82 protein-coding genes, 1 tRNA gene and 14 pseudogenes are annotated in these 115,343 nt (G+C 71.5%); 35 read left to right on the plus strand and 62 right to left on the minus strand.

Features of this window, described 5'->3' with window-relative positions:
- Positions 1-106: 106 nt before the first annotated feature.
- From tpiA to CCZ36_RS06460, 9 genes are all read right to left on the minus strand, one after another.
- Positions 107-883 carry a triose-phosphate isomerase gene (tpiA, locus tag CCZ36_RS06420; RefSeq protein ID WP_069743175.1) on the minus strand — a complete coding sequence of 259 codons (777 nt, stop codon included), beginning with the start codon at positions 881-883 and terminating at the stop codon, positions 107-109.
- A gap of 6 nt (positions 884-889) precedes the next feature.
- On the minus strand, positions 890-2,101 hold the full coding sequence (locus tag CCZ36_RS06425) for a phosphoglycerate kinase (protein ID WP_128817186.1): 1,212 nt from the start codon (positions 2,099-2,101) through the stop codon (positions 890-892).
- 327 nt (positions 2,102-2,428) lie between these two features.
- The gene (gene gap, locus CCZ36_RS06430) at positions 2,429-3,439 is read right to left on the minus strand and encodes a type I glyceraldehyde-3-phosphate dehydrogenase (protein WP_006123685.1); all 1,011 of its coding nucleotides are present in this window, start codon (positions 3,437-3,439) and stop codon (positions 2,429-2,431) included.
- A gap of 262 nt (positions 3,440-3,701) precedes the next feature.
- Entirely contained in the window at positions 3,702-4,691 is a 990-nt protein-coding gene (gene whiA / locus CCZ36_RS06435) for a DNA-binding protein WhiA (protein ID WP_006123686.1), read from the minus strand.
- Positions 4,682-5,716, minus strand: coding sequence for a gluconeogenesis factor YvcK family protein (locus CCZ36_RS06440; RefSeq protein WP_006123687.1), 1,035 nt, complete (start codon positions 5,714-5,716; stop codon positions 4,682-4,684). Before CCZ36_RS06440 ends, whiA begins: the two co-directional genes overlap by 10 nt.
- Positions 5,713-6,720, minus strand: coding sequence for an RNase adapter RapZ (gene rapZ, locus CCZ36_RS06445; RefSeq protein WP_176734629.1), 1,008 nt, complete (start codon positions 6,718-6,720; stop codon positions 5,713-5,715). The genes CCZ36_RS06440 and rapZ overlap by 4 nt, the downstream gene beginning before the upstream one ends.
- Positions 6,717-8,837 (minus strand): excinuclease ABC subunit UvrC, encoded by a 2,121-nt coding sequence (gene uvrC, locus CCZ36_RS06450; RefSeq protein ID WP_128817187.1) that lies wholly within the window; start codon positions 8,835-8,837, stop codon positions 6,717-6,719. Before uvrC ends, rapZ begins: the two co-directional genes overlap by 4 nt.
- Positions 8,838-8,967: 130 nt before the next feature.
- Entirely contained in the window at positions 8,968-9,936 is a 969-nt protein-coding gene (locus tag CCZ36_RS06455) for a hypothetical protein (protein WP_128817188.1), read from the minus strand.
- 4 nt (positions 9,937-9,940) lie between these two features.
- Complete coding sequence (locus CCZ36_RS06460) at positions 9,941-10,576, minus strand: papain-like cysteine protease family protein (protein ID WP_069740275.1); 636 nt, start codon at positions 10,574-10,576, stop codon at positions 9,941-9,943.
- A gap of 228 nt (positions 10,577-10,804) precedes the next feature.
- On the opposite strand from CCZ36_RS06460, the gene CCZ36_RS06465 reads away from it, so the two are divergent.
- On the plus strand, positions 10,805-11,737 hold the full coding sequence (locus CCZ36_RS06465; protein WP_128817189.1) for a hypothetical protein: 933 nt from the start codon (positions 10,805-10,807) through the stop codon (positions 11,735-11,737).
- Between the two features lie 21 nt (positions 11,738-11,758).
- Here the strand turns inward: CCZ36_RS06465 and CCZ36_RS06470 are convergent, their stop codons facing one another.
- Together CCZ36_RS06470 and uvrA are read right to left on the minus strand one after the other, a co-directional pair.
- Complete coding sequence (locus tag CCZ36_RS06470) at positions 11,759-12,187, minus strand: Rieske (2Fe-2S) protein (protein ID WP_069740260.1); 429 nt, start codon at positions 12,185-12,187, stop codon at positions 11,759-11,761.
- A gap of 277 nt (positions 12,188-12,464) precedes the next feature.
- Positions 12,465-15,512, minus strand: a complete 3,048-nt coding sequence (uvrA, locus tag CCZ36_RS06475; RefSeq protein WP_128817190.1) for an excinuclease ABC subunit UvrA — start codon at positions 15,510-15,512, stop codon at positions 12,465-12,467.
- Positions 15,513-15,687: 175 nt separating this feature from the next.
- Here uvrA and CCZ36_RS06480 point away from each other — a divergent pair, with 175 nt between their 5' ends.
- A complete protein-coding gene (locus tag CCZ36_RS06480; RefSeq protein WP_128817191.1) occupies positions 15,688-16,377 on the plus strand; it encodes a maleylpyruvate isomerase family mycothiol-dependent enzyme in 690 nt (229 codons plus the stop codon).
- Between the two features lie 10 nt (positions 16,378-16,387).
- Entirely contained in the window at positions 16,388-17,044 is a 657-nt protein-coding gene (locus tag CCZ36_RS06485; protein ID WP_069740263.1) for an MBL fold metallo-hydrolase, read from the plus strand.
- A gap of 132 nt (positions 17,045-17,176) precedes the next feature.
- On the opposite strand, the gene CCZ36_RS06490 is transcribed toward CCZ36_RS06485, so the two are convergent.
- The 5 genes and pseudogenes from CCZ36_RS06490 to CCZ36_RS06510 form a co-directional block, all read right to left on the minus strand.
- Positions 17,177-18,193, minus strand: coding sequence for a TerC family protein (locus CCZ36_RS06490; RefSeq protein ID WP_128817192.1), 1,017 nt, complete (start codon positions 18,191-18,193; stop codon positions 17,177-17,179).
- Between the two features lie 243 nt (positions 18,194-18,436).
- Positions 18,437-20,432 (minus strand): annotated as a pseudogene (locus CCZ36_RS06495) (TerD family protein).
- A gap of 182 nt (positions 20,433-20,614) precedes the next feature.
- On the minus strand, positions 20,615-21,193 hold the full coding sequence (locus tag CCZ36_RS06500) for a TerD family protein (protein ID WP_032761469.1): 579 nt from the start codon (positions 21,191-21,193) through the stop codon (positions 20,615-20,617).
- 214 nt (positions 21,194-21,407) lie between these two features.
- Entirely contained in the window at positions 21,408-23,537 is a 2,130-nt protein-coding gene (uvrB, locus tag CCZ36_RS06505; RefSeq protein ID WP_069740266.1) for an excinuclease ABC subunit UvrB, read from the minus strand.
- A 39-nt stretch (positions 23,538-23,576) separates the two neighbouring features.
- Positions 23,577-24,407 (minus strand): MHYT domain-containing protein, encoded by an 831-nt coding sequence (locus tag CCZ36_RS06510; RefSeq protein ID WP_069740267.1) that lies wholly within the window; start codon positions 24,405-24,407, stop codon positions 23,577-23,579.
- Between the two features lie 231 nt (positions 24,408-24,638).
- Between CCZ36_RS06510 and CCZ36_RS06515 the strand changes: the two genes are divergently transcribed.
- The 3 genes and pseudogenes from CCZ36_RS06515 (at position 24,639) to CCZ36_RS06525 (ending at position 27,729) form a co-directional block, all read left to right on the plus strand.
- The gene (locus tag CCZ36_RS06515) at positions 24,639-25,526 is read left to right on the plus strand and encodes a glycerophosphodiester phosphodiesterase family protein (RefSeq protein WP_128817193.1); all 888 of its coding nucleotides are present in this window, start codon (positions 24,639-24,641) and stop codon (positions 25,524-25,526) included.
- A 211-nt stretch (positions 25,527-25,737) separates the two neighbouring features.
- Positions 25,738-26,294 (plus strand): annotated as a pseudogene (locus CCZ36_RS06520) (methylated-DNA--[protein]-cysteine S-methyltransferase).
- Positions 26,295-26,517: 223 nt separating this feature from the next.
- A complete protein-coding gene (locus CCZ36_RS06525; protein ID WP_069740276.1) occupies positions 26,518-27,729 on the plus strand; it encodes an MFS transporter in 1,212 nt (403 codons plus the stop codon).
- 74 nt (positions 27,730-27,803) lie between these two features.
- Here the strand turns inward: CCZ36_RS06525 and CCZ36_RS06530 are convergent.
- A pseudogene (locus tag CCZ36_RS06530) lies at positions 27,804-27,953 on the minus strand (cupin domain-containing protein); the annotation flags it as partial.
- On the opposite strand from CCZ36_RS06530, the pseudogene CCZ36_RS06535 reads away from it, so the two are divergent.
- Positions 27,942-28,682: pseudogene (locus CCZ36_RS06535) on the plus strand (pseudouridine-5'-phosphate glycosidase); the annotation flags it as partial. The pseudogenes CCZ36_RS06530 and CCZ36_RS06535 overlap by 12 nt on opposite strands.
- Positions 28,683-28,705: 23 nt before the next feature.
- Positions 28,706-29,638, plus strand: coding sequence for a carbohydrate kinase family protein (locus tag CCZ36_RS06540; protein ID WP_128819407.1), 933 nt, complete (start codon positions 28,706-28,708; stop codon positions 29,636-29,638).
- Between the two features lie 51 nt (positions 29,639-29,689).
- On the opposite strand, the gene CCZ36_RS06545 is transcribed toward CCZ36_RS06540, so the two are convergent.
- Together CCZ36_RS06545 and CCZ36_RS06550 are read right to left on the minus strand one after the other, a co-directional pair.
- Positions 29,690-30,337 (minus strand): uridine kinase, encoded by a 648-nt coding sequence (locus CCZ36_RS06545; protein WP_069740272.1) that lies wholly within the window; start codon positions 30,335-30,337, stop codon positions 29,690-29,692.
- Between the two features lie 46 nt (positions 30,338-30,383).
- Positions 30,384-31,088, minus strand: coding sequence for a winged helix-turn-helix transcriptional regulator (locus tag CCZ36_RS06550; RefSeq protein ID WP_237302599.1), 705 nt, complete (start codon positions 31,086-31,088; stop codon positions 30,384-30,386).
- 85 nt (positions 31,089-31,173) lie between these two features.
- On the opposite strand from CCZ36_RS06550, the gene CCZ36_RS06555 reads away from it, so the two are divergent.
- Positions 31,174-32,385, plus strand: a complete 1,212-nt coding sequence (locus CCZ36_RS06555; protein ID WP_069740274.1) for a pyridoxal phosphate-dependent aminotransferase — start codon at positions 31,174-31,176, stop codon at positions 32,383-32,385.
- Positions 32,386-32,696: 311 nt separating this feature from the next.
- On the opposite strand, the pseudogene CCZ36_RS34720 reads toward CCZ36_RS06555, so the two are convergent.
- From CCZ36_RS34720 to CCZ36_RS06570, 4 genes and pseudogenes are all read right to left on the minus strand, one after another.
- Positions 32,697-32,782, minus strand: a pseudogene (locus tag CCZ36_RS34720).
- 34 nt (positions 32,783-32,816) lie between these two features.
- Positions 32,817-33,548, minus strand: coding sequence for a DUF7873 family protein (locus tag CCZ36_RS06560; protein WP_065480779.1), 732 nt, complete (start codon positions 33,546-33,548; stop codon positions 32,817-32,819).
- Between the two features lie 43 nt (positions 33,549-33,591).
- Complete coding sequence (locus CCZ36_RS06565) at positions 33,592-34,971, minus strand: SWIM zinc finger family protein (RefSeq protein ID WP_128817194.1); 1,380 nt, start codon at positions 34,969-34,971, stop codon at positions 33,592-33,594.
- Positions 34,968-37,652, minus strand: coding sequence for an SNF2-related protein (locus tag CCZ36_RS06570; protein ID WP_443069793.1), 2,685 nt, complete (start codon positions 37,650-37,652; stop codon positions 34,968-34,970). The genes CCZ36_RS06565 and CCZ36_RS06570 overlap by 4 nt, the downstream gene beginning before the upstream one ends.
- A gap of 702 nt (positions 37,653-38,354) precedes the next feature.
- On the opposite strand from CCZ36_RS06570, the gene CCZ36_RS06575 reads away from it, so the two are divergent.
- Positions 38,355-38,711 (plus strand): hypothetical protein, encoded by a 357-nt coding sequence (locus CCZ36_RS06575; RefSeq protein ID WP_069740318.1) that lies wholly within the window; start codon positions 38,355-38,357, stop codon positions 38,709-38,711.
- Positions 38,712-38,745: 34 nt separating this feature from the next.
- Here the strand turns inward: CCZ36_RS06575 and CCZ36_RS06580 are convergent, their stop codons facing one another.
- A complete protein-coding gene (locus CCZ36_RS06580) occupies positions 38,746-39,444 on the minus strand; it encodes a class I SAM-dependent methyltransferase (RefSeq protein WP_069740319.1) in 699 nt (232 codons plus the stop codon).
- Positions 39,445-39,522: 78 nt separating this feature from the next.
- Here CCZ36_RS06580 and CCZ36_RS06585 point away from each other — a divergent pair, with 78 nt between their 5' ends.
- Complete coding sequence (locus CCZ36_RS06585) at positions 39,523-39,876, plus strand: DUF6343 family protein (protein WP_079149760.1); 354 nt, start codon at positions 39,523-39,525, stop codon at positions 39,874-39,876.
- Between the two features lie 13 nt (positions 39,877-39,889).
- On the opposite strand, the gene CCZ36_RS06590 is transcribed toward CCZ36_RS06585, so the two are convergent.
- The 4 genes from CCZ36_RS06590 to CCZ36_RS06600 are packed head-to-tail and all read right to left on the minus strand — an operon-like array spanning position 39,890 to position 46,782.
- Complete coding sequence (locus tag CCZ36_RS06590) at positions 39,890-43,786, minus strand: WD40 repeat domain-containing protein (RefSeq protein ID WP_128817195.1); 3,897 nt, start codon at positions 43,784-43,786, stop codon at positions 39,890-39,892.
- The gene (locus CCZ36_RS36395; RefSeq protein ID WP_256095860.1) at positions 43,783-43,914 is read right to left on the minus strand and encodes a hypothetical protein; all 132 of its coding nucleotides are present in this window, start codon (positions 43,912-43,914) and stop codon (positions 43,783-43,785) included. The genes CCZ36_RS06590 and CCZ36_RS36395 overlap by 4 nt, the downstream gene beginning before the upstream one ends.
- A gap of 44 nt (positions 43,915-43,958) precedes the next feature.
- Positions 43,959-46,211 (minus strand): outer membrane protein assembly factor BamB family protein, encoded by a 2,253-nt coding sequence (locus CCZ36_RS06595; RefSeq protein WP_237302600.1) that lies wholly within the window; start codon positions 46,209-46,211, stop codon positions 43,959-43,961.
- A complete protein-coding gene (locus CCZ36_RS06600; RefSeq protein WP_128817196.1) occupies positions 46,186-46,782 on the minus strand; it encodes a toll/interleukin-1 receptor domain-containing protein in 597 nt (198 codons plus the stop codon). The genes CCZ36_RS06595 and CCZ36_RS06600 overlap by 26 nt, the downstream gene beginning before the upstream one ends.
- Positions 46,783-46,906: 124 nt before the next feature.
- Here CCZ36_RS06600 and CCZ36_RS06605 point away from each other — a divergent pair, with 124 nt between their 5' ends.
- Entirely contained in the window at positions 46,907-48,094 is a 1,188-nt protein-coding gene (locus CCZ36_RS06605; RefSeq protein ID WP_128817197.1) for a helix-turn-helix domain-containing protein, read from the plus strand.
- Between the two features lie 51 nt (positions 48,095-48,145).
- Here CCZ36_RS06605 and CCZ36_RS06610 read toward each other — a convergent pair whose 3' ends face one another.
- From CCZ36_RS06610 to CCZ36_RS06620, 3 genes are all read right to left on the minus strand, one after another.
- Positions 48,146-48,538, minus strand: coding sequence for a tetratricopeptide repeat protein (locus tag CCZ36_RS06610; RefSeq protein ID WP_069740324.1), 393 nt, complete (start codon positions 48,536-48,538; stop codon positions 48,146-48,148).
- Between the two features lie 118 nt (positions 48,539-48,656).
- Positions 48,657-49,259, minus strand: a complete 603-nt coding sequence (coaE, locus tag CCZ36_RS06615) for a dephospho-CoA kinase (protein WP_069740325.1) — start codon at positions 49,257-49,259, stop codon at positions 48,657-48,659.
- 31 nt (positions 49,260-49,290) lie between these two features.
- On the minus strand, positions 49,291-50,229 hold the full coding sequence (locus CCZ36_RS06620; protein WP_079134204.1) for a PAC2 family protein: 939 nt from the start codon (positions 50,227-50,229) through the stop codon (positions 49,291-49,293).
- Between the two features lie 276 nt (positions 50,230-50,505).
- Between CCZ36_RS06620 and CCZ36_RS06625 the strand changes: the two genes are divergently transcribed.
- Positions 50,506-51,462 carry a right-handed parallel beta-helix repeat-containing protein gene (locus CCZ36_RS06625; protein WP_128817198.1) on the plus strand — a complete coding sequence of 319 codons (957 nt, stop codon included), beginning with the start codon at positions 50,506-50,508 and terminating at the stop codon, positions 51,460-51,462.
- A gap of 106 nt (positions 51,463-51,568) precedes the next feature.
- On the opposite strand, the gene rpsA is transcribed toward CCZ36_RS06625, so the two are convergent.
- Positions 51,569-53,083, minus strand: a complete 1,515-nt coding sequence (rpsA, locus tag CCZ36_RS06630; RefSeq protein ID WP_006123726.1) for a 30S ribosomal protein S1 — start codon at positions 53,081-53,083, stop codon at positions 51,569-51,571.
- A gap of 412 nt (positions 53,084-53,495) precedes the next feature.
- On the opposite strand from rpsA, the gene CCZ36_RS06635 reads away from it, so the two are divergent.
- Together CCZ36_RS06635 and hrpB are read left to right on the plus strand one after the other, a co-directional pair.
- Complete coding sequence (locus tag CCZ36_RS06635) at positions 53,496-54,344, plus strand: class I SAM-dependent methyltransferase (RefSeq protein ID WP_069740327.1); 849 nt, start codon at positions 53,496-53,498, stop codon at positions 54,342-54,344.
- A gap of 38 nt (positions 54,345-54,382) precedes the next feature.
- Positions 54,383-56,939 (plus strand): annotated as a pseudogene (gene hrpB, locus CCZ36_RS06640) (ATP-dependent helicase HrpB).
- Here the strand turns inward: hrpB and CCZ36_RS06645 are convergent.
- Positions 56,926-57,564: a porin PorA family protein gene (locus tag CCZ36_RS06645; RefSeq protein ID WP_128817199.1), complete on the minus strand. Its 639-nt coding sequence runs from the start codon at positions 57,562-57,564 to the stop codon at positions 56,926-56,928. The pseudogene hrpB and the gene CCZ36_RS06645 sit on opposite strands and share 14 nt — an antisense overlap.
- A 213-nt stretch (positions 57,565-57,777) precedes the next feature.
- A complete protein-coding gene (locus CCZ36_RS06650) occupies positions 57,778-59,553 on the minus strand; it encodes a lytic transglycosylase domain-containing protein (RefSeq protein ID WP_128817200.1) in 1,776 nt (591 codons plus the stop codon).
- A gap of 199 nt (positions 59,554-59,752) precedes the next feature.
- Here CCZ36_RS06650 and CCZ36_RS06655 point away from each other — a divergent pair, with 199 nt between their 5' ends.
- Positions 59,753-60,622, plus strand: a complete 870-nt coding sequence (locus tag CCZ36_RS06655) for a DUF4184 family protein (RefSeq protein WP_128817201.1) — start codon at positions 59,753-59,755, stop codon at positions 60,620-60,622.
- A 61-nt stretch (positions 60,623-60,683) separates the two neighbouring features.
- Here the strand turns inward: CCZ36_RS06655 and polA are convergent, their stop codons facing one another.
- Positions 60,684-63,395 carry a DNA polymerase I gene (gene polA, locus CCZ36_RS06660; protein ID WP_069739752.1) on the minus strand — a complete coding sequence of 904 codons (2,712 nt, stop codon included), beginning with the start codon at positions 63,393-63,395 and terminating at the stop codon, positions 60,684-60,686.
- A 133-nt stretch (positions 63,396-63,528) separates the two neighbouring features.
- On the opposite strand from polA, the gene CCZ36_RS06665 reads away from it, so the two are divergent.
- Complete coding sequence (locus CCZ36_RS06665) at positions 63,529-65,817, plus strand: FdhF/YdeP family oxidoreductase (protein ID WP_128817202.1); 2,289 nt, start codon at positions 63,529-63,531, stop codon at positions 65,815-65,817.
- Positions 65,818-65,909: 92 nt separating this feature from the next.
- Positions 65,910-66,380, plus strand: coding sequence for a PaaI family thioesterase (locus CCZ36_RS06670; protein ID WP_069739753.1), 471 nt, complete (start codon positions 65,910-65,912; stop codon positions 66,378-66,380).
- Between the two features lie 69 nt (positions 66,381-66,449).
- Here CCZ36_RS06670 and CCZ36_RS06675 read toward each other — a convergent pair whose 3' ends face one another.
- The gene (locus tag CCZ36_RS06675; protein ID WP_069743300.1) at positions 66,450-66,644 is read right to left on the minus strand and encodes a hypothetical protein; all 195 of its coding nucleotides are present in this window, start codon (positions 66,642-66,644) and stop codon (positions 66,450-66,452) included.
- 254 nt (positions 66,645-66,898) lie between these two features.
- Between CCZ36_RS06675 and CCZ36_RS06680 the strand changes: the two genes are divergently transcribed.
- Complete coding sequence (locus CCZ36_RS06680; RefSeq protein ID WP_079134203.1) at positions 66,899-67,351, plus strand: S26 family signal peptidase; 453 nt, start codon at positions 66,899-66,901, stop codon at positions 67,349-67,351.
- A complete protein-coding gene (locus tag CCZ36_RS06685; protein ID WP_069739754.1) occupies positions 67,348-69,204 on the plus strand; it encodes an AfsR/SARP family transcriptional regulator in 1,857 nt (618 codons plus the stop codon). The genes CCZ36_RS06680 and CCZ36_RS06685 overlap by 4 nt, the downstream gene beginning before the upstream one ends.
- A 40-nt stretch (positions 69,205-69,244) precedes the next feature.
- Here the strand turns inward: CCZ36_RS06685 and CCZ36_RS06690 are convergent, their stop codons facing one another.
- The 4 genes from CCZ36_RS06690 to CCZ36_RS06705 all read right to left on the minus strand — a co-directional run bounded on the left by CCZ36_RS06690 (position 69,245) and on the right by CCZ36_RS06705 (position 72,529).
- Positions 69,245-71,173 carry an ABC transporter ATP-binding protein gene (locus CCZ36_RS06690; protein WP_237302601.1) on the minus strand — a complete coding sequence of 643 codons (1,929 nt, stop codon included), beginning with the start codon at positions 71,171-71,173 and terminating at the stop codon, positions 69,245-69,247.
- A 2-nt stretch (positions 71,174-71,175) separates the two neighbouring features.
- Complete coding sequence (locus tag CCZ36_RS06695; protein WP_128817203.1) at positions 71,176-71,679, minus strand: hypothetical protein; 504 nt, start codon at positions 71,677-71,679, stop codon at positions 71,176-71,178.
- A gap of 24 nt (positions 71,680-71,703) precedes the next feature.
- Positions 71,704-72,258 (minus strand): MauE/DoxX family redox-associated membrane protein, encoded by a 555-nt coding sequence (locus CCZ36_RS06700; RefSeq protein ID WP_079149715.1) that lies wholly within the window; start codon positions 72,256-72,258, stop codon positions 71,704-71,706.
- An 85-nt stretch (positions 72,259-72,343) separates the two neighbouring features.
- Positions 72,344-72,529 carry a hypothetical protein gene (locus CCZ36_RS06705; protein WP_206515712.1) on the minus strand — a complete coding sequence of 62 codons (186 nt, stop codon included), beginning with the start codon at positions 72,527-72,529 and terminating at the stop codon, positions 72,344-72,346.
- 745 nt (positions 72,530-73,274) lie between these two features.
- Between CCZ36_RS06705 and CCZ36_RS06710 the strand changes: the two genes are divergently transcribed.
- The 6 genes and pseudogenes from CCZ36_RS06710 (at position 73,275) to CCZ36_RS06735 (ending at position 80,233) form a co-directional block, all read left to right on the plus strand.
- Positions 73,275-74,510: a branched-chain amino acid ABC transporter substrate-binding protein gene (locus tag CCZ36_RS06710; RefSeq protein ID WP_069739758.1), complete on the plus strand. Its 1,236-nt coding sequence runs from the start codon at positions 73,275-73,277 to the stop codon at positions 74,508-74,510.
- Between the two features lie 101 nt (positions 74,511-74,611).
- Complete coding sequence (locus tag CCZ36_RS06715) at positions 74,612-75,544, plus strand: branched-chain amino acid ABC transporter permease (protein WP_069739759.1); 933 nt, start codon at positions 74,612-74,614, stop codon at positions 75,542-75,544.
- A gap of 5 nt (positions 75,545-75,549) precedes the next feature.
- Positions 75,550-77,328 carry a branched-chain amino acid ABC transporter permease gene (locus tag CCZ36_RS06720; protein ID WP_069739760.1) on the plus strand — a complete coding sequence of 593 codons (1,779 nt, stop codon included), beginning with the start codon at positions 75,550-75,552 and terminating at the stop codon, positions 77,326-77,328.
- 5 nt (positions 77,329-77,333) lie between these two features.
- Entirely contained in the window at positions 77,334-78,203 is an 870-nt protein-coding gene (locus CCZ36_RS06725; protein WP_069739781.1) for an ABC transporter ATP-binding protein, read from the plus strand.
- Complete coding sequence (locus CCZ36_RS06730) at positions 78,200-78,916, plus strand: ABC transporter ATP-binding protein (protein WP_069739761.1); 717 nt, start codon at positions 78,200-78,202, stop codon at positions 78,914-78,916. The genes CCZ36_RS06725 and CCZ36_RS06730 overlap by 4 nt, the downstream gene beginning before the upstream one ends.
- Positions 78,917-78,999: 83 nt before the next feature.
- Positions 79,000-80,233 (plus strand): annotated as a pseudogene (locus CCZ36_RS06735) (IS30 family transposase).
- 90 nt (positions 80,234-80,323) lie between these two features.
- Here the strand turns inward: CCZ36_RS06735 and CCZ36_RS06740 are convergent.
- Positions 80,324-80,980, minus strand: a complete 657-nt coding sequence (locus tag CCZ36_RS06740; RefSeq protein ID WP_030567928.1) for an ANTAR domain-containing response regulator — start codon at positions 80,978-80,980, stop codon at positions 80,324-80,326.
- A 96-nt stretch (positions 80,981-81,076) separates the two neighbouring features.
- On the opposite strand from CCZ36_RS06740, the gene CCZ36_RS06745 reads away from it, so the two are divergent.
- A tRNA-Leu gene (locus CCZ36_RS06745) sits at positions 81,077-81,151 on the plus strand.
- A gap of 109 nt (positions 81,152-81,260) precedes the next feature.
- Positions 81,261-82,031: a helix-turn-helix domain-containing protein gene (locus CCZ36_RS06750; RefSeq protein ID WP_176735311.1), complete on the plus strand. Its 771-nt coding sequence runs from the start codon at positions 81,261-81,263 to the stop codon at positions 82,029-82,031.
- A 6-nt stretch (positions 82,032-82,037) separates the two neighbouring features.
- Here the strand turns inward: CCZ36_RS06750 and pyk are convergent.
- Positions 82,038-83,476 (minus strand): annotated as a pseudogene (gene pyk, locus CCZ36_RS06755) (pyruvate kinase).
- A 120-nt stretch (positions 83,477-83,596) separates the two neighbouring features.
- Positions 83,597-84,310 (minus strand): SIMPL domain-containing protein, encoded by a 714-nt coding sequence (locus tag CCZ36_RS06760; protein WP_069739764.1) that lies wholly within the window; start codon positions 84,308-84,310, stop codon positions 83,597-83,599.
- Between the two features lie 140 nt (positions 84,311-84,450).
- Between CCZ36_RS06760 and CCZ36_RS06765 the strand changes: the two are divergent.
- Positions 84,451-86,276, plus strand: a pseudogene (locus CCZ36_RS06765) (bifunctional metallophosphatase/5'-nucleotidase).
- A gap of 76 nt (positions 86,277-86,352) precedes the next feature.
- On the opposite strand, the pseudogene CCZ36_RS06770 reads toward CCZ36_RS06765, so the two are convergent.
- Positions 86,353-87,778: pseudogene (locus tag CCZ36_RS06770) on the minus strand (lysine N(6)-hydroxylase/L-ornithine N(5)-oxygenase family protein).
- A complete protein-coding gene (locus tag CCZ36_RS06775; protein ID WP_128817204.1) occupies positions 87,775-89,196 on the minus strand; it encodes a pyridoxal phosphate-dependent decarboxylase family protein in 1,422 nt (473 codons plus the stop codon). Before CCZ36_RS06775 ends, CCZ36_RS06770 begins: the two are co-directional and overlap by 4 nt.
- A 522-nt stretch (positions 89,197-89,718) precedes the next feature.
- On the opposite strand from CCZ36_RS06775, the gene CCZ36_RS06780 reads away from it, so the two are divergent.
- Both CCZ36_RS06780 and CCZ36_RS06785 read left to right on the plus strand, forming a co-directional pair.
- On the plus strand, positions 89,719-90,159 hold the full coding sequence (locus tag CCZ36_RS06780) for an ATP-binding protein (protein WP_069743270.1): 441 nt from the start codon (positions 89,719-89,721) through the stop codon (positions 90,157-90,159).
- Between the two features lie 121 nt (positions 90,160-90,280).
- The gene (locus CCZ36_RS06785; protein WP_069739782.1) at positions 90,281-90,652 is read left to right on the plus strand and encodes an ArsR/SmtB family transcription factor; all 372 of its coding nucleotides are present in this window, start codon (positions 90,281-90,283) and stop codon (positions 90,650-90,652) included.
- Between the two features lies 1 nt (position 90,653).
- Here the strand turns inward: CCZ36_RS06785 and pepN are convergent.
- From pepN to CCZ36_RS06800, 3 genes and pseudogenes are all read right to left on the minus strand, one after another.
- Positions 90,654-93,246, minus strand: a pseudogene (pepN, locus tag CCZ36_RS06790) (aminopeptidase N).
- A gap of 168 nt (positions 93,247-93,414) precedes the next feature.
- The gene (locus CCZ36_RS06795) at positions 93,415-93,747 is read right to left on the minus strand and encodes a chorismate mutase (protein WP_128817205.1); all 333 of its coding nucleotides are present in this window, start codon (positions 93,745-93,747) and stop codon (positions 93,415-93,417) included.
- A 47-nt stretch (positions 93,748-93,794) separates the two neighbouring features.
- Positions 93,795-94,672, minus strand: a pseudogene (locus CCZ36_RS06800) (helix-turn-helix domain-containing protein).
- Between the two features lie 184 nt (positions 94,673-94,856).
- Between CCZ36_RS06800 and CCZ36_RS06805 the strand changes: the two are divergent.
- Positions 94,857-96,677, plus strand: a complete 1,821-nt coding sequence (locus CCZ36_RS06805; RefSeq protein ID WP_069739772.1) for a glycoside hydrolase family 35 protein — start codon at positions 94,857-94,859, stop codon at positions 96,675-96,677.
- A 25-nt stretch (positions 96,678-96,702) separates the two neighbouring features.
- On the opposite strand, the gene CCZ36_RS06810 is transcribed toward CCZ36_RS06805, so the two are convergent.
- On the minus strand, positions 96,703-97,470 hold the full coding sequence (locus CCZ36_RS06810) for a S1 family peptidase (RefSeq protein ID WP_069739773.1): 768 nt from the start codon (positions 97,468-97,470) through the stop codon (positions 96,703-96,705).
- A 319-nt stretch (positions 97,471-97,789) separates the two neighbouring features.
- Between CCZ36_RS06810 and CCZ36_RS06815 the strand changes: the two genes are divergently transcribed.
- Together CCZ36_RS06815 and CCZ36_RS06820 are read left to right on the plus strand one after the other, a co-directional pair.
- Positions 97,790-98,707, plus strand: coding sequence for a hypothetical protein (locus tag CCZ36_RS06815; protein WP_069739774.1), 918 nt, complete (start codon positions 97,790-97,792; stop codon positions 98,705-98,707).
- A 38-nt stretch (positions 98,708-98,745) separates the two neighbouring features.
- Positions 98,746-99,501, plus strand: a complete 756-nt coding sequence (locus CCZ36_RS06820; RefSeq protein ID WP_128817206.1) for an ankyrin repeat domain-containing protein — start codon at positions 98,746-98,748, stop codon at positions 99,499-99,501.
- A 153-nt stretch (positions 99,502-99,654) separates the two neighbouring features.
- Here CCZ36_RS06820 and CCZ36_RS35575 read toward each other — a convergent pair whose 3' ends face one another.
- From CCZ36_RS35575 to CCZ36_RS06870, 11 genes and pseudogenes are all read right to left on the minus strand, one after another.
- On the minus strand, positions 99,655-100,248 hold the full coding sequence (locus tag CCZ36_RS35575) for a GNAT family N-acetyltransferase (RefSeq protein WP_237302827.1): 594 nt from the start codon (positions 100,246-100,248) through the stop codon (positions 99,655-99,657).
- A 363-nt stretch (positions 100,249-100,611) separates the two neighbouring features.
- Positions 100,612-100,920 (minus strand): annotated as a pseudogene (locus tag CCZ36_RS36665) (VOC family protein); the annotation flags it as partial.
- Between the two features lie 99 nt (positions 100,921-101,019).
- Positions 101,020-101,209 (minus strand): annotated as a pseudogene (locus CCZ36_RS35585) (short-chain dehydrogenase); the annotation flags it as partial.
- A 7-nt stretch (positions 101,210-101,216) separates the two neighbouring features.
- Complete coding sequence (locus CCZ36_RS06835) at positions 101,217-102,833, minus strand: DEAD/DEAH box helicase (protein ID WP_128817207.1); 1,617 nt, start codon at positions 102,831-102,833, stop codon at positions 101,217-101,219.
- A 197-nt stretch (positions 102,834-103,030) separates the two neighbouring features.
- A complete protein-coding gene (locus CCZ36_RS06840; protein ID WP_006123767.1) occupies positions 103,031-103,234 on the minus strand; it encodes a cold-shock protein in 204 nt (67 codons plus the stop codon).
- A 230-nt stretch (positions 103,235-103,464) separates the two neighbouring features.
- The gene (locus CCZ36_RS06845) at positions 103,465-104,622 is read right to left on the minus strand and encodes an acetyl-CoA C-acetyltransferase (RefSeq protein ID WP_128817208.1); all 1,158 of its coding nucleotides are present in this window, start codon (positions 104,620-104,622) and stop codon (positions 103,465-103,467) included.
- A 33-nt stretch (positions 104,623-104,655) separates the two neighbouring features.
- Entirely contained in the window at positions 104,656-105,267 is a 612-nt protein-coding gene (locus CCZ36_RS06850) for a TetR/AcrR family transcriptional regulator (protein WP_069743263.1), read from the minus strand.
- A 150-nt stretch (positions 105,268-105,417) separates the two neighbouring features.
- Positions 105,418-105,921, minus strand: a complete 504-nt coding sequence (locus CCZ36_RS06855) for a pyridoxamine 5'-phosphate oxidase family protein (protein ID WP_069743262.1) — start codon at positions 105,919-105,921, stop codon at positions 105,418-105,420.
- A gap of 97 nt (positions 105,922-106,018) precedes the next feature.
- Entirely contained in the window at positions 106,019-106,486 is a 468-nt protein-coding gene (locus CCZ36_RS06860; RefSeq protein WP_079149739.1) for a GNAT family N-acetyltransferase, read from the minus strand.
- A 67-nt stretch (positions 106,487-106,553) separates the two neighbouring features.
- Positions 106,554-107,129 (minus strand): HutD/Ves family protein, encoded by a 576-nt coding sequence (locus CCZ36_RS06865; protein WP_128817209.1) that lies wholly within the window; start codon positions 107,127-107,129, stop codon positions 106,554-106,556.
- Positions 107,126-107,878: a vWA domain-containing protein gene (locus CCZ36_RS06870; RefSeq protein ID WP_128817210.1), complete on the minus strand. Its 753-nt coding sequence runs from the start codon at positions 107,876-107,878 to the stop codon at positions 107,126-107,128. The genes CCZ36_RS06865 and CCZ36_RS06870 overlap by 4 nt, the downstream gene beginning before the upstream one ends.
- A gap of 152 nt (positions 107,879-108,030) precedes the next feature.
- Between CCZ36_RS06870 and CCZ36_RS06875 the strand changes: the two genes are divergently transcribed.
- Positions 108,031-108,939: a rhomboid family intramembrane serine protease gene (locus tag CCZ36_RS06875; protein ID WP_069743260.1), complete on the plus strand. Its 909-nt coding sequence runs from the start codon at positions 108,031-108,033 to the stop codon at positions 108,937-108,939.
- Between the two features lie 167 nt (positions 108,940-109,106).
- Here the strand turns inward: CCZ36_RS06875 and CCZ36_RS06880 are convergent, their stop codons facing one another.
- Positions 109,107-110,567 carry a glutamate synthase subunit beta gene (locus CCZ36_RS06880; protein ID WP_069740026.1) on the minus strand — a complete coding sequence of 487 codons (1,461 nt, stop codon included), beginning with the start codon at positions 110,565-110,567 and terminating at the stop codon, positions 109,107-109,109.
- Complete coding sequence (gene gltB / locus CCZ36_RS06885) at positions 110,560-115,119, minus strand: glutamate synthase large subunit (RefSeq protein ID WP_069740025.1); 4,560 nt, start codon at positions 115,117-115,119, stop codon at positions 110,560-110,562. The genes CCZ36_RS06880 and gltB overlap by 8 nt, the downstream gene beginning before the upstream one ends.
- Positions 115,120-115,343: the final 224 nt, after the last annotated feature.

The following is a 115,343-nucleotide window of genomic DNA, read 5'->3' on the forward strand; positions in this document are numbered from 1 at the left end:
CTACTTTCCGGATTTCTCGAATACTGCCTGTACGTACAGCGGGGGCCGGAGGGTGACCACCCCCTCGGCCCCCGCAAGGGTACGACGGATCGGCGCTACCGCATACTCACTGGTCGCGGAAGCGGACGATCTTGACGAACTCGTCGGCGTCCAGTGCGGCGCCGCCGATGAGGGCGCCGTCGACGTCGGGCTGCGCCATGATCGCGGCGACGTTGCCGGACTTGACGGAGCCGCCGTACTGGATGCGGACGGCGTCGGCCAGCTCCTGCGAGTACAGCTCGGCCAGGCGGCGGCGGATCGCGCCGCAGACCTCCTGCGCGTCCTCGGGGGTGGCGACCTCGCCGGTCCCGATGGCCCAGACGGGCTCGTAGGCGATGACGATGGACTCGGCCTGCTCGGCCGGGATGTCCTTCAGGGCGCCGTCGAGCTGCGCGAGGGTGTAGGAGACCTGGTCACCGGCCTTGCGGATGTCCAGGCCCTCGCCGACGCAGAGGATCGGGGTCAGGCCGTGCTTGTAGGCGGCCTTCACCTTGGCGTTGCAGATCTCGTCGGTCTCGCCGTGGTACTGGCGGCGCTCGCTGTGGCCGACGGCGACGTAGGTGCAGCGCAGCTTGGCGAGCATGGGGCCGGAGATCTCACCGGTGTACGCGCCGGAGTCGTACGCCGAGATGTCCTGGGCGCCGTACTTGATCTTCAGCTTGTCGCCGTCGACCAGGGTCTGCACGGAGCGCAGGTCGGTGAAGGGCGCCAGGACGGCGACCTCGACGTCCTCGTAGTCCTTGTCGGTCAGCGCGAAGGAGAGCTTCTGGACGTGGGCGATGGCCTCGAGGTGGTTGAGGTTCATCTTCCAGTTGCCCGCCATCAGCGGGGTGCGGGTGGTCATGAAAGGTCAGTCCTCCAGTGCGGCGAGCCCGGGAAGCGTCTTGCCCTCGAGGTATTCGAGGCTCGCACCGCCACCGGTCGAAATATGTCCGAAAGCATTCTCGTCGAAGCCCAGGATGCGGACGGCCGCGGCGGAGTCGCCACCGCCGACGACGCTGAAGGCCGGGGAGTCGACGAGCGCCTGGGCGACCGCGCGGGTGCCGTCGGCGAAGTCGGGGTGCTCGAAGACGCCCATCGGGCCGTTCCAGAAGACGGTGGCCGCGTCGGCGAGCTTCGATGCGTAGAGCTTGTTGGTCTCGGGCCCGTTGTCCAGCCCCATCTGGCCTTCCGGCATGGCGTCGGCGGCGACGGTGGTGGGATGGGCCGGGGCCTTGGTCTTCAGGTCGGGGAAGGCGGGGGCGACGACGACGTCGACGGGGAGGACGAACTCCACGCCCTTCTCCTCGGCCCGGCTCAGGTACTCCCGCACGGCGGGGATCTGGTCCTCCTGGAGCAGCGAGCTGCCGACCTCGTAGCCCTTGGCCTTGAGGAAGGTGTACGCCATGCCGCCGCCGATGAGGATGCGGTCGGCCCGCTCCAGCAGGTGGTCGATGACGCCGAGCTTGTCGGAGACCTTGGCGCCGCCGAGAACGACCGCGTACGGGCGCTTGACGTCGGTGGTGAGCTTCTTCAGGACGCCGACCTCGGTGGCGATGAGGTAGCCCGCGTAGTGCGGCAGCCGGGCCGGGAGGTCGAAGACCGAGGCGTGCTTGCGGTGGACGGCGCCGAAGCCGTCGCCCACATAGACGTCGGCGAGCTCGGCCAGCTGATCGGCGAAGGCGGCGCGCTCGGCGTCGTCCTTGGAGGTCTCGCCGGCGTTGAAGCGCAGGTTCTCGATGACGGCGACCTGGCCGTCGGCGAGGCCGGCGACCGCGGCGCGGGCGGAGTCGCCGACCGTGTCGGCGGCGAAAGCCACGTCGGCGCCGAGGAGTTCACCCAGGCGGGCGGCGGCGGGCGCCAGCGAGAAGGCCGGGTCCGGGGCGCCCTTGGGGCGGCCGAGGTGCGAGGCGACGACGACGCGCGCGCCGGCCTCGGCGAGCTTGGAGATCGTCGGGAGGACGGCGCGGATGCGGCCGTCGTCGGTGATCGTGGTGCCGTCCAGCGGCACGTTGAGGTCGGCGCGGACGAATACCCGCTTGCCCGCGACCCCTTCGGCGAGAAGTTCGTCGATCGTCTTCATCTGTTCCGTTTACTCCTTGGAAGGACCGATGAGCATGCTAGGCCGTGTCGACAGACCGCCGTCGTCCGGCCGAAGGCCGGGCCGCGCGGCGTCTGGTGCGTGCGATCGCAAGGCGCCGGAATGGCCTCGAATGGGGCCTCCCCTGCTCGAACGGAGCTGAGAGCTTGGGGAAGGAGCTACTTGGCCGTTTCGGCAACGCTGCGAGCGTGCGTGCCAGACGCCGCGCGGCAGACGGCAGTCTGTCGACACGGCCTAGGGGCTCGACCCGCGCGTCGTTGCGCCGGTCGAGCCCCTTCGCTCACATCGATGTGCCTGCCGACCCGAGGATCAGAGCTGTTCGCCGACGAAGACCGTGAGGTCGACGAGGCGGTTGGAGTAGCCCCACTCGTTGTCGTACCAGCCGAGGATCTTCACCGAGTTCCCCTCCTGGACCATGGTCAGGGAGGAGTCGAAGGTGCAGGACGACGGGTCGCCGACGATGTCCGAGGAGACGATCGGGTCCTCGGTGTACGTCAGGAAGCCCTTGAGGGCGCCGTCGTCGGAGGCCTTCTTGAACGCGGCGTTGACCTCGTCCTTGGTGACCTCGCGCTGGAGGGTGACGACCAGGTCGGTGGCGGAGCCGGTCGGGACCGGGACGCGCATCGCGATGCCGTCGAGCTTGCCCTTGAGCTGCGGGAGGACCAGGGCGGTGGCCTTCGCGGCACCGGTGGTGGTCGGGATGATGTTCTCGGCGGCGGCGCGGGCGCGGCGCAGGTCCGAGTGCGGGAAGTCCAGGATGCGCTGGTCGTTGGTGTACGCGTGGACCGTCGTCATCAGGCCCTTGACGATGCCGAAGTTCTCGTCGAGAACCTTGGCCATCGGCGCCACACAGTTGGTGGTGCAGGAGGCGTTGGAGATGACGTTGTGCTTGGCCGCGTCGTACTGGTCCTGGTTGACGCCCATCACGATGGTGATGTCCTCGTCCTTGGCCGGAGCCGAGATGAGGACCTTCTTGGCGCCGCCCGCGATGTGCTTCTCGGCGTCGGCCTTCTTGGTGAAGATGCCGGTCGACTCGATGACGATGTCGACGCCCAGCTCACCCCAGGGGATGTCGGCCGGGTTGCGCTCGGAGAGCACCTTGATGGTGTGACCATCGACGGTGATGGTGTCGGCGGTGTGGCTGACCTCTGCCTTGAGGCGGCCCAGGATGGTGTCGTACTTCAGCAGGTGCGCAGTGGTCGCAGTGTCACCCAGGTCGTTGACAGCCACGATCTCGATGTCCGCACCCTGCTCGAGCAGCGCGCGGAAGTAGTTGCGACCGATGCGGCCGAAGCCGTTGATGCCTACGCGGATCGTCACGAACCGATCTCCTCGTTAGGTACGCCGGTTTTCGACGCCGGCGAGTTGTATAGGGATGTCCCCGACCGCTTCCGACCCTACCTCTCCGAGGGCCGGGGAGTGACATCGAGAGGGCCCCTACGCGCCACCGGATACGACCGGTGGCCCGTACTCGCCAGTAGGGGTACGGGCCACCGTTTCGCCCGCCGGGACGTGGGTCCCGGCGGGCGCGGGACCGAGGTCCCGGCGGGGTCGGGACCAACGTCCCCCGCCCGCCGCCGAGTCAGCCGACCAGGCCGTCGGCGAGCTCCTCGCTGAGGGTCGCCTCGGTCCCCGGGATGCCCAGGTCCTGGGCCCGCTTGTCGGCCATCGCGAGCAGTCGGCGGATCCGGCCGGCGACCGCGTCCTTGGTCAGCGGCGGGTCGGCGAGCGCGCCCAGCTCCTCCAGCGATGCCTGCTTGTGCTCCATGCGCAGCCGTCCCGCGGCGGCGAGGTGCTCGGGGACCTCCTCGCCGAGGATCTCCAGCGCGCGCCCCACCCGGGCCCCTGCGGCGACCGCCGCGCGGGCCGAGCGGCGCAGGTTCGCGTCGTCGAAGTTGGCGAGCCGGTTGGCCGTGGCGCGGACCTCGCGCCGCATCCGCCGCTCCTCCCAGGCGAGCACCGCGTCGTGGGCGCCGAGCCGGGTCAGCAGGGCGCCGATCGCGTCGCCGTCGCGGACGACCACGCGGTCCACGCCGCGCACCTCGCGGGCCTTGGCGGCGATGGAGAGCCGGCGGGCCGCGCCGACCAGGGCGAGGGCCGCCTCGGGGCCGGGGCAGGTGACCTCCAGGGAGGAGGAGCGGCCGGGCTCGGTGAGCGAGCCGTGGGCGAGGAAGGCGCCGCGCCAGGCCGCCTCGGCGTCGCAGGTGGCCCCCGAGACCACCTGCGGGGGCAGCCCGCGGATCGGCCGGCCGCGGCCGTCGACCAGACCGGTCTGACGGGCCAGCTGGTCGCCGCCCGCCACCACGCGGACGACATAGCGCGAGCCGCGCCGCAGTCCGCCGGGGGCCATCACGATCAGCTCCGAGCTGTGCCCGAAGATCTCCAGGATGTCGCGCTTGAGACGGCGGGCGGCGTTGCCGGTGTCCAGCTCCGCCTCGATCACAATCCGGCCGCTCACCAGGTGCAGCCCGCCCGCGAACCGAAGAATCGCCGAGACCTCTGCCTTCCTGCAGCAGGTCCGGGTGACGGGAAGATGAGAGATTTCGTTCTTCACCGCTGGCGTCATCGCCATGGGCCGATCCTTCCATGCATCCGAAAAATACGGTCGTACGCGGCGGCCAACAGCTCCTGATCATGGACCGGAACGCCGTCGGGCGATGCCACCGGCGCCAGCTCGACCGCGGCTCCGAGCCGCTGGGCGGCGTCGGCGAGGGACTCACGGTCGGGCACGGCGGCCTCATCGGCCAGCACCACGTCCAAGGCGAGTTTAGGGGCGTGTCGCCCCAAAACCTCCAAATGACGCTGCGGTGAGAAGCCTTCTGTTTCGCCGGGCTGGGGCGCGAGGTTCAGCGAGAGGACCTTGCGGGCCTTCGTGGTGACCAGGGCGTCGAGCAGCTCCGGCACGAGCAGGTGCGGGATCACCGAGGAGAACCAGGAGCCGGGGCCGAGGACCACCCAGTCGGCGTCCAGGACCGCCGCGACGGCCTCCGGAACGGCCGGCGGGTCGGGCGGGACCACGTGCACGGACTGCACCTCGCCGGGCGTGAGCGCCACCGTGGCCTGACCGCGCACGGTGACGATCGCGTCGGGCAGATCGGGGTCATGGCCCTTGACCAGCGCCTGGAGCTCCAGCGGGACCGCCGACATCGGCAGCACCCGGCCGTGCGCGCCGAGCAGCTTGCCGACCAGGTCGAGCGCCTGGACGTGGTCGCCGAGCTGTTCCCAGAGGGCGACGATCAGCAGATTGCCGACCGCGTGCCCGTGCAGGTCACCCTTGGACTCGAACCGGTGCTGGACCACCTGGGACCAGGTGCGGCCCCAGTCGTCGTCGCCGCACAGCGCGGCGAGCGCCTTGCGGAGGTCGCCGGGCGGCAGCACGCCCAGCTCCTCGCGCAGCCGGCCGCTGGAGCCGCCGTCGTCGGCGACGGTGACCACGGCCGTGAGATCGCCGGTGATCCGGCGCAGCGCCGTCAGGGACGCCGAGAGGCCCATGCCGCCGCCGAGCGCGACGACCTTGGGCTGAGCACCGCGTTTGCGGCCCGAGAGCGCCGAGGTGGCGCGGCTCAGGCGCCGCATCCGCAGATTGCGTCCGGTCACTCTCGCCCCATGTCGCGGTGGACGAGGACGGTCTCGATGCCTTCGGCGGCGAGGCGGGCGGAGAGCTTCTCGGACATGGCCACGGAGCGGTGCTTGCCGCCGGTGCAGCCCACGGCGATGGTCACGTACCGCTTGCCCTCACGGCGGTAGCCCGCGGCGATGAGCTGGAGCAGCTCGGTGTACTGGTTGAGGAACTCCTTGGCGCCCGGCTGGTCGAAGACGTAGTCGGACACCTCCTCGTTGACGCCGGTGAAGGGGCGCAGCTCGGGGACCCAGTGCGGGTTGGGGAGGAAGCGGCAGTCGACGACCAGGTCGGCGTCGACGGGGAGGCCGTACTTGTAGCCGAAGGACATCACCGTGGCCCGCAGCTCCGGCTCGGACTCGCCCGCGAACTGGGCGTCCATCTTGGCCCGCAGCTCGTGCACGTTGAGGCTGGAGGTGTCGATGACCAGGTCGGCGTCGCCACGCAGCTCGCGCAGCAGGTCGCGCTCGGCCGCGATGCCGTCGACGATGCGCCCGTCGCCCTGGAGGGGGTGCGGGCGGCGGACGGACTCGAAGCGGCGCACGAGGGCGTCGTCGGAGGACTCCAGGAAGACGATCCGCCGGGTGACGTGCTTGGCCTCCAGGTCCGCGAGGGATTCGCGAAGGTTGTCGAAGAAGCGCCGGCCGCGTACGTCGACGACGACGGCGATCCGCGCCACGTTGCCCTGGGAGCGGGCGCCGAGCTCGACCATGGTGGGGATCAGCGCGGGCGGCAGGTTGTCGACGACGAACCAGCCGAGGTCCTCCAGACACTTGGCGGCGGTGCTGCGGCCGGCGCCCGACATCCCGGAGATGATCACCAGCTCGGGGATGGCCGCGTCACCCGTCTCGTTCGGGGTGTTCGTACTCACGTCTGCTGCTCCGTCTGCTCGGTCTGCGGTCTCGGCCGTCTCCGTGACGGCCGGGCCCGTGGCGGTCGGGCCTGAGGTGTGCTGTGCGGTCTCGTGGCTGTTCTCGGTCATGAGCTGCCCCCGTCGTCCTCTTCGATGATCTCTCCTGTGGCCGTGTTCACGGCAGGTGCCGCGGGAGCGGTCGAGGCCAGGGCGGCGGCCACCGATTCCGCCGTCCTCCGCCCTATCCCGGGGACCTCGCAGATCTCGTCGATTGTCGCTTGCCGAAGCTTCTTCACCGAGCCGAAATGCTTGATCAGCGCCTGCTTCCGGGTCTCGCCGAGGCCGGACACGTCGTCGAGGGGGCTGGTGCGGATGCGCTTGGCGCGTTTGGCGCGCTGGTAGGTGATGGCGAAGCGGTGCGCCTCGTCCCTCACGCGCTGGAGGAGGTAGAGGCCCTCGCTGGAGCGGGGCAGGACCACGGGATCGTCGTCGTCGGGGAGCCAGACCTCTTCCAGACGCTTGGCGAGGCCGCAGACGGCGATGTCGTCGATGCCCAGCTCGTCCAGGGCGCGCTTGGCGGCGGCGACCTGGGGCTGCCCGCCGTCGACGACGACCAGCTGCGGCGGGTAGGCGAACCGCTTGGGGCGGCCGTCGTCCTCCCGGGGCTCGGCGTCCTCGGCGACGGCGGGGACGGCGCCGGAAGCGGGGCCGGTGGCGGCGGGGACCGGCCCGGTCGCGGGAACGGGGGTGGTGGCGAGGCTGAGGTCGGTGGCGGTGGCGGGGGCGGTGGCGGCGGGCCCGTCGGCCGCGGTGTCCGTGGGCTGCTCCTCCCACTCCCCCGTGCGCTCCTTCTCCTGGAGGTAGCGCTTGAAGCGGCGGCCGATCACCTCGTGCATCGAGCGGACGTCGTCCTGGCCCTCGAAGCCCTTGATCTGGAAGCGGCGGTACTCGCTCTTGCGGGCGAGGCCGTCCTCGAAGACCACCATGGAGGCCACCACGTCGTCGCCCTGGAGGTGCGAGATGTCGTAGCACTCGATGCGCAGCGGGGCGGTGTCGAGACCCAGCGCCTCGGCGATCTCCTCCAGGGCGCGGGAGCGGGTGGTCAGGTCGGAGGCGCGCTTGGTCTTGTGCAGCCCGAGCGCCTGCTGGGCGTTGCGCTGGACCGTGGCCATGAGGTCCTTCTTGTCGCCGCGCTGCGGGATGCGCAGGCTGACCTGGGAGCCCCGGCGCGCGGCGAGCCACTGGGAGACCGCCTCGGTGTCCTCGGGCAGGGCGGGGACCAGGACCTCCTTGGGGACGGCGTCGCCGCGCTCCTCCCCGTACAGCTGCTGGAGGGCGTGCTCGACGAGGCCGGAGGTGTCGACCGCCTCGACCTTGTCGGTGACCCAGCCGCGCTGGCCGCGCACCCGGCCGCCGCGTACGTGGAAGATCTGGAGGGCCGCCTCCAGCTCGTCCTCGGCTACGGCGATCAGATCGGCGTCGGTGGCGTCGGCCAGGACGACGGCGCTCTTCTCCATGGCCCGCTTGAGGGCCTCGGCGTCGTCGCGGAGGCGGGCGGCCCGCTCGTACTCCATCTCCTCGGCCGCCTGCATCATGTCCTTCTCCAGGCGGCGGATGTAGGTGCCGGTGCGCCCGGCCATGAAGTCGCAGAAGTCCTCGGCCAGATCCCGGTGTTCCTCCGGAGTGACCCGGCCGACGCAGGGGGCGGAGCACTTGCCGATGTAACCCAGCAGGCAGGGGCGGCCGGTGCGCGCGGCGTTCTTGAAGACGCCGGCGGAGCAGGTACGGACGGGGAAGACGCGGAGCATCAGGTCGACCGTCTCGCGGATCGCCCAGGCGTGGCCGTACGGGCCGAAATAGCGCACGCCCTTCTTCTTGGCGCCGCGCATGACCTGGACGCGGGGGAACTCCTCGTTGAGCGTGACCGCGAGGTAGGGATAGCTCTTGTCGTCCCGGTACTTGACGTTGAACCGGGGGTCGAACTCCTTGATCCAGGAATACTCCAGCTGGAGCGCCTCGACCTCGGTGGAGACGACCGTCCACTCGACGGATGCGGCGGTGGTGACCATCGTGCGCGTACGCGGGTGGAGATTGGCCAGGTCCTGGAAGTAGTTGGCCACGCGCTGGCGCAGGTTCTTGGCCTTCCCGACGTAGATCACCCGGCGGTGCTCGTCGCGGAACCTGTAGACCCCCGGGGAGTCGGGGATCTGTCCCGGCTTGGGGCGGTAGCTGGAGGGGTCTGCCATGTCTCACACCCTACTTGCGGGCAGTGACAGTACGTCGTCCTCGGGTGGTGCCGCGCTCCGGAGTGCCGTGGGGTGTTCCGCACCCCGGAGCGCGGGCCGGTGAGGCCGCCGGAGTCGCCTGAGCGGCCGCTCAGGCGTCCGTGACCGGGGATCGCCCGGTACGGCTCCGGCGGCGCAGCGCCGCGGCCCCGCACAGGGCCAGGGCGAGGAGCGCCCCGACTCCGGCGGTGGTGGAGACGGCGGTCAGGGCCGTGTCGGGGCCCTGGGCCGCGCCCGCCAGTGCGGGGTCTCCGGCGGGACCGGGGCCGGCCCGGTCCGCCGCCGCCGGGCCCGGGACGGGGCCGGGGGCGGGCGCGGGGCCGATGGCCGGTCCGGTGTCCGCGTCGGGGCCGTAGCCGCCCGCCCGGCCGGACCGGGCGTATCCGGAGCCGGGCAGTTTGTCGCCGTACGCCTCCTTCACCCGGGTCCGGTAGGCGTCGAGCGTGGTGCCCCGCGCTCCCACGGCGGTCCTCGCGTCCTCGTCGAGCGGGAGGACCCGGGAGCCGTCGTGGACGTACCAGGCGTCGATCTGCGGTTCGCGGAAGACGGTGCCCCCGGGGAGGGTGCGGGCCCCCTGGGCCGCGTAGCGGGCCTCGTCGTCGCCGGCGGCGATGTTCACCACCTGCCAGTCACCGTCGGCGCCCGCCTCGGGGAGAGTCCACAGAGAGGCCTTCTGGCCGTCGGAGGAGACGGCGGTGCTGGCCAGGTAGTCCAGGGTGCTCGGGGCGGCCCCGGGCTTTCCCGCGACGAAGGCGGCCGAGAGCGTCCGCACGGGCACGGCCTTCCCCTCGATCCTCGGTGCGCTCGCCTTCCTGCTCACCGCGCCCTCCCGGGCGAAGAACCGGGACAGGGTGTCCAGGGTCTCCGGCTCGGTCGCGGCCTCGTGCGCGGCTTCGAGGGTCGACGCGGTCAGCTTCGGCGGGGCCGCGCGGCCGTCGTCGGCGAGGGCGGGAACGGCGGCGGTGAGCAGGGCCGTCGCGGTGAGGGCGGTGGCGACGGCGAGGCGCCGTGCGGTGGCCGCGTTCCGTGCGGTGGCTGTGCGCCGGGTGGTGGAGTTCATGTCCTCACGCCCCGATCCGGTAGAGCGAGTGGGTCCAGGAGAACTCGTTGTTGTTCACGTACCAGGCGTGCGAGGCCCAGTTGTAGCGGTTGCTGGAGGGCCAGGGATCGCCCCAGTAGACCCAGCTGTTGGCGTCGTCGTACCCGTAGATGACGTGCATGTGGCCACCGCCGGACGACCACTGGATCCGGGTCTCGATGGGGCGCTGGGCGGATATCTCGGCCTGCACGGTCGGGTAGCGCAGCCAGCCCGTGACGTAACTGCCGGGCCTGACCCCGGCCCAGGACAGACCGGTCTGGACGTTGCCCAGGGTGGCCTGCGAGTTGGGGCACTGGGTGTTCTGGTTGCGGTTGAAGGCGGCGTTGCAGAACTGGTTCTGGGAGTAGCCGCGGCCGAACCAGGCGGCGATGGTGTTGCCGCCGGCCGCCCAGCACCAGTTGCTCTGCTGCTGCGCCTGCATGGTGATGTTGAGCCGCTGGGCGGCGGCGACGGTGGAGCCGGTCGTGGCAGGGGGCTGGGCGGCGGTGGCGGTGGCCGCGGGGACGGCGAGCAGGGCGGCGGCCAGGAGGGCGGTGAACGAGAACCTTCCGGACCGTGCGGGCCTTCCGGGCCGTCCGGGGCTGACATTGCGGTTGCGCATGGCGTTCCTCCCGAAACGGGGGTGGGGATCGGAGGAGCGCGTCCGGACGCTGACGAAGAGCATCCGGCGTTGTCCGGAGCAGGTCAACACGCTTCAATGCGAGGTGACATCACGGTGTGAACGGCACGGCGTCCGTGTGAACGGCACCGCCCCGGTCACCTGCTCCCCCGCGTCCCCCGGGGGTCGGTGTCGCCACTCCCCACGTGAACGTTCACCGGAGGCCCGCCCATGCGGCAGACCGAGACCGAGACCGAACTGGCCCAGGTTCTGCGGACCGGTCCGTTCCATCTGGCGTTGCGCACGGCCCTGTCGGTGCGCGGGCTGCCGCTCCAGCGGGTGCGGCACCATCTGGAGCACCGGGGCGTCAAACTCGGCGTGACCAGCCTCAGCTACTGGCAGCAGGGGGTGCGCCGCCCCCGGCGGGCCGAGTCGCTGCGGGCCGTGCGGGCGCTGGAGGAGGTGCTCGCGCTGCCGGAGGACTCGCTGCTGAGGCTGCTGCGCGACGGTGACGCCGCGGGCGAGGGGGACCGTCCGGCGGGGCGTACGTACCGGTCGCTGATGGAGGCGTCGGGCTCGGTGGAGCGGCTCCTCGCGGCGATGGAGTCACCGGTGGACGGCGGGCTGCACACGGTGGGGCACCAGGAGCGGGTACGGATCGGGGCGCGCCGGGAGCTGGCGGGCCGCTCCTCCCGGCATGTGGTGCGCGCGCACCGGGACGGCGTGGACCGCTATCTCGCGGTGTACCGGGGCGATCCCGGCTGTGACCCGTCGCGGATCGTGGTGCGGGCCCTGGAGAACTGCCGGACGGGCCGGGTCCGCTGGGACGGGGAGTCGGGGGTGCTGGTGGCGGAGCTGCTGTTCGACACCCGGCTGCGGTCCGGCGAGACGTACCTCTTCGGTTACGGCTTCGAGGACGGTACGGGTGGGTCGAGCGGGGAGTACGTGCGCGGCTTCACCTTCGGGGGCGGCCAGTACGTGCTCCAGGTCGGCTTCGACGAGGCCGCGCTCCCGGTCCGGTGCCGCCGGTTCGCCCAGGCGTCGGCGGGGGCGGTGCGCGGGGCCCGCGGGGACCTCACACTGACCGGCCGGCACCGGACCGTGCACCTGGTGGAGGAGGGCGTACGGCCGGGGCTGATCGGGATCGACTGGGACTGGGAGTGAGGGGCGGCCGGCGTCTGTGGTTCAGGCGTCGGGGCCCGCGACGAGGTTGCCGTCCTCGGCGGTGACCGGGACGGCGGGCAGCGGCACGGTGGCCGGCCCTTCGATGACCTCGCCGGTGGTGGTGTCGAAGCGGCTGCCGTGGCAGGGGCAGTGGCCCTCGGTGCCCTCGATCTTGGTCAGCACGCAGCCGCCGTGGGTGCACTGCGCGCTGAACGCCTTGTACTCGCCCTTGGCCGGGCAGCTCACGACGAGGCGCGCTTCCCGGTAGAGCTTGGCTCCGCCGACCGGCACCTCGGAGGCCGCGCCGAGGGCGACGGGAGCGGTCGGCGTGGGGTTCTTGGCGTGCCCGAGCTTGGACTCGGTCGAGCAGGCGGCCGCCCCGAGCCCGGCGGCACCGGCGAGCGCGGCGCCCTTCAGCACGGTACGGCGGGCGGCGGGCAGGCCGGGCATGCGGACTCCACGGGGTGTCGTTCGAGGCGGATCGCGGTGGGGCACCGCAGTCGGGTCGCCGGACGGACGCGGAGCGACGACGGCGGCCGCGGGTGCCGGTGACAGAACCGACGATACCGGCGAGGAACGGGAGTCTTGCGGGCGGGCCGGTCGAGAGGGGGCGGCCGCGGGCGGCCCGGCGGGACACGGCCCCGCTCCGCCGGGGGCGGGCCGCCCATGCCGATGGCGGCGGCCCCCGTCGTCCTGCCGGGGGCGCCGCCATAGGTGAGCCCGGGGCTCAGGCCTTGCGGGCCCGGGTCGTCTTCTTGGCGGCAGCGGCCTTGGTGCCGGTGGCCGTGGCGGTGGCCTTCGCCTTGGTCGCCGTGGCCTTCTTGGCGGCTGCCGTCTTCTTCGCGGCCGCCGTCTTCTTCGCCGGGGCGGCCTTGCGGGCGGCCGTCTTGCGGGGTGCCCCGCCCGAGGGCACCCCGGCCTCGGCGATCCGGTCCGCGTCCAGAATGCCCTGGAGGAACTTCCCGGTGTGGCTGGCGGGCACCGAGGCGACCTGCTCCGGGGTTCCCTCGGCGACGACCAGTCCGCCGCCGTTGCCGCCCTCGGGGCCCATGTCGACCACCCAGTCGGCGGTCTTGATCACGTCGAGGTTGTGCTCGATGACGATCACCGAGTTGCCCTTGTCCACCAGGCCCGAGAGCACCGTGATCAGCTTGCTGATGTCCTCGAAGTGCAGACCGGTGGTGGGCTCGTCCAGGACGTAGACCGTGCGGCCGGTGGAACGCTTCTGGAGCTCGCTCGCCAGCTTGACGCGCTGCGCCTCGCCGCCGGAGAGGGTCGGCGCGGACTGGCCGAGCCGGACATAGCCGAGGCCGACGTCGTTGAGCGTACGGAGGTGGCGGGCGATCGCCGGGACGGCCGCGAAGAACTCCAGACCCTCCTCGATCGGCATGTCCAGCACCTCGGCGATGGACTTGCCCTTGTAGTGGACTTCCAGGGTCTCCCTGTTGTAGCGCGCACCGTGACAGACCTCGCACGGAACGTACACGTCGGGCAGGAAGTTCATCTCGATCTTGATCGTGCCGTCGCCGGAGCAGTTCTCGCAGCGGCCGCCCTTGACGTTGAAGGAGAAGCGGCCCGGCAGATAGCCGCGCACCTTCGCCTCCATCGTCTCGGCGAACAGCTTGCGGACGTGGTCGAAGACTCCGGTGTACGTCGCCGGGTTGGAGCGGGGGGTCCGGCCGATCGGCGACTGGTCGACGTGGACCACCTTGTCGACGAGGTCGTCGCCGTCGACCCGGGTGTGACGGCCGGGCACCGACTTGGCGCCGTTCAGCTCGCGGGCGAGGTGGGTGTAGAGGATGTCGTTGACCAGGGTCGACTTCCCGGACCCGGAGACGCCGGTGACGGCGGTGAGGACGCCGAGCGGGAAGGAGACGTCGATGTCCTGGAGGTTGTTCTCGCGGGCTCCGTGCACGGTCAGGGTGCGGGCCGGGTCGACCGGGCGGCGGACGTCCGGGGTCGGGATGGACCGCTTGCCGGACAGATACTGGCCGGTGATCGAGGCCTTGTTCCCCAGCAGCTCCTTGAGCGAACCGGAGTGGACGACCTTGCCGCCGTGCTCACCGGCGCCGGGGCCGATGTCCACGACCCAGTCGGCGACCTTGATGGTGTCCTCGTCGTGCTCGACGACGATGAGCGTGTTGCCCATGTCGCGCAGCCGGACCAGGGTCTCGATGAGCCGGTGGTTGTCGCGCTGGTGCAGGCCGATGGACGGCTCGTCCAGCACGTACAGCACGCCGACCAGGCCGGAGCCGATCTGGGTGGCCAGCCGGATGCGCTGGGCCTCGCCGCCGGACAGGGTGCCGGCCGCGCGGTTCAGCGAGAGGTAGTCCAGGCCGACGTCCACCAGGAACTTCAGCCGCTCGTTGACCTCCTTGAGCACCCGTTCGGCGATCTTCTTGTCGCGGGCGTTCAGCTTGAGGCGGCCGAGGAACTCGGCGCACTCGCTGATCGACATCGCGGCGACCTCGGCGATGGACTTCTCCATCACCGTCACCGCGAGGACGATCGGCTTGAGCCGGGTGCCCTCACAGGTGGGGCAGGGCACCTCGCGCATGTAGCCCTCGAAGCGCTCCCGGCTGGAGTCGCTCTCGGCCTCGGTGTGCCGCCGCTTGACGAACTGCACCGCACCCTCGAAAGCGGGGGTCGTGTAGGCGCGCTCGCGCCCGTAACGGTTGCGGTAGCGGACTTCGGTCTGGATCTTGTGGCCGAAGAGCAGGGCCTTCTTGGCCCGCTGCGGCAGTCCGGCCCAGGGGATGTCCGTACGGAAACCGAGGGCTTCGGCGAGCGCGCCGATCAGGCGGCCGAAATACTCCTTGGTGTGGCCGTGGGACCAGGGGTGGATGGCTCCCTCGTCGAGGGACTTCTCCTCGTCCGGGACGATCAGCTCCGGGTCGACCTCCATGCGCGTCCCGATGCCGGTGCAGTCGGGGCAGGCGCCGAAGGGCGAGTTGAAGGAGAAGGAGCGCGGCTCCAGCTCCTCGAAGGAGAGGTCGTCGTAGGGGCAGTAGAGGTGCTCGGAATACATCCGCTCGCGCTCGGGGTCGTCCTCGGGGAGGTCGACGAAGTCGAGCACGACCATGCCGCCGGAGAGGCCGAGCGCGGTCTCGACCGAGTCGGTCAGCCGGCGCTTGGCACTGTCCTTGACGGTGAGGCGGTCGACGACCACCTCGATGGTGTGCTTCTCCTGCTTCTTGAGCGTGGGCGGCTCGGCGAGCTGGATGGTCTCGCCGTCGACCCGGGCCCGGCTGTAGCCCTTGGTCTGGAGGTCGGCGAAGAGGTCGACGAATTCCCCCTTGCGCTCGCGCACCAGCGGCGAGAGGACCTGGAAGCGGCTGCCCTCGGGCAGGCCGAGGACCTTGTCGACGATGGCCTGCGGCGACTGTCGGGAGATGGGGCGGCGGCACTGGGGGCAGTGCGGCTTGCCGATCCGGGCGAAGAGCAGCCGGAGGTAGTCGTAGACCTCCGTGATCGTGCCGACCGTCGAGCGCGGGTTGCGCGAGGTCGACTTCTGGTCGATGGAGACGGCCGGGGACAGACCTTCGATGAAGTCGACGTCCGGCTTGTCCATCTGGCCGAGGAACTGCCGGGCGTACGAGGAGAGGGACTCCACGTAGCGGCGCTGGCCCTCGGCGAAGATCGTGTCGAACGCGAGGGACGACTTGCCCGACCCGGAGAGCCCGGTGAAGACGATGAGGGAGTCACGGGGCAGGTCGAGCGAGACGTTCTTCAGGTTGTGCTCGCGCGCGCCACGGACGATGAGACGGTCGGCCACGCCGGTCCGCACCTTTCTAGAGAGAAGCGGGGGAACTGAGCCCCTCTCCCAGGGTATGGGGGGCGCCACAGCGGTGTACGAAGCTTTCGATTCCGAGCGTATAGCACGCACATTCGATTTACGGCCGCCCTTCCCCTCCTTCACCCGAATGAGTGGCGAGGCTAGGCTCGGCCGCATGATTGATCATGCGCACGACCTGGGAGCTGTACGGGAAGCGACCGAACGGCTGCTCGACGCAGTCGGCAAACTGGACAACGCCGCCGTCGCCGAGCCGTCACGGCTGCCCGGATGGAGTCGGGGCCATGTTCTGGCCCACCTGTCACGTAACGCCGAAGCGCTCGGAAATGTTCTCCGCGGTCTCCCGATGTACGCGAGCAGCGAAACCCGCGACGCCGACATCGCGGCCGGCGCCCCCCGCCCGGCGGCCGAGCAGCTGGCCGACCTGCGGGCGACCTCGGACGCCTTCCTGGCCGTCTCCGCCGAACCGGCCGACTGGTCCCGTACGGTCACCCTGCGCAACGGGGTGACGGACTCCGCGGCCCGGGTCCCCTTCCGGCGTTGGGTCGAGGTCGATCTGCACCACGTCGACCTCGGCATCGGCTACGAGCTGGAGGACCTCCCCGCCGCATTCGTGGAGCGGGAGATCGCCTTCCTGGCCGATCGCTTCCTGGGCAACCAGAGCGTGCCCGCCACCGGGCTGACCGACGCGGACGGGCGGACCTGGAGCACGGGCGGCGGCCCGCCGAGCGACCTGGTGACGGTGCAGGGACCCGCCGCGGAGCTGCTGGGCTGGCTCTGCGGACGGCGCGACGGCTCCGCGCTGACGGTGGCCGGAGGCCCGTTGCCCACGCTGCCCCCGCTATAGGCTGAGCCGTATGACGTACAGCGGAGCGGTGAAGGTCGGCGGACCGGCGAGCGTGCACGAACTGACGGACCTGATGATCTCCAAGGTCGCCGTCGGCGGGATGAACAACAACGCGTATCTGCTGCGCTGCCGGGCCACCGGCGAGCAGCTGCTGATCGACGCGGCCGCCGAGCCGGAGACCCTGCTCGCGCTGATCGGTGACGACTCGATCGCGTCCGTCGTCACCACCCACCGGCACGGGGACCACTGGCAGGCGCTGGCCGAGGTGGTGGGGGCGACGGGCGCCCGGACGTACGCGGGCCGTTACGACGCCGAGGGCATCCCGGTGCCGACCGACGTCCTGGTCGAGGACGGCGACACGATCACGGTCGGCCGGGTCGAACTCACCGCCCGCCATCTGGTCGGTCACACCCCGGGCTCCATCGCCCTGGTCTACGACGATCCGCACGGCGCCCCGCATCTGTTCACCGGGGACTGCCTCTTCCCCGGCGGGGTCGGGAACACGAACCAGGACCCCGAGGCGTTCGCGAGTCTGCTGAACGACGTCGAGACGAAGCTGTTCGACCGGCTGCCCGACGAGACGTGGGTCTACCCGGGCCACGGGCACGACACGACGCTCGGCGCCGAGCGTCCGCAGCTGCCCGAGTGGCGCGCCCGCGGCTGGTAGCCCGCCGCGGGTCCCGGATCACGTCCCGGACACGTCCTGGACCACGCGAGAGCGGCCGGAGTGGAACGGCGTTCGCCGTTTCCACCCCGGCCGCTGCCGGTGTGTCCCTGTGCCGCCCGGGGCGGCTCCGGGTCAGCTGAGGGTCTTGCTCTCCTGGTCGGCCGAGCCGGTCGTCTCCGCCTTCGCCGCCTCCGCCGTCTCGGCGGCCGCCTGCTTCTTGCTGGCGATGAGGCTGGTGATCGTGGTGATCACCAGGACGCCGCAGATGACGGAGAGCGAGAAGGGAATGGAGATCTCGGGCGTGTGCACGCCGGACTCGTGCAGGGCGTGCAGCACCAGCTTGACGCCGATGAAGCCGAGGATCACCGACAGGCCGTAGCTGAGGTGGACCAGCTTCTTCAGCAGGCCGCCGATGAGGAAGTACAGCTGGCGCAGACCCATCAGCGCGAACGCGTTGGCCGTGAAGACGATGTAGGGGTCCTGGGTCAGGCCGAAGATCGCCGGGATCGAGTCCAGCGCGAACAGCACGTCGGTCATACCGATGGCGAGCATGACCACCATCAGAGGGGTCAGGATGCGCTTGCCGTTCTTCTGGATGAAGAGCTTCGTGCCGTGGTACTGGTCGGCGACGCCGAAGCGCTGCTCGATCTTCTTGAGGAGGCGGTTCTCCTCGAACTCCTCTTCCTCCTCACCGGCCCGGGCCTCCTGGATGAGCTTCCAGGCGGTGTAGATCAGGAACGCGCCGAAGATGTAGAACACCCACGAGAAGTTCGCGATCACGGCGGCGCCGGCGGCGATGAAGATCGCGCGGAGCACCAGGGCGATGAGCACACCGATCAGCAGCACACGCTGCTGGAGGTGGGAGGGCACCGAGAACTTCGCCATGATCAGGACGAAGACGAAGAGGTTGTCGACACTCAGCGACTTCTCGGTGATGAAACCTGCGAAGAACTCGCCGGAGGCCTGGCTCTCACCGGCGACCATGAGGCCGAGTCCGAAGAGAATGGCCAGCGCGATCCAGACGACTGTCCAGATCCCGGCTTCCTTGGTCGACACGTCATGGGGCTTGCGCCCGATGAAGAAGTCGACGGCGATCAGGGCTGACAGACCAACGATGGTCAGGGCCCATACGGTCCATGAAACGTCCACTGCGCCTCCGGCAGTTCGCTACGGCTACTGAATCAGCGTCGTCGCTGCCGGAGGTCTCTTCCATCCCTGCACGGGGTGCGTGCCTGGACCGGCGCCCCGGGACCGATACCGGTCCGTATTGACGGGACGTCGCGTAAGGAGTACTCCCCTCCGTTCCACGAACAGTACAGGTATCACCAAGGGAAGGTAAAGGAGAAGGTAAAGGAGCGGTCAAAACCCCAGTTCGGAGCGGTGTCCTTCTGGTCAGCGGCCGGCAGCCCTGCGGGCCTCGGCCACCGCCGCGAGCACCTGCTCCAGGACGCGGCTGCCCGGTGGGACCGCCACCGGCTCGTACGTCCAGGCATGCCCGACCCAGGGGTCGGCGAGGTGACTGTCGGCGACCGGCGTGATCCGCAGCAGCGAACGCCACAGCGGATCGAGGACCGGCCCGTACGCACTGGCCTCCTCCCGGTCCGCGACCATCAGCAGGTGCACCCCGACCGCGGGGCCCTCGTCGGCGAGGTAGCGGAGCTGGGTGACGGCCCGGTCGTCGAAACCGTGCGGGAAGTCGTTGACCACCAGGAGCTGTTCACCGGTGTCCAGGTCGGGCGGGAGCGAGTCGGCCGCCCGGGCCCGCACCGCCATCTGCACCAGGTCCACCCGCCGGGTGAGGTGGGCGAGGACCGACGCCACTCCCCCGGGTCCGGCGGCGGGCGGTCCGGCGAGGACGCCCGCCTCGACCAGCGGCGCGAGCGGGCCCGCCGCCGAACCCGCCGGATCGATGACGTGCACCGCGAACTCCCCGGGCGGATACACCGCGAGGAGCCGCGCCGCGTGCGCGACCGCGGTCTCCATGGCCAGCCGGCGCAGCCGGTCGGCGTCCATCAGGGCGGCCGCCTCGGACGCCGCCCGTCCGCTGTCCACCCAGATACCGCGCTCCAGCGGCAGCCGGACGAGCAGCGGGATGCGCAGGTCGGCGCGCTCGGGCAGATGGAGATCGCCGATGCGCAGGGCCATCGGTATCTCCATGGGGATGCGGTGGGCGTGCCAGACGGGGTTGCCCCAGCCGGCGTACGCCGCCGGGAGCGCGGGCTCGACGACGGCCGCCTCGGCGGCCAGCTGGGCCAGATCGCGGTCGAGCGCCTCCCGGGCCCGGGAGGCCAGCTCGTCGCGCTTGGCGCGAGCCTCCTCGCGGGCGTGGTCGCCCGCACCGCCGATCCGGTTGCGCGGGTCGGACAGGGCCCGGTCGAGCTCCTGCTCCATCCGGGACTCGGCGAAGTCGACGGCGCTGCGGTAGGCGGCCACGGCGCGGGCCAGGTCCTCGAACATGCCCCAGATCTGGTTGTAGAGGCGTTCGTCCATCGACCAGCCGGTGGCGTCGCCCGCGACCGGCTGGGCGGGCTGTCCGGGCTGCGCGGGGGGCGGTGGGCGGCGGCGAGGGAGGCGCGGCGTGCCGGCGCCGCGGGTGCGCGTAGTTGATGGGCCCGTCGGCGGAGGGCCCTGCGACCGAGGGCCCCGCGGCGGCCGGCCCGGGGGCGGTGTGCGGCTGGGCGGGGTGCGCCGGGCCGGTGGCGGCCGGGTCGCTCAGCGGCACGGAGGGCTCCGGGGACGGGGGCGGCGCGGTCGGGCTGTGGTCGGCGGAGCCCGTCGCGTGCCGTACGCGGTCGCCTTCCGGGGTCCGGGGCGGCGGCGGGGCCACCGAGCGGGCCAGGCCCCGGGTGACGGCTTCCTGGATCGTTCCGGCCAGTGCGGCGGGGCCCCCCACGCCCTGGTCGGCGAGCATCGCGGCGAGCCCGCCCGCATACCCCTGTCCGACCGCCCGGACCTTCCAGGCGTCCTGGCGGCGGTAGAGCTCCAGGGCGCTGACCGCGGACTCGGCGTCCAGGTCGGTGAGCGTGAAGCTGGCGATCTCGGTGCCGTCGAGCCCGGTGACGGCGACGAAGGGGGCGGGGACGGCGCCGAAGCGCACCGGGCCGCCGACTCCGACGGGCAGCGCGAGCAGCACGGTGACCCGATGGGCACCGGCGGGCAGGGCCTCCAGGTCGACGGCGAGCCGGTGGTCGGCCGCCGCCTGCTGGGAGACTTCGAGCCCGGGGAGCTGGGGCGAGCCGGGGTGGGCGATCCACTCGATGCCGCGCACCGTGCCCCCTTCGTCGCCGAGGGTGGCCCCGGCCACGACGGGCGTGCCCGCCGACACCCGGATCTCCAGACGGGTCTGGGGCAAGGTGTGGTTCTGCCCCCGGACCAGTTCGGCCGTCATTGCCCTGTCCCCCTCGATGGCCCGCGCTCCGCTGGGGGTGCCGGGCCCTGCCATGCCGTGTTCTGCCGCGTACGGCCGTCTGCCGCCGTGCTGCGCGTGGGGCGGCTCCCGGCGGCCTGTGCCGCCGGGAGCCGCCCCCGCCTGTTTCGGTGCCGGGCCGGAAATTTGGACCGGTCCTGGTCCTACAGGTGCGGGAGGATCGACGGCATCAGGTCCTGGAAGGTGCGGCCGTTGGCCGGGTTCCCGAGGGCCGTCATCTTCCAGCCGCTGCCCGCCCGGTGCACCTTCGCCATGATCTGCGCGGTGTACTGGCCGCCGCCGTCGAGCGTGTACCGGGCGAGCTCCTGGCCGTTGGTCTCGTCGACGATGCGGCAGAAGGCGTTCTGGACCTCCTGGAACGTCTGTCCGGTGAAGGAGTTCACCGTGAAGACGATCTGGTCGATGTGGACCGGGACGCGCTGGAGGTCGACGAGGATGGCCTCGTCGTCGCCGCCGGAGCCGGCGCCGCCGACGAGGTTGTCACCGGTGTGCTTGACCGAGCCGTCGTCGCTGACGAGGTGGCGGAAGAACACGACGTCGACGGGCTGCTTGTCGGCGAAGAGCACCGCCGAGGCGTCCAGGTCGACCTCGCGGGTGCGCGAACCGAACAGGCCACGGCGCGGAGCCGCCTGCCAGCCGAGCCCCATCCGTACCGCGGTCAGGGTGCCCCCGTCGCTCTTCTCCAGGCTGATGGCCTGACCCTTGGTCATATTGACCGTCACGCGCTGTCCCCTCTCGGCGTTGCCCCGCAACCATCCGTGTGCGGTTTCCCCGCACCCTACGCATTCCACCCCGGGCGGCAGCAGGTTCGGTCCGTTTTTGTGTCGGTCTTGCAACACACCCGGCGTGGCCCGCCCGGCGCGGTGGAACGGTGTCGATCGCCGGCGCCGGGAGCGGCCCGGCGCCGGCGATCGGCAGCGGGATGGAACGTCGGGATCAGGCCATGCCCGCTTCCTTCATCTGACGCAGCTCCTTCTTCAGTTCACCGACCTCGTCGCGCAGCCGGGCGGCGACCTCGAACTGCAGATCCGCGGCGGCGGCCCGCATCCGGTCGGTCATCTCCTCGATGATCCCGGCCAGCTCGGTCGCGGGACGGTCCCCGGTCACCGCACCGGACTTGGCGGCCTTGCCCTTCGCCCCGCCCTTGGCCGCCTTGCCGCCGAGCGCCGGGACCGGGGCCTTGGTCTCCTTGCCCTGCCGGTAGCCGGTGCCGAGGAGCTGTTCGGTGTCGATCTCCTCGCGGGCGATGGTCGCGACGATGTCGTTGATCTTCTTGCGCAGCGGCTGCGGGTCGATGCCCCGCTCGGTGTTGTACGCGATCTGCTTCTCGCGGCGCCGGTTCGTCTCGTCGATCGCCTGCTCCATGGCCGGGGTGACCTTGTCGGCGTACATGTGGACCTGGCCGGAGACGTTACGGGCGGCGCGGCCGATGGTCTGGATGAGTGACGTGCCGGAGCGCAGGAAGCCCTGCTTGTCGGCGTCGAGGATGGCCACGAGGGACACCTCGGGAAGGTCGAGGCCCTCGCGCAGGAGGTTGATGCCGACGAGCACGTCGTACTCACCGGAGCGCAGCTCGCGCAGCAGCTCGATGCGGCGCAGGGTGTCGACGTCGCTGTGCAGATAGCGGACCTGGATGCCGAGCTCCAGGAAATAGTCGGTGAGGTCCTCGGCCATCTTCTTGGTGAGCGTGGTGACCAGGACCCGCTCGTCGCGCTCGGTGCGCTCGCGGATCTCGTGGACCAGGTCGTCGATCTGGCCCTCGGTGGGCTTGACGACGACCTCGGGGTCGATGAGGCCGGTGGGGCGGATGATCTGCTCGACGAAGCCGTCGCCCCGCGAGAGCTCGTACTTCCCCGGCGTGGCGGAGAGGTACACCGTCTGGTCGATCCGCTTCAGGAACTCCTCCCACTTCAGCGGCCGGTTGTCCATGGCAGACGGCAGCCGGAAGCCGTGGTCGACGAGGGTCCGCTTGCGGGAGGCGTCCCCCTCGTACATCGCGCCGATCTGCGGGACGGTCACATGGGACTCGTCCAGGACGAGCAGGAAATCGTCCGGGAAGTAGTCGAGGAGGGTGTTGGGGGCGGTGCCGGGCGCACGGTCGTCGAAGTGCATCGAGTAGTTCTCGACGCCGGAGCAGGTGCCGATCTGGCGGAGCATCTCGATGTCGTACGTGGTGCGCATGCGCAGGCGCTGGGCCTCCAGCATCTTGCCCTGCTTCTCCAGCTCGGCCAGGCGCTGTTCCAGCTCCTGTTCGATGCCGCTGACGGCCCGCTCCATGCGCTCGGGCCCGGCGACGTAGTGGCTGGCGGGGAAGACGTGGACCGTGGGGTCCTCGCTGATGATCTCGCCGGTGAGCGGGTGGAGCGTGGACAGGTTCTCGATCTCGTCGCCGAACATCTCGATGCGGACGGCGAGCTCCTCGTAGACCGGGAAGATCTCGATGGTGTCGCCCCGGACCCGGAAGGTGCCGCGGGTGAACGCCAGGTCGTTGCGCGTGTACTGCATCTCGACGAAGCGGCGCAGCAGCTGGTCCCGGTCGATCTCCTCGCCGACCTTGAGCTGGACCATGCGGTCCACGTACTCCTGGGGCGTGCCGAGGCCGTAGATGCAGGAGACGGAGGCGACCACGACGACATCGCGGCGGGTGAGCAGCGAATTCGTCGCCGAGTGGCGCAGCCGCTCTACCTCCTCGTTGATGGAGGAGTCCTTCTCGATGTAGGTGTCCGACTGGGGGACGTACGCCTCGGGCTGGTAGTAGTCGTAGTACGAGACGAAGTACTCCACCGCGTTGTTCGGGAGGAGCTCACGGAACTCGTTGGCCAGCTGGGCGGCGAGCGTCTTGTTGGGCGCCATCACCAGGGTGGGGCGCTGCAGCTTCTCGATCATCCAGGCGGTGGTCGCCGACTTGCCGGTGCCGGTCGCGCCGAGCAGGACGACGTCCTTCTCATCGGCGCGGATACGCCGCTCCAGCTCGGCGATGGCCGTCGGCTGGTCGCCGCTGGGCTGGTAGGGACTGACGACCTCGAAAGGCCGCACCGAACGTTCGATCTTGGAAACGGGCCGCATGCAACCACCGTACGGCCCGCCACTGACAACGGCCTCGGATCAGCGGTACCGGGCCCGTGCCGCGCCCTCGCGGACCATGCTCCGCGGTCGGTGTCCGGCCCGCGGGTACGGGCCGGGGCCGCCGGTCATCAACCTCGGGTCGATCAGCAGCACGACGGCGGCGAGGAGCAGGAAGCAGGCGGGTCCCGCCAGCATCGGGCCGATGATCTCGGCGGGCCGGTCGCGGGGCAGGACGTCGGCCAGGTCGGCCGGCAGGGTGGGCGGCAGGTGCAGGTGCACGTCGAGCGCCGCCATGCCGGTGTAGTGCATCCCGGTCACCGCGATGGCCATCAGGATGCTCGCGCCGAGGCCGGAGAGGGCTCCCCGCAGGGTGACGGCCGCCCACAGCGCGCCCGTGGCGGCGCCCCCGGCGATCAGCACCGAGAGGACGACGAGGGGCGTGTCGTACGCGAGGTGTGCGGCCAGGCGCATGCCCGCCATGCCGAGATAGTGCATCGAGGCGATGCCGAGACCGGTGATGGTGCCGCCCGTGATCAGCGCCATGCGGGTCGCGCCCCGGTATCCCACAATGAAGATGCCGATGCCGATCATCACGACGGCCACGGCCAGGCCGGCGAAGGTGAGGGTCTTGTCGTAGGAGATCGGCGTCTCTTGGACGGTGAAGCCGGTCATCGCGATGAAGTGCATGGTCCACACCCCGGAGCCGATGGACAACGAGCCCAGCGCCAGCCAGCCGATGCGACAGGAGCGTGTCGTGTGAAGGGACCGGGTGGTGCAGCGGAGTCCGAGCGCGGCTCCCAGCGCGGCCATGAAGAACGCCGCGACCGGAGTCACCAGGCCGTAGGTGAATCCGTCGACTGTTCCTTGCATGCGCGTGCGCCCTTCGAGAATGCCCGGGGTCGAGGAGGGTCCCCAAGGGGCGAGTCCCGGCAGACAGACAAAAGAAGGCGCATTTTATCGGCACGGTCGCGGGCCGTGCCGCGGTGGTGGTCCTCCGGACCGAAGGTTCCGTTCATTTCGCGGCCATCGCCACCCCGCCGGGCGTTGGCGGGCCGCTGTCACTCTCTGCGTGTCCGCACACTCCCGACGTGAGGAGTCCCCGTGTTCGTCCGCACCGCAACCGCCTCCACCACCGCCGCCGCCCTGCTCGGCGCCGGCGCCCTGCTGCTGCCCGCCGACCGGCCCGAGGCCCCGGACCAGGTCTCCGCGCAGCGGGCGAACCCGGTCGTCGTGGCCCACCGGGGGGCGTCGGGCTACGCGCCGGAGAACACCCTCGCCGCCGTCGACGCAGCGGACGCACTCGGTATCGACTGGGTCGAGAACGACGTCCACCGCAGCCGTGACGGCGTGCTCGTCGTGCTGCACGACACCGACCTGAAGCGCACGACGGACGTCGAGGAGGTCTTCCCCGACCGGGCGCCGTGGGCGGTCAAGGACTTCACCGCGGCGGAGCTGGCGAAACTCGACGCGGGCAGCTGGTTCGGGGAGCAGTTCACCGGGGCCCGGATCCCGACGCTCACCCAGTTCCTGCACCGCCTGGAGCGCAACCGGCAGAAGCTGCTCCTGGAGATCAAGAGCCCGGCGACCTACCCGGGCATCGAACGGGACATCATCCGGACCCTGGGCCGGTCGGGGTGGCTGGACCGCTCCCACGTGCGGGACCGGCTGGTCATCCAGAGCTTCGGCGCCGACAGCGTGAAGAAGGTGCACGAACTGCGCCCCGACATCACGACCGGCTTCCTGGGCACCCCGGCGGTGGCTGACCTGCCCTCGTACGCGACGTTCACCGACCAGATCAACCCGTCGTACGCGACGATCGGCGCCGACTACGTGGCGGCCGTCCAGCGGCTCAAGGGCCCGCACGGCAAGCGTCTGCGGGTGAACACGTGGACGGTCAACAAGGCGGCGGACGCGGTGAAGGCCCGTGACTACGGGGTCGACGGCATCATCACCAACTTCCCCGACATGGTGCGCGACGCGACGAGCTGACGCGGCCGTGCCGGCTGACTCGGCCGGGGGGCTGACGCCGCGGAGGGACGGGTCCGTCGGCCGCGGGCCCGCCGGCGGGTCCGCCGTTCCGCGTTTCCGCCGGCGGGTCCGCCGTTCACCGGTTCCGCGGACGGGTCCGTTCCCGCCGCCCTTCCGCGTCTTTCGGCCGACGGGCCCGTCGCTGTCAGTGGCGGGCCGTACGGTGGTCGGCATGAACAGCTACGGGGTCGGTGGGGGGCCGACCGTCGAGTGGGATGTCGTGGACAGCGGCATCGGCCCGCTGCTGCTCGCGGCGACCGCGACCGGTCTGGTGACCGTGGCCTTCCACGCCCGCCCCGCCGTCCGGGAGGCGACCCTCGACCAGTTGCGCATCCGGTTCGGCACGGAGCCGGTGGCGGCGCCCGGCTCGGCACGGCTCGCCGAGCCGATCAGCGAGCTCGCGGCGTACTTCGCGGGCGAGCCGCGGGATCTCGACCTCGTTCTGGACTGGTCGCTGACCTCCGGCTTCCACCGCGAGGTGCTCCGCGAGCTGGCGTCCGGGGTGCCTTACGGGACGGTCGTCGGATACGGCGAGCTGGCCGCGCGGGTGGGCCGGCCGGAGGGGGCGCAGGCGGTGGGCGCGGCCATGGGGCCAACCCACTGCCGGTGGTGGTGCCGTGCCACCGGGTGGTGGAGAGCGACGGGGGCCTGGGCGGATTCAGCGGGGGGCTGGAGACCAAGCGGCAGCTGCTGGCGCTGGAGGGGGTGCTGCCGCAGCCGCTGTTCTAGACGGTGCCGGGTCGCGACGAATGCGCGCACGGCCGCGGCGTAGTCCTCGACCGCGCACCGCGGGGGCTCGGCGAGGGCTCGGTGCGGTCCTTCGGGGAGATGTTCACCCGCCCGGGTGCACGGCGGCGGCCGGGCGGTGACACACTGCGCCGGTGACACGCCCCCTCTCCCTCCCCCGGTTCCGGCCGTCGGCCTGCCCGCCCTGCAGCGCCGGACGTCGGCCGTGCTCGTCGTCAGCCAGATACTCGGCGGCCTCGGCGTGGCCATCGGCATCGCCCTGGCCCCGATGCTCGCCGCCGAGGTGAGCGGATCGGAGGCGCTGTCCGGACTCGCGCCGACCGCCTCCGTCCTCGGCACGGCGCTGCTGTCGCTGCCGCTGGCCGCCCTGATGACCTCCCGGGGCCGCCGGTCCGGACTGATGCTCGCCTATCTGATCGGTGCGCTGGGCGGCGGCCTGGTGGTCCTGGCCACGATGCTGCCGAGCTTCCCGCTGCTGCTGCTCGGCATGGCCGGGTTCGGCGCGGGGTCGCTGGCCGGTCTCCAGGCGCGGTTCGCCGCGGCCGACCTGGTGGGGCCGGAGCGTCGGGGGCGGGCCATCTCCACCGTCGTCTGGGCGACCACGATCGGCTCGGTCCTGGGCCCCAACATCTCGGCCCCGGCAAGCCGGCTGTTCCGCGGTACGGGGGTGCCCGAGGCGGCCGGGCCGTTCCTCTGCTCGGCCGCCGTGTTTCTGCTCGCCGGACTCGTCGTGGCGCTCGCGCTGCGCCCTGATCCGCTCCTCACCGCCCGCGCCCTGGCCCCGGAGGGCCCGGAGGGGCCGCCGAAGCGCTCCCTGCGCGCCGGGATCGCGGCCGTGCGCGCGTCGCCGATGGCGCGGCTCGCCCTGGTGACGGTCACCGTGTCGCACACCGCCATGGTGTCGATCATGGTCATGACTCCGGTCGACCTGAGCCGGCACGGCGCCGATCTCCAGCTGATCGGGCTCGTCATCAGCGGCCACATCGCGGGCATGTACGCGTTCTCGCCGGTGATGGGATGGCTGGCCGACCGGTTCGGCCGGCTGACCGTGATCGGGCTGGCCGTGGGACTGCTGAGCTGCGCCGCGCTGCTGGCGGGCACGGCCGGACCCCGGCACGGGCAGACCGCGGCGGGCCTCTTCGTGCTGGGGCTCGGCTGGTCGGCGGGGATGATCGCCGGGTCCGCGCTGCTCACCGACGCGGTGCCACGGTCCGCCCAGGCGGCGGTGCAGGGGCTGTCGGACCTGACCATGAACGCGGCGGCGGGCGTCGGCGGGGCGACGGCCGGAGTGATCGTCGCCCAGTGGGGGTACGGCCCCCTCAACGCGATCGGCGCCACGCTGCTGCTGCCGGTCGCCGCGCTCGCCCTGCGCCGGAGCCTGCGGCAGCGGCCGGGAGCGGGGGCGGTCGGCGGCTGACCCGCGCGCCGCCGGTCCGGACGCCCTGCGCCTCGGGACCTCGCCCCGGCCGCTCCGCCGGAGAACCGCGCCCCTCAGAGGCTGATGTGGTACGCCTTGCGGAGCGTCTCGTGGACGGTCCACGTCGTCCGGTCGCCCTCGCGCAGGACGCAGGCGTCCCCCGGGCCGATCTCCAGCGTCGCCCCGCCCTCGACCGCGACCGTCGCCCGGCCGCTGACGTCGACGGCCGGGCCCATGTGGGCCTCGGCGAGGACCAGTTGGAGCGGGTCGCCGGGGACACTGCGGTGCGCAAACTGGGGCACCGCGATCTCGCCCCGGCACTCGCCGCCGGGGCGAGCGGGGCGACGACGGTGTCCGCGACGGCGTTCCTGGCGGCGCGGGCGGGCGTCGGCGTCTTCGCGACGGGCGGGCTCGGCGGCGTACACCGGGAGTGGGCCGCCGACCAGGACGAGTCGGCCGATCTGCGGCTGCTCGCCCGCACCGGGATCACCGTGGTCTGCGCGGGGGTGAAGTCGATCCTTGACGTCCCGGCGACCCTCCAGCGGCTGGAGACCCTCGGCGTCTGTGTCGTCGGTTACGGCACCGGGCGCTTCCCCGGCTTCTATCTGAGCAGCTCCGGCGAGCCCGTCGACTGGACGGTGCGCAGCCCCGACGAGGTGGTGGAGGTGATCCGGGCGAGGGAGGCACTGGGCGGGCCGGCGTCCGCGCTGATCGTCGCCAACCCCGTACCGGAAGCGGATCAGTTGGATCCGGCACTGCACGACCGGGTCCTGGCGGAGGCGCTGGAGGCGTGCCGGGAACGGGGTATCTCGGGGCAGGGCGTCACGCCGTTCCTGCTGGACCAGCTGACGCGGCGGACCGGCGGCGCGTCGCTGGAGGCGAACCTCGCGGCCGTACGCGGAAACGTGACACTCGCGGCGCGGATCGCCGCCGCGGCGACGGAGGCCACGTGAGCCGTCACGGCGGCGGAGATCCGATGAGCGGCGGCGCGGGCCCGGTGGGCCGCCCCGGGGGCGGCCGTGGGCTGCTGGTGGTGGGGGACGTGGTCACCGATGTGGTGGCGCGGCACGGGTCGACGCTCGCGCACGGTACGGACACGAAGGCCCGGATCCTCACCCTGCCGGGCGGCGCGGGGGCCAACGTTGCGTGCTGGGCAGTGCGTTCGGGCTGCCCGGACGTCCGGCTGCTGGCCCGCGCGGGGGCGGAGTCCGCCGACTGGCACCGGGAAGCGCTGGCGGCGGCGGGGGTCCGGGCGTTCCTCGCCGTGGACGACGAGGTTCCGACGGCGACCGTCATCGCCCTGGTCGACGCGGCGGCGGAGCGTACGTTCCTGACCGACGGCGGGGCGGTCCTGCGGCTCGCCGTCGAGGACTTCGCGCCCACGATGCTCGACGGTGTCGGGCGCCTGCATCTCTCCGGCTATCTCCTGTTCGCCGCGGTGAGCCGGGCCGCCGCTCTCCTCGCCCTGCGCACCGCCGTGGAGCGGGGGATTCCGGTGAGCGTGGACCCGGCGTCGGCCGGATTCCTCGGGGAGCTGGGGCCGGAGCGGTTCCTGGAGTTCGCGGAGGGGGCGGAGCTGCTTCTGCCGAACGCGGACGAGGCCCGGCTGCTCACCGGGCTGCCCGAACCCGGTGCCGCTGCGGCCGAGTTGAGCCGGTGGTTTCCGCGCGTCGTCGTGACGCTGGGCGCGCGGGGCGCCGTGGTGGCCGCCGGGGGTGAGGTGGTGGGCCGCGTTCCCGCCCCGCCGGTACCCGAGCCGGTCGACTCGACGGGTGCGGGCGACGCGTTCACCGGCGGGTTCCTGGCGGCCCTGCTGGCCGGTGCGGACGAGGTGACCGCCGCGGCCGAGGGATGCCGGGCGGGGGCGGCGGCCGTGAGGACGGTGGGCGGCCGGCCACCGGTCCGCTGAGGACGGACGCCGCACCGCGCGTACGGTGAGGGCCGCCGCAGGCCGCAGGCCTCACCCTCTCCCCGGCAGCCCCGACCAGGCCGGGTGCGCGGGATCGTCCGCCCGGACCACCACATGGGCCCGCTCGGCGGGCGCCACCTCGTCCTCGTACCGGGCGAAGGCGGGCAGCGTCCAGCGTTCCGACTCCGCCGTGCGCCGCCGCAACGCCCCGGGCGACAGCCGCAGATGAACGGTGAACGCGAACGGGAACCAGTGCCCCAGCAGGAACGGGCCGTGCACGAGGACCACCCCGCCCTCGGGCAGCGCGTGGTACGGGGAGCGGGTGGCCCGGTCCGTCACGGGGTCCCAGAGGTCGGGCAGCACCCGGCCGGAGCCGCCCGCCTCCAGCGGCCCGAACACCTCGCGCCACAGCGCCCCGGTGTCGAACCAGCCGTCGAGGTACGCGTCCGCGTCCTGCTTCCCGAACTCGAAGCGCAGACTGGCCGGGCGCAGGAACCCCTCGGTGGGGACCACCAGGACCGAACGGCCGAGCAGCCGCAGCTCCTCGGCGAGGCGTTCGGCCCTCTCGCCGGTGCGGGCGGCCGGCGCCCCGTCGATCCCGAGGGCGAGCCAGGGCCCGCCGTCGGCGGCGGACAGTCCGTCGCCGTACCGGGCCAGCTCGCCGGTCAGCCGTTCCCAGGTGATCGCTTCGAGTCTCACGGTCCCATCATCGCCGCACCGGAGGGAGAGCGCCCCGCCGGGCGGTTCACTCCCCGCGCAGCTCCGCCGCGAGCGGGCTGTCTCCCATCACCTCGACACGGCCGTCCTTCACCGCCTCCGCGAGGGTCGCCCCGCCCCGCGCCAGCTCCAGGCAGACCTCCGCGCCGAGGACGATCCGGGCGTCGGGGCGGTCGGCGGGGCCGTAGCCGTACACCGCCCCGTACGCCTCGGCGCCCGGCACCACGAGCCCTGCTCCCCCACCGGGCCGGAGACCGACACGGAGGTGGAACTCCCCCTCGTCGAGGCGGACTTCGAGCACGCCTTCCCGGGCGATTCCGGCGAGGGCGCCGAGCAGCGGCAGGGCGAACCAGTGGGCCCGCACCGCGTCGGTCGGGCGGCGCTCGGCAAGGGCGGGCGCGCCCCATTCGGCGAGCGCGGTGAGCACCGGCAGGAGGCCCAGGCCGCGCTCGGTCAGCTCGTAGACCGACGCGGCCGACGGGGGCGGCAGCTTGCGGCGCAGGGCCAGCCCGGACTGCTCCATGTCCTTCAGACGGGAGGCCAGCACGTCCGTGCTGACTCCGGGCAGGTCGGCGTGCAGGTCCGTGTACCGGCGCGGACCGCCCAGCAGTTCACGGACGATCAGCAGGGTCCACCGGTCGCCGACGGAGTCGAGGGCGCGGGCGGTGGCGTCGAACTGGTCGTAGCTCCGGCGGCGGACGGGACGTGCTGCTGGCTGCTGCTGACGTGGCATGCGACGCAGTCTAGACATGTTGTTGGACTTTCCAAGCGCAAGCTTGGTAAAACCAAGTATCGCAATTCGGCTCGGGAGGCAGCGCATGGAGTTCCGGCAGTCCAGCAAGCTCAACGAGGTCTGCTACGAGATCCGGGGCCCGGTCATCGAGCACGCCAACGCCCTGGAGGAGGCGGGCCACAGCGTGCTCCGGCTCAACACGGGCAATCCCGCGCTCTTCGGCTTCGAGGCCCCCGAGGAGATCGTCCAGGACATGATCCGGATGCTGCCGCAGGCCCATGGCTACACCGATTCGCGCGGCATCCTCTCGGCCCGGCGGGCGGTGGCCCAGCGCTACCAGTCGATGGGGCTGACCGAGGTCGGCGTGGACGACGTGTTCCTCGGCAACGGGGTCTCCGAGCTGATCTCCATGGCCGTGCAGGCCCTGCTGGAGGACGGCGACGAGGTGCTGATCCCGGCGCCGGACTTCCCTCTGTGGACGGCGGTGACCACGCTCGCGGGCGGCAAAGCGGTGCACTACGTCTGCGACGAGGAGTCCGACTGGAATCCGGATCTCGCCGACATGGCGTCGAAGATCACCGACCGGACCAAGGCCGTCGTGATCATCAACCCGAACAACCCCACCGGCGCGGTCTATCCGCGCGAGATCCTGGAAGGCATCCTCGATCTGGCCCGGCGGCACGGGCTGATGGTGTTCGCCGACGAGATCTACGACCAGATCCTGTACGACGGGGCCGAGCACCACAGCGCGGCCGTCCTCGCCCCGGACCTGGTCTGCCTGACGTTCAGCGGTCTGTCGAAGACGTACCGGGTGGCCGGGTTCCGCTCCGGCTGGATGGTGGTGTCCGGTCCGCACCAGCACGCCCGCAACTACCTGGAGGGCCTGACCATGCTGGCCTCCATGCGGCTGTGCCCCAACGCGCCCGCGCAGTACGCCATTCAGGCCGCGCTCGGGGGCCGCCAGTCCATCAAGGAGCTGGTCGCCCCGGGCGGAAGGCTGCACGAGCAGCGCGACCGGGCCTGGGAGCGGCTGAACGAGATCCCCGGCGTCTCGTGCGTGAAGCCGAAGGGCGCGCTGTACGCGTTTCCGCGCATCGATCCGAAGGTCCATCCGATCGTCGACGACGAGAAGTTCGTGCTGGACCTGCTGTTGCGGGAGAAGATCCAGGTGGTGCAGGGCACCGGTTTCAGCTGGCCGCGCCCGGACCACTTCCGCATCCTCACCCTTCCGTACGCTGACGATCTCGACGCGGCGATCAGCCGCATCGGCCGCTTCCTCAGCGGATACCGGCAGTGAGCCTCCCGCCCGTGTTCGGCCCGGCCCCGGAAACGCGAGCGGGCCCGGAGGCGTAGCCGGCCTCCGGGCCCTGTGAATGCCGCCCATCTGGCACGCCGGCACGTTTAAGGGTCCGGGTCAGTCATGATGTCGTCGCGTCCTGCCTTTGGACCACCGCAGATCGGAGCTCTGCGGGCCGGACTTGAACCGGCATCTCGACGCGCGCGGGCCCGGGCCCGTTCGATCCGGCGATCGGCGGCGAATGCTGAGTCTGGAGCAAGAGTCTGAGATTGACGGCGGCTGCCTCTGCCGACTTGGGCTACTCCGGCCCGTGCCGGAGGGAGGAGTCGAACCTCCACTGGTACCGCGCCTTCACGACAAGCTTCAGTTTCAGCTTGCGCTCCTCGCGCACCCCGGCCCCCTGAGACGGCGGCCGGGGAATCCATGGTCGGTCACCCGAAGAGGTAACCGAATACCGCATCACCCACCCGCTGGTCGGTGACCTCCGCGCCGTTGGCCTCCTCGCGGGCGAACTTCACGGCCTGCTGGAGTTTCTCGATCCGGTCCAGCAGCTCGTTGACGCGCCGCGCGGGCAGCGCCCCGGAGAACTTGACGGTCGTCCAGTACCCGACCGGGATGTCCTCGTAGTACACCTCGACCTGTGCCGGGTGCTTCTCGGTGGCCTCCGCCTTCACATGGTTGCGGGGGACCTTCTTGGTGCGGAGCGTACGGACCGGCTCGGTCTTCCAGGAGTCGGTCGAGGGGTCCTGCACCCAGGCCTCTGCCGCGTCCAGGACAGGCAGCTTGCGGACGAAGGTGTTGAGGTCGGTCAGCTGCTTCTCCAGGAAGAGCAGATACGCCACCGGCACCTCGCTCACCAGCACCCGGCCGTCGACCTTCACATCGGCCCGGGCCGAGCAGTTCGCCCAGTCCTTCGTGGCGGTCACATCGAAGAGGCGGGTCAGCGTCGTCGCGGTCTCCCGCAGCACGTCCTCGGCCTTGACCTGGACCAGCGTCGACTCGGGCGGAAGCTGTTCGCCCTCCTCGTCCTTGGGCTGGTAGGTACGGGAGATCCCGGCCAGCAACGCGGCCTTCTGGAGGCCGTGATGAGCCGCCGTCAGGTCCTGGTGCGCCTTGGACTTGACGCCCTTCTCCACTGCGATGATCTGATTGAGTTTCGCCACGTCGAGGACGCTAACAGGGGCAACTCCCCGGTGGCCAAGGGTTTTACCGTACGTAGTGGGGGTCGTCGTCCCCGGCCGTGTCGGGGACGGAGTCGCCGGCGAGCAGGGCTTCGAGGGCGGAGACCGGGTCGGGGTCCGGGGCGGCGCGCGGCCACCAGTCGTCGGCGCCGGGGTCGGACTCGTAGCCGTACCAGCGCAGGTCCTGGCCGAAGCGGAGCTGGAGCGAACCGGCCGGGTGGGTGAGGTGGTTGCGCCAGGGCGTGAAGCGCGGAAACCCGGCGGCGGCGAGCGCGGGCCTGGCCCGGTCGAAGGGACCGGCCGGCGGATCCCAGGGCGTTTCCAGGGCGGCCAGGCCGTCGGCCTCCCCCTGGCGCCAGGCGGCGACGGCGCGGGCCAGGTCGGTGGTGGTGCGGCCGGTGGCGTACGCCAGCTCGCGGTAGAGCGCGCGGGTGGTGGCGGTGAGCCCGGCGGTCGGGCGCGCGGCGGCGAGGCGGACGGCGTCCTGCCACTCGGTGAGCCCGGCCAGCGGATCACGGCCGGTGGTCAGCAGGGCGTGGGCGCGGGCGACGGCGTCGGTGGCGAGGTGGTCCAGGCCCAGGGGGTCGCGGGCGCCGGGCAGGTCCGGGTACGACGGTGGCTGGCCGGGGTGCGGCGGGACGGGGCGGGGCGCCGGGAGCGGCGGCAGGAAGCGGGCGGCGAAGGCCTCGCCCGCCGCGACCGAGGGCATGGCCGGGGCGGCGGGGCGCTCGCGGGCGGAGTGTTCGGCGTTGCGCCGGGCCAGCGCGTCCAGCAGTTCGCGCTCGCCCCGGCCCCGCATCAGCAGCAGGACGAACGGGTCGCTGTCGAGCAGCAGCGCCGTCTGGAAGCAGAGGGCGGCGACATGCTTGCAGGGCCGCCCGTGGTCGGGGCAGGTGCAGCTGGGGTCGAGGTCGTCGGCGGCGGGCAGCAGCCGGACACCCGCCTCTTCCGCCGTCCGGGCCAGGGAGTGCGGCATCTCCTTGGCCAGCAGCGCGGACAGATGGCCGGGCCGGGCGGCGACCGCGTCGAGCAGGGCCTCCCACCCCGGGTCGGCGAAGGTGCGCAGGCGCAGTTCGGCGCGGTAGGGGCGGGCCCGGCTGCCGTGCACATAGGCGACCACGCGGCCGGGGGTGACGGTGATCGCGGCGACCTGGCCGTCGTCGGCGTACGCCCGGCCGCGGGCGAGACGGGCCTCGTCCATCGACAGGGACTCCAGCGCCTCCACCCAGGCCCGGCCCCACCAGCTCGCGGCGAACGGCTCGCCATCGGCGGAGGTGCGGGCGGGCACCGCCTCGAAGGTGCGCCGCAGATCGTCCGGGCCGATCCGGGCGCGCGGGGCGGATCTGCGGGCGGCCGGGCCGGTGGTCGGGCGCGGGGCGGGGCCCGTGGTCGGGCGCGGGCTCATGCGGGCCTCCGCAGGGACACGAGGTCGGCGAGGTCACGGTCGCTCAGCTCGGTCAGGGCGCTCTCCCCGCTGCCGAGCACCGCGTCCGCCAGGGCCCGCTTGGACTCCAGCAGTTCGGCGATCCGGTCCTCCACCGTGCCCTCGGCGACGATCCGGTGGACCTGGACGGGCTGGGTCTGGCCGATGCGGTACGCCCGGTCGGTGGCCTGCTCCTCCACGGCCGGGTTCCACCAGCGGTCGAAGTGGACGACGTGGGCGGCGCGGGTGAGGTTCAGCCCCGTGCCGGCCGCCTTGAGGGAGAGCAGGAAGACGGGGACCTCGCCGGCCTGGAAGCGGTCCACCATCCGCTCCCGCTCGGCCACCGGCGTGCCCCCGTGCAGGAGTTGGGAGGGGATGGCCCGGGAGGCGAGGTGCGCGGAGAGGAGCCGCGCCATCGACACGTACTGGGTGAAGATCAGGACCGAGCCGTCCTCGGACAGGATCGTGTCGAGCAGTTCGTCGAGGAGGGCGAGCTTGCCGGAGCGGCCCGTGAGCCGGGTCGGCTCCTCCTTCAGATACTGCGCGGGGTGGTTGCAGATCTGCTTGAGCGAGGTCAGCAGCTTCATGATCAGGCCCCGGCGGGCGATGCCCTCGGCCGCCTCGATCTGCGCCATCGTCTCGCGGACGGCGGCCTCGTAGAGCGTGGCCTGCTCACGGGTGAGGGAGACGGGGTGGTCGGTCTCGGTCTTGGGCGGCAGCTCGGGGGCGATGCCGGGGTCGGACTTCCTGCGCCGCAGGAGGAAGGGGCGCACCAGCCGGGACAGCCGCTCGACCGCCTCGTCGTTGCCGAGGCCCGCGGCCGTGTCCGTACTCTCCACGATCCGGGCGTGCCGGGCCCGGAACGCCTTGAGCGGGCCGAGCAGTCCGGGGGTCGTCCAGTCGAGGAGCGCCCACAGCTCGGAGAGGTTGTTCTCGACGGGGGTGCCGGTGAGGGCGACCCGGGCCGGTGCGGGGATGGTGCGCAGCGCCTTGGCGGTGGAGGAGTGCGGGTTCTTGACGTGCTGCGCCTCGTCGGCGACGACCAGGCCCCAGCTCTGCTCGGCGAGCCGGTCGGCGCTGGAGCGCATGGTGCCGTAGGTGGTCAGGACGAACCCGCCGTCCGGATCGCTCAGGCTCCGGTCCGTGCCGTGGAAGCGGCGCACGGGCACCCCGGGGGCGAAGCGGTTGATCTCTCGGTGCCAGTTGCCGAGGAGGGAGGCGGGGCAGACCACGAGGGTGGGCGAGGGGTGCGCCCGGTGCAGATGGAGGGCGATGAGGGTGATGGTCTTGCCGAGGCCCATGTCGTCGGCGAGGCAGCCGCCGAGCCCGAGCGAGGTCATCCGGTCCAGCCAGGCAAGACCGCGCAGTTGGTAGTCGCGCAGGGTCGCGTCCAGGCCGGGCGGCGGCGCGATCGTCGTGTCGTCGGCGAGGAGGCGGGTCCGGAGCGCGGCGAGGGCCCCGGCCGGGACGGCGTCGACCCGCTCGCCGTCAACCTCGGCGCTGCCGGTGAGGGCGACGGCGAGCGCGTCCACCGGGTCCAGGAGCCCCAGCTCCCGCTTGCGCGCCTTGCGTACGAGGGCGGGGTCGACGACCACCCACTGGTCCCGCAGCCGCACCACCGGGCGGTGCGCCTCGGCCAGGAGGTCCATCTCCGCCTCGGTCAGCCGCTCGTCGCCCAGGGACAGCTGCCAGTCGAAGGCGAAGAGGCGCTCGGCGTCGAAGAAGGACGTGCCGTCGGTGGCCGATCCGGGCGCGGGCCGCACGACGGCGGCGGCGGTGAGCGAACGGGCCAGCTCGCGCGGCCAGCGCACCTCGACCCCGGCGGCGGCCAGCCGGGATCCGGCGTCGCTCAGCAGCTCGTACAGCTCGTCCTCGGTGATCGCCAGCACATCGGGGACGGGCTGTCCCAGGAGCCGTTCCAGCGGGGCCCAGACGCGGGCGGCGCGGCGCAGGGCCAGCACCGCGTCGACCTGGGAGCGCGGCCCGAACGGCTCGCCCGCCCCGCCGTTCCACAGGGCCGCCGCGTCGACCACGTACGTCGGGTCGGCGAGGCTGTGCACCTGCACGATCGCGGCGGCGGCGGGGCGGACCGCCGGGTCGTCCGCGTGCTCCGGCCCGGCCGTCTCCATCTCCTCGTGGGCGGCGGTGAGCGCGTAGGTGTCGGCGGTGTCGAACAGCTCGTACGCGGAGAGGTCCAGGCGCAGCGAGACCCGCACGCCCGCGTCCAGGCCCGAGGCCACTTCGACGGCCCAGGCCGCGGCCTGGGGCAGATGCTGGGGCTCGCGGGCGGCGAAGGGCGCGCCCATGGCGAACGCGGCGGCGGGCGTGCGCGGCAGCGTGTCGGCCACGGCGTCCAGGAACGCACCGGTCAGCGCCTCGGGGGCGGGCAGCCGGGGCGGCGCGGAGCCGGGGACCGGCACCGCGTGCCCCTCGGGCGGCAGGGCGGCGGCGACCGCCCGCAGATGCGCCACGTCCTCGGCGTCCGACGGGCCGGCCCGCCAGGCGTCGTGGCCGTCCGCCGTGAGTCCGGGAAGGAGCCGGCCACGGGCGACGAGGTGGAGGGCGTGCAGGGCGGCCGCGCCCCAGCAGCGTGTGGCGGGGTGGGCGGACGCCTGCTGCGGGGCCCGGACCAGCAGGGGCAGCGCGTCGGCCACGGACAGCACCGCCGCGGGCACCTCGGCGATGCGGACGCCCCGGGGCCCGCGGCGTCGTCCGGACGGGCGACCGTGAGCCGGGCGGAGGTGTACGTGACGGTGTCGGGGCGCGCGGAGGGCTCCGCGTACGCGAAGGGCGTCCCGGTCCGCCCCTGTGCGCCGTCGTCCTGCCACGGGCCGGCATCCGCGAGCGGGTCCCAGAAGGCGATGCGGCCGTCCCGGGGCACCGGGCCGGGCAGGAAGACCGCCGCACAGCGCAGCAGGCGGGCGACATCGGCGGTCCGGGGCGCACTGAGGGTGTCCGGCGCCGCGCCCTCACGGGTCCGCTCCGTCATGTCCACTCCCTCCCCTCCGCTCGATCCCCGTACCCGGGTCTCCGATCTCCGTCGGCACGGAATGTGCTGACTCCGCGAGTCTAGGCGGGAGGTCTGACACTGCGGACGCCCGCAGCATCGCCGCAGCTCAGCGGTGGCTCGACCGCGTGATGGTACGTCGCCGGCGTCCCCGGCTCGGCGAGCGGGCCGCCACGCTCGGTGACAGGCGAACGGGCTGTGGTCGGGTGGAGTCGCCGTCGCCCCGCGGCTCGCCCGGTCGGCCGCGTCCGGGATGCCGGGGGCGGCCGGGCCGGGCAGGGTGGCCAGCGCCAGCACGTCTTTTCCGACGTACCGACTTCGCCGGACGAGCACCGGACGAGCAGAGAAGGACCCGCCCATGTCCGTGACCGCTACCGTTCCCCGCCGCCGACGCCGCCTCGCCCTCACCGCCGGAGTCTCGCTGCTCGCCCTCGCCGCCACGGGCTGCTCCGGGCTCGGCCGCACCGCGGTGGGGCCGGTGACCTACACGACGGAGCGCGAAGCGGTGATCCAGGTGAACAGCCCGTCGGTACGCGGCTGCCACCGGATCGCCCCGGCGGGGGCCCACGAGGTGGAGAACGGGACGCTGATCGACGCCATCATGTACCGCACACGTGACTGCACGGGCGGCAGCACGATCTATGTGCCGACCGGGGTCACCGATGTGACGGCGCCGGGCAGCGAGCCGTGGCGCAGCTACAGCTTCGTGCACTGAGCGACAGGGCCGGGCAGGCGCGCCGGGCGGCCGGTCAGAGCGCCGGGCGGGCCAGCAGCCAGGTGCCGTCGTCGGTGAGGGTACGGTCCAGCGCCAACCCGGCCGCCGCCAGATGTCCGGCAAGGTCCTCCTCCGACAGCTCCCGCGACAGGAAGGTCTGCGTCCACCGCGCGTCGTCGAAGTGATACTCCGCGCGCACCGAGCGCACCCCGTCGCCCACCGGATCCACGGAGACGATCCGGACCAGGCCCCCGGACGGGTCGGTCCGCTCCCACGGCAGCTCCGAGCGGTGCGCCACGCCCTCGCGCTGGACGAGGACGATCCCGTCGTCCCGCACATGGGCACGGCAGGCGCGCAGCATCCCGTCGCGCACCCGGTGCTCGCCCGCGTGGACCAGGAACGAGCCGAGCAGCACCACATCGAACCGCTCGTCGCCCAGGTCCAGCGACTCGATGGGGCTGCACACCGTGCGTGCCCCGACGATCTCCGCCAGCATCTCCGGCGACTCGTCCACCGCCGTCACCCGGAACCCGCGCCGCACCAGCGGGTGGGTGACCCGGCCCGCCCCGCAGCCCAGTTCGAGAATGCTCGCCCCCTCGGGGGCCACGCCCGCGATCACCTCCGGCTCCTCGCCGACGGCCAGCCGGCGGTACAGCTCGACCGCGCAGCCGTCCGGCGTGATGGCTCCGGGCCCCGTCCCCGCGTACCCCTCACGTACCAGTGATTCGCCCATGGCGAGGCAACGAGCCGCCCCCGGGCAGGGTTCCCCGCCGCTCCGTCCGCCGCTTTCCGTCCCGCCGCCCGGTGGTCCATGCTGGAGAGTGAGGTGATCGCCATGCGTACGGGCAGTGAACCCGTGACCGCCCGCAGTCCTCTCCGGATGCGGCTCTGGCTGAGCCTGTGGGGAACGGCCTGGGCCCTCTTCGGCCTGGTGGCCTTCTCGATGAACGGGCGGCCGGGCTGGGCGGCGGCCTGCGGGGTCGTACTGCTGCTCGCGGTGGTGGACCTCGGCGTGATCACGTACCGCATGCGCCAGGGTCCGCACTACCAGCCGGGCCGTGACGTCCCGCCGAACGAGCCGGATCACGGCGACGGCCGTCCGCGCGGGCCGGGACCCGGCACCGACGGCGGACGGCCGGGCGGAGGACGACCCGGCGCCCCCTAAGGCCCGGCATCCCCTAAGGCCTCGCACAGGGCGGATCGTAGGGCGGGAGGACGACGTACCGTTTCCACTCCTCCTTGCCCAGCGCGCCGGAACTCGCGGCGCAGATGCGGCGGATGGAGGACTCGACATCGAGGTCCCACAGTGTGGCCACGCCGTCATCGGTGGTGGCCGCCAGGGTGCGGCTGTCGGGGCTGAACGCCAGAACGGCGACGAATCCGGTGTCCACGGTCAGCGGCTGTCCGATGGGGGTGGGATCGTCCGGATCGGTGACGTTCCACAGGTGGATGGTGCCGTTGTCGGTGTGGCCGCCCGCCGCGAGCGTCTTTCCGTCCGGGCTGAACTCCACGGACCACAGGCTGCCGCCGGGGACGATCAACGGCTCGCCCCTGCGCTTCTTGAGGTGGTGGGGGTCGGTGGAGTCCCAGAGGGTGACGACGCCGCGGCTGTTCCCGGTGGCGAGCGTCCGGCCGTCCGGACTGAACGCCACCCAGGTGCTGGTGGCGGTCGGCTGCTCGATCTTCTTCCCGACGCGGGCGCCGGGCTGCTCGGTGCTCCACAGTCCGACGGTGCCGTTGCTTCCGTCGCCGCCGGCCGCCAGGACCGATCCGTCGGGACTGAAGTCCAGGGACAGAACGGACTCCCCGCCCGAGCCGAAAATGCCGGATGCGGAGACGGGGTGCGTGGGGTCGCTGACGTCCCACAGGGCGATCTTGCCGTTCTCGTGGTCCCCGGCAGCGGCCAGAGTGTTGCCGTCGGGGCTGAACGCGACGGCGAGGATGAGCCCGTCCGCGCCGGTGAGGGGTTCGGACAGCCGAACGGGGCGGCCGGGGTCGGCGGTGTTCCACAGGGTGACGTTGCCACCGCTGTCGCCCGCGGCCAGGGTGCGTCCGTCCGGGCTGAACGCCACCACGTTGACCGGCTTCTCGCGGCCCGCGAGCGGCTCGCCGCGCGGAACCGGGTTGTTCGGGTCGGCGGTGTTCCACAGGGAGACGGTCGCGTTCTGGTTGGCCGCGGCCAGGGTGCGTCCGTCCGGGCTGAACGCCACGGACGCCACATTCCCTCCCGCGCCGGGGATCCGGGTCGGCGGCAGACTCCACAGGTCGACGTTGCCGTCGGTGTTGCCGGCGGCGAGAGTCCGGCTGTCCGGGCTGAACACCACGTCGGTGACCGCGGAACCCGGGCCGGTCAGCGGCCGGCCCAGGAGGGTGATGGTCTTGGGATGGGTGACGTTCCACAGATGGATGCTGTGGTCGGCGCTGCCCGCCGCGAGGGTGCTCCCGTCGGGGCTGAACGCCACCGCCAGGAAGGGCTGGGCGGGGCCTTTCAACGGCTTGCCCAGGCGGGTCGGGCGGTCGGTGTCGGCCCCTTTCCACAGGTGGACCGAGCTGTCCCTCGCCCCGGCGGCCAAGGTCCGGCCGTCGGGACTGAACGCGAGAGCGTTCACGGGGCTCCCGGCCCTCACGGTACGTCCGCGGTCGGGGCGGGCCGGGTCGGTGAGGTCCCACAGGCCGATCGTGCCGGCTTTGTCGTCGCACGCCGCGGCCATGGTGTGTCCGGCGGGGCTGAAGGCGATCCGACGGGAGAAGACACCGGGACAGCGGAGGTTCACCGGCTTCCCCACGGGCCGGACGGCGTCGGGGCGGGTGACGTCCCACAGACTGACCAGGCCCGCACGCCATCCGGCCGCCAGCGTCCGGCCGTCGGGGCTGAACGCCAGCGACTCGACGGACGTCGCGGCGTCGAAGCCCCGGACGCCAGGGCTCTCCAACCGTCCGAGCAGGACAGGGTGGCTGGGGCTCCTCAGGCTCCACAGTTCGGTGAATCCTCCGGAACCGCCGTCGCCGTGGTTGCTGGTGTGGCCGCCGATGGCCAGCACCCGGCCGTCCGGGCTGAACGCGAGCGACAGGATCGACGTCACGGAACGGTCCACCGGCACGGGCCGGCCCAGTGCGACCGGGCGTCCGGGATCGGAGACGTCCCACAGCCGGACGAGGTTCTGGTGGAGGTTCCCGGCCGCCAGCATGTGCCCGTCGGGGCTGTAGGCCACGGTTCGCACCCAGTCCGGTGGGCCGGGGAGCCGGGTGGCCAAGGGCGTGTTCGCGGTCGTGATGAGCCGGGACGCCGCATCCGGCGTCGGGTCCATGCGGTAGGAGGTCAGCGCGAGTTGGGCGGACAGCGAGGGATCGGTCGGCGCCAGCTGTACGGACGCGGAGGTGACCGCGGCGTTGATCGCCCGGTCGCGTGCCGCCACGGCCTCGTCGGTGGCCTGCCTGGCCTCGGCCCCCTGCCGGAAGGCGAAGACGGCGGCCAGCGAGGCGACCACGGCCAGGGCGGTGATGGTGGCGACCGCCGCGCGCCGCACGTGCTGCCCACGCCGCTGGTGGCGGTGGGCGGCCGCCAGGAACGCCCGTCCGGAGCCCCTGAGTTCCGTACCGCGCGTCTCCGACCAGGCCAGGGCGGCCGCCAGCCGGTTTCCGCGATACAGCGCGGCGGCCTCCCGGCCGGACTGTTCCCAGGCCGCGGCCGCCTCCTCCACCTCCTGGCGTACGAGGTTCCCGTTGCGGTCGTGCTCGATCCAGCCCCGCAGCCGGGGCCAGGCACGGATGAGCACCTCATGGGTCATCACGACCGTGTCCTGGTCCCGCGTCAGCAACCGGCCCCGGGTGAAGTCGTCCAGGACTCTGGCGGCGGCCTCCGAGTCCGGTGCGTTACGGAGCAGTTCGTCGTTCCGGACGCGGCGGCGGCTGTCGTCGGCGTCCCGCCCGACGATGACGAGCCGCAGGAACACCCACCGCGCGGCCTCGTGACAGGGCGGCGGCAGAGTGTCGTAGAGCCGGTTCGCCGTGGTGGCGATGGCGCCCTGGATACCGCCGGTCACCCGGTAGCCGTCCACGGTGAGTGTGTGGCCGTGACGCTGCTGCCAGGTGGCGCGCAGCGCGTGCGCGAGCAGGGGCAGCCGGCCCGTGCTGCCCGTACCGGCCGGCCCGTCCACCGCGCCCAGGTCGGCCAGCAGTACCTCGACCAGGCCGTCCTCGACGTCGAGTCCGACATCGGCGGCGGGGCGCCGGATCGCGTCCTTGAGTTCGGCCTGCGTCATCGGCTCCAGCAGGACCGGTCCGGCCCGGAGCGCCGCCCGGAGCTGCGGATGAGCCGTACACGCGGCGTAGAAGTCCGCGCGTACCCCCAGCACCACGACCGCACCGCCCTCGGGCCGGGCGAGACGGTCGAGCACGTCGATGAGCCATTCCCGTTCGGTCGCGTCACCGCAGGCCGTGAAGACCTCCTCGAACTGGTCGACCACGACGACCAGGCCTGTGGAGCGGGTCCGGTCGGTGGACACCGTCTCCTCGGCTGCGGTGAGCTCGCGCAGCTCGGTCACGCACTGTGCGGGGTCGGTCCGCCACTTCGGCACGGTCCGCCGGGCGGTCTCGGCGTCGAGCCCGGCGGCGGCCGCCACGGCCAGGGCCGGGGAGGCCGTCGGGGTGAGCAGCAGCCGGGGCCAGGTGCTGGAACCCGCCACCGGAAGCCGGCCCTCGACGAGGGCCGGCAGCACCCCGGCCGCGAGCAGGGACGACTTGCCGGCCCCCGAAGGACCGATCAGCACCAGTGGACCGCCCTCCCGCATCCGGGCGTCCATCCGCTCGCACACGAGGTGGACCATGCGTTCGCGGCCGTGGAACCACTGCCGGTGCTCGGCGCCGAACGGGGCCAGGCCCGGATACGGGCACGGGACCCGGTCGGCGCCCGGGCCGGGAACGGTTCTGCGGCCTTCGTCGCCGTGGCGGACGTGGAGGTCCCGGCCCGCCTGGTAGACGCTGCCCCCGCCGGTCGCGCTCGCCTTCTGCTCCTTCGGCTGCCAGCGGGGCGGCCTGGCGGGGGGCGGCGGGGCGCCGGTGTTGTTCTCCGTCACGGCTGTCCGCCCCAGGTGGCGTTCAGGACCGACGATGTGACCGCGTCCCAGCCGTCCGTCGCCGGCAGGTCGATCGGGCAGGCCGCGGCCGTCGTCGCCGGCGCGGCGAGTTCCACGCTCGTGTCCATGTCCTCTTCTTCTCTCTCTGTTCCTCAGCGCGCGTCGGCCGTTCTCAACGCCCGTCGGCCGCGATCGCGGTCATGGTCAGGTGGGAGGCGATGAACACCCGGTCGCCGCCCACCGTCCACCGGAAGCCCACGTCGGGCTGGCTCGGGTCGCTGTACTTCCATCTGGCCCTGCCGGTGGCCGCGTCGATGGCCCACAACGTCTTGGCGCTGTCCGTGGCGAAGACGGTGTCGGCCGAGCACTGCGCGTGTCTGCCGCCCAGCCTGAGGGACGCCGTGAACAGGTTGGCGCCGCCCGTGTCGCTGGCGCCGTCGACTGTCGCGACCCACCGGGGTGTGCCATCGGCCGTGGCCAGGGCTACCAGGTCGCTGCCGACCGGTACGTAGACGGTCTGGCCGTCCGGGCCCGCGAACGGCGTTCCTATCCGGACCTGATCCCCGTTCTTCGCCTCGAAGAGCTGATGCCACTTCTCGGTTCCGGTGGCCGCGTCGACGACGGAGAGCGTGTCGCCCTTGCCGCCGGCGAAGAGGAAGTGCCCGTCCGCGTAGCCGGTCAGCGGCCAGCCGGTGGCGTAGTAGGACGAGGGGTACCGGAGGGGCGCCTTCCAGCCGCGGGCGCCCTTCCTGGCGGCGTCGATCATCTGGACCCGGCCGGGCTGCTTCGCCGGGATGGCCGAGGCGGCCAGCAGACGAGAACCGGAGGGCGGCACGAGTACGTTGTTGATGTCCGTGCCCTGGACCTGCCACAGCTTCTTCCCGTTGGTGGCGGCGAACGCGCGGATGTAGCCGGTGACCGGGTCGTGAACGGAGAATTTCCCGTCGTACTTGCGCACCACGCCGCATACGTAGACGGTGCCGCCCGAAGCCGCCAGGTACTGCCTGCCGTAGTTCGACACGATCTTGGGCCCGCCCGGATCGCTCGCGGCGAGGTTGACCGCCCACTTCACCTTCCCGTCGGCGGCGTCGAACGCCGCCAGCAGGCCGAACTGCCCCGGTGTGTCGCAGAGCAGGTAGAACACTCCGTCCGCGTAGGCCGTGGGGTACGTGCTCATGTTCGCGCCGAAGCTGTTCCTCGTGTTCAGCGCGTCGAACGCGCGGTCTCCGCTCGCGGCCTCCATGAACGACGTGGCCTTGTCCGTGACCACCATGACCACCTTGTCGGAGGCTTCCAGACAGGTGGGGGCGCGCTTCCCGGTCCGTGACCAGGCCTTGGCGGCGTCGGGCCCGGCCAGCAGGACCGGTTCCGGCCCGTCCGCCGATGACGGAGACGCGGAGGGGGCGGACGTGGTGCGCACGCCTGACGGATGGGTGGGCCGCGCGGTGGTCCCGAGTCCGCCCGCCCGGCCCTCGGGGGGCGGGGCAGAATCGCCGGAGAACGCGAGTGCCGCCGCCCCGCCGCCGAGCAGCGCCGCACCCCCGGCCAGCGAGATGATCAGGTTCCGGCGGCTGACACCTGTCCCGGGGGTGCGGACCGGCCGTGGCGGAACGGGGCCCTGGACGGCACGGGCGGAGCCGACCGCCGCGGCCTCCGCCGCCATGTCCGCGGTCACCGCCGGCGGCAGCCAACCGCCTTCCGGTGCGGGCAGCGCCTGATGCTCCAGGTAGTCGACGAGCTGCTCGGCCGTGGGGCGGTCCGACGGTTCCGGGTACAGGCAGCCGCCGATGACCTCGCGCAGCGACGCGGGCAGGGCATCCGTGTCCTGCTCACCTCCGGAAGCGGCGTACAGCACGGTCGATCCGAGGTCGAACATGTCGTCCGTGGGCGACGGCGGCGGACTCGCGGTGGCCCCCACCAGCCCCAGGGCGCCGATGCGGGGGCCGTCCATGGTCAGCAGCACCGCGTCCGGATCCACCCCACCGTGGACCGTTCCGGACCCGTGGAGTACGGCGAGCGCTCGGGCGAGGCCGTCGGCGAGCACGCGCAGAGCCGGTTCTCCCAGGGCCCCGTGCCGGTCCACCGCGCGCCGGAGCGGCAGCCCGGCGGTGAACCTGGTCGCCACCCAGGGAACCGGGGCGTCGGCGTCGGCATCCACCACGGGGACGAGGAAGGTTCCGGACCGTCTCCGTGCCGCCTCGACGGCGGCTCGTAACCGGTCCCGGAATTCCGGGTTCGCGGCCGGTTCGGGCCCCGCCACCGTGACCGTGACCAGCAGTCCCTCGTCCGTGCGGGCCGCGAAGATCTCGCCTCCGTCGACCGCGCGCCCGCTTCCGAGCAGCGTGTACGGTCCGATCCGACGATTTTGCTCGGCTCCGGGAACCTCCATCGTCAGCCCCTCACGCCAGGTTGATCGTCTGATCACGGGCCGCCTGGTAGGCGCTGCCGCCGCCGGACACATGGGCCGTCATGGTCGCGGGCGGGCCGGGTTCCTCGGCCGGCGCCGCGCCCGGCCCGGGGCCGGTGGCGGCACCGGTCAGGAGAGCCGCCAGCTGGTCGCCCAACTGCTCCAGTCCGTCCGGCAGATGGGTCTCCGGGACCCGGAGGCACTGCAGGCGTCCCAGCTCCGCGATCTCGACCGGCAGTTCCGAGGGGCCGGGCAGCATGGTCGCGTCCCCCAGGAGCACCGGGACCACACGGTTTCCCGCCCGCAGAGCCGTCGCGATCTCCAGACGGACCCAGTCATGATCCCGGTCCAGCAGCCGCACACCGTCCTCGTTCCGGGCGTCGAGCCACTCCGGCCCGATCAGTACGCACATGAGCTTGCATTCGGCAGCCTGGTTCACCAGCACCTCGGCGAAATCGGCACCGGGCGGAATCGACTCGCTCGACTTGAAGATCTCCTCGGCCCCCAGGCGGTCGGACAGCGCGCGATAGACGCGCTCCCGCATCCACCGGGAATCCCGTTTACGAAAGCTGAGGAATACGCGCGGCACAATGTCCCTCTCTTCAGCAGGAGTTGACTGCGGTAATCGTGCTCACCCTAGGGGCGGGGCAATCCCCGGGCAGCTATTCACCGAGGATTGAATAGCTGCCGTACGTCTCCGTACGCTGGCGGGTATGGATGCGGCGGAGCGCACAGCGTGGACGGCCTCGACGGGGGAATCCGGCGGCACGCTTCTGCCGCCGGGCGACTTCGGCGTCGTCCTCGCCACGCTTCGGGCACGTCGCGGCTGGAGTGTGCGTGAGGTCGCCCGGCGGGCGAACGTGTCCGAGGGGCAGATCTGCAATCTGGAGAGCGGGCTGCGCAACCCTTCGCCCGCCGTGGCGGCGGCCTGCGACGCGGCCTTCGGCGCCGACGGGGAGCTGGCCGAGCTGGCCGGGTCCGGCCGCCGCGACACCCGGGACGGCGGCATCGTCGACTCCGGCCCGGTGATCTCCGGGTACGAGCGGGTTCTGGGAGAGCTGAAGGGCATCGGCAGATCGACCGGGCCGAGGTTCGTCACCGCTTCGATCAAATCGATCATCCGCATCCTGACGGACACCGGTCAGCACGCCGTCGGTGAGCAGCGTGCCGAGATCTGGTTGCTGGCGTCGAGGTTCGCCGAGTACACGGGGTGGATGGCGCAGGAGGCGGGAAATTCCGCGGAGGCCTTGCGCTGGACGAGTCTCGCGGTCCGCTGGGGTGCGTACGGCGGGGACGAGACGGTGGCCGCGTATGCCCTGACCCGCAAGGCGTTCATCGCCCAGCACCGCGGCGACTCCGGTGCGGCGATCGGGTTCGCGGAGCAGGCGGCCCGGCACCCGGCGGCCGACCCGGTGATCCGCGCCCACGCCGCACGGCGCGCGGCTCTGGGCCATGCGCACCGTGGTGACGCCGGGGCCTGCCGGGACGCGTTGGAGCGGTTCCGGAGCCACGCCGCCGAGAACACCGACGGCCGTCCGCCGCACTGGGGCCCGCGCATCGGTGAAGGCAGTTCCCACCTTCTCGAAGCATCCTGCCTGCTCGGCCTGCGCCGCTTCGGCCCGGCCGCCGATCTTTTCGCGTCCGCGTGCGGACCGGCCGTTCTGTCGGACAGCAACTCAAGGGCCCGCTTCGCGGTGCGGCAGGCGACAGCCCTGGCCGGCATCGACCGCCTCGACGACGCGTGCCGGATCGTCGACGCCACCCTGCCCGCGATCAGACGCATCGACTCCGCCACGCTCCGCGCCGAGCTGGCCCGTTTCGTGGCGGAGGCCCGGCCCCGCAGGGCCGGGCCCGGTCAGCTCGCCCTGATCGACACATCGGCCGCCCTCGCGACCGGCTGACCGCACGGAGTCCGCGCGGGCTGCTCACGAGGCATTCGGGCCGTCGCCCCGTCAGGAATGCGGACCGTCGCCCCGTCGGTCCCGCTCGTCGAACCTCGCCGCCCGCAGGTACTCCGGCTTCGGGTCCAGCGCCGCCGCCAGGCGGAAGTGCCGGGTCGCCCGCTCCGGGTTGCCGGACCGTTCGAAGGTGCGGGCCAGGGCGAAGTGGGCGAACGCGTTGTCTGGCTCGCGCTCCAGCACCAGCTCGAATTCCAGCTCGGCGGGGCGCAGTTGGGCGGCGGCGAAGAAGGCGCGGGCCCGTAGCAGCCGGGCGGCGGTGTTCTCCGGGTGGGCGGCGATCACCGAGTCGAGGAGCTTGACGGCGCCCCGGGGGTCCCGGGCGTCGAGCAGTTGCTCGGCCGCACGGAAGTCGATGACGTCGGTCTCCGGGTTCCTCTCGGGCACGGTCGCGTCCCTTCCTCTCCTCGCGATCCTCTCGCGCGGGTCCTTCGTCGCTTCCTCGCGCGTGTCCAACGTCCGCCGCGGCTGCGCTGTGCCGCCGGAGCGCTTGCGCCGACCGCGCTCAGCGGGCGGCGGCCCTGCGGACCAGTTCGTCCCAGACCTCGCGGACCCGGGTCTCCAACGCCTCCCGCGGCCCGTCGTTGTCCACGATCAGGTCGGCGACGGCCCGGCGCTCCTCGCGGGTGGCCTGGGCGGCCATCCTGGCACGGGCGTCGGCCTCCGTCATCCCGCGCAGCGCCACCAGCCGGTCGAGCTGGGTCTCGGCGGAGGCGTCGACGACGACGACCAGGTCGTAGAAGGGGGCGAGCCCGTTCTCGGTGAGGAGGGGGACGTCGTGGACGACGACGGCGTCCTCGGGGGCCGCCCGTTCCAGTTCGGCCGCGCGGGCGCCCACCAGGGGATGGACGATCGCGTTGAGGGCGGCCCGCCGCTCGTCGTCGGCGAAGACGAGCGCACCGAGCGCCGGGCGGTCCAGGGTGCCTTCGGCGGTCAGGACGCCCGGCCCGAACTCCTCGACGACGGCCGCGAGTCCGGGCGTGCCGGGCTCGACGACCTCGCGGGAGATCAGGTCGGAGTCGATGAGGACGGCCCCGTACGAGACGAGCAGCCGCGACACTTCGCTCTTGCCGGCGCCGATGCCGCCGGTCAGGCCCACTTTCAGCATGGGCCGCAGCCTACGGGCCGGTCCCGGACGGTCAGCCCTCGCCCTCCCGCTCGGCGAGGAACCGCTCGAACTCCCGGCCGATCTCGTCGGCGGACGGCAGGTCGACCGGCTCGGCGACGAGGTTGCCGCGCGTCTCGGAGCCGGCGACGGCGTCGTACTGGTGCTCAAGGCCCTCGACGAGGGAGACGAGCTCCTCGTCGCCCTGGCCGATCTGCCGGTCGATCTCCGTCTGAGTGCGGTGCGCCTCGGTGCGCAGGGAGTGCGCGAGGGCGGGCAGCACCAGACCGGTCGCGGCGGTGATCGCCTCCAGGGCGGTGAGCGCCGCGTCCGGGTAGGCGGAGCGGGCCACGTAGTGCGGGACGTGGGCGGCGACCCCGAGGACGTCGTGGCCGGCCTCCATCAGCCGGTACTCCACGAGGGCCTCGGCGGATCCGGGCACCTGGGCCTCGTCGAAGGGGCTGCGGTGGCCGGGCATCAGGTCGGTGCGGTTGCCGTGCGGGGTGATGCCGACGGGGCGGGTGTGCGGGACGCCCATGGGGATGCCGTGGAAGTTCACCGCGAGCCGCACGCCGAGGCGCTCGACGATCTGCTCGACGGCGGCGGCGAACCGCTCCCACTCCACGTCCGGCTCCGGGCCCGACAGCAGCAGGAAGGGCGCTCCGGTGGCGTCCTGGACGACCCGGACCTCCAGGGCGGGGGCCTCGAAGGACGCCCAGCGGTCGCGCCGGAAGGTGAGCAGGGGGCGCCGCGCGCGGTAGTCGACGAGCCGGTCGTGGTCGAAGCGGGCGACGACCTGGTGCGGCAGCGTCTCCAGCAGGCCGTCGACGATCTGCTCGCCGGTCTCACCCGCGTCGATGTAGCCGTCGAAGTGGTAGAGCATGACCAGGCCGGCCGACTCCTGCGCCAACGCCATGTCGACGACGGCCAGGCCCTTCGGCTCCCATTCGTACAAACTCTGCGGATCAGGCACGGTTACCGCTCCTCCTCGTGTTCCTAGTCAAGAACACGACCGGAGTCACGAGCATTCCCCGCGTCCTGGTCCTTCCCCGGCGGGGAGGGTCACGGCGCGTCAGTTGCCGGTGGTGCGAAGCCGCTTCACCGCTTCCGGCACCGCCCCCACCGATCCTGGTCCAGACCTTGACGCGCCTCGCCGCCCTCCCTACCGTCACTGGGCAACACGTTCAGAGACGCATCCCTCATTCAGGTACGGGAACATCTGGATCTTTCCGACGGGAAGGCACCCCCCATGCGCACCCGCTCCCCCCTCACCGTCCCGCTCGCCGCCGCTCTGGTCGGTGGCCTCACCCTGGCCGGCGCCGGGCCCGCGAACGCCGCGGTCATCGAGGTGAGCACCGCGGCCCAGCTCAAGTCGGCGCTCACCACCGTCTCCCCCGGCGACACGATCCGGCTCGCCGACGGCACGTACGCCGGCAACTTCAAGGCCACCCGGCCCGGCACCTCCGGCGCGCGGATCACGCTCACCGGCTCCAGCAGGGCGGTCCTGACCGCGGGCGGCGGCTACGGGCTGCACCTGAACGGCGCCTCGTACTGGACGGTCCACGGGGTCACGATCAAGGGCGGGCAGAAGGGCATCATGGCCGACACGGCGAACGGGGTCGTGATCGACTCGGTGACCGTGCACGACCTCGACATGGAAGGCGTCCACTTCCGCAAGTCCAGCCGGGACGGGGTCCTGAAGAACTCCCGGATCTACGACACCGGGCAGAACGGGCGCGGCATGGGCGAGGGCGTGTACGTCGGTTCGGCCGGCGATCTCTCCGACCGGAGCGACAACGCGCAGATCCTGAACAACACCATCGGGCCGGACGTCGGCGGCGAGTCCATCGACATCAAGGAAGGCACGACCGGCGCCCGGATCATCGGCAACACCTTCGACGGCCACGGCCTGACCGGCGCCAACTACGACGACTCCTGGGTCGATGTGAAGGGCAACAACGTGCTGGTCGAGGGCAACAAGGGGTCGCGCACCACCAACAACGGCTACGAGACCCATACGCAGCGGAGCGGCTGGGGCTGCGGCACCGTCTTCCGGAACAACTCCTCGAACCTGACCGGGGCCACCGGCGACAGACAGCTCGCCATCAACGTGACCAACCACAGCTCCAGTTGCCCCACCACCGTCCACGCGAGCAACACCGTCACCGGCGGCAAGGGGCTGACCAACATCGCCGTCACGCCGTAGCCCCAGCCGCCCGCACACGCGAGTGAGGCCCGCCCCCCGAAGGGGACGGGCCTCACTCACCGCTCTCTACAGCTACCGCAGCCGATGAGCCGCCGGGGTCAGAGCGTCAGCTCTGGCCGCCCGCGAGCTTCTCGCGCAGCGCGGCGAGGGCCTCGTCCGACGCCAGGGCGCCGGAGTTGTCCGCCGACTCCGAGGAGTACGAACCGCCGCCACCGCTGCCGCCGGAGGCGGCCGGAGCAGCGCCGGCCGGGGCGGCAGCGCCCTCGGCCGCAGCGGCCTCGTCGGCCTCGCGGGACTTGATGACCTGGGCCTGGTGCTGCTCGAAGCGCTGCTGCGCCTCGGCGTACTGGGTCTCCCAGACCTCGCGCTGCGCCTCGAAGCCCTCGAGCCAGTCGTTGGTCTCGGGGTCGAAGCCCTCGGGGTAGATGTAGTTGCCCTGGTCGTCGTACGACGCGGCCATGCCGTACAGCGTCGGGTCGAACTCGACCGAGGCCGGGTCGCCACCGAAGGACTCGTTGGCCTGCTTCAGCGAGAGGCTGATGCGACGACGCTCGAGGTCGATGTCGATGACCTTGACGAAGATCTCGTCGTTGACCTGGACGACCTGCTCCGGGATCTCCACGTGGCGCTCGGCCAGCTCGGAGATGTGGACCAGACCCTCGATGCCCTCGTCGACGCGGACGAACGCACCGAACGGAACGAGCTTGGTGACCTTACCCGGGACGACCTGACCGATCTGGTGCGTACGGGCGAACTGCTGCCACGGGTCTTCCTGCGTCGCCTTGAGCGACAGGGAGACGCGCTCGCGGTCCATGTCGACGTCGAGGACCTCGACGGTGACTTCCTGGCCGACCTCGACAACCTCGGAGGGGTGGTCGATGTGCTTCCAGGACAGCTCGGAGACGTGCACGAGACCGTCGACGCCACCCAGGTCCACGAAGGCACCGAAGTTGACGATCGAGGAGACGACGCCGGAGCGGACCTGACCCTTCTGCAGGGTGGTGAGGAACGTCTGGCGAACCTCGGACTGGGTCTGCTCGAGCCAGGCACGGCGGGACAGGACCACGTTGTTGCGGTTCTTGTCCAGCTCGATGATCTTCGCCTCGAGCTCCTTGCCCACGTAGGGCTGGAGGTCGCGGACACGACGCATCTCGACGAGCGACGCCGGGAGGAAGCCGCGGAGGCCGATGTCGAGGATGAGACCACCCTTGACGACCTCGATGACGGTACCGGTGACGATGCCGTCCTCTTCCTTGATCTTCTCGATGGTGCCCCAGGCACGCTCGTACTGAGCGCGCTTCTTCGAGAGGATCAGGCGGCCTTCCTTGTCCTCCTTCTGAAGGACCAGGGCCTCGATCTCGTCGCCGACCTTGACGACCTCGTTGGGGTCGACGTCGTGCTTGATCGAGAGCTCGCGGCTCGGGATGACACCTTCGGTCTTGTAACCGATGTCGAGGAGAACCTCGTCCCGGTCAACCTTGACGATGACACCGTCAACGATGTCGCCGTCGTTGAAGTACTTGATCGTCTCGTCGATCGCCGCGAGGAACGCGTCCGCGTCGCCGATGTCGTTGACCGCAACCTGCGGAGTGGTGGCGGTGGTCTCGGTGCTGCTCGTCATGTGGGAAAGGGCTCCGGTACGGACAGAGAGTCGTAGGTACTGCTACGCCGAAAGCCCGTATCGCCTCTGCAGAAGCCGGACAGCCTGGAAAGCGCGCAATCCGTTTCCGGAGAGACGCCTCGACAACCGAGGGGACATGCAACAGACGCGAGCGCGGCCTGCTAGGTCTGAGGCGCGCAGGCTCGCAGCGCAACTTGTAGCATACGGGGGCAGCCGGACAGGGTCAATGCGCGAAGGCGCACACCCGGGGCACATCGCCCCATTCCCGGCGCAACTCATGTTCTCCGAGGCCACATCGGCCCGAGAACACCACGGCACGGCGCCACGGAGATGCGTCCGCACGTCCCGGGGGGTACGCCCCCTGGTACGGACCGCACGCGGCGGGTGAAGGCAAACTACAACGACGGGCACGATGAGCCAAGAGATCCACGGGACCTACTCCTCCGAACCCGGAGAACCCGCAGAGTCTCCGGAGCCGGAGGCCACGCGCCGTGCGGCGGACGAGGCCGAGAGCAGCCGGGCCAGCCGGGGCTGGTGGGACCGCAATGCCGACGAGTACCAGAGCGACCACGGCGGCTTCCTGGGCGACGACCGCTTCGTCTGGGGCCCGGAAGGGCTCGACGAGGCCGAGGCGGGTCTCCTGGGGCCCGCGGCCTCCCTCAAGGGCCTCGACATCCTGGAGGTCGGGGCCGGGGCCGCCCAGTGCTCGCGCTGGCTCGCCGCCCAGGGCGCCCGCCCGGTGGCGCTGGACCTCTCCCACCGCCAGCTCCAGCACGCCCTGCGCATCGGCGAGGGCCTGCCCCTGGTGGAGGCGGACGCGGGCCGGCTGCCGTTCCGGGACGGCTCCTTCGACCTGGCCTGCTCGGCGTACGGGGCGGTGCCGTTCGTCGCCGACCCCGTGCGGGTCTTCCGCGAGGTCCACCGGGTACTGCGGCCCGGCGGGCGCTGGGTGTTCTCCGTGACGCACCCGATCCGCTGGGCGTTCCCGGACGAGCCCGGGCCCGAAGGGCTCTCCGTCGCCGCCTCCTACTTCGACCGCGTCCCCTACGTCGAGCAGGACGAGGCCGGTGACGCCGTCTATGTGGAACACCACCGCACGCTCGGTGACCGGGTCCGTGACGTGGTGGCGGGCGGCTTCCGGCTGGTCGACCTGATCGAACCGGAATGGCCCGCCTGGAACCACCGGGAGTGGGGCGGCTGGTCCCCGCTGCGGGGCAACCTGATCCCGGGAACGGCGATCTTCGTGTGCGAGCGGGACTGACGTCTCTCCGAGGGACGACCGCGTACGACACTGGGACCGTGATCCGCACCGAAGCCCTGGACCGCCTGCCCGTCCGCACCGCCGTGCCCGCCCTCCGGCACGCGCTCGACGACCGGGGCGTCGCCGTGCTGTGCGCCCCGCCCGGAACCGGCAAGACCACGCTTGTCCCGCTGGCCCTGGCCGGGCTGACCGGGGAGGGCCCGGTGCGCCGGGTCCTGGTCGCCGAGCCGCGCCGGATCGCCGCGCGGGCAGCCGCGCGGCGGATGGCCTGGCTGCTGGGCGAGCGGCCGGGCGAACGGGTCGGCTTCACGGTGCGCGGTGAGCGCGTGGTGGGGCGGGGGACGGTGGTGGAGGTCGTGACCACCGGGGTGCTGCTCCAGCGGCTCCAGCGCGACCAGGAGCTGTCCGGGGTCGATGCGGTGATCATCGACGAGTGCCACGAGCGGCACCTGGACGCGGACACGGTGGCGGCCTTCCTCCTGGACGTGCGGGAGACGATCCGGCCCGATCTGCGGCTGGTGGCGGCGTCCGCGACGACGGACGCGGAGGGCTGGGCGCGGCTGCTGGGCGACGCCCCGGTGATCGAGGCCGAGGGCGTCTCGTACCCGGTGGAGGTCCTCTGGGCGCCGCCCCCGCGGCCGGTGAAGCCTCCGCACGGGGGTGGGGCCTCCCCTGGTCGAGCGCAGCCGAGAGCTTGGGGAAGGGTCGATCCGGCGCTGCTGACGCATGTGGCGGCGACCGTGCGGCGGGCGCTGGCGGAGCGGGAGGGGGACGTGCTCTGTTTCCTGCCCGGCGTCGGCGAGATCGGCCGGGTGGCGGGGCAGCTCGCCGGGGTGGACGCGGAGGTGCTCCAGGTGCACGGGCGGGCTCCGGCCGCCGTGCAGGACGCGGCGCTGGCCGGGTCGTCCGGCGTACGGCGGGTGGTGCTGGCGACCTCGGTGGCGGAGTCGTCGCTCACGGTGCCCGGCGTCCGGGTCGTCGTCGACTCGGGGCTCGCCCGGGAGCCCCGTACCGACCATGCCCGGGGCTGAGCGCGCTGACGACCGTACGCGCCTCCCAGGCGGCCGGGCGGCAGCGCGCCGGGCGGGCGGGCCGGGAGGCCCCGGGGACGGTGTACCGGTGCTGGGACCAGGCCGAGGACGGGGGGCTCGCGCGCTTCCCGGCCCCGGAGATCAAGGTGGCCGACCTCGCGGCGTTCGCGCTCCAGGCGGCGTGCTGGGGCGATCCGGACGCCTCCTCGCTCGCCCTGCTGGACCCGCCGCCGGCCGGGGCGATGGGCGCGGCCCGGGAGGTGCTGGGCGCGATCGGCGCGGTGGACGGCGGCGGCCGGGTCACCGGGCGCGGCGTACGGATGTCCCGGCTCGGGCTGCACCCGCGGCTGGCGCGGGCGCTGCTGGACGGAGCCCGGGAGGCCGGGGCGCGGCGGGCCGCGGAGGTGGTGGCGCTGCTGAGCGAGGAGCCGCCGAGGGAGTACGGGGACGATCTGGCGGCGGCGCTGCGGACGGCCCGCCGGGGCCAGGACGGGTACGCGGGACGGTGGAAGCAGGAGGTGCGGCGGCTGTCGGGCCAGGTGGAGGGGGCGGGCTCCGGCTCCGGCTCCGGCTCCGGCGAGGGGCGCTCCGACGACGCCGTCATCGGGCTCGTCGCCGCTCTGGCGTTCCCCGAGCGGGTGGCGCGGGCCCGGGGCGACGGGGCGTTCCTGATGGCGTCGGGCACGGGCGCGGAGCTGCGGGAGGGGTCGCCGCTGCGCCGCTCGCCCTGGCTGGCCGTGGCGGTCGCGGACCGGCCCGCCCACGCGGCGTCGGCCCGGGTGCGGCTGGCGGCGGTGCTCGACGAGGACACCGCGCTGGCGGCCGCCGGGCATCTGCGGGTGCGGGGCGAGGAGGTCCGCTGGGTGGACGGCGAGGTGGTGGCCCGGTCGGTGGACCGGCTGGGGCGGTGGAACTGGCGGTACGGCCGTTGAAGCAGCCCGATCCGGAGCTGGTGCGCGGGGCCCTGGTGGAGGGGTTGCGGCTCGAGGGGCTCGGGCTGCTGCGCTGGAGCCGGGAGACCGAGCAGCTGCGGTCGCGCCTGGCGTTCCTGCACCGGGTGCTGGGGGCGCCGTGGCCGGATGTGTCGGACGGGGCGTTGCTGGCGGCCCCGGACGCGTGGCTGGAGCCCGAGCTGTCGCGGGCCCGCCGGCGCTCCGATCTGGGCCGGATCGACGCGGGCCAGGCGTTGCGGCGGCTGCTGCCGTGGGCGACGGGTGAGGCGGCCCGGCTGGATGAGCTGGCGCCGGAGCGGATCGAGGTGCCGAGCGGGTCCCGGATCCGGGTGGAGTACGACGGCGAGCAGCCCGTACTGGCGGTGAAGCTCCAGGAGTTGTTCGGGCTGGCCGAGACGCCCCGGGTGGCCGGGGTGCCGGTCCTGGTGCATCTGCTCTCCCCCGCCGGGCGCCCCGCGGCCGTCACCGCCGACCTGGCGTCGTTCTGGCGGGAGGGCTACCGGGCGGTGCGGGCGGAGCTGCGCGGCCGCTACCCGAAGCATCCATGGCCGGAGGACCCCGCGACCGTACCGGCGACGCGGTACACCACGGCGCGGCTCAAGCGTTCGTAGCGCTCCGCGGCCGCCGCGAGCGGACCTCCAGCCACAGGGCCGGCGCGGCCAGTCCGGTGCCGAGGCCCAGGAAGCCCCAGGGCAGGTACGAGGTGAGGAGGAGGACCAGGACGCGCTGGGACTTCACCAGGTCGACGGTGTCGGCGACGTAGTCCTCACGCATCTTCACATGGCCGGAGAACGCGGTGCCGGTGTCCTCGGACATGCCCATCTTCTCGGCGTCGCGCAGCTCTTCGCGGTGGATCCCTCGCCGTTGACGGTACCAGCGGGTCATACCGGTCCGCGCGATCTGTTCGGCGGTGATGCCCTCGATGGGCATCCTCTTCGGCATGGCGACCTCGCTCCACGGGATGGTCTGCTCGAAGTGGTAGACCTCCAGGCCCCGGAAGGCGCGGGTGCCCCTGTAGTGGATGGGGGCGGTGGTGCGGGTCTGGGCGTCGACGTACTCGTAGTCCCGTTTCTCGGTCAGGAAGGGCCACTTGAACTCGATGCCCTGGACGACTTCCTGGTACTGGCTAGGCGGGACCTTGGCCAGACGGGGGAAGGCGCACCAGCGCAGCAGCGGTGACAGGGCGGCGAAGAACACGGCGAAGGCCAGGAGGACGAGACCGGCTCGGCGGCGCATGGTGCACGAGCGCGAGGGCGGCGGCCCGTCCGATGGCGGCGGCGACGAGGGCACGCATGCTCGGCCTCCCGGGCGGTGGTCCGGCGACGGCGAACTGATGGGCCGTCAGGGGTGGGACACCGTAGCAACCGGGGCGCGAGATGAGAACAGAGCGGCAGCCCCTCGGCCGGGTGGCCGAGGGGCTGTGCGTCGCGCTGCGGGGAGAGCCGGGGGTCAGGGCTTGGTGGCCGCGGGGGTCTCCGTCGCATCGGGGGTCTCGGCCGGCTCTTCCGGAGCTGTCTCCTCCGCGGCCTCGACGGTGAGTTCGACGACGATCGAGGCGCCGCCCTCGGTGGTGAGGCGCAGGAGGAACGTGCCCTCGTTGTCGTCGGCGAAGATCTCCGGGAGCCGGAGCTGCCCCTCGTCGTCCGTCGTCAGGCCGGTGAGGGTGCGGAGCGGCTTGCCGTCCGCGTCCTTGAAGTACGGGCCCTTGTCGTTGTCGATGACGCCCAGGCGGTCCTTGACCATGGTGGCGGTGACGGCCACTCCGGCCGCGGCGGCGTCCTTGTAGGTGGCCTTGACGGTGACGGCGTCCGCGAACTTCTCACCGGGGGCGGCGACGAGCGCCTTCTCGTCGGTCCGGGCGATCGCGTCGGCCTGGCGGGCGGTGACGGTCGCCGCGTACGTCAGGGTGCGCGGCCGGCCGGTGCCCGCGACGGCGGTCACGGTGAACTCCCCGGCCTTCTCGCCGGCCTGGAGCTCCGGCGCGGTGGCGGTGCCGTCGGCCCCGGTCCGTACCGTGACGCTCCTCTTGCCGCCGGCGAAGACGGTGCCGGTGTCGCCGGTGACGGTGAAGGTGACGGGCACCTTGGCGAGCGGGGCGCCGAGCGCGTTGCGGGCGCGGACGGAGACCCGCTCGTCGAACGTCCGGCCCGCGGTGGCGCGCAGCGGGCCGGTGCCCGCGTTCTCCAGGGAGCCGAAGGTCTCGGACGGCGGCGTCGGGGTCGGGGTCGGCGTCGGGGTCGGCGGCTTCGGCGTCGGGCTGGTGGAGCCGCCGCCACCGGGCTTCGTGGGGTCCGGGCTCGGCTTGCCGCCGGGCTTGGACGGGGAGGGCTTCGGACTCGGGGTGGCACTGGGGACGGAGCCGGTGCCCGGACGCGGGCTCGGGGAGGGGGTGCTCGGCGTGGAGGGGAGCGTGCCGGTGCCGTCGGGGATCTCGTGCGTACCGCGCTGGTAGTAGGAGTACCAGGAGCGGACCGTGCGCAGGTACTCCGTCGACCGGTTGTAGCTCAGCACGGCCTTGTCCAGGTCGGCTGCGAGGGCCAGATCGCGGTCGTTGGCGCAGAGGTAGCGGCCGGCGGCGAGCGCCGCGTCGTAGATGTTGTTGGGGTCCTTGCGGCCGTCGCCGTTGGCGTCCTGGCCCCAGGAGGCCCAGGTCGAAGGGATGAACTGCATCGGGCCGACCGCGCGGTCGTGGACCGAGTCGCCGTCGTACGCCCCGCCGTCGGTGTCCTTGATCAGCGCGAAGCCCTGGCCGTTGAGGGCCGGGCCGAGGATCGGGGAGGTGGTGGTGCCGTTGGCGTCGACGCGGCCGCCACGGGCCTGGCCGGATTCGACCTTGCCGATCGCGGCGAGGAGTTGCCAGGGCAGTCGGCAGGAGGGGTCGGTGGTCGCGACGGTCCGCTCGGCCTGCTTGTACGCGGCCAGGATCGAGGCGGGAATGCCCGCTTCCGCGCTGCCGGCCGCCGGAAGGCCGCTGGACGAACCGGGCCGGTCGGGTGTGACCAGGGGCGGAAGGTCCGTGTAGTAGGGCGAGTTGCCGGTGGCGGCGCCGTCGGTCTCGCCGCTCGCGGTGTCCTCGCCCGCCGCCGTCGGGTCGCCGCTGCCCGCGGATCCGTCGGCCAGGGTCGCCGCGGGCGCCTGTGAGGCCGCGAGGGCCGCCACGGCGGCCGCCGCCACCGCGGTGGTCGTGGCTCCCTTGCGCAGACGTCGGCGCATGTGCGCTGCCATACGTTCCGGTCCCTCCCCTCGAAGGCTGCTCGCGCTCCCCAGCGCTACGACTCCAGCGACCCTACGGCACCTTGTGTCGCCCAGGCACCGAGGGCTGACCGCTTCTTACTGTTTTTTCACGTTCGCCTGCGCACGTTGTGGCGCACGTTGTCCGGCGGGCCCCGGAAGGGTGCCCCGGCGGTCCCGCATACTTGCCGCCATGCCGTTCACGCTCAGTCATGCCGCCGCCGTTCTCCCGGCGATCCGCCGGAACGGGACCGCCCGGTGGCCGCTCTTCCCCTCGGCTCTGGTCGCCGGTTCGTTCGCGCCCGACATCACCTACTTCGCGGACACGGTGGTCCCCGGGGCCATGGAGTTCGGGGCGTTCACGCACACGTTCGCCGGGATCGTCACGGTGAACGTGGTCATCGCCGCCGTGCTGGTCGCGGTGTGGACGCTGCTGCGGGAGCCGCTGGTGGCGCTGCTGCCGGTACGGGTACGGGGCCGCGTGCACGCCTTCGTCCGGGGGCGGCGGTGGACGCGGGCCTCGTTCGGTCCGTCCGCCTGGCTGTGGTTCGCCGCCTCGGGGGCGCTGGGCGCGGCCACGCATGTGGTGTGGGACGCGTTCACCCATCACAGCCGGTGGGGCACGGAGCTGCTGCCGTTCCTGAACCGGAGCGTCGGCGGCTTCCCGGTGTTCCAGTTCGTGCAGTACGGCAGTTCGGCGCTGGCCCTCGTGGTCATCGGCTGGTTCGTCGCCACCGGGCTGCGGCGGACCGCGGGCCTCCCGGCGCCCGTGGAGGTGCCGGTGCTCGGCCGCCGCGAGCGGTGGGGGGCGCTCGGTCTGCTGGCCGTGTGCGTACTGGCCGGTGTCGTCCACCGGTGCGCCCGCTGGTACGCGCACTTCGGCCGGGTGGAGAGCCCGCTCGACATCATCCCGACGGCCTGCTTCGGGGCGGGCGCGGGGCTGGCGGCCGGACTGCTGCTGTACGGGGTGTGGATGCTGCTGCGGCGGGGGACGCGGGAACGTGGCCGACCCGTGTCCGTAGCGGAGGAGCCCCGGACACAGGCGCCGGCCGGCCGGGGGTAGCGGCGCGGCTGACGGGGCGGGCCCGGAACCATGGTTCCGGGCCCGCCCCTCTGTCCGTGGCTCAGTGCGCGGCGGACTCCCAGTCCTTGCCGACGCCGACGGAGACGTCGAGCGGGGCGCGCAGCTCGACGGCGTGGGCCATCTCGTGGCGCAGGATCTCCTCCACCCGCTTCCGCTCGCCCTTCGCGATCTCCAGGACGATTTCGTCGTGGACCTGGAGCAGCATCCGGGAGGTCAGCCCGGCCTCGGTCAGCGCCTTGTCCACGCGCAGCATCGCGACCTTCACGATGTCCGCGGCAGTGCCCTGGATCGGGGCGTTGAGCGCCATGCGCTCGGCTGCCTCACGACGCTGGCGGTTGTCGCTGTTGAGGTCGGGGAGATAGCGGCGGCGACCGAGGATCGTCTCGGTGTAGCCGGTGGCCCTGGCCTCCTCGACGACCCGGTGGAGATAGTCCCGTACCCCGCCGAACCGCTCGAAGTAGGTGTCCATCAGCACCCGGGCCTCGGCCGGGTCGATGTTCAGCTGCTGGGAGAGGCCGAAGGCGGAGAGACCGTAGGCCAGGCCGTAGGACATGGCCTTGATCTTGCGGCGCATCTCCGCGTCGACCGCGTCCTTCCCGACGCCGAAGACCTGCGAGGCGACCGTGGTGTGCAGGTCCTCGCCGGAGGTGAACGCCTCGATGAGACCGGCGTCCTCGGAGAGGTGCGCCATCACGCGCAGCTCGATCTGGCTGTAGTCCGCCGTCATCAGCGTCTCGAAGCCCTCGCCGACGACGAAGCCCCGGCGGATCGCCCGGCCCTCGTCGGTGCGGACGGGGATGTTCTGCAGGTTCGGGTCGGTGGAGGAGAGCCGGCCTGTCGCCGCGACCGTCTGGTTGAACGTGGTGTGGATCCGGCCGTCGGCGGCGATCGTCTTGATCAGACCCTCGACGGTGACCCGCAGCTTGGCCTGCTCGCGGTGGCGCAGCATCAGGACCGGCAGCTCGTGCTCGGTCTGCGCGGCCAGCCAGGCCAGCGCGTCCGCGTCCGTGGTGTATCCCGTCTTGGTCTTCTTCGTCTTCGGCAGACCCAGCTCGTTGAAGAGGATCTCCTGGAGCTGCTTGGGCGATCCGAGGTTGAACTCGCGGCCCACCGCCGCGTGCGCCTCCTTCACCGCCTGCTGCACGGTCCCGGCGAACTGCTGCTCCATGGACTCCAGATGGGCCCGGTCCGCGGCGATGCCGTGCCGCTCCAGGCGGGCCAGGAGGATCGAGGTCGGCAGCTCCATGTCGTGCAGCAGCTCCGCCGCGCCGACCTCCTTCAGCCGGGTGGTGAACGCGTCGCCCAGGTCGAGCACGGCGCGGGCCTGGGCCATCAGCGCGTCCTGCTCGGCCCGGTCGTCCGCGCCGAAGGCCAGCTGCCCGTCGGCGGCGGCGGCCGGGGCCAGCTCGCGGCCCAGATACTCCACGGCCAGCGCGTCCAGGGCGAAGGAGCGGCGGCCCGGCTTCACCAGATACGCGGCGAGCGCGGTGTCCATGGTGACGCCTTCGAGCTGCCAGCCCATCTCGGGGAAGACCCGCATGACGTTCTTCGCGTTGTGCAGGACCTTGGGGCGCGCCGGGTCCGCGGCCCAGGCGGCGAACGCCCGCCCGTCGGCCTCGTCCAGCTGCGTCGGGTCCAGCCAGGCGGCGGCCCCGTCGGCGGCGGCGAGCGCGATCTCGGTGACCGTGCCGGCCCCCAGCGACCAGGTGTCGACGGTCATGACGCCGAGCGGCCGCGCGCCGTGCGCCTCCAGCCAGGGGGCGACCTCGCCGGAGCCGAGCACGGCCCCGTCCAGCTCGATCCCGGCGGCGGGCGCGGGCGGCTCGGCCTCGGCCGCCCCCGGGTCGACGGCGAGGAGGCGCTCGCGCAGGCTCGGGTTGCGGATCTCCAGTATGTCCAGGACGCCGGTGACCGCCGTGCGGTCGTAGGGGGCGCGCTCCAGCTCGGCCGGGGTCTTCGGGAGCTCCACGTCCCGGACCATCTCGGTCAGCACGCGGTTCATCTTCACCGCGTCCAGGTGGTCGCGGAAATTCTGCCCGGCCTTGCCCTTGACCTCCTCGGCCCGCTCGACGAGCTCGGCGAACGAACCGAACTGGTTGATCCACTTCGCGGCCGTCTTCTCTCCGACGCCGGGGATGCCCGGGAGGTTGTCCGACGGGTCGCCGCGCAGCGCGGCGAAGTCCGGATACTGCTGCGGGGTGAGCCCGTACTTCTCGACGACCTTCTCCGGGGTGAACCGGGTCAGCTCGGAGACCCCCTTGGTCGGGTACAGCACGGTCACATTGTCCGTGATCAGCTGGAAGGAGTCCCGGTCGCCGGTGACGATCAGCACCTCGAACCCGGCCGCCTCGGCCTGGGTCGCCAGCGTCGCGATGACGTCGTCCGCCTCGAACCCGTCCACCGCGAACCGGTCCGCGTGCATCGCGTCCAGCAGCTCGCCGATCAGCTCGACCTGCCCCTTGAACTCGTCGGGGGTCTTGGAACGGTTCGCCTTGTACTCCGGGAACTCCTGCGCCCGCCAGGTCTTGCGGGACACGTCGAACGCGACCGCGAAGTGCGTGGGCGCCTCGTCACGCAGGGTGTTCGCCAGCATCGACATGAAGCCGTACACGGCGTTCGTCGGCTGCCCCACCGCCGTCGTGAAATTCTCCGCGGGCAGGGCGAAGAACGCCCGGTACGCCAGGGAGTGCCCGTCCATGAGGAGCAGGCGCGGTCGGTTGTCTGCCGTCTTCTTCGATGCCGTCTCAGCCACGCCCCCGATCCTGCCACGGACCACTGACAATCCGGACCGGCACGACTTCCGCGGGGCCGTGACAGGATCGATGGCGAGGACATGAACATGAGTACGTCGCCACGTGGACGAGCGCTCGAAGGGGAGCAGCATCATGGCCACCAAGCCGCCGACCGGTGACCCGGTCCAGGACGCCCCGCAGGTCGAAGCGGCCCCGCACGCCGCCGCCGGGCTGCCCGCCGTCGCCCACTCCCTGCGCATCGCGAGGCAGCAGATGGGGGTGCGCCGCACGGCGCAGACCCTCCTCAAGGTCAACCAGAAGGACGGCTTCGACTGCCCCGGCTGCGCCTGGCCCGAGGGCGACAAGCGGCACACCGCCGAGTTCTGCGAGAACGGCGCCAAGGCGGTGGCCGAAGAGGCGACCCTGCGCCGCGTCACCCCCGACTTCTTCGCCGCGCACCCGGTCGCCGACCTCGCGGAGCGCAGCGGCTACTGGCTGGGCCAGCAGGGCAGGATCACCCACCCGGTGTACCTCCCCGAGGGCGCCGACCGCTACGAGGCGATCACCTGGGACCGGGCGTTCGCGATCATCGCCGAGGAGCTGACCGCGCTCGGCTCCCCCGACGAGGCCCTCTTCTACACGTCGGGCCGCACCAGCAACGAGGCGGCGTTCCTCCTCCAGCTCTTCGCCCGCGAGTTCGGCACCAACAACCTGCCGGACTGCTCCAACATGTGCCACGAGTCGTCCGGCTCGGCGCTCACCGAGACCATCGGCGTCGGCAAGGGCAGCGTCTCGCTGGAGGACCTCCACCAGGCCGACCTGATCATCGTCGCCGGCCAGAACCCCGGCACCAACCACCCCCGGATGCTCTCCGCCCTGGAGAAGGCCAAGCAGTCCGGAGCGAAGATCATCTCGGTGAACCCGCTGCCCGAGGCGGGCCTGGAGCGGTTCAAGAACCCCCAGACCCCGCACGGCATGATCAAGGGCACCCCGCTCAACGACCTCTTCCTCCAGATCCGCATCGGCGGCGACCAGGCCCTCTTCCGCCTCCTCAACAAGCTGATCCTCGCCACCGAGGGAGCCGTCGACACCGCGTTCGTCAGCGAACACACCCACGGCTACGAGGAGTTCACCAAGGCCGCCGAAGCGGCCGACTGGGACGAGACGCTGAGGGCCACCGGACTCACCCGCGCCGAGATCGAGCAGGCCCTCACCCTCGTCCTCGCCTCGAAGCGCACCATCGTCTGCTGGGCCATGGGCCTCACCCAGCACAAGCACTCCGTGCCCACCATCCGCGAAGTCGTCAACTTCCTTCTGCTGCGCGGAAACATCGGCCGCCCCGGTGCCGGGGTCTGCCCGGTGCGCGGCCACTCCAACGTCCAGGGCGACCGCACCATGGGCATCTTCGAACGGCCCGCACCGGCCTTCCTCGACGCCCTCGACAAGGAGTTCGGCATCACCTCGCCGCGCCACCACGGCATGGACGTGGTGCGCTCCATCCAGGCGCTCCGCGACGGCGAGGCGAAGGTCTTCTTCGCGATGGGCGGCAACTTCGTCGCGGCCACCCCCGACACCACCGTCACCGAGGCCGCGATGCGGCGCGCCCGCCTCACCGTGCACGTCTCGACCAAGCTCAACCGCTCCCACGCCGTCACCGGGACCCGCGCCCTGATCCTGCCGACGCTGGGCCGCACCGACAAGGACGTACAGGCGGGCGGCAAGCAGTTCGTCACCGTCGAGGACTCCATGGGCCTGGTCCACGCCTCCCGCGGCAACCTCACCCCCGCGAGCCCCCACCTGCTCTCCGAGCCGGCCATCGTCGCCCGCCTCGCCCGCGCGGTCCTCGGCGCCGGCTCCCGTACCCCGTGGGAGACCTTCGAGCGGGACTACGCCACCATCCGCGACCGCATCTCCCGCGTGGTCCCCGGCTTCCAGGACTTCAACATCCGCATCGCCGCCCACCCCGGCGGCTTCTCCCTCCCGCACGCCCCCCGCGACGAGCGCCGCTTCCCCACCGCCACCGGCCGCGCCAACTTCACCGCCGCCCCCGTGGAATACCCCGAACTTCCCGACGGCAGGCTCCTGTTGCAGACCCTGCGCTCCCACGACCAGTACAACACCACCATCTACGGCCTCGACGACCGCTACCGGGGCATCAGGGGCGGCCGCCGCATCGTCATGGTCAACCCCGAGGACGCCACCGCCCTCGGCCTCACCGACGGCGCGTACACCGACCTCGTCAGCGAGTGGAAGGACGGCGTGGAACGCCGCGCGGAAGGCTTCCGCATCGTCCACTACCCCACCGCCCGGGGCTGCGCCGCCGCCTACTACCCGGAGACCAACGTCCTGGTCCCCCTCGACTCCACGGCCGACACCAGCAACACCCCGGCCAGCAAGTCCGTCGTCGTCCGCTTCGAGGAACCCCCCCCCGGCAGCGACTGAGAACCGCCACCCCCTAAGCGTGCGCTCAGCCGTCTGATAAGAACAGTGCAGACAGCAACGAACCAGCGCAGCAGACGAACGGAGCAGGATCCATGGGCGAGCACACCGCACCCCTCTTCCCGCAGGAAGTCATCGACGAGTACGCGGCACTCGGCATCGACCTGCCCGCCCTCTTCTCCGCCGGCCACCTCGGCGAGCGCATGGGCGTCACCATCGTCGAGGCCGCCGCCGACCGCGTCGTCGGCACCATGCCCGTCGAGGGCAACACCCAGCCCTACGGCCTCCTGCACGGCGGCGCCTCCGCCGTCCTCGCCGAGACCCTCGGCTCCATCGGCTCCATGCTCCACGGCGGCGCGAACAAGATCGCCGTCGGCGTCGACCTCAACTGCACCCACCACCGGGGCGTCCGCAACGGCCTCGTCACCGGCGTCGCCACCCCCGTACACCGGGGCCGCTCCACCGCCACGTACGAGATCGTCATCACCGACGACCAGGACAAGCGGGTCTGCACCGCACGCCTCACCTGCCTGCTCCGCGACGCCCCCGAGCCCGAAGCGGGCTGACCCCGCCACCAGCACACAAAACGGCCTGCCGACCGACGTCGGCAGGCCGTTCGCAGCACAGGGGGTGATTCAGGAGGGCAGGCAGGGGGAGCTGAGGTAGCACGTCCCGCAGGAGGTGTAACCGCCGACCACATGGCAGATCTGCCGGTAGTAGAAGCCCTGGCTCTTCTTGCAGTAGCAGATCTTCTCGAACGTGGTGTCCGCCTTGGCCACCGTCCGGGGCACGAGCCTGCCCAGAATTTTGTCCCCGACCGAACTCATCATTCCGATCACAGCGTCTCCTTATCAGCGGAAATGCAGATGCGACGAATCAGACAGAAGCTAGCAGCACCGAATATCGAATCCTGTACATTCTGGATATAACCGCGGGCGACACCGTCCGCACCTGCACCGGAGCAGCCGACCCGGAGAACGGGATTCCGGATACCGCACCTTTCCGGCCGCCCCTGAATTTCCATTGACAAGCCCCCGGACCCCATGCAAGATCATGCGGTCCGAAACGCTGACGGGGTGGGCAGATGCAGGCTTTTTGGGTGGTGGGCGGAATCGCCTCGGCGGTCGCGGCGTGCCTTTTGGCCGCACTTCAATTGCGCAGACGGTTCACCGTGGTGACGATCGAGGGAACCAGCATGGAACCCACTCTCTCGCCCGGGGACCAGGTCGTGGTGAAACGCCGGGCAATAGACCGGATCCGCTCGGGCGACATTGTCGTCCTGCTTCCTCCGCAGACGCAGGACCGCTACGAATCCCTCGACGGATCCGCCTGGAACATCAAACGCGCCGCCGCCGTCCCGGGTGACCCCGTCCCGGCCGGCATTCCGGACGCGGACGGACTGACGGAGGTCCCCGCAGGCACCCTCGTGGTGTTCGGCGACAACCCCGACAGCATCGACTCCCGGCACCGAGGCCTCTTCTCCGCGGACCGGATACTCGGCGTGGCGACCCGCAGACTGGGCGGTCCCGCGCTGTGAGCGACGACCTGGGCCCATGTCCGCAGACCCCCGCGGTCCGCTTCGGGCTCCTGGGGCCCCTGAGGATCACGCGGGACGGCCACCCGATCCACGTCCCCGCCGACAAGCAGCGAACCGTCCTCGCGATGCTCATCGCGCACCGGGGAAGAGTCGTGCCGGTGCGCACACTGACCGAAGAGGTCTGGGGCAGCGCACCTCCCCGGTCGGCGGTGCCCAATCTGCGGACGTACATCATGCAACTCCGGCGCCTGCTGAGGCCGCTGGACCGCCCGGAGCGCATACGGCTCACCACGGGGCGTGGCGGCTACACCCTCGACATCGCCGACCACGAACTCGATTCCGCCCGCTTCGAAGCCCTCTCCGAGAAGGGCCGGCGCGCCGCGGCACGCCAGGACATGACCGAAGCGTCCCAGGCCTACCGCAGCGCGCTCACCCTCTGGCAGGCGGACCCCCTGGAGGACGTGCCCCAGGGTCCCGTCCTCCGGGGCATCGCCGTGGAACTCGGCGAGAACCTGGTCAACGCCTTCGAGAACCACATCGCCGCCGAACTCGCCCTCGGCGAGGGAGCGTCGCTGATCGAACCGCTGCGCCGGATCATCCGGAGACATCCGCTGCGCGAGCGGCTGAGAAGCCAGCTGATGGTCTCTCTCTACCGCAGCGGCGACGCGGCCGCCGCGCTGACCGCGTTCACCGACGCCCGGGGCGTGCTACGCCGCGAACTCGGCATGGACCCGGGCCCGGAACTCCTCGAGACCCACCAAGCCGTCCTGCGCCGCGCCCCCTCGCTGTCACCCGCCCACACGACCGCCCGGCCGGCCGCGAGGGCCACCGCCGCCCCGCGCCAGCTCCCCCGAGAATCAGCGGTGTTCGTCGGCCGCCGGTCGGAGCGGGAACAGGCGCACCGAGCCCTGCGCACCCGGGCCGGGGAGACCGTCGGGGCAAGGGTGGTCCTCTTCCACGGCCCCTCCGGCACGGGAAAGTCCGCCCTGGCCCTGCGCGTCGCCCACTCCGTGAGCAGCGCCTACCCCGACGGCCGGCTCTACGCCGACCTGCGGGGCGGCGGCCCGGACGCCCGGCCGCTGGGAACGACCGACGTACTCAGACGATTCCTCAAGGCCCTGGGGGTGCCGGGCCACGAGATACCCGACTCCGCGGACGAGGCGGCCGCCGCCTACCAGTCCGTACTCGCGGACCGGCGCGTCCTGATCGTCCTCGACAACGTGCCCACCCACGGCGGCGTGAACTCCCTCCTGCCCGCCGGCCCGCACTGCGCCGTCCTCATCACCGGAATCGGTGCCATGCCGATGCTGGACGCCGTCCGCGTCCCCGTGCATCCCCTGACCGCAGCCCAGTCCGTCAGCCTCCTCGCCGAGCTGATCGGACGGGCCCGGGTCACCGCCGAACCCGGCCCCGCCGCGGAGATCGCCCGTCTGTGCCAGGGCAACCCGCTTGCCCTCAGCATCGTCGGCGCACGCTGCACCAACCGCCCCGACCGGCTGCTCGCGGACGTCGCCGACCGGCTCCGTGACCCGGAGCAACGTCTCGACCAGCTCCAGGTCGCCGGACTCACCATGCGCTCCGGTTACACGCTCAGCCTTGCCGCCCTGCCGCGTACCGCCCACCGGCACTCCGCCGCGTTCGCCTTCAAGTGCCTCGGCCTGCTGGACCGGCCCTTCGACGGGCAGCTCGCCGCGAAGACGATCGGCACCACCCTGCCGGACACCGAACTCCTCCTGGAAGAGCTGCTCGGCGTCGGTCTGCTGCGGTCCGTGGGCCGGGAGCAGTTCGACATGCCGGTTCTCACCCGGCTTTTCGCCCGGGAACTGGCGGCACGTGAGGACGTGCCCTCCTGAGCCCGCCCGCGCCGGGCCGGCCGGCCCGGCGCAGTGGCACTCAGGGGACAACGGCCCGCGCCTCGTCCGTGCCGCGGCAGCCGTCCTCATCGCGCTGCCCGTCCGTATCGCGGTAGCCGTCCGTATCGCGGTAGCCGTCCGCCTGGATCACGAACAGCTTCGCGTACGTCCCTGCCCGCGCCATCAGCTCGTCGTGGCTGCCCCGTTCCACAATCCGCCCGTCCTCCAGCACCACGATCGTCCCCGCCTCCCGGACGGCGCCGAGCCGGTGGGAGACCAGCAGACTGGTGCGGCCGGCACGCTGTTCCCGCAGCCCCCGGTGAATCTCGTACTCGGCCTCCGCGTCCAGACCCGCGCTCGGCTCGTCCAGGATCAGCAGATCACGCCGGTCGCGCAACAGCGTGCGGGCCAGCGCGAGCCTCTGCCACTGCCCGCCCGACAGGGCCACACCCGCCTGGCCTTCCTCCTCGTCCTCCGTCAGGTCGGTGAAGATCCGGCTGAGCATCGTGTCGTAGCCGCGGGGCAGCCCCGCGACCACCCCGTCCACCCCCGCGCGCCGGGCCGCGCCCTGGAGCCGCCCCCGGTCCGGCAGGGCATCCAGGTCACCCACGCCGATGTTCTCGGCGACGGTCAGGTCGTAGCACATGTAGTCCTGGAAGAGCACGCTCATCCGACGCCGCAAGTCCTGCGGAGGCACGTCGCGGATGTCCACGCCGTCCCAGAGGATCCGGCCCCTGGTCGGATCGTAGAACCGGCACATCAGCTTGATCAACGTGCTCTTGCCCGCCCCGTTGAGCCCCACCAGCGCGACCGAACTCCCCTTGGCCAGCGTCAGGTCGACCCCCCGCAGGATCCACGGGTGGTCCTCGTCGTAACGGAACCAGACGTCCCGCAGCTCGATACCGACGCTCAGCTCGGGGAGTTCCCCCACCGCCGAGGGCCTGGTGGGCAGATCGTCGGGAAGGGAGGTCACCTTGTCGTGGTAGCCGAACACCAGCAGCGCCTGGTGCGCGAAGGCCACGTTGTCGACCAGACCGGCCAGTGCCGCCTGGGTCCCCGCCACCGCCGCGACGAACGCCGTGACGTCACCGACGCTCAGGGAACCCCGCGCGGCCGCGTGCACGGCCCACAGCAGTCCCACGGCCGCCACCGCGGTGGACAGCAGCGCCAGCAGCGACTGCGTACGCGCCTCACGCCGGTCCATGGCCCGCTCTCCGGACTGCCGGACCGCCAGCTCACCGAGCATCCGCTCCCGCAGGAAATCCCCCAGCCCGAACAGCCTCGTCTCCTTGGCGCCCCGGACGTCGGTGATCAGCAGGGAATAGAAGATCTGGCGCCGGGCCGACGCCGACACCCCCGCCAGCATGTTCACCCGCTGCTTCGACAGCACCAGCCGCGCCATCAACGCGGGCACCGCGGCCGCCGAGACCAGAGCGGCCATCACCGGGCTCAGCAGGGTCAGCGTCCCCAACAGGCTGACCAGCGTGATCACATTGCGCACGGTGTCGAACAGCCCCGTGGTGACCGGCCCCATCGCCCCGCCCGACGCCTGCAGCGCCATGCTCAGGTCGTTTCTGAACTCCGGGTTCTCAAACCGCGACAGGCCGCGGAAACCGTTGATCGAACGGTAGAGCCGGTCCTGCATCGAGCGGTCGAGCCTGCGGGCCAGTTCATTCTGCAGATACGTCGACAGATGCGGCAGCACACCCGCCGCGAGCCCCACCACCGCCAGCGCCACCGCCCACCGGAGCACCCCGTCCGCACGGCCCGCGGCGAGGTCGTCGACGACGAACTTCGTGAACCACGCGGTCGCCGTCGGAAGAAGTCCCAAGGCCACCATGATCAAGAGGTACACCGCCGCGGGCAGCCGCCCGGCCCGCCAGCACAGCAGCCACGCCGCCACCAGGTACCGCAGCAGCCACCGCGGCCCCCTGTGTTCACCGGCGGACCCGCCGATCGGCCGCACCACGCTCACACCGCCTGCGCCGGCTCGCCCAGCACCGCCAGATCCGTGTGCGCCCGCACCACGACACCGTCCGGGCCGACCGCCAGGAACGTCGGGAACGCCTCGATCCCCACGGCGCCCACCACGTCCGCGGCTACGTCGTCCCGCAGCACGACCGCGTCGTCCGCCACGTGCGCGGCCAGCTCCGCCGCCCGGCGCCCCTCGCCGGAGACCACCGCCAGCGCCGTCCGGCCGCGCGCACGTGCCGCGAACCCCGGCGCGTGCTCATGGCAGGTGTCGCACTGCGCGTCGAAGAAGGCGACCAGCTCGGGCGCGTGCGCGGCCACCGATTCGGGCAGCGCACGGCCCACCAGGACGCCAGGGTCGTACGGCGTGAACGACGGCCGCCCCGCAAGCCGTTCCAGCTCGGCCGTGTGCTCACGCAGCCTGCGCAGAACCGCGAACGTCAACAACAGGTCGAACACGCACAGCGCACCGACCAGCACCAGGGCCGCAACAACGAACGTCATGAGAACCACCTCAGTCGCACCGGCTCACTCACCCACGGCCGGCATCACAGGTCGAGACGAGAAAAGGGACATCAAATCGTCGAGGCGCACCACCAGGAAGACCACGAGCAGTGCCGCGACCCCGGCGACGGCCGCCCCACCGGCGTGCGGCGGCCACGCCGCCCCGGCGCCCGTGACGGCGACGGCCAGCCCCCCGGCACCCGCCACCGCGAGGATCAGGTTGCGCACCACGTGGACCCGCCCCAGCGGAGCGGAAGACGCCCCGAAACACCGGCAGGGAGCAGAGTTGCCGGCCCGCAGCGCCAGCACGATCCCCGCGGCGAAGGCACCGAGCAGGACAACAGCCGCCAGGAACCCGGCGGGAACCGTGCGCGCCGGAACCAGCAGCACCAGGACCAGGACCTCCACACCGACCACCACGGCCGCGCACACCCGCGACACGCGCCGGGAGAAGAGCCCCAACCGCACCACCGAGCCCGCGAATTCGCGATAGGCCGCCGCACTGCGGACCTTGCCGACGAGTGCCGCGAGAAATACCCCCGCCAGCAGAATCCGGCAGAACAGCACGAGATACGTCATGTGATCAACCCCCCGGGCTCCCCGGACACGGTCGGACCACCGGACCAGGCGCCTGCGCGTCGCCCGGCGGGCCTCACCGGCAGTCTCAGCAACCGATGTAACGGACGCTCGAACATTCACCGCACGCCGTCCGGCCACCGACGACGTGGCAGAGCTTGTAGATCTTCCGCCAGTCGGCCGTGCAGTAGCAGTACTGCCAGAAACTCGTATCCGCCGAGGCGTTCACCTTCGGAACCAGGTGCGCGAGCACCCGGTCGCCCACACGGTTCATCGCAGAAAGCATGAGCCATTCCTCCCACTGGCCGCGAACAAGGACACCCGGCACTCCGCTCGACAAGTCCACGCCGGGAAATCCGTACGCTACGGACACGCCGTAGAACGACCCATACAGCCGGGCTACAGCGCCGCCGACCGCCCTCCGCGACCGTGCCAAGACTCCCGCGCACCACCCACCCCGCACCGCATTCCGGACCACGCATCCCCATATTCGAAGCGGGTACCGGAAGTTGTTGGAAACGCACGGTCAACACCCTTGACGGCCACACCCGTTCCATGACCTGCTTCAACAGCGACACCGACCCGGCAGCGCAGCACACATATCCCACACATGTAACACTGTGTAACGTTTGCGCGATACACGAAAAACCCGGCACCCCCACCCCCCCGCACCCCCGGGCGACCCCTCCCCGCCCCCGCGCCCCGAACCGCGCGACAGCACCAAGATCGCCTCAAGCCCCTTAGCAGAGCTGCGCGTTCTCACCATGTGGGCAATGCGCAGTCCAGGCGAAACCTGCACATCCCCTCACAGGAACCTCAAGCCTTGCTCAAGGGCATAACAAGAGAGTCACATCCGCAGCCGACCCATCCCGATGACCCCCGGCTGCGCTTAGAGTCACGGCCAGTCACCGCGCCGCCGGGCGCGTCTGCTGCACGGCCCTGTACCAACCCAGTACGGCCCGGCGAAGATCACGGCACCTCATGCCCGAGGAGCGCCGCGCCAGGGAAAGGACCCTCTCGTGCGACACCGTTCTTTGCTCATACTCACCGCAGTGCTCACCACCGGAGCACTGACGCTCACCGCCTGCGGGTCGCGCGACGAAGGCAGCAAGGACAGCGGAGACAAAGGTGGCAAGACCACCGTCGTCATCGGCGTCGACGCGCCCCTGACCGGCTCCCTCTCCGCGCTCGGCCAGGGCATCAAGAACTCCGTGGACCTCGCGGCCAAGACCGCGAACAAGAACAACGAGGTCCCCGGCATCGAGTTCAAGATCGAAGCCCTCGACGACCAGGCCGTCCCCGCCTCCGGACAGGCCAACGCCACCAAGCTCGTCGGCAACCCCGACGTCCTCGGTGCCGTCGGCCCGCTGAACTCCGGCGTCGCCCAGTCCATGCAGGGCGTCTTCGACAAGGCAAACCTCACCCAGGTCTCCCCCGCCAACACCAACCCCGCCCTCAGCCAGGGCGACAACTGGGGCAAGGGCGACCCGAAGCGCGTCTTCAAGACCTACTTCCGCACCTGCGCCACCGACGTCGTCCAGGGCAAGTTCGCCGCCCAGTACCTCTACAACGACGCCAAGAAGAAGAAGGTCTACGTCGTCGACGACAAGCAGACCTACGGCGCAGGCCTCGCCGCCATCTTCTCTGCGGAGTTCGAACGCCTCGGCGGCAAGGTCATCGGCACCGACCACGTCACGGTCAAGGAGACCGACTTCTCCAGCACCGCCGACAAGGTCAAGAGCTCCGGCGCCGACTCCGTCTACTACGGCGGCCAGTACCCCGAGGGCGGCCTGCTCTCCGACCAGATCAAGAAGACCGGCGCCAAGATCCCCACCATGGGCGGCGACGGCATCTACGACCCCGCCTTCATCAGCGCCTCCGGCGAAGCCAACGACGGCGACCTCGCCACCTCCATCGGCTACCCCGTCGAGGCCCTCCCGACCGCCAAGAAGTTCATCGAGGACTACAAGGCCGGCGGCTACAAGGACCCCTACGCGGCCTACGGCGGCTACTCCTACGACGCCGCATGGTCCATCATCCAGGCCATCAAGGCCGTCGTCGCCGACAACGACGGCAAGCTCCCCGAGGACGCTCGCGCCAAGGTCACCGAGGCCATGTCCAAGGTCTCCTTCGACGGCGTGACCGGCAAGGTCTCCTTCGACGAGTTCGGTGACACGACCAACAAGCAGCTCACCGTCTACGAGGTCCAGAAGGGCGCCTGGAAGGACGTCAAGAGCGCCACGTTCGAGGACTGATCGCCGCAGCACAGCCCCGCCCCACTGACCCCATCCGCGCGAGGGCGCAAACAGCGCCCTCGCGCGGAGTCATATCCGACAAGCTCATCGGAGGCCCTGCGGTGCACGAACTGCCGCAACAGCTGGCCAACGGCCTCGCCCTCGGCGCCCTCTATGGCCTCATAGCCATCGGGTACACCATGGTGTACGGCATCGTCCAGCTCATCAACTTCGCCCACGGCGAGATCTTCATGATCGGGGGCTTCGGCGCCCTCACCACCTACCTCATGCTCCCCAGCGGCACCACACTCCTCGTGGCCATCCCGCTCATGATCATCGGTGGAGCCATCGCCTCCGTCACCGTGGCCACCGCCGCGGAACGGTTCGCCTACCGGCCCCTGCGCGGCGCCCCCCGCCTCGCCCCGCTCATCACCGCGATCGGCCTCTCGATCGTGCTCCAACAGCTCGTCTGGGGCTTCTACCCCGACGCGAAGAAGCCCCTCAGCTTCCCCGAATTCGGTGGCGACTCCTTCCACCTGCTCGACAACCTCTACCTCCAGCGAGCCGACGCCTTCATCCTCGTACTCGCACCCCTGTGCATGCTCGCCCTCGGCATGTTCGTCTCCAAGAGCCGCAGCGGACGCGCCATGCAGGCCACCGCGCAGGACCCCGACACAGCCAAGCTCATGGGCATCAACACCAACCGCATCATCGTGATGGCCTTCGCCATCGGAGCCGCCTTCGCAGCCGTCGCAGCCGTCGCCTACGGACTCGACAAGGGCCAGATCGGCTGGGAGATGGGCTTCCTCCTCGGACTCAAGGCCTTCACCGCCGCCGTCCTCGGCGGCATCGGCAACATCTACGGAGCCATGGTCGGCGGCGTCGTCCTCGGACTCGCCGAAGCCCTCTCCATCGCCTACATCGAAGAAATCCCCGGCATGCAGCAGCTCGGCGGCGGCGCCTGGGCCAACGTCTGGGCCTTCGTCCTCCTCATCGTCGTCCTCCTCGTCAGGCCACAAGGCCTACTCGGCGAGCGCGTCACGGATCGGGCGTGATACCGATGACCACCAAGACCAACCAGGCCACGCCCGTCCTCGCCATCCCCGCAGCCCGCGCGATCACCGCAGCCGGAGCCGCACTCACCCTCGCCTCCACCTTCCTCGCCTGGACCTGGACCGCCGAATTCCCCGGCGACCTCACCGTCACCGGCTACCCCGGCGGCCTCCAGGTCCTCACCCTCGTCGCCGCAGCCATCACCCTGCTGTTCACCCTCTCCGGATACGGCATCAAGGGCCTCGGCTGGCTCACCCCCGGCGGCACCAACAGCCCCGTCCGACTCGCCGCCCTCGGCGTCCTCGGCACCATGGGCTTCACCTTCGCCGCCATCGCCATCGAACTCGGCGGCATCGTCAACCTGGAACCCGGAGCCTGGATCGGCCTCGTCGGCGCCCTCATCACCGTCGCCGCCTCCCTCGGCCTCCCCCACGACCAGGACATCACCGACACCACCACCCCCACCCCCCTCGAGCGATTCCTCAACAGCCTCCGCGCCCCCGCGCCCGGACGCCCCAAGGAACTCCCCTCCTGGGCCGAAATCCTCATCATCGTCGCCGCCTTCGGCATCGGTCTCTACGTCGTCACCTACGGCATCGACACCGAATACCCCGAACTCTTCGTCGGCTACCTGATCATCTCCGGCTTCGCGGTCCCCGCGCTCTTCAAGGCCGGCCTCATGGCCCGCCTCTCCGCGCTCACAACCAAATACCGCACCATCGCCGTCGCCGCCGCCTTCGTCGCGGCAGCCGCCTTCCCCTTCACCCAGACCACCGACCAGTTCACCCTCATCGCGGTCAACATCCTCATCTTCGCGACCGTCGCACTCGGACTGAACATCGTCGTCGGCCTGGCCGGACTCCTCGACCTCGGATACGTCGCCTTCCTCGGCGTCGGCGCCTACACAGCCGCCCTCGTCTCCGGCACCACCGCATCCGCCTTCGGCGTCCAATTCCCCTTCTGGGCCTCCGTCCTCACCGGCGCCGCCGTCTCCCTCATCTTCGGCGTCGTCATCGGAGCACCCACCCTCCGCCTCCGCGGCGACTACCTCGCCATCGTCACCCTCGGCTTCGGCGAAATCTTCCGCATCGCCGTCGGCAACCTCGACGGCGTCTCCGGACCACAGATCACCAACGGCCCCAACGGCGTACCGAACATCCCCGACCTCAACTTCTTCGGGTACAACTTCGGCGAATCCCACACCGTCCTGGGCTTCGAACTCGGCTCCTACGCCAACTACTACCTGCTCATGCTGCTCGCGATGATCCTCGTGGTCCTCGTCTTCAGCCGAGCCGGCAGCTCCCGCATCGGCCGCGCCTGGGTCGCCATCCGCGAGGACGAGACCGCCGCCACCGCCATGGGCATCAACGGCTTCCGCGTCAAGCTCATCGCCTTCGCCCTCGGCGCCACCCTCGCCGGCATCGCCGGCACCGTACAGGCTCACGTCCAGAGCACCGTCGTCCCCGAGATGTACGTCTTCGCCGGACCCGTGCCGCCCAACTCCGCCTTCCTCCTCGCCGCCGTGATCCTCGGCGGCATGGGAACCATCAGCGGACCCCTCATCGGCGCCACGCTCCTCTACATGATCCCGGCCAAGCTCCAGTTCCTCCAGGACTACCAGCTCCTCGGCTTCGGTCTCGCCCTCATCCTCCTCATGCGCTTCCGCCCCGAAGGCCTCATCGCCAACCGCCGCGCCAAGCTCGAGTACCACGAGACCGGCCGGCTCGACGTACCGGACGAATCCCTGGCCGGCACCACCTCCGGCACCACGAAGGCGGGGGCGTGAACACCATGACCACCACCACACCCGAAACCGCCACCACCGTGCTCGACGCGAGCGGCGTCACCATGCGCTTCGGCGGCCTCACCGCCGTACGCGACGTCGACCTCACCGTCAAAGCAGGCGAGATCGTCGGCCTCATCGGCCCCAACGGCGCCGGCAAGACCACCTTCTTCAACTGCCTCACCGGCCTCTACGTCCCCACCGAGGGCAAAGTCCGCTACAAGGGCACCGTCCTGCCGCCCAAGCCCCACCTCGTCACCCAGGCAGGCATCGCCCGCACCTTCCAGAACATCCGACTCTTCGCCAACATGACCGTGCTGGAGAACGTCCTCGTCGGACGCCACACCCGCACCAAGGAAGGCCTCTGGTCCGCCCTCCTGCGCGGACCCGGCTTCAAGAAGGCCGAAGCCGCCTCCCACGCACGCGCCATGGAACTCCTGGAGTTCATCGGCCTCCAGGACAAGGCCGACCACCTCGCGCGCAACCTCCCCTACGGAGACCAGCGCAAGCTGGAAATCGCCCGCGCACTCGCCAGCGACCCCGGCCTCCTCCTCCTGGACGAGCCCACCGCCGGCATGAACCCCCAGGAAACCCGCGTCACCGAAGAACTCATCTTCGCGATCCGCGACATGGGCATCGCCGTCCTCGTCATCGAGCACGACATGCGCTTCATCTTCAACCTCTGCGACCGCGTCGCCTGCCTCGTCCAGGGCGAGAAACTCGTCGAAGGCACCCCCGGCGACGTCCAGGCCGACGAACGCGTCGTCGCCGCCTACCTCGGCACCCCCTTCGAAGGCGCCCCCGGCGCCGACGAAGTCGCCGAGGTCGAAGCAGCGGAGGCGCACAGCACCACCCGCACGGAAGGGGAAACCCAGTGACCGCCCTGCTAGAGGTCGAAGACCTCCGCGTCGCCTACGGCAAGATCGAAGCCGTCAAGGGCATCTCCTTCAGCGTCGAAGCCGGCCAGGTCGTCACCCTCATCGGCACCAACGGCGCGGGCAAGACCACCACCCTGCGCACCCTCTCCGGGCTCCTCAAGCCCTCCGGCGGCCGCATCACCTTCGACGGGAAGCCCCTCGGCAGCGTCCCCGCGCACAAGATCGTCGCGCTCGGACTCGCCCACTCCCCCGAAGGCCGGCACATCTTCCCCCGCCTCACCATCACGGAGAACCTCCAGCTCGGAGCGTTCCTCCGGACGGACAAGGCAGGCATCGAGAAGGACATCCAGCGCGCCTACGACCTCTTCCCCATCCTCGGGGAACGCCGAAAGCAGGCCGCCGGCACCCTCTCGGGCGGTGAGCAGCAGATGCTCGCCATGGGACGCGCCCTGATGTCCCAGCCCAAGCTGCTCATGCTCGACGAGCCCTCCATGGGCCTCTCCCCGATCATGATGCAGAAGATCATGGAAACCATCGTCGAGCTCAAGGCGGCGGGCACCACGATCCTGCTCGTCGAGCAGAACGCCCAGGCCGCCCTGTCCCTCGCGGACCAGGGTCACGTCATGGAGGTCGGCAAGATCGTCCTCTCCGGCCCCGGATCGGACCTCCTCCACGACGAGTCGGTCCGCAAGGCCTACCTCGGCGAGGACTGACGCCCCTGCCGTACGGAAGAGGCCCGCACCCGGTTCGCCTTCCGTTCTAGTGGTCGTCGCAACACCCCAGCTCAGGGGATGCGATGGACTTCAAGATCCGGGAGAGCCGGACGGTGGCTCAGGGCCGCAAGAGGCTGTTGCGTGAGCGGGAAACATACTTCCTGCTCATGCAGCAGGGCTTCAGCAACAACCAGGCGTGCCGGATCGTGGGCATCAACGACAAGACCGGCCGCCGTTGGCGCAATGGCCGTGCGGCAGACAGCAAGCACAAGGCGGCACCACCGGTTAGTCCGGTGGTGCCGCCTTCTGGTCCGTCCCGCTACCTCCGGGCCGACGAGCGGATCCACATCGCCGACCGGTTCCGGGAGAAGGCATCGATCCGGGCGATCGCTGCTGAGCTGGGTCGTAGTCCCTCCACCATCAGCCGGGAGATACGCCGCAACGGCACGCGTTCACCCCGCAACGCGACCCGCTGGACCTACCGGCCGTATGTCGCGCAAGAGCGTGCGGATGCCCGTCGGCCCCGGCCCGAAACCGGGAAGATCGGCCAGAACCCCGAGCTGCGGGACTTCATCCAGCACCACCTCGCATGCCGCTGGAGTCCTGAACAGATCTGCCGGATTCTACGGACGCGCTTCCCCGAGCGGCCGGAGATGCACCCACGAGACGATCTACCAGGCCCTCTACGTCCAGGGCCGCGGAGAACTCCGCCGCGAGCTGACGCGCTCCCTTCGGACGGGACGGGCAATGCGACGCCCTCACCGCCGGTCCGCCAAGCGTCAGCCGCGCATGTCGAAGGACATGGTGATGATCAGCGAACGGCCGGCCGAGGCAGCCGACCGCGCGATCCCCGGGCACTGGGAGGGCGACCTCATCATCGGCAGGACCAGCCGGTCCGCGATCGGAACACCGGTGGAGCGATCCAGCCGCTTCGTCGCTCTCGTCCACCTGCCTGACGGTCGGCACCCCGCCAAGGTCCGCGACGCGCTCATCCAGACCGTCTCCGCTCTCCCGGCCCACCTCCGGCGCTCACTCACCTGGGATCAGGGCTCCGAGATGCACCTCCACCAGGAGTTCAGCACCGCTACGGACATGCCCGTCTACTTCTGCGACTCCGGCAGCCCCTGGCAACGCGGCTCGAACGAGAACACCAACGGGCTGCTGCGACAGTACTTCCCCAAGGGCACAGACCTCTCGGTCCACACCCGCGAGCACCTGGACGCCGTCGCCGCCGAGCTCAACAGCCGCCCACGCAAAACGCTCGGCCGGGAAACCCCAGCCGAGCGTCTCGCTAAGCTCCTGGCGACAGCCAGTTGATCACTGTGTTGCTACGACCCCTGGAATTCGCCGCGAACCGGCTGCGGGCCTCTCTCGTTCCGTACGTGTATGTGTACGTCGTGTACGCGGCTACTCGGCCGCCTTCTTCTTCTCCTCGGCGTCCTCGATCAACGCCTCCGCGAGCTGCTGCATCGACATCCGCCGGTCCATCGACGTCTTCTGGATCCACCGGAACGCCGCCGGCTCGGAGAGCCCGTAATCCGTCTGCAGGATGCTCTTGGCCCGGTCCACCAGCTTCCGGGTCTCCAGCCGCTGGGACAGGTCCGCGATCTCGCTCTCCAGCGCCTTCAGCTCGGCGAACCGGGAGACGGCCATCTCGATGGCGGGCACGACGTCGCTCTTGCTGAACGGCTTCACGAGGTACGCCATGGCCCCGGCGTCCCGGGCCCGCTCGACGAGGTCGCGCTGCGAGAAGGCGGTGAGCATGAGGACCGGGGCGATGGACTCCTCGGCGATCTTCTCGGCGGCGGAGATCCCGTCGAGGACCGGCATCTTCACGTCCAGGATGACCAGGTCGGGCTTGTGCTCCCGGGCCAGCTCGACGGCCTGCTGCCCGTCGCCCGCCTCACCGACGACGGAGTAGCCCTCCTCCTCCAGCATCTCCTTGAGGTCGAGGCGGATGAGGGCCTCGTCCTCGGCGATGACGACGCGGGTCGTCAGCGGCGGGACGTGCGACTTGTCGTCGTCGACGGCGTCTACGGGCTGGGGCGACTCGGGGGTGGTCACGGGGCTCCTCGGTATGGGCAGATACTGCTGTCACGAGCCTACCTAGCTCCTGTAAGGTAGTGACCCGCAGGGGAGCAAAATACCTTGCTTTCCAAGGCCCCAGTACTCCAACTGGTTAGAGAGGCCGCTCTCAAACAGCGGACAGTGTGGGTTCGAATCCCACCTGGGGCACTTTTCCTTGGATTCCAAGGTGCAAGGCGGTTCGGTGAACTTCACTTGATCTGAGTACGCGCGCACTATTCCCCGCCGAATGGGCGCCTGCGCGACGAAACTCGGCAGCATGTACGAAGTGGGAACTCGCGAGCGAACTCTGGCTCTGGTCGCGCAGGGGCGCAGCCTCAATTCGGTGAGCAAGCAGACCGGCATATCCCGCGCCGCGATTCGTTCCTGGCGGACGCGCCTGGAACCGCTCGATCGAGGCGTCCCTTGCCCCAGGTGTACCGACGCCCCAGGGGAGATCGAGAACCCGCCCTCGTACGCCTACTTACTGGGGCTCTATCTCGGGGACGGCTGCATCAGCGTGGCCAAGCGAGGTGTGTACTCGCTTCGAATCGCGTGCGCCGACGCCTGGCCGGGCCTCATCGACGCCTGCGCCGAAGCCATACAGATCGCGCGGCCGCACAACACGGTCTGCCGGGTGGCCAGTGCGGGCTGCCAGTACGTCACTTCGTCCAGCAAGCACTGGCCCTGTCTCTTCCCTCAACACGGCCCCGGCAAGAAGCACGACCGCCGGATCGCCCTCGAACCCTGGCAGCAGCACATCGTGGACGCCCACCCCTGGGAGTTCATCCGCGGGCTCATCCACTCAGACGGCTGTCGCATCACGAACTGGGCCACGCGCATGGTTCGCGGTGAACGCAAGCGCTACGAGTACCCCCGGTACTTCTTCACGAACAAGTCCGACGACATCCGCACGCTCTTCAGCGACACGCTCACCGCCGTCGGCGTCGAGTGGACGACCCTGGCACGTGGCGGCAAGCCCTACAACATCTCCGTAGCCCGACGGGCATCCGTAGCCCTCATGGATGCGCACGTCGGGCCGAAATACTGAACCGCCCTACTTCGGGCTGTCGTCCTCACCGATGTGGTGGACGCGGACCAGGTTCGTGGAGCCGGGGACGCCGGGCGGGGAGCCGGCGGTGATGACGACCACGTCGCCCTTCGCGCAGCGGCCGATGCGCAGGAGTTCCTCGTCGACCTGGGCGACCATCGCGTCCGTGGAGTCGACCTTCGGGCCGAGGAAGGTCTCGACGCCCCAGGTGAGGTTGAGCTGGGCGCGGGTGGCTTCGTCGGGGTGAAGGCGAGGAGCGGGATGGGTGAGCGGTAGCGGGAGAGGCGCTTGACGGTGTCGCCGCTCTGGGTGAAGGCGACGAGGAACTTGGCGCCGAGGAAGTCGCCCATTTCGGCGGCGGCGCGGGCGACCGCTCCGCCCTGGGTGCGGGGCTTGTTGCGTTCGGTGAGGGGCGGGAGGCCCTTGGCGAGGAGGTCTTCCTCGGCGGCTTCGACGATGCGGGACATGGTGCGCACGGTCTCGGTGGGGTATTTGCCGACGCTGGTCTCGCCGGAGAGCATCACCGCGTCGGTGCCGTCGATGATCGCGTTGGCGACGTCGGAGGCTTCGGCGCGGGTGGGGCGGGAGTTGTCGATCATCGAGTCGAGCATCTGGGTGGCGACGATGACCGGTTTGGCGTTGCGCTTGGCGAGTTTGATGGCGCGCTTCTGGACGATCGGGACCTGTTCCAGGGGCATTTCGACGCCGAGGTCGCCGCGGGCGACCATGATGCCGTCGAAGGCGGCGACGATGTCGTCGATGTTGTCGACGGCCTGGGGTTTTTCGACCTTGGCGATGACGGGGAGGCGTCGGCCTTCTTCGTCCATGATGCGGTGGACGTCGTCGATGTCGCGTCCGGTGCGGACGAAGGAGAGGGCGATGATGTCGGCGCCGGTGCGCAGGGCCCAGCGGAGGTCGTCGATGTCCTTCTCGGAGAGGGCGGGGACGGAGACGGCGACGCCGGGGAGGTTGAGTCCCTTGTTGTCGGAGACCATGCCGCCTTCGATGACGGTGGTGTGGACGCGGGGTCCGTCGACCGCGGTGACTTCGAGGGTGACGCGGCCGTCGTCGACGAGGATGCGTTCGCCGGTGGTGACGTCGGCGGCGAGTCCGTCGTAGGTGGTGCCGCAGATGTCGCCGGTGCCTTGGTCTTCGAGGGGTTCGACGGTGATGGTGAAGGTGTCGCCGCGTTCAAGGAGTACGGGGCCTTCGCGGAAGCGTCCGAGGCGGATCTTCGGGCCTTGAAGGTCGGCGAGGATGCCGACGCTGCGGCCGGTTTCCTCGGACGCCTTGCGTACGTGGTGGTAGCGCTCTTCGTGTTCGGCGTAGCTGCCGTGGCTGAGGTTGAAGCGGGCGATGTCCATTCCCGCTTCGACCAGGGCCTTGATCTGGTCGTATGAGTCGGTTGCGGGTCCCAGGGTGCAAACGATTTTCGCTCGGCGCATACGTCGAGCCTAAACCTTACCTACGGGTAGGTATTTGGCTGCGTATGACACCTCAACAACCTTTGGATGAAGGGTTATTGACAAGTGTTGAAGTGTGCGGCGGGGTGCTCTGATGAGCGTTTATCCGAGGTTCGGGGGGATGAGGGTGAAGGCCGCTTCGACCTGGGCGTCGACGTTCTGGCGTACGGGTTCGAGGTCGACGGGGGCCGTTTCGGGGGCGTTTTCGGCGCGGGCGGAGCGGAGGACTCCGCCGCCGTAGGTCGCGGTGGTGAAGGTGGCTCCGCCGAGGGTGCCCGTGTCGCTGAGTTCGAGGAGGGCGTCGATGTGGGTGCCGAGGGCTTCGGCGTACTCGCGGGCGCGTTGGAGGGCTTCCTGGACGGCTTGGCGGCGGGCGGCTGCGTGGTGGGGGGAGGTGGGGCGCAGGGCCCACCAGGGGCCGTCGATGCGGGTGAGTTCCTGGTCGGCGAGGCGGGCGACGATTTCGCCGAGGACGGTGAAGTCGTTGAGGGTGGCGGTGAGTTGGATGCTGCCGTGGTAGGCGCGGATGCGTTCGCCGCGGCCGTGGCGGGCGAGTTCGGGGCGGATGGTGAGGGTGCCGGTTTCGAGTTTTTCGATGGTGTCGCCGTAGCCCTTGATGAGGTCGAGGGTGGCGGTGTTGCGGCGGTTGAGGTCGTCGAGGGTGGTGCGGCGGTCGGTGTTGCGGGCGGTGAGGGTGACGGCGATGCGGGCGATCTCGGGGTCGGCTTCGAGGTGGGCTTCGCCGCGGACGGTGACGCGGGGGGTGGTGGGGGTGCCGTGGGAGGGGTGGGGTGCGGGGGTGGCGGTTTCGGTCATGCGTTCACTGTGGCACGGCGGGTGGTGGTGCGGGGTGTGTGTCGGGTGGTCATCAGATCGAAACCTGTGCGGGGTGTTGCGGGTGTGGGGCGCTGGGCCAGAATCTACGCGCGTTGCCCTACTGAACGAGGAGTGAAGAGATGCCGTTGAACCGCAGGACGTTTCTGGGCCGTTCGGCCGCCGCGGGTGCGGGTGTGGCGATGGTGGGCAGTGCGGTCGTGGGCTCGGCCGGTGCGGCGCGGGCCACGGGGCAGGGCCACGGGCACGGTCACGGGCGGCCTCCGAAGCGGTACTCGTTCACGGTGATGGGCACGACCGACCTGCATGGGAACGTCTTCAACTGGGACTACTTCACGGACAAGGAGTACGACGACTCCGCCCACAACGACGTCGGTCTGGCGAAGATCTCGACGCTGGTGGACCAGGTGCGCCGGGAGAAGGGGCGCCGGAACACGCTGTTGATCGATGCGGGTGACACGATCCAGGGCACGCAGTTGTCGTACTACTACGCGAAGGTCGATCCGATCACGGCGCGGCGTGGTCCGGTGCATCCGATGGCGCGGGCGATGAACGCGATCGGTTACGACGCGGCGGCGCTCGGGAATCACGAGTTCAATTACGGGATTCCGGTGCTGCGGAAATTCGAGGAGCAGTGCGATTTTCCGCTGCTGGGGGCGAATGCGCTGGATGCGAAGACGTTGCGGCCGGCGTTCGCCCCGTATGTGATCAAGCGGATGCACACGCCGTGCGGGCGTGATGTGCGGGTGGCGGTGCTGGGGCTGACGAATCCCGGTATCGCGATCTGGGACAAGGCGAATGTGGGCGGGAGGATGGTGTTCCCGGGGCTGGAGGAGCAGGCGGCGAAGTGGGTGCCGAAGCTGCGGTCGATGGGTGCGGACGTGGTGATCGTGTCGGCGCATTCGGGTTCTTCGGGGACGTCGTCGTGGGGTGATCAGTTGCCGTACGTGGAGAACGCGGCGGCTCTGGTGGCGGAGCAGGTGCCGGGGATCGACGCGATTCTGGTGGGGCACGCGCATGTGGAGATCGCCGAGCACTTCGTGACGAACAAGGAGACCGGCAGGCAGGTGGTGTTGTCGGAGCCGGCGAAGTGGGGGCAGCGGCTGACGCTGTTCGACTTCGATGTGGTGTGGGAGAAGGGCCGTTGGGTGGTGGAGAGGGCCGGGTCCCGGGTGCTGAACTCCAATACGGTGCCGGAGGACCCGGAGGTGACGTCGCTGCTGCGCCGTGAGCACCGCAAGGTGGTGGAGTACGTCAACCAGGTGATCGGTACGTCGGTGGTGGCGATGTCGACGGCGGACGCGCCGTGGAAGGACGAGCCGATCATCGATCTGATCAACGTGGTGCAGACGGAGACGGTGCGGGCGGCGCTGGCGGGCGGGGAGTACGCGGCGCTGCCGGTGCTGTCGCAGGCGTCGTGCTTCTCGCGTACGGCGGGGATTCCGGCGGGTGAGGTGACGATCAAGGATGCGGCGGGGCTGTATCCGTTCGAGAACACGCTGGAGGCGCGGCTGATCACGGGTGCCCAGCTGAAGGACTATCTGGAGTATTCGGCGCGGTATTACGTGCGGACGCCTGCGGGGGTCCGGTGGACACGACGAAGCTGACGAATGCGGACGGGATTCCGGACTACAACTACGACGCGGTGTCGGGGGTGACGTACGACGTCGACATCGCGAAGCCGGTGGGTTCGCGGATCGTGGGGTTGTCGTTCGAGGGGGAGGCGGTCGATCCGGCGGCGCGGTTCGTGTTCGCGGTGAACAACTACCGGGCGAGCGGTGGGGGGAACTTCCCGCATGTGCCGGGTGCGCTGCAGCTGTGGGCGAATTCGGACGAGATCCGGAACACGATCATCGGGTGGGTGCGGGAGAAGGGTTCGGTGGATCCGGCGGTGTTCGCTTCGGTGGGGTGGCGGCTGACGCGTGAGGGGACGCCGGTGTTCCCGTAGTGCCGTTGGTGTGAGCTGTTCGTTCGGCCCGGGTCTCCGTTGGTGGGGGCCCGGGCCGTTCGCTGTCCCTGGGGGGCTAGAGGGTCTGGCGCAGGGGGACGAGTGCGGGGGTCTGGGTGGGGATGGCCGGGGGTGGGGGGTGAGGCCGAAGGTGGTGAAGGCGGTGCGTTCGGGGAGGGGGTAGGGGTTGGTGCCGGTGAGGTTGTTGAGGATGGTGGCGCTGCGCCAGGCGGCGAGGCCGAGGTCGGGGGCGCCGACTCCGTGGGTGTGGCGTTCGGCGTTCTGTACGTAGACGTGGCCGGTGACGGTGGGGTCGAGGACGAGGCGGTACTGGTCGTCGATGCGGGGGCGGTGGGAGGCGTCGCGGCGGAGGTAGGGGTCGAGGCCGCCGAGGATGGCGTCGAGGGGGCGTTCGCGGTAGCCGGTGGCGAGGATGACGGCGTCGGTGGTGAGGCGGGTGCGGGTGCCTTGCTGGGTGTGTTCGAGGTGGAGTTCGACTTGGGTGTTGGCGAGGCGTCCGGCGGTGCGGACGTGGACGCCGGGGGTGAGGGTGGCGTCGGGCCAGCCGCCGTGGAGGGTACGGCGGTAGAGCTCGTCGTGGATGGCGGCGATGGTGTCGGCGTCGATGCCTTTGTGGAGCTGCCATTGGCGGGGGACGAGTTCGTCGCGGGCGGATTCGGGGAGCGCGTGGAAGTAGCGGCTGTAGTCGGGGGTGAAGTGTTCCAGGCCGAGTTTCGAATATTCCATGGGGGCGAAGGCCTGGGTGCGGGCGAGCCAGTGGATCTTCTCGGCGCCTTCGGGGCGGGCGCGCAGGAGGTCGAGGAAGATTTCGGCGCCGGACTGGCCGGATCCGATGACGGTGATGTGGTGGGCGTCGAGGAGCCGTTCGCGGTGGCGGAGGTAGTCGGCGGAGTGGAGTACGGGGACGGATTCGGCTTCGGCGAGGGGTTTGAGGGGTTCGGGGACGAAGGGTTCGGTGCCGATGCCGAGGGCGATGTGGCGGGTGTAGGCGCGGCCGAGTGCTTCGGCTTCGCCGTCGCGGTCGAGTTGGGTGAAGTCGACTTCGAAGAGGGCGCGGTCGGTGTTCCAGCGGACGGCGTCGACCTGGTGGCCGAAGTGGAGTCCGGGGAGTTGTTCGGTGACCCAGCGGCAGTAGGCGTCGTATTCGGCTCGTTGGATGTGGAAGCGCTCGGCGAAGTAGAAGGGGAAGAGGCGGTCGCGGGTGCGGAGGTAGTTGAGGAAGCTCCAGGGACTGGTGGGGTCGGCGAGGGTGACGAGGTCGGCGAGGAAGGGGACTTGGAGGCTGGCGCCGTCGAGGAGGAGGCCGGGGTGCCAGTGGAAGGCGGGGCGTTGTTCGTAGAAGGTCGCGGCGAGGGGGCGGGGGTCGCCGGGGCTGCGGGGATGGCGTGGGCGAGGGCGGCGAGGGAGAGGTTGAAGGGGCCGATGCCGATGCCGACGAGGTCGTGTGGCTGGTCGGGTTCGTGGGCGGGCCGGTCGGTCATCGCGGAGTGTCGCTTTCCGTGGGGTGGGGGGTGGGGTGGGTGAGGAGGTCGGTGGTGGTGGCGGTGACCAGGTCCAGGAGGGTCTGGAGGTCGTGGGGGGTGGTGTGGGGGTTGAGGAGGGTCGCCTTGAGCCAGAGGCGGCCTTCGGCGTGGGCGCGGCCGAGGACGGCGTGGCCGCGTTGGAGGAGGGTGCGGCGGACGGTGGCGACGGTGTGGTCGTCGGCGTCGGTGGGGCGGAAGAGGACGGTGCTGATGGTGGGGTGGTCGTAGAGGTCGAGGGTGGGGGTTCGGGCGATGAGGTCGGCGAGGTGGTGGGCGGTGGTGATGGTGCGGTCGATGAGGTCGGCGAGTCCGTTGCGGCCGAGGGCTTGGAGGGTGACGGCGATCTTGAGTGCGTCGGGGCGGCGGGTGGTGCGCAGGGAGCGGCCGAGGAGGTCGGGGAGGCCGGCTTCGGTGTCGTCGTCGGCGTTGAGGTAGGGGGCGTGGTGGTGGAGGGGGGTGAGGTGGTGGTGTTCGGGGACGGCGAGGAGGCCGGCGGATGCGGGCTGCCAGCCGAGTTTGTGGAGGTCGAGGGTGACGCTGTGGGCGCGGTCGAGGCCGTGGAGGAGGGGGCGGGCGGTGGGGCTGAGGAGGAGTGGTCCTCCGTAGGCGGCGTCGATGTGGAGTTCGGCGTGGTGGGTGGTGCAGAGGTCGGCGATGGCGTCGAGGGGGTCGATCTTGCCGGTGTCGGTGGTGCCGGCGGTGGCGACGACGAGGAGGGGGCGGTGGAGTTCGGTGAGGGCGTCGTCCAGGGCGGTGAGGTCGAGGGTGCCGGTGGGTGCGGGGATGACGACGGGTTCGGGGAGGCCGAGGAGCCAGGCGGCGCGGGCGATGCTGTGGTGGGCGTTGGCGCCGCAGACGGTCTGTACGGGGCCGTGGCGTTCGCGGGCGAGGAGCAGGGCGAGTTGGTTGGCCTCGGTGCCGCCGGTGGTGATGACGGCGTCGGGTGAGGGGGCGTGGGGGTAGATCTCCGTGGCGAGTGCGTTGGTGAGGCCGGCTTCGAGGGCGGAGGCGGCGGGGGCTTGGTCCCAGGAGTCCATGGAGGGGTTGAGGGCGCTGGCGGCGAGGTCGGCGGCTGCGGCCAGGGCGAGGGGCGGGGTGTGGAGGTGGGCGGCGCAGTGGGGGTGGGCGGGGTCGGCGGCCCCTGCGGCGAGGGTGGTGACGAGGGCGCGCAGGGCGTCGTGGGGGCCGGTGCCGTGGTCGGGGATGAGGGGGTGGGTGGCGGTGCGGGTGCGGGGGGTGACGGTGTCGGGTCCGCCGGCGGGGAGGGGGCCGTCGCGGAGGGCCGCGCCGTCGTGGAGTGCGGTGAGGACGGTGTCGAGGAGGGGGCGCAGTGCGGCGGGGCCTGCGGTGCCTCCGGCGAGGGGTGGGGTGGGCATGGGTGGGGTGGTCCTTCGGGTACGCGGGGGTGGTCATGCCGGCTTGTCCGTGGTTCGGGGTGGCGCGGCCGAAGAGCCCAACGATTCGAACTCGAAAGGGGTACTGGCGGTCGGTGCGGCCGGGCGGGTGAGGGGCGGGGTGGTATGGACGGGCGAGTGCCGGACGGGCGTGCGAGGGGGTGGGCCCTCTCGACATTGCTCAATGAGACAATTGCGAAATTGTGCAATTCACTACATGCTGTGGGGGCTGTTCGGCCGTCGTGCGGGGGCCGCGGTCCTCGTCCGGCTCTCCTGCCGACGGCGGTGACGTACTGCTGAGGAAGGGCTCTGCCGTGCCGGTCTCCCTGTGTCAGGAGGAGGTGACCGCGCCGTGAGCGGGTGTCCGGATGGGGTGGCGGGGGCGCCGGCGGCGGTGTCCGGCGGGTCGGACCTCCAGGTGCCGGGCCGCGGCGGGGGCGGAGCGATGACGGTGGTCCTGGTTCCGATCGTGACTGAGTGCGGTCCGGGCGCGGAGGTGGCCCGATGATCATGCCTCCGGATTCGTTGCCGTACCGGCATGTGCTGACGCTGCCCGCCCTGGGGTCGGCGGTGCGCGTCGCCCGGGAGACCGCCGAGCAGGTGCTGGCGGAGTGGGGGGTGGCGCCGCGGGATCCGTGCCGGGATCCGGCGCTGCTGATCGTCAGTGAGCTGGTGACCAACAGCGTGCGGCACGCGGCGGTGCTCTCGCCCCATGTGACGGTGGTGTTCGCGGGCGGCCCCGGCATGTTCGCGTTCGGTGTGCACGACCGCCACCCGTACCGGCCGGTGCTGTTCGCGTCCGCCGGAACAGCGCCCGGGCGGGGGCTGGCGACCGTGATGGAGCTGACCCGTGGTCTGGGCGGCAGCGCGGTGGTGCGGGGCGATGCCGACGAGGGCGGCAAGAGCATATGGGTCACCCTCCCGCTGCGGTCCGGCCTGCGGTGACCCGCGGGTTCGGTCCCCGGGTGCGCTCCCCGGGCGCTGAGGCGGGAAAATGGCCCCATGGTGAAGAGTTCGGGTCAGCAGTGGTGCGGTGGGGCCCGCCGTACGGAACGGGGTGCCGCAGGTGAGCACGCCGCTGTACCGCTTGAAGGCGGAGTTCTTCAAGACTTTGGGGCATCCGGTCCGGATCCGGGTGCTCGAACTGCTCAGTGAGCGCGATCACGCGGTTTCGGAGATGTTGAACGAGGTGGGGGTCGAGGCCGCGCACCTCTCGCAGCAGTTGGCGGTGTTGCGCCGGGCGGGTCTGGTGACGGCCCGGCGGGAGGGTTCGGCGGTGCACTACACGCTGTCCGACCCGGGGGTGGCGGAGCTGCTGCGGGTGGCGCGGACGATTCTGACCGGGGTGCTGGCGGGCCAGGCGGAGCTGCTGGCTGATCTGCGGTCGGGGAACGACGGCCCGGACGATGGTGGCCCGGGCCGTCGGGAGACTCCTTAGGTCAGTCGGCGAGGGCGACGGCCGACCGTACGGCGAGGGCGCGGCGGAGGTCGTCGAGCTGGTCGACGAGCTTGCGGCGCAGGGCGGGGACGAGGTCCTGGTCCTCCAGGGCGCGGAGGCCCGCGCCGAGGCTCTCGGGGTCGACGGCGTACACCGGGAAGGCGTATCGTCCGGCGGCCTCGGCGATGGCGGGGCCGCGGCGGGCGGCGAGCGCGGTGGCGTCCGGGTAGAACCGGGACACGTAGTCGCCGGTCAGCTCTTCCTGGCCGGGCTGCCAGAAGCCCTGGGCGGTGGCGGTGAAGAGGTAGTTGGAGAGGGTGTCGTCGGTGAACAGGGCTTCCCAGGCGGCGGCCTTGGCGTCGGGGGTGGGCAGGGCGGCGCGGCAGCGGGCGGCGCCTTCGCGGCCGGTGGCGCTGGGGTCCGCGGCCAGTTCGGTGGCGATGGCGGCCTCGTCGGTGGCGCCGAGGACGGCGAGCCGGGTGAGGATGCGCCAGCGCAGCTCGGGGTCGAGCTCGGGTCCGCCGTGGACGGTGCCGTCGTCGAGCCAGCTGCGGAGCGTGTCGGGCTGGCTGGCGGCGTCGATGAAGTGGCGTACGGCGATGAGGCGGAGGCCCGGCTGCGAGCCGTCCTCGGTGCGGCGGATGAGGTCGCGGCAGAGGTCGGTGAGGGTGGCGCGGGCGGCGGGCAGGTCCTCGGGGACGGTGTAGCGGTCGACGACCTGGCCGGCGGCGAAGGAGAGGACGCCCTGGACGAGGGCGAGGTCGGTCTCGTACGGGAGGTGGGTGCGGGCGGCCGCGAGGTAGGTGGCCGGGGGGAGTTCGGCGTCGCGGACCATGTCGCGGGCGGTGTTCCACAGGACGGCCCGGGTGAGGGCGTCGGGGATGCCGGAGAGGCCGGTGAGGACGGTGTCCCAGGAGGCGGTGTCCAGGCGGACCTTGGCGTAGGTGAGGTCGCCGTCGTTGAGGACGACGAGGGCGGGGCGGCGGCCGGGGCGGATCGTGGGTGTCCCGTCGCCGGGTACGTCGATCTCGAAGCGGTCGCGCAGGGCGAGGTGGCCGGGGCCTGCCTGGGTGTTCAGGGCGTGGTCGTAGGCGCCGACGGTGATGCGGTGGGGGCGGGAGCCGTCGCGGGTGACGGTGAGGGACCAGGTCTGGCCGTTGCTGTGCGCCGGCGGACCGGCCGGTCCGGTGGGCGCGGGGGTGCCGACCTCGGCGGTGAGGGTGTCGATGCCGGTGGTGCGCAGCCACTGTTCGGCCCAGGCGTGGACGTCGCGGTCGGTGGCGGAGGCCAGGTTGTCGATGAAGTCGGCGAGGGTGGCGTTGGCGAACCTGTGGCGGGCGAAGTGGGCGTTGATGCCGGCCAGGAAGTCCTTCTCGCCGAGCCAGGCGACGAGTTGGCGCAGGGCGGAGGCGCCCTTGGCGTAGCTGATGCCGTCGAAGTTGAGGAGGGCGGACGCGGTGTCGGGGACGGCGTCGGGGTCGGGGGCGACGGGGTGGGTGGAGGGGCGCTGGTCGGCGTCGTAGCCCCAGCCCTTGCGGGCGACGCCGAAGTCGACCCAGGTGTCGGGGAAGGGGGCCTCTCCTGCCCGGGCGGAGTGGAGAGGGCGGGGCAGGGTGGCTTCGGTGAGGGTCTGGTAGCCCATGTACTCGGCGAAGGACTCGTTGAGCCAGATGTCGTCCCACCAGGTCAAGGTGACGAGGTCGCCGAACCACATGTGGGCCATCTCGTGGGCGATGACCATGGCGCGGGTCTGGCGCTCGGTGTCGGTGACGGCGGAGCGGTAGACGAACTCGTCGCGGAAGGTGACGAGTCCGGGGTTCTCCATGGCGCCCGCGTTGAACTCGGGGACGAAGGCCTGGTCGTAGGAGTCGAACGGGTAGGGCTCGTCGAACTTCTCGTGGTAGCGGTCGTAGCAGGCCCGGGTGATGTCGAGGATCTCGTCCGCGTCGGCGTCCAGGTACGGGGCGAGGGAGCGGCGGCAGTGGATGCCGAAGGGCAGTCCGGCGTGCTCGGTGGTGATCGAGTGCCAGGGGCCGGCGGCGATCGCGACGAGGTAGGTGGAGATGAGCGGGGTGGGGGCGATGGTCCAGTGCCCTTGTCCGTGGTGTTCGGCGACGCCGTTGCCGAGGACGGTCCAGCCTTCGGGGGGTGACGTCGATGGCGAAGACGGACTTGAGGTCGGGCTGGTCGAAGGCTGCGAAGACGCGCTGCACGTCCTCCATGAACAGCTGGGTGTAGAGGTAGGTCTCGCCGTCGGTGGGGTCGGTGAAGCGGTGCATGCCCTCGCCGGTGCGGGAGTAGTGCATCGCGGCGTCGACGCGCAGTTCGTGGGGGCCGGCGGTGAGCCCGGTGAGGGGGTAGCGGTTGCCGTCGAGGAGGGCGGGGTCCAGGGGCTGTCCGTCGAGACTGATCGAGCGCAGGGTGGCGGGCTTGACCTCGACGAAGGTGTCTCCGGCCGCGCGGGCGGTGAACCGGACGACGGTGGCGGAGTCGAAGGTCTCCTCGCCGGTGGTGAGGTCGAGGGCGATCGTGTACCGCTCCACGTCGAGGATCTGGGCTCGGGTCTGCGCTTCGTCGCGCGTCAGTACGGACATGGCCCCATGCTGCCGTACGGGGGACGGCGGGCGCAGCGGGGTTCTCCCTGGGCGGACGGGCGGGCGGCCGGCCGCGAGGTCGCCGTTCGCCGTGGCGCGGTCGGCCGGGCCGGTGTTCGAGGTGCGGTGCGCGGGGCGGGGGGCCGCGGCGTCCGGCCCGGTAGCCGCTCAGGCGTTCCGCGCCGGGCCGTTCTCCGCTTCCTCGGCGATGCGCTCGTGGTGGCGGATCACCTCGGCGATGATGAAGTTCAGCAGCTTCTCGGCGAACGCCGGGTCCAGGTTGGCGCTCTGTGCCAGTTCCCTGAGCCGGGCGATCTGGCGGGTCTCGCGGGCGGGGTCGGCGGGCGGCAGCTTGTGGTCGGCCTTGAGGCGGCCGACCTGCTGGGTCGCCTTGAAGCGTTCGGCCAGCATGTGGACGACGGCGGCGTCGATGTTGTCGATGCTCTCGCGCAGCCGGTTCAGCTCGGCCCGGACGGTCGCGTCGATCTCGCTCTTACTCATGGTCAGCGAGGATAGACGTCCGGTCAGCAGGGGACGGACGTCCGCCCTCACGGCCCGATGGTCGGCGGGTCGTGGGGGTCGGGCACCTGGTCGCTCCAGCCGCCGGGCACGTTGCGGCCCTGCTGTTCGCGGAAGCGGACGGGGGCGGTGCCGACCCGGCGGGCGAAGAGCCGGGAGAAGTAGGCGGGGTCGTCGTAGCCGACGCGGCGGGCCACGGCGGCGACCGGCAGGTCGGTGGCGGCGAGGAGTTCCTTGGCCCGGCCCAGGCGGATGCCGAGCAGGTAGTCCTTGGGGCTGCATCCCGCGCCGCGGCGTACGGCGGTGCGCAGTTCGGCGGGGGTCATGCCGTGCCGGGAGGCGTGCTGGGCGACGGTGAGCGGCTGGTAGGCGTCGCGGGCGAGCGCCTGGAGCACCGGGTCGCCGTCGGGGCCGATGTCGGCGCGGGCGCGGCGCAGGGAGACGAGGAGTTCGTGGACGGCGGCCCCGGTCTCGACCTCCAGGAGGGGGTTGCCGCGGCGGGCGGCGCGCACGATGCGTGTGACGGCGGCGCGGGGGGTGGCGGTGTCGGCGAGCGGGACGAGGGGGCGGTCGGGTTCGATGTAGCCGAGTTCGGTGTACGTGGTGGTGGCGGGGCCGGTGAAGTCGACGAAGCTCTCGTCCCAGCCGGTGCCGGGGTCGGCGCCGTAGTGGTGGGGGGTGCCGGGGGTCAGCCAGATGAGGCTGGGGCCGGTGACGGGGGTGCGGCGGCCGTCGGGGCCTTGAACCAGCCGGTGCCGGAGTTGACGATCACGGCGACGTGGTGGTCGAGGGTGCGGGGTCCGACGGTGGGCAGCGCGCCGTGCTGGAGGCCGACGCCGAGGCAGACGAGACCCAGGCGGTGGTGGAGCGGGCTCGGGGTGAAGAAGCGCATCCAGGTGTGGTACATCGCGGTCTTCCCCTCCCAGGTGGTCCGTCGGTTGTGGTTCCGGTGGGTCCCGGCCGCCGGTCCGTTGCGTCCAATCAACAGCGATCTTTGTCCATGGACCCGGTGGGCGCCAGAGGTGACAGTGGTCGGACCAATCGCCCCGGAGGCCGCCGGGCGCGGCCGAGCACAGGAGCGTAACTGCGCCATGACCGACTTCACCGTGGGGGACGACGGCTTCCGGTTCGACGGGGAGCCCGTACGGCTGCTGTCGGGTGCCCTGCACTACTTCCGGGTGCACGAGGAGCAGTGGGGGCACCGGCTCGCGATGCTCGCCGCGATGGGCCTGAACTGCGTCGAGACGTATGTGCCGTGGAATCTGCACGAGCCGCGGGAGGGCGAGGTCCGGGACGTGGGGGCGCTCGGCCGGTTCCTGGACGCGGTGGAGCGGGCGGGGCTGTGGGCGATCGTGCGGCCGGGTCCGTACATCTGCGCCGAGTGGGAGAACGGCGGGCTGCCGGTGTGGGTGACGGGCCGGTTCGGGCGGCGGGTGCGGACCCGGGACGCGGAGTACCGGGCGGTGGTGGAGCGGTGGTTCCGGGAGCTGCTGCCGCAGGTGGTGGAACGGCAGGTGGCGCGGGGCGGCCCGGTGGTCCTCGTCCAGGCGGAGAACGAGTACGGCAGCTTCGGCAGCGACGCGGTGTATCTGGAGTGGCTGGCGGGGCTGTTGCGGGAGTGCGGGGTGTCGGTCCCGTTGTTCACGTCGGACGGTCCGGAGGACCACATGCTGACCGGGGGTTCGGTGCCGGGGCTGCTGGCGACGGCGAACTTCGGTTCGGGGGCGCGGGAGGGTTTCGCGGTGCTGCGCCGGCATCAGCCGAAGGGCCCGTTGATGTGCATGGAGTTCTGGTGCGGCTGGTTCGACCACTGGGGGGCCGAACCGGTGCTGCGGGACGCGGAGGAGGCGGCGGGGGCGCTGCGGGAGATCCTGGAGTGCGGGGCATCGGTGAACGTCTACATGGCGCACGGCGGGACGAACTTCGCGGGCTGGGCGGGGGCGAATCGCGGTGGCCCCTTGCAGGACGGGGAGTTCCGGCCGACGGTGACGTCGTACGACTACGACGCGCCGGTCGACGAGTACGGGCGGGCCACGGAGAAGTTCCATCTGTTCCGGAAGGTTCTTCAGGAGTACGCGCAGCGGCCGTTGCCCGCGCTGCCGCCGGAGCCGCGGGGGCTCGCCGGGCCGGTGCGGGCGGAGTTGACCGGGTGGGCGGGGCTCGGGGACGTACTGGAGGTGCTGGGCGGTCCGGAGACGGAGTCGGGGGTGCCGCCGACGTTCGAGGAGCTGGGCGTGGACCGGGGTCTGGTGCGCTACCGGGTGGCGGTGCCGGGGCCGCGCCAGGCGTATCCGCTGGGCGTCTCGGGGCTGCGGGACCGGGCGGTGGTGTACGTGGACGGGGTGCGGGCCGGGGTGCTGACCGAGGAGTCCGGGACGCTGGCGGAGCCGGTGGCGGGGCCCGCGGAGGTCGAGCTGTGGGTGGAGTCGCTGGGCCGGGTCAACTACGGGCCGAGGCTCGGCGAGCCGAAGGGGGTCACGGGCGGGGTGCTGCACGAGCGGCAGTATCTGCACGGGGTGCGGGCCCGGGGGCTGGCGCTGGACGCCTTCGACGCGCCGGGCGCGGTGGCGGCGGTCCCGTTCGGGCCGGTGGAGGCCGCCGCGGGGGCGGGCGATGCGGGGCGGACGGGGCTGTTCCGGGGGGCGTTCACGGTCGGGGGCGCGGCGGGGGCCGGTCACGCGGGGCTCGAACTGCCGGGCTGGACGCGCGGGTTCGTCTGGGTGAACGGCTTCTGCCTGGGCCGGTACTGGTCGGCGGGTCCGCAGCGGATCCTGTACGTGCCGGGGCCGGTGCTCCGCGAGGGCGTCAACGAGGTGTGGGTGCTGGAGCTGGAGGAGGCTGGCGAGCCGTGGGTGGAACTGGGCCCGGGGGCGCCCGTTCGTACGGGCACCCCCGGGGTGGTTCGGCCGTGATCGGCGGCGGATCGCTCCGACCGGGTCAGAGCGAGTCGGCCGCGGAGGCGATGTCGGCCGCGAAGTGCGAGACCTGGGTGTAGACGCCCGGGTAGTTCGGGCGGGCGCAGCCCTGGCCCCAGCTGACGATGCCGACCTGGACCCACTCGTCGGAGTCGTCCTTGCGGAACATCGGGCCGCCGGAGTCGCCCTGGCAGCTGTCGACGCCGCCGGTGTCGAGGAGGCCGGCGCACAGCTCCTCGTCGGCGACGAGGTCGCCGTAGGCGCCCTGACAGTCGGCGTCGGAGACGAACGGGACGTCGGCCTTCAGCAGGTGGCGCTGCTGGCTGCCGCCCTCGCGGTCGGCGCCCCAGCCGGCGACGGTGAAGGTGCCCTCGTCGTAGCCGGCGTCGGTGGCGATCTTCAGGGTGGGCTGGTCGATCGGCTCGGCGAGCTTGATCAGCGCCCAGTCCTTGCCGGTGCCGTTGTAGCCGGGGGCCTGGAGGACCTTGGCGGACTTGACCGTGATGGCGTCGGGCGACTGGAGGTCGGCGACGCCGCCGGTGACGGTGATCGAGGTGTCGTCGCCGGAACCGTCCACGCAGTGCGCGGCGGTGAGGACGATGTCCTGGGTGTAGAGCGAACCGCCGCAGCCCATGGAGAGCCGGACCATGAAGGGGAATTCGCCCTGTTCGGCGCGTTCCCCGCCGACGATCGGCTGGGGAGCGGCGGAGGCGGGCTGGAGACTGACGGTCGCGAGGGCGACGGCGGCTATGGCGACGGAACACCTTTTCAGCGCGCTCAGAAGCTTCACGGATGCCTGCTTTCGTGGGGGATTTCGTGTGGGGGGTTGCTGTGGGAGGTTGCCGTACCGCGTTGCCGTGCAGGAGTCCCTGTACGTGGTGCTGGATGTGCTGAGTTGCTGGGGGGTGCGCGGTCCGGCGCGCGTGCCCCTGCCGGGTGACGGCCTCCGGCACGGAAACCGAACTAGCCATGCACCTGACAAGAACACTCCGATTATCGGTGTCGGGTGACCGCTGCCACAAGGTGCAGTTTTCGGCCAAGATCCTCAGGCGGCTTTCCGGCCCCCCTCCCCCGCCCGGCATACAGTGGAGATCCGTCGACCGTCGCGGATGGGGGATTCCGGCGTGACGAACAGTCCTCCGGGCGCACCCGTCGCCCACGGCTTTCCGCATCTGGACACGGTCCGCTCCGCGGTCACCGCGCTCTACCGGCGGCTCTCGGCGGACGGCGTCCGCGCCTATGCCACCAGTCTCGCGCCCGTCGACGCCGCGTTCGGGGACGAGGACGATCTGCATCTGGGAGCCCAGCGGGTGGCGCGCTCCCTGGTCCAGCACCTGCGCCTCCCCGACGCCCGGATGATCGTCGGCTTCCGCCCGATGGAGCACGCGGCGAGCGTGGAACTGACGGCGGGCCCCGAGTACTTCATCGAGCTGAACGACCGCTTCCGCACCCACCGCAGGGATATCGGTGCGGCGCTCGCGCACGAGATCACCCATGTCCTGCTGCACCGGCTCGGCCTGGAGTTCCCCGGCACCCGCGCCAACGAGATCCTGACCGACACGACGACGGCGTACCTCGGCACGGGCTGGCTGCTGCTGGACGCGTTCCGGGAGGACGCCACGTCCCGTCAGAAGCTCGGCTATCTGACCCCGGAGGAGTTCGGGTACGTCCTGGCCAAGCGGGCGTTGGCCTTCGACGAGGACCCCTCCCCGTGGTTCACCAGCCCCCAGGCGTACACCGCGTACACCAAGGGGCGGCAGCGGGCGCTGGAGGATCTGCGCAGCCCACCGCTGACCGCCGCCGGCTGGACGGGCCGCCGCCGCTACGCCAGGGACCGGCGGTACGCCCGGGACCGCCCCGGGGCCGGCCCGGACCCGCATGCCCCGTACGCCTTCGAGACCGGCCCCCAAGGGCCGCGCGTCTCCTTCCCCTGCCCCACCTGCCACCAGCGCATCCGGCTCCCCGTCCGGGGCCGGGTCAGCGCACGGTGCGGGCTGTGCCGTACGCGCCTGGAGTGCGACACCTGATCCCGGGCGTCGTCCGTGACCCCCCGTAGGGTCGAAGGATGACGAAAGAGCCGATCAGGGACGAACCAAGCCTGTTCGACGCGCTGTACGAGGACGAGAACACGGTCGTACGGGCGCTGCGCGCGGGTGCGCGGGCCGAGGCAAGCGACGAGGAAGGCACGACCGCGCTCTACACGGCAGCGGTCCAGGACCGCCCCGAGATGGTGCGGCTGCTGCTCGCGGCCGGGGCCGACCCCAACCGGGCGAGCGGGCCGGAGGCCGGAGATCTGCCGCTGTGCGGGGCGGCGTGCGGCGGGCACACCGAGGTGGTGGAGGCGCTGCTGTCCGCCGGGGCACAGCCGGATCTGCGCGAGGAGTTCGGCTTCACCGCACTGCGCTGGGCGGTCGGCCTGGGGCACGCCCCGACGGTCGAGGCACTGCTCGCCGGGGGCGCGGACCCGCTGCTGCCGGGCCCGCAGGGCGAGGCGATGCTGGTGCTGGCGGCGCAGCGCGGCTCGGTGCGGACGGTACGGGCGCTGCTCGCGCACGGCGCGGCGGCGGAGGGACAGGGATCCACGGTGGCCGTCGCCCTGGCCGAGGCGCGGCGCATCGCCGGACTCGATCCGGAGCGGGAGCTGTTGCGGCGGCTGGAGGAGATGTACGGCTCCGGGCTCGACACGGTGGTGCTCCGCGAACGGCGGAACGACGAGGAGACCGTGGCGGTGGAGCTGCTCCGGGACGGGGTGCCGTCGGCGGGCGTGGACCAGCACACGGGGCACGCGGAGATCGTGGCTCTGCTGGAGGGATGGGCGTGAGCCGGACGCGCTGGGCGTGAGCCCGAGGGCGCCGGGCGCGCCGGGCGGCGTGCTGGGCGTGCCGGGCGTGAGCCTTGGGTGCGGGGCGTGAGCCGGGGGTGAGCCAAGGCCGCCACTCCACTCAGCTCTCCCCCTCCCCCCTCCCCCTCCCCTTCACCGTCCGCGCTGCCACGCCTCCCGCGTCAGCTCGTACTCCACTTCGCCGTGTTCGGACCCCTCGATGACCTCCGGCCAGTCCTCGGTGTAGGCCCGCAGAAAGGTCAGCCCCGCCTTCTCCATCACGCGCCGGGAGCCCGTGTTGACCGCCATGGTGTTGGCGGTGACCCGCTGGACCCCGAGGTCCGCGAACCCCTTGTCGACCAGGGCGCGTGCGCCCTCGGTGGCGTATCCGCGGCCCCACGCGGCCCGGTTCAGCCGGTAGCCGAGCTCGGCCACGGCGGGGTCGTGGTCGTCCAGCGGCCGGAGTTCGAACCAGCCGAGGAACGTCCCCGTGTCCTTCTCCCGCGCGATCCAGTAGCCCCGGGTTCCGGTGCACGGGTGGTCGTGGAGGAGCCTCGGCAGGGTCCGGTCCCGGATGTCCTCGGGGCTCGTGGGCCGACCGCCGTTGATGTACCGCATGACGGCGGGGTCGTTGTCGAGGGCGAGCAGGTCGGGGGCGTCGGCGGCCGTGGCGGGGCGCAGGACGAGCCGGTCGGTCTCCAGGAACGTCGGGGACGCCTGTGTCGTGGGGGTGAGGCGGAGGGACAGCCCCTCCGGGCTCGACAGCCGTGAGCCGCCTCCGGTGAGGGTGACGACCCCGCCGCCGAGCTCGCGGGCCCGGGCGGCGACCCGGTCCGGGTCGCCCACGGCCACAGCCAGCTCCCATTGCGGCGCGGTCCCGGGGGCGGCCTCCAGAAACGTGGCCCGGGCGAGCGGGGCGCCGGTCGTCCCGGTGTAGAAGTGCCGGGCCCGCTCGGGGTCCGCGCAGGCCAGGACCATGTGGTGGGGGACCGCCCCGCCCTCGTCCGGAGGCGATACCGGCCACCCCGCGAACCCCCGCGGCCGCCAGAAGGAGACGGCCGCTCCTTCGGGGTCGATGAGGGTGGCGATCCGGCCCTGGTCCCCCGCGTCGAAGGGCGGTACGAGGATCCGAGCGCCGTTCTCCGCCGCCACGGCCGTACGGCGGTCCACGTCGTCGACCGCGAGGTAGTAGGCGACATGGGCGGGCAGGTCCGGCGGGTAGGCGGGCCCCGCGAGGTCGCTGACGCCGCCGATCCGGTGGTCCCCGGCGGAGATCGTGACGGCCCGGCGCCAGTCCTCCTCGTCCACCGCGAAGTCCCAGCCCAGCACCGCGGAGAAGAAGGCTGCGGTGCCGGAGGGGTCGCGGGTCTTGAGGTCCATCCAGCAGAATTCGTTCAGGGGGCCGTGCCGCGTCATCATGCGCTCCTTCGGGTCTCCCGTGCTGGATACCGGGCGCCCGGACGTCCGCGCAAGCGGGTTTCCCCCGATGCCGTTGCCCGCCTCCACCGCTGCGGCCGCCTACGACGCCCCGTACACCTGCCCCGGCTTCTTCGCGTCCGCCAGCAGCCGGCGCACCGTCTCCCCCGCCTCGGCCGGGGATCTGCGCGCCCCGGTCGTCGGTGGGGCCGGGGCGCCAGCCCTCCATGACGGTGATGCGGCCCGCCTCGGCCTCGCAGACGCGGCCCGTCACCCCGTCGCTCGCGGCGGAGTGCGCGCTACGCCGCCCGGCGACGCCGCGCGGGGGCACCGGGCCGTGCAGCCGCACCGGAGCGCGCCGCACCGCCCTGTGCGCCGGCGCCGGCTCCGGCTCCGGTGCCCGACCCGCGCCGCCCCCGCCCCCGGCTCCCGGAGCGCACCGTTCCGCCGCCGGAGCCGGAGCCCGGCCGGGTCCGCTGCTTCGGCGGGGTCGGCTGCGGGACCTCGATCACGATCGCGACGCCCGACGGCTCACGGGCACCCGTGATCCGGCTCAGCTCCTCGTCGCTGGACGTGACCCGTGTGGTGCGCGGCGCGATGCCCGCGTCCTGCATCAGCCGGGTCATCTCGCGCTTCTCGTCGGGCAGTACCAGCGTGACGACGCTGCCGGACTCCCCCGCCCGGGCGGTACGGCCACCGCGGTGCAGGTAGTCCTTGTGGTCGGTCGGCGGGTCCACGTTGACGACCAGGTCGAGGTCGTCGACGTGGATGCCGCGGGCCGCGACGTTCGTCGCGACGAGCGCGGTGACCTGACCGTTCTTGAACTGGTCCAGGGTCCGGTTGCGCTGCGGCTGGGAGCGCCCGCCGTGCAGGGCGGCCGCCCGGACGCCGCTGGCGAGCAGCCGCTTGGCGAAGCGGTCGGCGGCGCGCTTGGTGTCGACGAACATGATCACGCGGCCGTCGCGGGCGGCGATCTTCGTAGCCACGGCCTTTTTGTCGGTCTCGTCCAGGACGTGGAGCACGTGGTGCTCCATCGTGGTGACCGCACCGGCGGACGGGTCGACGGAGTGCACGACCGGGTCGGTGAGGAACATCTTGACCAGCCGGTCGATGTTCTTGTCGAGAGTCGCGGAGAACAGCATGCGCTGGCCGCCCGCCTCGACCTGCTTGAGCAGGGCGACGACCTGCGGCATGAAGCCCATGTCGGCCATCTGGTCGGCCTCGTCGAGGACGGTGATGGCGACCTGGTCCAGCCGGCAGTCGCCGCGCTCGATGAGGTCCTTGAGCCGGCCCGGGGTGGCGACGAGCACTTCGGCGCCGCGCCGCAGGGTGGCGGACTGCTTGGTGATCGACATGCCGCCGACCACGGTGGCGAGCCGCAGGTGCACGGCGGTCGCGTACGGGGTCAGGGCGTCGGTGACCTGCTGGGCCAGCTCGCGGGTGGGGACGAGGACCATGGCGAGCGGGGCGCGCGGCTCGCTGCGGCGGCCGGCGGTGCGGGCCAGCAGGGCGAGGCCGAAGGCCAGGGTCTTGCCGGAGCCGGTGCGGCCCCGGCCGAGGATGTCGCGGCCGGCCAGCGAGTTCGGCAGGGTGGCGCCCTGGATCGGGAAGGGCTCGGTGACGCCCTGCGCGGCGAGGGTCTTCAGCAGCGCGGCGGGCATGTCCAGGTCGGCGAAGGCGTCGACGGACGGCAGCGCGGGGGTCACGGTCTCCGGCAGAGCGAACTCCGCGGGCGCCGCGACGGCGGGCTTGCGGCGGGCCGAGGGCTTGGAGCCGCCCTGGGGCCGGGAGCGGGGCGCGCCGCCCCGGCCGTTCGCCGGGGCCTGGGAGCCGGCGCCCTGGCCACGACCCCGGCCGCGGGCCGGTCGGGAGCGGGGGGTGCGGTCCTGGCGGTCGGAGCGTTCGGAGCTGGTCATACGGAATTGCCCTCCTGGGGGATTCCTGGGCAACTGCCGAATGGGTTTACTGCGATGTGCGGCCCGGCCGTCCGGGTGCGCCCCCAGGATGTGCGCACAGAACGGGTCGATGACGACGGATCGTCGGTCGGACAGCACAAACCGGGGCCCGCACCTTCACGGTGCGGGCCCCGGTCAGCGAGGTACGCGTCCGACGATTAGGCCGGGACGATGTTCTCGGCCTGCGGGCCCTTCTGGCCCTGCGTGACGTCGAAGGAGACCTTCTGGCCCTCCTGCAGCTCGCGGAAGCCGGAGGCGTTGATGTTGGAGTAGTGGGCGAAGACGTCGGCGCCGCCGCCGTCCTGCTCGATGAAGCCGAAGCCCTTTTCCGAGTTGAACCACTTCACGGTGCCGGTGGCCATGTCATTCTCCTAAAACAGGTGCAGTGCCGGAAATCCGCACTTTACGAATTCCAAGTCGCCGCATTGAGCCCCATCCGGAGAAAGCCGGAAAACAATAAAACGCCTGACGAAGCATTCCCGTCAGGCGCACATAAAGTTCATGGGTACCAAAACTGCAACGCGGACCACCCTAGCACGCCCTCCCCCGCGGCGGTGGATCTTGACACGCCGCCGCGGGTCGGCGCCCGTGCTCAGAGCCGCTCGACGATGGTGACGTTGGCCTGTCCGCCGCCCTCGCAGATGGTCTGGAACCCGTAGCGTCCGCCGGTGCGTTCCCGTTCGTGGAGCAGGGTCGTCATGAGCCGGGCGCCGGTGGCGCCGAGCGGGTGGCCCAGGGCGATGGCCCCGCCGTTGACGTTGACCCGCTCCGGGTCGGCGCCGGTCTCTTTCAGCCAGGCGAGGACGACCGGGGCGAACGCCTCGTTGATCTCGACGAGGTCGATGGCGTCGATGGTGAGACCCGTCTTCTTCAGGGCGTACGCCGTGGCGGGGATGGGGGCCGAGAGCACCCGGATGGGGTCCTCGCCCCGTACGGACAGGTGGTGGACGCGGGCGCGGGGGGTGAGGCCGTGGTCGGCGACGGCCCGTTCGGAGGCGATGAGCAGGGCGGCGGCCCCGTCGGAGACCTGGGAGGAGCAGGCGGCGGTGATGGTGCCGCCCTCGACGACGGGGCGCAGTCCGGCCATTTTCTCCAGGGTGGTGTCGCGGCGCGGCCCCTCGTCGGCGGTGACGTTCCCGTACGCGACGGTCTCGCGGGCGAAGCGGCCCTCGTCGAGGGCGCGGACAGCCCGCCGGTGGGAGGTGAGGGCGAACTCCTCCATGGCGCGGCGGCTGATGCCCCACTTCTCGGCGATGAGCTGGGCGCCGTGGAACTGGTTGACGGGGGCGTCGCCGTACCGGGCGCGCCGGCCGTCGCTGCCCGCGTACGGCCCCTGGGTGAGGCCGAGGGGTTCGGCGGCCTGCCGGGAGGCGAAGGCGATGGGGATCTGGGTCATGTTCTGGGTGCCGCCCGCGACAACGAGGTCCTGCGTGCCGGAGAGGACGCCCCGGGCGGCGAAGTGGAGGGCCTGCTGGGAGGAGCCGCACTGGCGGTCGATGGTGACGCCGGGGACCCCCTCGGGCAGTCCGGCGGCGAGCCATGACGTACGGGCGATGTCGCCGGCCTGCGGTCCGACGGTGTCGAGGCAGCCGAAGACGACGTCCTCGACGGCCGCCGGGTCGACGCCCGAGCGGGCGATCAGCTCGCGCAGCACATGGGCGCCGAGGTCGGCGGGGTGGACGGCCCCGAGGCCTCCTCCGCGCCGTCCGACGGGGGTGCGTACCGCTTCGACGATGTAGGCCTCGGCCATGGCTGCTGCTCCTCACGCAGACAGCAGGTACGGCTAGGTGCGCAGGGCGATGCCGTCCAGCACCATCGAGAGGTACTGGCGGGCGATCTCCTCGGGGCCGTGGTGTCCGCCGGGCCGGTACCAGGAGGCGGCGACCCAGACGGTGTCGCGGACGAAGCGGTAGGTGAGGCGGATGTCGAGGTCGTCGCGGAAGACGCCTTCCGTGACGCCGCGTTCCAGGGTGCCGAGCCAGGCCTTCTCGAACGTGGTCTGCGAGTCGGCGAGATAGGCGAAGCGCGGCTGGGTGGCGAGGTGCTTGGACTCCTTCTGGTAGATCGCGACGGCGGGACGGTGCCGGTCGATCTCCCGGAAGGACTCGGTGACCAGGGCCTCGATGGTCTCGCGGGGGCCGAGGCCGGCCGCCAGGACCTCGTCGTAGCCCTGCCAGAGCTCGTCGAGGAAGGTGGAGAGGATCTCGTCGATCATCGATTCCTTGGAATCGAAGTGGTAGTAGAGGCTGCCAGCGAGCATCCCGGCCTCGTCGGCGATGCGGCGCACGGTGGTGGCGTTGTATCCCTGGGCGGCGAAGACCTCGGCGGCGGTGGCGAGCAGTTCCCGGCGTCGCTCCGGTGTGGGGGTCACCTGGGGCTTCTTCTTGGTAGGCACCCGGCCATTGTCCGTCCATGGCCCGCGTGTTCACGCATGCCGGCTGCGCCGGGCCCGGCCGCTGCGGGACGCCGTCGGTGTGCCGGGCCCGGGCGCTGGCCGGGTGAGCGTCCCTGCGGCCGGGTCCGCCACCCCGGCCGCAGGGGCCGGTCACTTGCGGCGCACGGTGCGCAGTGGCCGCCCCGGCCGCCAGGACTGGATGACCAGCTCATCGTTGTCGAGCCCGATACGGACCACCTCGGTCAGTTCCGCCCGGAAGAGGTGGAAGGGCTCGGGCGGGGTGGCCTCCGCGATGAAGCGGGCGATCACCTCCGGGTCGGTGATCTCCACGGCCCGGCCGCTCACCCGGACGTCACCGTCGTTCATCTCGGCGTCGGGGCCCGGATTGGCGTGGAGCGCGAAGCGCGGGTCGCGGCGCAGGTCCAGGGCCTTGAGCGAGTCCGGCATCATGCCGAGGAGCATCTCACCGAAGCGGAAGTCGGCCTCCAGGCCGGTGACCCGGGGCGAGCCGTCCTTCCGCAGGGTGGCGAGAACGTGGTGCTTGTAGAGGCGGAAGCGGGCTCGCACGGTGTCGGCGAATTCGGGCTGGGCGGCGGCGAAGCCGTCCCAGGAGGCAGGGGCGGGCGAAGGTGAGGAAGACGTCATGGACGCCATGCAACACCGGATACCCGACAACTCCTGTCGGTGTTCGCGCGCGACATGCAGAAGAATCCCGGCGAGCCGGACGCCGCCGCCGCACCACCTCGCCACCTCAGGCGCGGTCCTCCGGAGCCGGCCGGGTGAGCCTCAGCATCACCTCGTCGTACTCCTCGTCGACGCGGCGGCTCTCCTCCACGAAACCCATCCGCGCGTAGAAGCCACGAGCCCCCGTGTTCTTCTCGTACACCTCAAGGGTCAAGGAGCCGTGCAGCGCCGCCGCGTGCTCGACCAGGCGCCGGCCCACCCCGGTGCCCTGTGCCTCCGGGGCCACGAAGAGGCCGCCGATCTCGGCGTCCAGGAGTCCCAGCAGGGCCACCACCCGGCCGTCCGTCTCGACGACCCAGTTCTCGGCGTGGACGAGGTAGATCTCGCGCATCTTGCGGGCGCGCTCGCCCTCGCCCTCGCCGGGGATGAAGGGGTGGGCCAGACCGCCGGCACGGGACCAGACGTCCATCGCCGCGTTCTCGTCCGCGGCGGCGTAGCGGCGGATCACGGTGCTTCCGGATACGTTTTCGAGCATGCGTGGGACCGTATCCCGCGATGGGGAGATCGGCAGCCGAGTTTCCGGCCCGACGAGGGCCGGTCGGTCACGTGCGGGAGAACGTGATCAGCACCGCCTGGCCCATCGTCCGCAGCACCCCGGGCGACTCCCCGGCCGCCAGCACCGCGTCGTAGCGGTCCAGCCGGTCACCGCCGCCCCCGCCGCGGCCCTCCAGCTCCGCGCCGTCGTCCAGGGAGACGGCGAGCACCGCGCCGCCCTCCGGCGGCAGCAGGCGGACCGTGCCGCAGACGACGGCGGTCTCCGCCCGCGTACGGTCCCTGCGGTACATGACGTTGAGGTTGACGACGGGGCCGCCCAGCAGGAAGCCCTCGGTGGGCAGGTCGCCGGGGAAGCCGTGCGGCCACAGGGGCTCGTCCACGATGTGGTGTTCGCCGCCGACGACGAGGTCCATGCCCGCGCCCTCGACCACGGTGAGGATCCGGTCCACCCCGGGGAAGGCGGAGAAGGGCCCGTCGGAGGTGACGTCCGCGAGGCTGACGCGCCAGTCGAAGGCGTCGGCCCCCGCGCCCTCGGGGCCGGTGGCGATCTCCCGGGTGAGCCCGCCGCCGTTCCTCCAGGGGGCGGGGGCCAGGCCGGCGGCGCGCAGGATCCGTACGGTCACCGGACGATCCCCCGCTCGCGGGCGGCGGCCAGCCAGAGCGGGAACTCGGCGACGAGCCGGTCGTACAGCTTGCGGTCCGGGACCTCGCGGGGGTCGGGGCCCGCGTGGAAGTACCCGGCGTTGTCGACCGGCCGCTTGGCGGGGACGGGCAGCTCGTCGAGCTTGCGCAGGAAGTCGAACTGGTTGCTCCGGGTGTTGCCGAAGCCGACGAACTGCCAGAACAGGGGCAGCTTCGCGGCCTTGCAGAGATAGCGCTCGGCGGCGAGCTTGTTGACCGGCCCGCCGTCCGTCTGGAAGACGACCAGGGCCGGTGCGGTGGTGCCGCTGTCGAGGTAGTGGTCGATGACGGCGTCCATCGCCAGGTGGTAGCTCGTCTTCCCCATGTGCCCGAGGCCTGCCACGATCGTGTCGATCCGGCCGTGGTGGTTGTCGAGGGAGATGTCGGTGACCGCGTCGACGTCGGTGGAGAAGAAGACGACGGGGACCGTGCCGTCGTCGTCGAGGTGGGAGGACAGGCTCAGGACCCGGTCGGCCAGCGCCTGGACGCTGCCGTCCTGGTAGTAGGGCTTCATCGAACCGGAGTAGTCGAGGACGAGGTAGACGGCGGCACGGTGACCGCCCAGGCCGTGCTTCTCCAGGGAGGCTCCGGCGCTCTTGTAGAGGCTGACCAGGGCCGGGGCCGTCTCCTGCACCTTGGTCAGGCTGATGGCCGGGCCGCTCCTGCCCACGGCCGTGTCCGCACCGCGCATGACGGCTCCCCCCGTTCGGTGTTCGGCGTTCCGCGGGTCCGAGCGTAGGCCACGGCCGGGCCCCGGGCACACGGCCCCTCGCACCGGTTCGCTATCTTGATCGCCGTCGCCCCCACCGGCCCCGTTGCCCACCCCCAGTGAAGGAGCCGGCCATGGAGGCCGCCGCCACCACGTGTTACCGCCATCCGTCCACCGAGGCGCATGTCCGCTGCACCCGTTGCGACCGCCGCATCTGCCCGGACTGCATGCGGGAGGCCTCGGTCGGCCACCAGTGCGTGGAGTGCGTGAAGGAGGGGCAGCGGTCGGTGCGGCGGCCGCGTACGGTCTTCGGCGGTGCGGTGTCCCGGGCGGCGGCGCCGGTGGTGACGTACGTCCTGATGGCGCTCAACGTGCTCGTCTACCTCGGCGAGGTGGTCCGGCCGGAGATCGTGGACCGGTTCGCGGTGCTCGGGGCGGCGCTCACCGGACCGGACGGCGAGCAGTACTACTACCGGGGCGACACCTTCCAGGGCTACGAGCTGACGGGGGTCGCGGACGGTGAGTGGTACCGGCTGGTGACCGGGGCGTTCCTGCACCTGCCGCCGGACGCGTCGTTCGGGGTGATGCACCTGCTGTTCAACATGTTCGCGCTGTGGAACATCGGCCGGGCGGTGGAGGGGCAGCTCGGCCGGGCCCGCTATCTGGCCCTGTATCTGCTGTCGGCGGTGGGCGGTTCGGTGCTGGTGTATCTGCTGGCCCCGGACACCTCGACCGTCGGCGCCTCCGGTGCGGTCTTCGGTCTGGCCGCCGCGTACTGGGTCATCCACCGGCGGCTCGGCCATGACATGGCGGCCGTGAACCGGTTCATGGCCGGGTTCCTGATCTGGATGGTGCTCTCGGCGCTGTTCACCTCTTGGCAGGGGCACCTGGGCGGGCTGCTGACCGGGGCGCTGGTGACGTACGGGCTGGCCTACGCACCGGCGAAGCTGCGGACCGGGCCCCTCCAGCTCGCCGGCGGGGCGGTGCTGCTGGGGCTGTTCGCGGTGGCGGTGGTGGTGAAGACCTCGGCGCTGACGGGCTGAACCGGCCGAGGCGTCCGGGGCGGCCGAGCTGCCCCCGGACGCGCCACGGCGCCCACTGAGTCCGGTCGGGGACAAGCGGGCGCCGCGTTCAGTTCCGCACGCCGTTGTACGGGACGTATCAAGGGGCTACCCCGGGCCGCGTGGCCCAGGGGGAACCCGGGTGGTGCTCAGACCAGCAGGGACCGGTCCGTCGGGCGGATCGGGGCCGGCAGGGCGCTGGTCCCGGTCAGGAAGCGGTCGACTCCGCGGGCGGCGGAGCGGCCCTCGGCGATCGCCCAGACGATCAGCGACTGGCCGCGTCCGGCGTCACCGGCGACGAAGACGCCGTCGACGTTGGTCGCGTAGCTCTCGTCGCGGGCGACGTTGCCTCGCTGGTCGAGCTCCAGGCCGAACTGCTGGACCAGACCGTTGGACTGGTCGGTTCCGGTGAAGCCCATGGCCAGGGTGACGAGCTGCGCGGGGATGCGCCGCTCCGTGCCGGGCTTCTGCTCCAGCTTACCGTCCTTGAACTCGACCTCCACCAGGTGGAGGGCCTGGACATTGCCGTCCTCGTCGCCCTCGAAGTGGGTGGTGGAGACGGAGTAGACCCGCTCGCCGCCCTCCTCGTGTGCGGAGGTGACCTTGTAGAGCATCGGGAAGGTCGGCCAGGGCTGGTTGGCGTTCCGCTCCTCGCCCGGCTTCGGCATGATCTCCAGCTGGGTGACGGAGGCCGCGCCCTGGCGGTGGGCGGTGCCCACGCAGTCGGCGCCGGTGTCGCCGCCGCCGATGACGACGACGTGCTTGCCGCCCGCGTGGATCGGGGCGACGGTCAGGTCGCCCTCCTGCACCTTGTTGGCGAGCGGCAGGTACTCCATCGCGAAGTGGACGCCGTTCAGCTCACGGCCGGGGACCGGCAGGTCGCGGGAGACGGTGGCACCGGCCGCGATGACGACCGCGTCGTACCGGCGGCGGAGCTTGGCGGCGTCGATGTCCTGACCGATCTCCACCCCCGTACGGAACTTGGTGCCCTCCAGGCGCATCTGCTCGATGCGGCGGTTGATGTGCGACTTCTCCATCTTGAACTCGGGGATGCCGTAGCGGAGGAGGCCCCCGACGCGGTCCGCGCGCTCGTAGACGACGACGGTGTGGCCGGCCCGGGTCAGCTGCTGGGCGGCGGCGAGTCCCGCCGGTCCCGAGCCGATGACGGCGACGGTCTTGCCGGAGAGGCGCTCGGGCGGCTGCGGGGTGACGTCGCCGCTGTCCCACGCCTTGTCGATGATGGAGACCTCGACGTTCTTGATGGTGACGGCGGGCTGGTTGATGCCGAGCACGCACGCCGACTCGCAGGGGGCCGGGCACAGCCGCCCGGTGAACTCCGGGAAGTTGTTCGTGGCGTGGAGCCGCTCGGAGGCGGCGGTCCAGTCCTCGCGGTAGGCGTAGTCGTTCCACTCGGGGATGAGGTTTCCGAGCGGGCAGCCGTTGTGGCAGAACGGGATGCCGCAGTCCATGCAGCGGCCGGCCTGCTTGCTGATGATCGGGAGCAGCGAGCCCGGGACGTAGACCTCGTTCCAGTCCTTGACGCGCTCGGCCACGGGGCGGGTCTTGGCGACCTCGCGCCCGGTGGTCAGGAAGCCCTTGGGGTCAGCCATGGGTCGCCGCCTCCATCATCTTCTCGGTGGTCTCCTGCTCGGAGAGACCGGCGAGCTCAGCGGCGTCCTTGGCGGCGAGCACGGCCTTGTACGTGGACGGGATGATCTTGCTGAAGCGGGTCACGGCGGTGTCCCACTCGGCGAGGAGCTTCTCGGCGACGGTGGAGCCGGTCTCCTCGTGGTGGCGGCGCACGACGTCGTGCAGCCACTGCTTGTCGGTGTCGTCCAGTTCCTCGACGGCGCCGAGGTTGCCGACGTTGACCTGGTCGCGGTCGAGGTCGATGACGTACGCGACACCGCCCGACATACCGGCGGCGAAGTTGCGGCCGGTCTCGCCGAGGACGACGGCGTGACCGCCGGTCATGTACTCGCAGCCGTGGTCGCCGACGCCTTCGGAGACGACGAGCGCCCCGGAGTTGCGGACGCAGAAGCGTTCGCCGGTGCGGCCGCGGAGGAAGATCTCGCCGCCGGTCGCGCCGTAGCCGATGGTGTTGCCGGCGATGGTGGAGTACTCGGCGAGGTGGTCGGCGCCCCGGTCGGGGCGGACGATGACCCGGCCCCCGGAGAGGCCCTTGCCGACGTAGTCGTTGGCGTCGCCCTCCAGGCGCAGGGTGACGCCGCGCGGCACGAACGCGCCGAAGGACTGGCCGGCCGAGCCGGTGAAGGTGATGTCGATGGTGTCCTCGGGCAGACCCTGGCCACCGAACTTCTTGGTCACCTCGTGGCCGAGCATCGTGCCGACGGTCCGGTTGATGTTGCGGATGGCGACCTGGGCGCGGACCGGCCGGGCGGCCTCGGGGCTGTCGGCGCCGAGCGCGTCGGCGGCCAGCTTGATGAGCTGGTTGTCGAGCGCCTTCGTCAGACCGTGGTCCTGGTCGGTGATCCGGTGGCGGACCGCGCCCTCGGGCAGCTCGGGGACGAAGAAGAGCGGGGCCAGGTCCAGGCCCTGCGCCTTCCAGTGGGTGACGGCCCGGTCGGTGTCGAGGAGTTCGGCGTGGCCGACGGCCTCCTCGATGGAGCGGAAGCCCAGCTCGGCGAGGAGTTCGCGGACCTCTTCGGCGATGAACTCGAAGAAGTTGACGACGTACTCGGCCTTGCCGGAGAACCGGTCGCGGAGCACCGGGTTCTGGGTGGCGATGCCGACCGGGCAGGTGTCCAGGTGGCAGACGCGCATCATGACGCAGCCGGAGACGACGAGCGGCGCGGTCGCGAAACCGAACTCCTCGGCGCCCAGCAGTGCGGCGATGACGACGTCGCGGCCGGTCTTGAGCTGGCCGTCGGTCTGCACGACGATGCGGTCGCGCAGGCCGTTGAGCAGCAGGGTCTGCTGGGTCTCGGCGAGGCCGAGCTCCCAGGGGCCGCCCGCGTGCTTGAGCGAGGTGAGCGGGGAGGCGCCCGTTCCGCCGTCGTGGCCGGAGATGAGGACGACGTCCGCGTGGGCCTTGGAGACACCGGCGGCGACCGTGCCGACGCCGACCTCGGAGACCAGCTTCACGTGGATGCGGGCCTGCGGGTTGGCGTTCTTGAGGTCGTGGATCAGCTGCGCGAGGTCTTCGATGGAGTAGATGTCGTGGTGCGGCGGCGGCGAGATGAGACCGACGCCGGGGGTCGAGTGACGCGTCTTGGCGACCCACGGGTAGACCTTGTGGCCGGGCAGCTGGCCGCCCTCGCCGGGCTTGGCGCCCTGGGCCATCTTGATCTGGATGTCGTCCGCGTTGACCAGGTACTCGCTGGTCACACCGAAGCGGCCGGAGGCGACCTGCTTGATGGAGGAACGGCGCTCCGGGTCGTACAGGCGCTCCGGGTCCTCGCCGCCCTCACCGGTGTTGGACTTGCCGCCGAGCCGATTCATCGCGATGGCGAGGGTCTCGTGGGCCTCGCGGGAGATGGAGCCGTAGGACATGGCGCCGGTGGAGAACCGCTTGACGATCTCGGAGGCGGGCTCGACCTCGTCGATGGGGATCGGGGCCCGGTCCGAGGTGAAGCCGAAGAGGCCGCGGAGCGTCATGAGGCGCTCGGACTGCTCGTTCACCCGGTCCGTGTACTGCTTGAAGATGTCGTAGCGCCGGTTGCGGGTGGCGTGCTGGAGGCGGAAGACCGTCTCCGGGTCGAACAGGTGCGGTTCGCCCTCGCGCCGCCACTGGTACTCGCCGCCGATCTCCAGCGCGCGGTGGGAGGCCGCGATGCCGGAGGCGGGGTACGCCTTGGTGTGCCGGGCGGCGACCTCCTTGGCGATGACGTCCAGGCCGGCGCCGCCGATCTTGGTGGCGGTGCCGTTGAAGTACGTGGCGACGAACTCCTCGTCGAGGCCGACGGCCTCGAAGACCTGGGCGCCGCGGTAGGAGGCGACGGTGGAGATGCCCATCTTGGACATGACCTTGAGGACGCCCTTGCCGAGCGCGTAGATCAGGTTCCGGATGGCCTGCTCGGCCTCGATGTTCTCGATGAAGGTGCCGGCCCGGACCAGGTCCTCGACGGACTCCATGGCGAGGTACGGGTTGACCGCGGCGGCGCCGTAACCGATGAGCAGGGCGACGTGGTGGACCTCGCGGACGTCCCCGGCCTCGACCAGCAGGCCCACCTGGGTGCGCTGCTTGGTGCGGATGAGGTGGTGGTGGACGGCGGAGGTGAGCAGCAGCGAGGGGATCGGCGCGTGCTCGGCGTCCGAGTGCCGGTCGGAGAGGACGATGAGGCGGGCGCCGTCCTCTATGGCGGCGTCGACCTCGGCGCAGATCTCCTGGAGCCGGGCGGCCAGCGCGTCGCCGCCGCCGCTGACCCGGTAGAGACCGGAGAGGGTGGCGGCCCGCATGCCCGGCATGTCGCCGTCGGCGTTGATGTGTATCAGCTTGGCGAGCTCGTCGTTGTCGATCACCGGGAAGGGCAGCGTGACGCTGCGGGCCGCGGCGGCGGTCGGCTCCAGGATGTTGCCCTGGGGGCCGAGCGAGGAGCGCAGCGAGGTGACCAGTTCCTCGCGGATGGCGTCCAGCGGCGGATTGGTGACCTGCGCGAAGAGCTGGGTGAAGTAGTCGAAGAGCAGGCGCGGGCGCTCGGAGAGCGCGGCGATGGGCGAGTCGGTGCCCATGGAGCCGAGGGGCTCTCCGGCGGTGCGGGCCATCGGCGCGAGGATGACGCGCAGCTCTTCCTCGGTGTAGCCGAAGGTCTGCTGGCGGCGGGTGACCGAGGCGTGGGTGTGCACGATGTGCTCACGCTCGGGCAGGTCGCTCAGCTGGATCTCGCCGGTCTCCAGCCACTCCTGGTAGGGCTGCTCGGCGGCGAGGGACGCCTTGATCTCGTCGTCCTCGATGATGCGGTGCTCGGCCGTGTCGACGAGGAACATCCGGCCGGGCTGGAGGCGGCCCTTGCGGACGACCTTGGCCGGGTCGATGTCGAGGACGCCGACCTCGGAGGAGAGGACGACGAGGCCGTCGTCGGTGACCCAGTAGCGGCCGGGGCGCAGACCGTTGCGGTCGAGGACCGCGCCGACCTGGACGCCGTCGGTGAAGGTGACGCAGGCCGGGCCGTCCCAGGGCTCCATCATCGCGGCGTGGTACTGGTAGAAGGCACGCCGGGCCGGGTCCATCGAGTCGTGGTTCTCCCACGCCTCGGGGACCATCATCAGCACGGCGTGCGGCAGCGAGCGGCCGCCGAGGTGGAGCAGCTCCAGGACCTCGTCGAAGGAGGCCGAGTCGGAGGCGTCCGGGGTGCAGACGGGGAAGATCCGGTCGAGCTGCGCCTGGCCGAAGAGGCTGGAGGCGAGCTGGGACTCGCGGGCCTTCATCCAGTTGCGGTTGCCCTTGACCGTGTTGATCTCGCCGTTGTGCGCGACGAAGCGGTACGGGTGGGCCAGCGGCCAGCTCGGGAAGGTGTTGGTGGAGAACCGGGAGTGGACCAGGGCCACCGTGGAGGCGAAGCGGCGGTCGGAGAGGTCCGGGAAGAACGGCTCCAGCTGCCCGGTGGTGAGCATGCCCTTGTAGACGAGGGTGCGGGCGGAGAGCGAGGGGAAGTACACCCCGGCCTCGCGCTCGGCACGCTTGCGCAGGACGAACGCCTTGCGGTCCAGGACGATGCCGGCGCTCTCGCCGTCGGCGACGAAGACCTGGCGGAAGGTCGGCATGGTGGCGCGGGCGCCGTTGCCGAGAAGTTCGGGGGTGACCGGGACGTCGCGCCAGCCCAGGACCTTCAGGCCCTCCTGGGCGGCGATCTTCTCGATCGCGCGGACCGCCTCGGTGGAGTCGTCGGCGGGGAGGAAGGCGATGCCCACGGCATACGAGCCGGCCTCGGGAAGTTCAAAAGGGGTCTCGGCACGCAGGAAGGCGTCCGGGACCTGGCAGAGAATGCCGGCGCCGTCGCCGGAGTCGGGCTCGGAGCCGGTGGCGCCGCGGTGTTCGAGGTTGCGCAGTACGGTCAGCGCCTGCTCGACCAGCTCATGGCTGGCCACACCGGTCAGAGTGGCCACGAACCCGACGCCACAGGCGTCGTGCTCGTTACGGGGGTCGTACATCCCCTGCTGGGCGGGGCGACCGTCCATGGGCGACCAGGCGTCGATACGCATCGGCTCTCCCGTCGTCGTCGTGGCATTTGCGGTGCCGAGGGACGACGTTGGCCCTCTGCGAAATTTCGTGCAGGTTACATGATGGGGCGCTTCTCAAGAAGCGGAAGGCTTGTTCCAACATACGGACACCGTGGTGACCGGAAGTGACTGGGTGACCAGAGGCGACCGGCTTGACCAGGAGGTGGGTCGCTGTCGGAACGATCGGCGCCCGGGGAGTCGCAGAG

Origin of the sequence: Streptomyces sp. S063, from assembly GCF_002832675.1 — a bacterium.
Taxonomy (GTDB): Bacteria; Actinomycetota; Actinomycetes; order Streptomycetales; family Streptomycetaceae; genus Streptomyces; species Streptomyces sindenensis.

What these genes read in the sequence shown, in the direction of transcription:
- tpiA (WP_069743175.1), bottom strand. Translation starts at nt 883, where the DNA reads ATGACCACCCGCACCCCGCTGATGGCGGGCAACTGGAAGATGAACCTC.
- CCZ36_RS06425 (WP_128817186.1), bottom strand. Translation starts at nt 2,101, where the DNA reads ATGAAGACGATCGACGAACTTCTCGCCGAAGGGGTCGCGGGCAAGCGG.
- whiA (WP_006123686.1), bottom strand. Translation starts at nt 4,691, where the DNA reads ATGGCGATGACGCCAGCGGTGAAGAACGAAATCTCTCATCTTCCCGTC.
- rapZ (WP_176734629.1), bottom strand. Translation starts at nt 6,720, where the DNA reads ATGACCGAGAACAGCCACGAGACCGCACAGCACACCTCAGGCCCGACC.
- uvrC (WP_128817187.1), bottom strand. Translation starts at nt 8,837, where the DNA reads ATGGCAGACCCCTCCAGCTACCGCCCCAAGCCGGGACAGATCCCCGAC.
- CCZ36_RS06455 (WP_128817188.1), bottom strand. Translation starts at nt 9,936, where the DNA reads ATGAACTCCACCACCCGGCGCACAGCCACCGCACGGAACGCGGCCACC.
- CCZ36_RS06460 (WP_069740275.1), bottom strand. Translation starts at nt 10,576, where the DNA reads ATGCGCAACCGCAATGTCAGCCCCGGACGGCCCGGAAGGCCCGCACGG.
- CCZ36_RS06465 (WP_128817189.1), top strand. Translation starts at nt 10,805, where the DNA reads ATGCGGCAGACCGAGACCGAGACCGAACTGGCCCAGGTTCTGCGGACC.
- CCZ36_RS06470 (WP_069740260.1), bottom strand. Translation starts at nt 12,187, where the DNA reads ATGCCCGGCCTGCCCGCCGCCCGCCGTACCGTGCTGAAGGGCGCCGCG.
- CCZ36_RS06480 (WP_128817191.1), top strand. Translation starts at nt 15,688, where the DNA reads ATGATTGATCATGCGCACGACCTGGGAGCTGTACGGGAAGCGACCGAA.
- CCZ36_RS06485 (WP_069740263.1), top strand. Translation starts at nt 16,388, where the DNA reads ATGACGTACAGCGGAGCGGTGAAGGTCGGCGGACCGGCGAGCGTGCAC.
- uvrB (WP_069740266.1), bottom strand. Translation starts at nt 23,537, where the DNA reads ATGCGGCCCGTTTCCAAGATCGAACGTTCGGTGCGGCCTTTCGAGGTC.
- CCZ36_RS06510 (WP_069740267.1), bottom strand. Translation starts at nt 24,407, where the DNA reads ATGCAAGGAACAGTCGACGGATTCACCTACGGCCTGGTGACTCCGGTC.
- CCZ36_RS06540 (WP_128819407.1), top strand. Translation starts at nt 28,706, where the DNA reads ATGAGCGGCGGCGCGGGCCCGGTGGGCCGCCCCGGGGGCGGCCGTGGG.
- CCZ36_RS06550 (WP_237302599.1), bottom strand. Translation starts at nt 31,088, where the DNA reads ATGCCACGTCAGCAGCAGCCAGCAGCACGTCCCGTCCGCCGCCGGAGC.
- CCZ36_RS06555 (WP_069740274.1), top strand. Translation starts at nt 31,174, where the DNA reads ATGGAGTTCCGGCAGTCCAGCAAGCTCAACGAGGTCTGCTACGAGATC.
- CCZ36_RS06565 (WP_128817194.1), bottom strand. Translation starts at nt 34,971, where the DNA reads ATGAGCCCGCGCCCGACCACGGGCCCCGCCCCGCGCCCGACCACCGGC.
- CCZ36_RS06575 (WP_069740318.1), top strand. Translation starts at nt 38,355, where the DNA reads ATGTCCGTGACCGCTACCGTTCCCCGCCGCCGACGCCGCCTCGCCCTC.
- CCZ36_RS06580 (WP_069740319.1), bottom strand. Translation starts at nt 39,444, where the DNA reads ATGGGCGAATCACTGGTACGTGAGGGGTACGCGGGGACGGGGCCCGGA.
- CCZ36_RS06585 (WP_079149760.1), top strand. Translation starts at nt 39,523, where the DNA reads ATGCTGGAGAGTGAGGTGATCGCCATGCGTACGGGCAGTGAACCCGTG.
- CCZ36_RS36395 (WP_256095860.1), bottom strand. Translation starts at nt 43,914, where the DNA reads ATGGACACGAGCGTGGAACTCGCCGCGCCGGCGACGACGGCCGCGGCC.
- CCZ36_RS06605 (WP_128817197.1), top strand. Translation starts at nt 46,907, where the DNA reads ATGGATGCGGCGGAGCGCACAGCGTGGACGGCCTCGACGGGGGAATCC.
- coaE (WP_069740325.1), bottom strand. Translation starts at nt 49,259, where the DNA reads ATGCTGAAAGTGGGCCTGACCGGCGGCATCGGCGCCGGCAAGAGCGAA.
- CCZ36_RS06625 (WP_128817198.1), top strand. Translation starts at nt 50,506, where the DNA reads ATGCGCACCCGCTCCCCCCTCACCGTCCCGCTCGCCGCCGCTCTGGTC.
- rpsA (WP_006123726.1), bottom strand. Translation starts at nt 53,083, where the DNA reads ATGACGAGCAGCACCGAGACCACCGCCACCACTCCGCAGGTTGCGGTC.
- CCZ36_RS06635 (WP_069740327.1), top strand. Translation starts at nt 53,496, where the DNA reads ATGAGCCAAGAGATCCACGGGACCTACTCCTCCGAACCCGGAGAACCC.
- CCZ36_RS06645 (WP_128817199.1), bottom strand. Translation starts at nt 57,564, where the DNA reads ATGCGCCGCCGAGCCGGTCTCGTCCTCCTGGCCTTCGCCGTGTTCTTC.
- CCZ36_RS06650 (WP_128817200.1), bottom strand. Translation starts at nt 59,553, where the DNA reads ATGGCAGCGCACATGCGCCGACGTCTGCGCAAGGGAGCCACGACCACC.
- CCZ36_RS06655 (WP_128817201.1), top strand. Translation starts at nt 59,753, where the DNA reads ATGCCGTTCACGCTCAGTCATGCCGCCGCCGTTCTCCCGGCGATCCGC.
- CCZ36_RS06665 (WP_128817202.1), top strand. Translation starts at nt 63,529, where the DNA reads ATGGCCACCAAGCCGCCGACCGGTGACCCGGTCCAGGACGCCCCGCAG.
- CCZ36_RS06670 (WP_069739753.1), top strand. Translation starts at nt 65,910, where the DNA reads ATGGGCGAGCACACCGCACCCCTCTTCCCGCAGGAAGTCATCGACGAG.
- CCZ36_RS06675 (WP_069743300.1), bottom strand. Translation starts at nt 66,644, where the DNA reads ATGATGAGTTCGGTCGGGGACAAAATTCTGGGCAGGCTCGTGCCCCGG.
- CCZ36_RS06680 (WP_079134203.1), top strand. Translation starts at nt 66,899, where the DNA reads ATGCAGGCTTTTTGGGTGGTGGGCGGAATCGCCTCGGCGGTCGCGGCG.
- CCZ36_RS06695 (WP_128817203.1), bottom strand. Translation starts at nt 71,679, where the DNA reads ATGACGTTCGTTGTTGCGGCCCTGGTGCTGGTCGGTGCGCTGTGCGTG.
- CCZ36_RS06700 (WP_079149715.1), bottom strand. Translation starts at nt 72,258, where the DNA reads ATGACGTATCTCGTGCTGTTCTGCCGGATTCTGCTGGCGGGGGTATTT.
- CCZ36_RS06705 (WP_206515712.1), bottom strand. Translation starts at nt 72,529, where the DNA reads ATGAACCGTGTGGGCGACCGGGTGCTCGCGCACCTGGTTCCGAAGGTG.
- CCZ36_RS06720 (WP_069739760.1), top strand. Translation starts at nt 75,550, where the DNA reads ATGACCACCAAGACCAACCAGGCCACGCCCGTCCTCGCCATCCCCGCA.
- CCZ36_RS06725 (WP_069739781.1), top strand. Translation starts at nt 77,334, where the DNA reads ATGACCACCACCACACCCGAAACCGCCACCACCGTGCTCGACGCGAGC.
- CCZ36_RS06750 (WP_176735311.1), top strand. Translation starts at nt 81,261, where the DNA reads ATGTACGAAGTGGGAACTCGCGAGCGAACTCTGGCTCTGGTCGCGCAG.
- CCZ36_RS06760 (WP_069739764.1), bottom strand. Translation starts at nt 84,310, where the DNA reads ATGACCGAAACCGCCACCCCCGCACCCCACCCCTCCCACGGCACCCCC.
- CCZ36_RS06775 (WP_128817204.1), bottom strand. Translation starts at nt 89,196, where the DNA reads ATGCCCACCCCACCCCTCGCCGGAGGCACCGCAGGCCCCGCCGCACTG.
- CCZ36_RS06780 (WP_069743270.1), top strand. Translation starts at nt 89,719, where the DNA reads ATGATCATGCCTCCGGATTCGTTGCCGTACCGGCATGTGCTGACGCTG.
- CCZ36_RS06795 (WP_128817205.1), bottom strand. Translation starts at nt 93,747, where the DNA reads ATGAGTAAGAGCGAGATCGACGCGACCGTCCGGGCCGAGCTGAACCGG.
- CCZ36_RS06805 (WP_069739772.1), top strand. Translation starts at nt 94,857, where the DNA reads ATGACCGACTTCACCGTGGGGGACGACGGCTTCCGGTTCGACGGGGAG.
- CCZ36_RS06815 (WP_069739774.1), top strand. Translation starts at nt 97,790, where the DNA reads ATGGGGGATTCCGGCGTGACGAACAGTCCTCCGGGCGCACCCGTCGCC.
- CCZ36_RS06820 (WP_128817206.1), top strand. Translation starts at nt 98,746, where the DNA reads ATGACGAAAGAGCCGATCAGGGACGAACCAAGCCTGTTCGACGCGCTG.
- CCZ36_RS06835 (WP_128817207.1), bottom strand. Translation starts at nt 102,833, where the DNA reads ATGACCAGCTCCGAACGCTCCGACCGCCAGGACCGCACCCCCCGCTCC.
- CCZ36_RS06840 (WP_006123767.1), bottom strand. Translation starts at nt 103,234, where the DNA reads ATGGCCACCGGCACCGTGAAGTGGTTCAACTCGGAAAAGGGCTTCGGC.
- CCZ36_RS06845 (WP_128817208.1), bottom strand. Translation starts at nt 104,622, where the DNA reads ATGGCCGAGGCCTACATCGTCGAAGCGGTACGCACCCCCGTCGGACGG.
- CCZ36_RS06855 (WP_069743262.1), bottom strand. Translation starts at nt 105,921, where the DNA reads ATGGCGTCCATGACGTCTTCCTCACCTTCGCCCGCCCCTGCCTCCTGG.
- CCZ36_RS06860 (WP_079149739.1), bottom strand. Translation starts at nt 106,486, where the DNA reads ATGCTCGAAAACGTATCCGGAAGCACCGTGATCCGCCGCTACGCCGCC.
- CCZ36_RS06870 (WP_128817210.1), bottom strand. Translation starts at nt 107,878, where the DNA reads ATGCGCGGTGCGGACACGGCCGTGGGCAGGAGCGGCCCGGCCATCAGC.
- CCZ36_RS06875 (WP_069743260.1), top strand. Translation starts at nt 108,031, where the DNA reads ATGGAGGCCGCCGCCACCACGTGTTACCGCCATCCGTCCACCGAGGCG.
- CCZ36_RS06880 (WP_069740026.1), bottom strand. Translation starts at nt 110,567, where the DNA reads ATGGCTGACCCCAAGGGCTTCCTGACCACCGGGCGCGAGGTCGCCAAG.
- gltB (WP_069740025.1), bottom strand. Translation starts at nt 115,119, where the DNA reads ATGCGTATCGACGCCTGGTCGCCCATGGACGGTCGCCCCGCCCAGCAG.